This is a genomic window from Chryseobacterium sp. JUb7, from assembly GCF_024806495.1.
Lineage (GTDB): Bacteria > Bacteroidota > Bacteroidia > Flavobacteriales > Weeksellaceae > Chryseobacterium.
On the sequence record NZ_JANUFF010000001.1, the window covers coordinates 403,701 to 519,043 of the forward strand.

Consider the following 115,343-nt stretch of genomic DNA (forward strand, 5'->3'; position numbering starts at 1 on the left):
ATTGTTTTGTTTAATGTCTTTCATATCAATTTATATTTTGTGGTGTTTAAGGGCTATTTTTAAACATTCAACTAAAAGTTATATATACACTTATAAGGTATCCTTTTCTAAAGAACTGAGTAGCTTTGTAAGATATTCTTCCTCTTTGAGTACTTTATAGTAAGCTGTTTTAGCATATAGCGTAAAAGATGGATTTTCTACCGCAATTTCAGTATTTATGTCTGAAGTGGTTGCTGCACTTTCATTATGATATGTGCTTATATGCAGGATATATTCCTGAATATAGGTATTAATGACATTCTTCATGATTTCGCATTTCGAATTGCTTTTAATTTTTTCTAAAGACTTAATCAGAAATGCCGTAACTCCGTATGAATTAATAACACTTGGAAACAGAGATTCATTCTCAATCACATTGTTCTTATCATACATGCCGGAAAGCTTAAATGTATCGTTTTCAAAAATCATAGTTTTAAAGTTTTATTAGTTATCCGAAATTTTCATATACTTTTCAAAATAATGCAGATCTTCTTTATCCTTTATTGAAAGGTAAAACATCACCTGCTCCGGTTCTTTCATTCCTATACTGCTGAAGCTGTCAAAATGGGCAATAAGAGCCTGAATGTTTTCGATTTCTATATTTTTTAAAATAACAAATAATAAAAAAACATTCTGCCTGATCTCTTTTGCATAGATGGTGGAACCATCTTCAAACCATTTTCCGTTGTTCTCCACTCTAGTGAATTGATCTTGTTTTAATGACTTAACTATTCTCTTACAATCCATATTTGATAATTTGTAATTATGAAATAAACCTCATCCAAAAGCATTATGTGGCTTATTACTTATAATGATCCCTTCTTGTGTAACATCTAAATTGATGGATGGTTCCGGTTAATTCTTCTCTTTGTTGAATGCATTAGGTAACGAACAACAAATTAAGTTTTAAATTGAAGAATTAAAAATTATAATTCCCAAAAGCAACATGGATTGAATTATAATTTCATTATCGTTATATCAAATATAAATATATAAAAATCAAATAATTATGATTTGAATCACATATTAAAAGAAAATGACTCTTTTTTCAAACTTCAGTGAGTTTTCTTTTTCCATTTTCTTCAGCGTCCGGATAACAGTCTCTACTCTAAGTCCGGTAAGATCTGCAATCTGCTGTCGGGTTAACCTTACAGGAAAGGAAAATGCCGAGCAGTCATCCTGAAAGCTTTTAAGGTAATTCATCAGTCCTTTTATTCTGATGGCAGGATTGGCAGAGGCTATACTCTGAATCATAATCATTTTATAGTACACCCTGTGAGAGAGGCAGCTGTTCAGCTCTAAGGAAATATCAGGGTATTCTTCCAAAATGGAAAAAAGCTTATTTTTTGGCAGCTTTATAACGGTACAAGGGCTAAGAGTAAAAGCATTCATAGGATATGTTTTGTCAACAAACAGACAAGAATCTCCAAAACTCTGATTTTCACCCAGAATATTATGAATAAACTCTTTGCCATCTTCATTATAATGATTGAGCTTCACATTGCCTTCAATAATCTGCCAGTAATATAAAGGCTTGTCTCCGCTACGAAAAATAAAATCTTTTGAATTGTAATTTCTAATCTCACCGCCATTTGATCTCAGAAGATCTTCATCAATCTTCATGCAGCTTATCGTTTTCATAGTTTTAAAGTTTTTAAAATTAAAAGCTTGTTGACAAATCACTTTTTATGAATTAAAATGATAACTATCACCTGTTTCTATCATCTTAAACCTTAACAGTTGTTATGTAAAAAATTCATAAAAAGACAATTATTTGATAATATTTTCCTTTAAAAACTACCAATACAAGAAGTGAACCGTATTTCTTTATTGAAATGTTAAAAAAATGTTAAAAATAATTTATGTCTCAGAATATCACTCTAAAAATAAAATCGTATTCAAAAAACTCTGAATACGATTTATTAACAAGAATAAAAATGGTTTTAAAATAAATGAATTTGTCTTTATATTTTATTAAGAATTTATTTAGCAAACTTTTTGGTTCCGGCTACACAAAGAATTACTCCTACCGTTACTCCTACCATTCCCATACTTACCTGCTCATGCAGAAGATAAGCCGCGAGAGCCAATCCGAAAAAAGGCTGTAAAAGCTGAAGCTGACCAACCGTTGCAATGCCTCCCTGAGCAAGACCTTTATACCAAAATATAAATCCTATAAACATACTGAACAGAGAGATGTAAGCCAATCCGAACCATCCCGATACACTCACATTTTCCACATGATCCGGGAAATAAATAAAAAATAAAGGCAGCATTAATGGCAATGCAATGACAAGTGCCCAAGAGATTACCTGCCATCCGCCCAGTGCTTTAGATAATTTTGCGCCTTCTGCATATCCAAGACCACATAAAATAACAGCTGCCAGCATTAAAATATCGCCAACCGGAGAGGCTGAAATTCCTTGTGAAACAGCATAACCAATCACCAAAAGACTTCCAATGACAGAAAAGAACCAGAAAACAGGATGCGGCCTCTCTCCTCCTCTCAAAACTCCGAAAATAGCCGTTGCCAGAGGAAGCATTCCTAAAAATACAATAGAATGAGCCGAGGTAAGATACTGTAAAGCCATGGCAGAAAGTAAAGGAAATCCTACTACACAACCTATTGAGACCAAGATTAATGAAAAAATCTGATCTTTTGCCGGGCGCTTTTCTTTATAAATTAGTAATACAGAAAGAGCCAAAATACCTGCAATTCCCGCTCTTGCAATCGTTACAAAAAAAGGGCTCATCTCCATTACGGCCAGTTTTGTGGCAGGCATTCCTGCGCTAAAAAGCACAACCCCTATAAAACCATTTACCCATCCGCTGATTTTTTGATCTTTTGATATATTAGCTGTCATCATTTCATTATATTTTTTGTTGGATCAAAATTAGAAAGAATAAAAAGACAAACACAGTATCAGTTTTGTATATTTGCATGGACACAGTTACAATATGAACAAAGAATTTTTATATACGGAAATAGCAAGTGGTATCGCCACACAGATTAGAAAAGGAGTTCTGAAGCCTGGGGATAAGCTTCCTTCCGTAAGAATGCTGTGCCAGGATCATCATATCAGTATGAATACGGCAAAACGGGTTTTTCTGGAACTCGAATCTCAATCTTTAGTAGATTCCAAACCTCAGTCCGGTTATTTTGTGAGTCCGCTGACGGTGATAGATCTTCCGCTTGCTGAGATAAGCAGCCCCTCATTAATTGCGAATAATAAGGAGCCTGATGAACTGATCAGTAAAGTTTATGAAAATATAGGCAATAAAAACATGACGATTTTCTCCATTGGAATACCATCCGGAGATCTTCTGCCACAGGCAAAATTAAAAAAAGAAATTATCAATGCCACCCGTGAATTGAAAGAAGGCGGAACAGAATATGAGGAACTTCAGGGCAATTTAAAATTAAGAAGAATGATCGCGTTAAGATCGATGTCATGGGGAGGTAATTTTAATGAAAATGATCTGGTGACAACCAACGGAGGGATGAATGCTCTCTCCTTTTGCTTAATGGCTTTAGGAAAACCTGGTGATACGATTGCCATTGAAAGCCCATGCTACCCGGGAATTCTGCAGCTGGCAAACGGCTTAGGCTTAAAGGTTCTTGAACTTCCTACGCATCCCACCACAGGAATTGAAATTGAAGCTTTAAAAAAAGTAATTCCAAAAATTGATATCTGTCTGCTGATTCCCAATTTTAATTCCCCGTTGGGCAGCTGTATGCCGGATGATAATAAAAAAGAGATTGTTAAGCTGCTTTCTGAAAACGGAATTCCTTTGATTGAGGACGATGTATACGGAGATCTTTATTTCGGTTCAAACCGTCCTAAATGCTGCAAATCTTTTGATATGGAAGGAAATGTACTCTATTGCAGCTCTATTTCAAAAACACTGGCACCGGGTTATCGTGTGGGCTGGATAGCTCCCGGAAAATATAAAGATAAAATTTTAAAACTTAAACTGCTTCATTCCACCTCATCGATAACAGTGGTCAATGAAGCCGTAGCCAATTTTCTTAAAACCGGAAGATATGAAAAACACCTTCAGCAACTAAGAAAAACCCTTCAGAACAACTGCCAAAGCTACATTCAGACCATTGCAGAATATTTTCCTGAAGGAACTAAGATCAGCCGTCCACAAGGCGGGCTTTCTCTATGGGTGGAGTTTGATAAGCATCTGAAAACAACATCACTTTACGATCTTGCCATTAAGCAAAACATCAGCATTGCACCGGGAAGAATGTTTACCCTGCAGGATCAGTTTGAAAACTGTATGCGACTTTGTATCGGTCTGCCATGGACAGAAAGTACCGAATTAAGCCTTAGAAAAATTGGTGAATTGGCGAAAAGTATTATATAAAAAAGATAAGTGAAGGCGGAAGAAGAATATTTTAAAAAAAATCCTGACGTCCGGCTTCACTTATTTTTACTTATTTATTATCCGGAACGAAATTCTTTCTGGCCAGTTCTTTTCTTACCCTGCTTAAGCTCTCCGGAGTAATTCCAAGGTAGGAAGCGATCATCCATTGCGGAACCCTTAACAGTAAATCCGGGTACATTTTAATAAATTTCATGTATCGCTCTTCTGCTGTCTCGCCTAATAAAGAATTGATTCTGTCCTGAAGACTTTTAATATGTTTTTGAACCAGAATATCACTTTTTTCGAGGCTGTTTGGAAACTCTCCGATCAGCTTACTGATAAAATCCGGATGTAATAAAAGAATCTCAGAATCTTCTACTGCTTCAATATAATAAATGGATTTTTCATTAAAATAAAGACTGCTCCGGTCTGAAATCAGCCAACTTTCAGGGGCAAACTGTATGATATGTTCCTTACCGTTTTTATCAATAGAATACATTTTCAAAAGTCCCTTTTCTACAAAATAAATATGTCTGCAGATCTCACCATACTGTAAAATAAATTGATTTTTAGGAATTTTCTTTACTTCATAATGTAAACTGCACATGTTTACCTTTTCCAGAGGAACATCTAAGACTTTTGCTAAGTAATTATTAATATTTTTCATTTTGTTTTATACAAGCTGGCTTAAGGAAATATCTTGGTGAGAAGCATCATTAATGGCTTTTCCGTTTTCAATGACAATAAATTGCGGACTTTCATGACGGATTCCAAAATCTTCTGCAATTTTATTTGAAAGAGGCCTGTGAGCCAAAAGATCTAAATAATAAACCTCCACTGCTTCGTTCTGATTTTCTATTTCTTTTTCAAAATTTTTCAATACTGTTTTACTGATAAAACAACTTGTTGAATGTTTGAAAATACCTATTTTATGCTGAGAGGAGCTTTCAATCGCTTTTTTTAAATCATCTTCATTTTCTATCTTTTTCCAGAAAGACTTCTGTTCGGAACCCTCCTGTTTTCCTCCAAATATTTTATCAAAAAAACTCATACTTTAAATTGTTTAAGGTGATGATCAAGATGTTTATATTCTAAAAATCCCCAATCCTTTTCTTTCATACTTCCAAAAAGAGCATGGCTCCCGGGCAAATTATTGTTTTCATAAGCAAACCAATACTCTTCCAGCGTTTTTAGCAAGCCTTCTTTGGATTCATTAAAATCACATTCAAAATTAACGATTAGTTTTTGAAAAGTAGGCATATTTCGGGGAATTCCGTTATTGAAAATCTGCATTTCTTTTTTCGTTAAAGCTCCTATTGCTTCAAGAAAAGGATTAATCTTCGGAATATCAATCTTTTTCAGAGCAATCTGAAGAACAAGATCACAATGTCTGAGCATCTGCGCAGCATTCATCTTCCCCCATTTTCCGGGAGAATTTTCTGAAAGTTTAGCAATCCGCATCATAATTTCTTCAAAAAACAACCGATGATGAAGACTTTTTTTCACCAGCCTTTTTCGTTTTTCAGGTTTTCGATGTGGGCATAATGATGGTTGCAGTGCCATGCATACATGGCAAGATAAAATCTCAGATCATTGCTTTTATTCTGCTCAGGATGATTGAATGTTCTTGCAAACTGTTTATTCGTAAGACTTTTAAGCAAGGCAACCCATCTTTGGTGAGTGCCTTTGATCATTCTCATAGCTGGTTTTACAGGCATATTGATGCTATCCTGAAGTTCGGCCCACTTGGCTTCGTCATAAGGCTTTATAGTAGGGTTCTCTTCTGTTAAAGCCAGTTTAAAGCGCATAAAACTGTTGATATGGCTGTCTGCAAGATGATTGACAAGCTGGCGTACCGTCCATCCTCCCTCACGATATGGCGTATCCAATTGATCATCTGAAAAATTTTCAATAAGATTTTTCAATTTCCCCGGAAAGTCCTTGATTACTTTAATATGTTCATCAAGTTTGATATCGCAGATATTTTCAGGAGCCTCAAACGGACCTATCGGAAATTTCTTTTTCTCTAAATCACTCATTATATTAGTTTTAATTTTAAATAATAGCTGTTGTATTTTTTGAATATCATCTTCAGTAAATTTATCAAAAAATCGAGAATCTGGATATGATCCTACTTTAAATTCATCGTAAAAAAAAGCCTCAATTCGATTAAAATTGAAGCTTTTCTTATTTATATTAGCGGATTAATACCCATGTAGATCAATACCTTCTGTTCTTTGTAAGGTTACTTTCTTCCCCATTTTCTTTTGAATCACCCTGAAATGCTGTAATTCATCATCCGTAAGAATACTGATGGCTGTTCCTTTTTCATGGGCACGACCTGTTCTTCCGATACGGTGAATATAATCCAAAGGAGAACGCGGCAATTCATAGTTGATAACACATGGCAGAGATTCAATGTGAATCCCACGACCAATTAAATCTGTAGCAACCAGAATCTGGGCTCCGTTCACCTTAAATTCTTCAAGATTATTTCTACGGGCTCCCTGCGATTTCTGGCTGTGGATCGCCACCGCCTTTATTTTATTTTTTTTCAGTTTTTCAACTAAATTATCTGCAGATCTTGTCGATGAAACAAAAACAAGGGCCTTTTCAACCTTCTTTTCTTTTATCAGATAGCGTAAAAAAGGGCCTTTATTTTCCGGAGAAACGTGATAAGCCAATTGCTCAATATTATCAATTTCCACTTCCTCTTTTTTGATTTCAATCATCACAGGGTTGATCGATAATCGTTCTTTCATCTCAGAAACTTTATCATTTAAAGTCGCAGAAAATAAAGTGGTTTGCTTCGCAACAGGCATCATTGCGAATAATTTATTCATTTCTTCTCCGAAACCTAACTGAAACATTTTATCTGCTTCATCAATCACCAAATGCCGGATTCCTGAAATACTCAATGCTTTATGATCAATTAAATCCAATAGTCGCCCGGGGGTTGCAATAAGAACTTCAACACCAAACAGACCTTTCATCTGCGGATTGATAGAAACACCGCCATAAACAGCCATAGTACGGATTTCACGCTTCAAATTTTCTGTAAATGCTCTGAAGACTTCATCTATCTGAATAGCCAATTCACGCGTGGGCACCAATATTAAAACCTGAATATTACGATCTTTTTTAACTTCGGAATTTTGCAATTTTTCTAAAATCGGCATTACAAAACAAGCTGTTTTTCCTGAACCTGTCTGTGCAATTCCCATCAGGTCTTTTCCCTGTAAAATAACGGGAACAGCCTGCTCCTGGATTGGAAATGGCTTCAGGTAACCTAATTTGTTAACCGAACGAATAATATTGTGTGATAACCCTAAAGACTCAAATGACATAAAAAAAATAATTTCCTGCAAAGATAAGCTATTGAAATTTGGTTTATATGCTTATTTGTTGGTAATCGCAAAGGCGCAAAAATTATGCTTAAAATGACATTTTTAGATACAAGGATTTTATCTGCGATACAATTGAGTCATACAAAAAAATTTGCTGAAAATCTCTTGTCGAAGTGTTCTTGCGCCTTTACAATTACCCACATTTCTAAATCTATCAAGAAAATTACCAATCTAAATGCCGTTTTGTCCGATATTTCTAATTTGGACAAATTTTTGAAGAATAGTTTTTATAATTTTATCAAAAATTCGAGAAATCAAAATATGAAAAAAGCGTTAATAATCGTAGATGTACAGAATGATTTTTGCGAAGGTGGTGCATTGGCAGTTCCGGGAGCGAATGAAGTGATTCCTTACATCAATCTTCTGATGGAAGAGAATGAATATGATCAAATAATTTTAACACAGGATTGGCATCCTTCCAACCATAAAAGTTTTGCCAGCAACAATGGCAGAAAAGTCGGGGAAAGCATTATTTTAAATGGCGTTCCTCAGTTCATGTGGCCGGATCACTGTGTTCAGGGAACTTTAGGAGCAGAATTCCACAAAGATCTGAACAGAGACAAGGTAACTCACGTTATTCAGAAAGGAAAAAATACTGAAATTGATGCTTATAGCGGTTTTCAGGATAACAATCATTTTATGAAAACCGGACTGGATGACTTCTTAAAATATCATGAAATTCAGTTAGTCGAAATCGTTGGTTTAGCGATGGATTATTGTGTGAAATTTACATGTACAGACGCTGTGGCAAACGGATATGTTACCTGTCTGCATTTCAACGGAACCCGTGCTGTAAATGTAAAACCTGATAATGGCAGAGATGCTATTTATGAAATGATTCAGAAAGGGGTAACTGTTCTTGGATAGTGTTTGTATAAAAAGGGCTTCGACAGGCTCAGCCTGACAGTGGATAGGATAAAATTACTGTTTACTATAGAGTTTTGTCAGGCTGAGCTCGTCGAAGCCTCTTTCAAGCATAAAAAAGACGTTGAAAATAAATTCAACGTCTTTTTATTTTTAATTCAAAAGCTTAGAATACAGATCTTGAAATCCGTATTAAAGCATTTTAAGATTATTTACTTCCAGTTCTGTCAGAATTCTCCAGTGTCCTCTTTTGATATTCTTCTTTGTTAACCCCGCAAACATTACTCTGTCTAAAGCCTCCACTTCGTACCCTAATCTTTGGAATATTCTTCTGATCACACGGTTCCAGCCGATATGGATTTCAATCCCAATTTCGTTTTTAGGTTTCCCTTCAATAAAAGAAATCTGATCCACTTCCGCTACTCCTTCATCCAGACGAATACCTTCAGCAATTAATTTCATGTCCTCATGGGTCAATTTTTTATCCAACGTTACATGATAGATTTTTTTCGCATCAAAAGAAGGATGCGTCAATTTCTTAGTCATGTGTCCGTCATTGGTCAAAAGAATAACACCTGTCGTGGAACGGTCCAGTCTTCCAACCGGGAAAACACGGTATGGAGAAGCATTGGCCACCAAATCCATTACAGTTTTTCTTGCCTTGTCATCTTTAGTCGTAGAAATATATCCTTTTGGTTTATTTAAAAGAACATATACCGGCTTCTCAGGAGTAATATTCTGGCCGTCGAAAACTACTTTATCAACTTTCTGAACCTGATATCCCATTTCTGTAACCACTTTTCCGTTAACTTCTACAAGTCCCTGAGTGATTAATTCATCCGCTTCTCTTCTGCTGCAAATTCCTGAATTCGCGATGTATTTATTAAGACGGATCGTATCTTTATGAATATCTTTCTCTATTTTATTCAGTCTTCTTTTTTGTACAAAAGATTTTGCACCATCTTGATTTCTATCGTCTCCGCTTCCCGGTCTTCTTCCGTATTTTAAACTGCCTCTTTCATACTTATCTCTGGTATCAAAGCTATTCGGTCTGCTTCCGCCTCTTTTTGGAGCAGATTTGGCGAATGGCTTCTTTTCTTCACCTGGATTCGTAATAAATGGCTCTTGTTCCGTTTTTCCAAATTTCTTATCCATTCGGTCCTGGTAACTCGTGCTACCGCTCTTTCTTGAATCAGAATTTTTCTCTCCAGCCTTTGGAAATGATTTTTTGAAGGGTTTAGATCCTGAAGAATTTCCAGGTCTAGAAGCACGAGAACTATCAGAATTATTTCTTGTTGAACTTCTTGGTTTTTTTGGTCTTCCTGAATTATTGTCTCTGCTCATGCTAAAATATTTTTGCAAAGATAGTAATTTAGTTACGAGTTAAAAATTAAGAATCATAACTTTGCAATATAGTTTTAATTCTAACGTAATAGAAAAACCGAAAATGATAACAATAGTAGATGATAATTTTTCTCAATTAAACGACTTTTTACACGAAAAATCTTTCAGCAAAATCTTTATTTTAGTTGATGAAAATACACATGAATATTGTCTTCCTACTCTTTTAGGAAATCTGGAGACTGATTTGGGCTTTGAAATTCTGGAGATTGAAGCGGGTGAAGAAATGAAAAATATTCAGACAGCCAATCAGCTTTGGGAAATATTGACGGAAATGCAGGCGGACAGAAAAGCTCTTGTCATTAATCTTGGTGGCGGGGTCATTACAGATATGGGAGGTTTTGTAGCTTCCACATATAAAAGAGGAATTCAGTTTATTAATATCCCGACTACCCTTTTATCTATGTGTGATGCTTCGATTGGCGGAAAAACAGGAATCGACCTTATGCATTATAAAAATATGGTCGGTACTTTCACTTTTCCGGAACAGATTTTTGTATATCCTAAATTTTTGGAAACCCTTCCTTTCAAAGAATTAAGAAGTGGCTTTGCAGAAATGCTGAAACATGGTCTTATTGCAGATAAATTACATTGGGAAAACCTTACCGGTATTCATAAATTGGATGTTGAAGGTATTATTCCTCATATTCAGACCTCAATGGATATTAAACAGGAGGTTGTAGAAAAAGATTTTCATGAAAAAAATATCCGTAAAAATTTAAATTTCGGACATACAATCGGACACGCCATTGAAAGCTTATGTCTAAGCCAGGGAAATCCTATTCTCCACGGTGAAGCAGTCGCCATGGGAATGATTTCGGAAGCTCATCTTGCTTTTTTAGAAGGCTTGCTGTCTGAAGAAGATGCCGGAATTATCATTGAAAATATTCAGAGATACTATCCTTATTTAGATATCAGTGATTTTAAAGATGAAGATATTTTCGGATTATTATTAAATGATAAGAAAAATACGGACAGTAAAATCAATTTTTCATTAGTATCGGGAATCGGTTCCTGCGTTTTTGATCATCAGTGCCATCAGAAAAATATTGTCGGTTCACTGGAATTTTACAGGAATCTTATTAATTCTTAAATCAATAATTCTTGAAATAAGAAAAAATTAAAATTTTAAATAAACATTTGTTTAGATATATAATTAATTGAAAATCAAATACATAAACACGTAAACCATCTTTAACAAGATGGTTTTTTTACTGTTTTTTATCATGAAAATAATTTTTGGCAAGCAATTTGAAAGATACTCTGCGTCTACCGGTAAAACGGATGACAAGTAGTAAAATTTAGAATTAGAAATAGTAAATTTAAAAAAATAAGTTATGAAAAAGTTAATTTTAGGATTAGCAGTAACAGCAGGTTCATTGGCTTTTGCTCAACAAACACCAACTACATCTTCTAACCCGGTAACTTTCGGTGTAAAAGGAGGTATGAACGTTTCATCTTTATCTAAAACTGAAGGATTGGATGACACAAAATCAAAAATCGGTTTCAACGCAGGGGTATTCGCAAATATTCCGGTAGCAAGTAATTTCAGTGTTCAGCCAGAGGTTATTTATAATGACCTTGGTGCAAAATCAACAAGAAAATACAGTGCTTTAGGAAATGAATACAGAGCAGATTATTCTACAAATTTAGGATATATCGCTGTACCGGTAATGTTCCAGTATAATGCTCTTCCAAACCTTTATTTAGAAGCAGGTCCGGAATTTGGTTTTATGGTAAGTGCTAAAGATAAATTTAAGACTTCTACCAACGGAAACACAGACAGTTCTACAACATCTACTTTAAATAAAGATGATTTCCAGACATTTAACTTTGGAATTGGTATCGGAGCAGGTTATTATTTCACAGATAACTTAGGAATTACGGCTAGATATACTGCTGGTTTAACAGATATTTTGAAAAATAACAACGGAGATGCGGTTAAAAACAACGTATTCCAGGTAGGTTTAGCTTATAAATTCAAATAATAAGCGAGTCTTATCAACATTCATGTAACAAATTTTAATTCAATAAAAAGGTCAGGTTTATTTTTAAGCCTGATCTTTTTTATTTGATAAATTCTTCTAAAATGCCATTTTATAAAATTTATTTAACCTATTGCCTGCATTCTACAACAACAAACAATCCATTGAAAATTAAAATATTACATTTAAAATAGTTATTTATTATCATTTTTTAAATCAATTAATATTTTTTGGCAGGAAATTTGCTTATTTGTGTTTTAAAAACGAATTAATCGTTAATAAACATTAATATAATAACTATGAAAAAATTATTTTTGGGATTTGCTATTGCAGCAAGTTCATTAACTTTCGCTCAGGAAAAAGCTAAAACAAGCACTTCACCGGTAAGATTTGGAATTAAAGCAGGTCTTAACGTATCTTCAATCAATGCTGATGATTCAAAAGCAAAAGCAGGAATTTATGGTGGATTTTTCGCAAATATTCCGGTAGCCACTTCTTTCAGTGTTCAGCCCGAACTTTTATACAACGGAATGGGTGCAAAACATAAAGATTTTTCTGATGTAAGGTTAAATCTTGATTATATTTCAGTACCTGTTATGTTACAATACAATGTTCTTCCAGAACTATATCTTGAAGCTGGACCTCAATTCAGTTTTGCTATTAACAGAAAAATTAAAGGTGACGGAGGATCTGTAGACGTAAAAGATTTCTACAAAGGATTTGATTTAGGGATCGGTCTGGGAGCTGGATATTACTTTGCTCAAGGATTTGGAGTAACGGCAAGATTCGTTGCGGGAGCTACAGATATTATTGAAAATAATAATGATGATGCGATCAGAAACAGCGTATTTCAAGTAGGAATTGCTTATAAATTTTAAAACAATTTTTGATTTCAATAGAAAGGGTCAGGTTTTAGTAATGAAGCCTGACCTTTTCATTTTTAATCATTTTATAAAATTTTGGCATATAAAAAACTGTTTTAAACCTTAAAGTTCAACATTAATATTGAGCTTTTTTTGATGCTCAAATGTTAAAAAACAGCTTTAAAATTCTTTTTTATATTTCATATCTGAAATTAAAAATAAAATAAATCAACATTTTTTTTAATTCATTTTTATCATCATTTAGAGAAAAATATTTTTCAAATTTCATGAAAATAAAGACGAATTTATTCTGATTTTTAATTTTTAGTTAATTTTCAAAGCTTCAAAAACTAACACAAAGCCCTATTAATCAGTAATTAACGATTTTGGCAAGCATTTTGCAAAGTAAACGAAGTCTGATTAAACGATTAGGCGAAATTAAAATAGTAAAAAATTAAAAAAACAAAATTATGAATAAGTTATTTTTAGGATTGGCAATCGTCGCTGGCTCATTAGTATCAGCTCAAGAAACAGAAACAAAACCAGCTGCTAAAACTCCAACTCCGATAAATCATGAAAAGGAACCTGTAAGATTCGGTATTAAAGGTGGAGCGAATGCTGCTGCTTTCAGTGAGCAGAAGCTGAGCACCAATAACCAGAAAATAGGTTTTAATGCAGGTGCTTTTGTTAATATTCCTTTATCGAATAAAATAAGTGTTCAGCCTGAAGTATTGTACAACCAAATGGGAGCAAAAAGTGTAATTTCATCTAATGAAGTAACCAGCGGAAGTACTACTGTAAAAACAGTTGCTGACAGTAAAGTAGAATTAAATTACATCTCTGTACCGTTAATGTTCCAGTTCAGACCCGCTAAAAGCTTTTACTTTGAAGCAGGACCTGAATTCAGCTACTTCTTAAATGGTAAAAACAAAGGAGAAACTACGATTACAACAACTACTGGAAGTACATCAACAACTCAAAATATGTCAACATCTGAAACTATTGACAAAGACAATATCAAAAAATTCAATGTAGGATTAGGACTGGGAGTTGGATTGGATATTACGCATAACCTAGGTGTTAATGCAAGATATGTGAACAGTTTAACACATGTTGCAAATAATGCAGGTGTAGCAGATGCCAACAAAAATATCAATACAAACAGAGTATTCCAATTAGGATTAAGCTACAAATTTTAATATAACATAACCAATTAATTTCAATATGAAAAGGTCGGATTTAGTAATTAAATCCGACCTTTCATTTTTTATTTTAAAATAGAATTAACTGAATAATTCCACTTCCTCTCCTTTTCCTACCGGATATTCTTCTGTGAAGCATCCGAAACAGTGATTGGAAGAACCTAAAATTACTTTTAAATTTTCTGTACTTAAGAATTCCAAAGAATCTACTCCTAAATAATCTCTAAGCTCCTCTGTCGTCATATTTGCAGAAATCAGATCATCTTTTGAAGGAGTATCGATTCCCAAATAGCAAGGTGCAATGATGGGTGGAGAAACACTTCTAAAATGAATTTCTTTAACACCCGCATCTTTCAGTATCTTCACCAGTCTCTTGGAAGTCGTTCCACGAACGATTGAATCGTCGATGATTACCACTCTTTTTCCTTTGATTTCAGAAATAATAGGATTCAGTTTAAGATTCACTACCCTTTCTCTCATTTCCTGAGTCGGTACAATAAAACTTCTTCCGATATATCTGTTTTTAATCAGAACCGGACGGAAAGGGATTCCCGAAGCCTTAGAAAAACCAATGGCAGCAGGAACTCCTGAATCAGGAACTCCAATGACAACATCAGCTTCTACCGGAGCCTGCTCCCAGATTTTCTCTCCAGATTTTTCTCTGATTTCGTAAACATTGATGTTTTCTAAAGATGAATCAGGTCTTGCAAAATAAATATACTCGAAAGAACAGATTCTCTGCTTAGCCTTTGCTTCATCTACCATAATCGAGTGAAGTTTTCCCGGTTCGTTTTCATTCGTATAAATGATCTCTCCCGGTAAAATATCACGCACATACTGAGCTCCTACAGCATCTAAAGCAACAGATTCAGAAGCTACAACGTAAGAATTTTCGTTGATTGCTCCCAAAACCAAAGGTCTGATTCCGTTGAAATCTCTGAATGCAAAGAATTTATTTCTTGTCATTCCCACAACAGAATAAGCTCCCTCTATTTTCTCCATCGTAGCCTTAATTGCTCCACGAAGTCCTAAGTCAAGATTTTTCTGGATTAATCTTAAAATAACCTCAGAATCTGAAGTTGCTCTGAAAACAACGCCTTCAGCTTCCAATTCTGTTTTTAATTCTCTCGCATTGGTTAAGTTACCATTGTGAGCAATAGAAAGGATAATTTGATCATATTCGTTTTTCGCGAAAAATGGCTGGAAATTATACTTCTTTTTATCTCCTGCAGTCGTATAACGTGTGTGTCCGATTGCAGAATTTCCCATAAAAGTTTCAGGATCCTGGATCTCTTTATAAACATCCAAAACCAAGCCTTCATCTTTCATATTGGTGATTTTTCCATCTTTTAAAACGGAAATTCCACAAGCCTCCTGACCTCTGTGCTGTAAAGCAAAAAGCCCGAACTGCGAAAGAGAGAACGTATCCAAATCATTATCAGAATACATTCCGAAGATACCGCACTCCTCATTCGGAGCATCCAGTCTTTCTTCTTCCTGCGTTCTGAAAAGATTTCTTCCGTAGGTTTGAGTTTCAAACTGTTTTAAATATTCACTTTTATGAATGTCTAAACTTTTCATTTCTATTTTTTCTAAATTAGAAGTTAGATATTAGATGTTAGAAATTAGTCTAAGTTAACTTCAATTATAATTTTAAATTTGTCTTTAATGAGTAAATCATTTTCTGTATCTCAGCTAAAAGTACTTTTAGGGGAACTATTTTAGTTTCAGAAATAAAATTTAAATCTATTAATAATTGTAACTGAGTTTGTAATTCATAAGTTGAACCAAACGCAATTCCAAGAAATTGATAAAATTCATTTTTATTATTTCTTCCTGCTCCTTCTGCAATATTTGAAGGTATTGAAACAGCACATCTTCTAATTTGAGACAGTAAACCAAACTTTTCTTCACTTGGTAATTCTGCTGTAACCAAATAAACTTCTTTTACTAAAGCCATTGATTTACTCCAAACTTTAAGATCTTCTATCCGGTGCGATTTCATTCTAACTTCTAATATCTAACTTCTAACTTCTAAAATTTACTTACCAAGTAAATTTTTCAATCTGTTATAGATCTCAACATATGCTTCAGTTACTTCTCCAAGATCTCTTCTGAATCTGTCTTTATCTAATTTCTTCATCGTATCTTTATCCCAAAGTCTGCAAGTATCAGGAGAAATTTCGTCTGCAAGGATAATCTCACCATCTGAAGTCTTTCCTAATTCGATTTTGAAATCAACCAAGATAATATTCATTTTGTCGAAAAGATCGATTAAGATTTCGTTGATGTCAGAAGTTAATTCATACATCTCATCAAGCTCTTCATAGGTAGCTGCACCTAAGAAAACAGCGTGGTGATCGTTAATAAGCGGATCTCCCAACTCGTCTTTTTTGTAGCAGATATCGAAGATGGTAACCGGAGATTTAATTCCTTCTTCAACTCCTAATCTTTGAGCCATGCTTCCCGCAGAATAGTTTCTTACCACCATTTCCAAAGGAATGATAGATACTTTCTTTACCAATTGCTCTCTTTCGTCCAATTGTTTAATGAAATGAGTCTTAATCCCTTTTTCATTTAAATATTCAAAAATCAAAGTTGTGATGGCGTTGTTCATTTCACCTTTCAAATCAACAGACCCTCTTTTTTGAGCATTAAATGCTGTAGCGTCATCTTTAAAACGTACTACTACTTGATCAGGATTATCGGTAGCAAATACTTGTTTTGCTTTACCTTCGTACAACATTTCTTTCTTTTCCATTTCTTACTAGATTTATTTTTATTATTTAATTAAAATTCCTGTTAAAACTGCCATTCCAAAGCTCAGAAGAGTACCGATAAGTACATACTCCGTCAGTTTTCTTTGTTTGGCCTGTGCTAAGTCACTGAATCTGAAAACAGATTTTGCAGCCACCATAAAACCAACGCCTTCCCAGTGGTTCACCAAAATAAAAGTGAATACCAGTAAACGTTCTAAAATTCCAATATATTTTCCGGCACTTGATAAAGATTCGGTTTGTATATTACTTGCTGTCTCGGGAACCGGTGTCCATGAAGACAGTAATATTTTGATAAAAATTGAAGCTGGAGTTGTTAAAAACAAAGCTCCCATCAATATTTTTAAAATTTCCTGATTTTTTAAAAACTCAAAACTGAATTCATTAAAATAAAAGGAAATTCCTGCAATGACTACAATATGTAAAGCCTGATCGATAAAAAACCAGTTTTTTTTATTTTTAACTGTTTGAAAACTCAATTTTGCAGCATCAATAATAAAGTGCGAAATCCCCACCAGAACAGCGACCCACCAAAGCTGAAGATCCCAAAGAAAAATGAGACTTAAAACAGCGTGAATCAAAACATGAAGATACAAATATTTGCTCTTCAGTTTTTTGCTTTCTTTCTCTGCAACCCAAGAATTTGGCTGGAGAATAAAGTCTCCAAGTAAATGCGCCAATATGAGTCTAGTAAAAATCATGCTTACAGTTCTGAGATTTTTTTTCTGAAATATTGATTGGTTTCCACGATAAGCTCGTAGTTTGCACGTTTCAGTCTCTGGCTTATAGAGGACTGTGAAATCGCAAATCTTTTCGCAAGATCTTCCTGTGTGATATCCTTATTCATGATCATTTCGTGAATAATTTCTGAAGTTGCCATCGTCCAGTTATCAAAATCTTTAGATGACCATTTCAATAATATATTAAGATCTCTGTCTACAGAATCGTTCGAAGTTTTAATGGAAACAGTATGTCCGTCATTTTTAAGGTCATTCAGCAGTCTTCCGGAATGCACATAGGCCGTTCCGTTGGATTCCGTTATTTTATCAGATGAAAAATTTTCTTCGCCAATACCTATAGCCATTCTTACATCCAGGTTTTCCTGACTTTTTATTAGTGATTTTATGGCTAAGAAACGCCAGAAGACTTCATCAATATTACATTTGAACTGAAATTCATCGCCTCTGTAGATTTCCCATATCTGAGGTGCGCTTCCCCAATTTTCGAGAAGATTTTTAAGCTTGTTGATCCAAACTTCTGTATCCGCGTGTTGTGAATTTATAATATCTCCGGTAATGACCGCTATCATTTTGCAAATATAAGCATAATTACTTATAAATAAAAGATATAAGCAGAAACACTTATAGATATTGATTATTAGGGAATATGCTTATATCGATTATACTGTAAACATAAGATTTTGTGAGGATTATAATTAATTATCTGAAACGAATTCAAAATAAAAAGCATGAAAAATTTCTTAAAACAGAATATCTGCATCTTTTTTGCACGCTTATTTTTATCATAAATAATTACATAAGCACCATGATGAAAACATTTGTTATTTCGATATTTCTTCTGACCGGAATTAATACTTCTTTTAATGCACAGCCAAATATTAAAAATACCCTACAGGAAGAGATAGAGCTCTGGCCATCTTCAATGCCTGACCTGGGAGGTATCAGAAGCCCGGAAATAATCACCGATAAAGGTTCAGTAACTCAGGTTTCAAAACCAAGATTAATTGTACACCGACCTCAAAATCCCAATGGAACCGCTATTCTGGTTATCAGCGGTGGCGGGTATGCTCATATAGAAATGGGTAAAGAAAGTGCTCCGACCGCAAATTGGCTCCAATCTGAAGGAATTACAGCATTTGAGCTTATTTACAGACTTCCCCAAGAAGGCTGGAAAAGCAACAATGTTCCATTTGAAGATGCTCAGCGTGCCATGCGGATAATCCGGAATAATGCTAAAAAATTCCAAATAAATCAACATAAAGTAGGAATTCTTGGATTTTCGGCAGGGGGACATCTTGCAGGCGTTACTTCTACCCTTTTCAACAGGCAATTTTATAAACCCGTAGATGTCATAGATTCATTATCTTCAAGACCGGATTTTGCAGGTCTTATTTATCCTGTAATATCAATGCTGCCTCCGAATAATAAAACCCATTCACGAAAAAGTATTTTAGGGAATTCACCGACAACCGAAGCTGAGACTTCCTTTTCTGTAGAAAAACAGGTAAGTAACAATACACCTCCTACATTTCTGGCACAGGCTATGGACGATCCTATTTCTCCTGTTGAGAATAGTTTCTTAATGGATAAAGCTTTAAAAAATGCAAAAGTTTCGGATGAAATGCAAATCTATAAGACAGGAGGACATGGCTGGGGGCTAGGCAAGAAAAACAGTCCTGTTTCTTCCTGGCCTGATTTGTTTAAAATATGGGCTCAAAACAATGGATTTTGGAAAAAATAATGTCACTAAAGATCAAAAACAATAAAAAGCCGGGACTATCGTGATAATCCCGGCTTTTTAAACTTTTATTTTTAAACTCAAACTATTTTTTTATAAACTGATAAATTTTATCATCAAGTTTTAATAAATAGGAACCGGCTGCCAGACTTTGAACTGAAATATTTTTCTTGTTTTTAAAAGGTAAATTTTCAGTAGAAATTACTCTTCCTGAAAAATCTAAAATCTGAGCATTTTTCATGTTTTCAACGTTTCCGCTTACAAAAATGTTTTCACTAGCCGGATTAGGATAAATTTTCACCTCATCATTTTTTGTATAAACAAGATCTGAAGCTGATAAAACCCCTAAATTCTGACAATAATTACTTGCATAAGAATCCCATTCAGAAATATTGAAAGTTGTAGCCGGCTGATTAACCGTATTCTTACGATACAAAGAAACATTAGCCAGTGTTGAAGAATTTGACTGACCTGTAACACCCATCGCATCTACCGTTGAAGATTTATACCTTAATTCAACATAATTACTTCCGGAGAAGGTCATCTGCGGTGCAGCGGTCACAAATTTTGCCTGATTAATGGTATAACATGAAAAATTAGCGTCCGGATTTAAAATAACAAAACTTTCATTGTTCTGAACCGTTCCTTCCAGTTCATAAGGTGCAGGAAAGTAATAATTGCTTCCGCTTGGAAGCTGAATAGACAGTCTGTAATCGCTTAAATTCACAGCATGCCCTGTCTTATTGGTAATTTCTAATGCCTTGTTGTTGGATGTCCCTTCAAGGTATTTTGAGACAAAAAGATCTTTAGCATACATATCTGTGGCTAAAGTTGTTATTGCAACAGTATTGCTGTCCGAAGACAAGAGATACCCTTCATCATACGCTTTTACAGTGAAGCTGTAGGCGGTAGAAGGCGTTAAATGATCAATACTTATTGAATTTCCTTTCGTTGAACCTACCAAAGTCCCATTTTGATATATTTTATAACCCAGAACATCTGTACTCGAGCTTGGAGCCCAGCTGAGTGTGGTAAAATAGGCACTATTTTGGGTTACCGCTAAATTCGTGGGTGATTGTGGTGGTGCAGCATCAGGTGTTTGTCCCCAGATTGCATTTACCCACGCAGGATTATCAATAAAAGGATTTCTGTTTTTCTGTAAATTATAAACCGAATTATTCCTGTCGATTTCCCTTGGAGAAACAGGATCCTGCTGATGCCACTGAATAAGCATGGCAATATAAGCCGGATCAAATGCCCTTTCTTCCGTTCCATCCAGTGGATTGGTATCAGAAGAAGGATTTGCATTGTTATTAAAATTAAAAGTTCCTAATTTTCCTTCATATCTTACTGCAAAATACAGTAAACTTCTCGCCACATCACCCTTAAATTCATTAATCGGCTCGTAAACTCTCCCTGTATACACTGAACCGGGAATAGCAGAATTTCCAATTTTCGAAGAATTGGTAAATGTGTAATAAATTGTAGAACCCACCATCCCGTAAGGATAATTACTTCTCAACTGATTGATTCTTGCATCTGTAGGAACCACATAAAACAAATCGGAATACATCGGATAGTTACTGTAAAATGTGCTTTGCGGCATCATGTGTTCTCTGTTCCAGCCCAACCCTTCAGCTCCTGCACTTCCAATGATATTGGCTGTGGTGTATTCATAGGCATCGGGTCCGGTTGGAATTTCAGAATAAATATCCAGCAGTATACTCGTGTTTGAAGCATCATGGTCATAATATTTATCCAGATCTGTCTGATTATAATAATTGGTAAGATCACCATAATGCCAGTTGATATTCTTTGCAGAAATAATATCGTGTAGTTTAGATTTCAGCGCATAGCCCGTTAATCCGGTAGTTCCATCGTAATATCCGGCAGGAATCTGAGCAGAAATAAAAGATGAAATTAAAATTATAGGAAGTAGAAGTTTTTTCATGCTTTAAAAATTGGGTGGCTAAAATAGTAAATTAATCTACTCAAAGTTCTGTAAAATTTATTAAAAAATCATTAAATATCAGAATATAAAAAATTGAATATTAAAGTTTTGTAAGGTTAGTACTATGTTGGAAATAATTTTTTTGGACGTTCGGTCAATTTATTTATCTTTGGGAACTAACTATTTATCTATATGAATACAGAGACTATTGACAACATTAAAATGATAGCGGAAACAGCAAAAGAATTTGCTGAGAAAAATATTAGACCTAATATTATGGAGTGGGACGAAAGCCAGACTTTCCCTAAAGACCTTTTTCATGAGTTAGGAGAAATGGGGTTCATGGGAATCGTTATCCCTGAACAATATGGTGGTTCTGGTCTTGGTTATCATGAATATGTTACGATTTTAGATGAGATCTCTCAGGTAGATCCTTCAATCGGACTTTCTGTAGCAGCGCACAACTCACTTTGCACAAATCATATTTACGAATTCGGAAACGAAGAGCAGAGACACAAATGGCTTCCTCAGCTGGCATCCGGTAAAGTAATCGGAGCTTGGGGACTTACGGAACATAATACAGGTTCTGATTCAGGAGGAATGTCTACCACTGCCGTAAAGGATGGCGATGAGTGGATCATCAATGGTGCCAAAAACTTCATTACACACGCTATTTCGGGGGATATTGCCGTTGTTATGACAAGAACAGGCGAAATCGGAGCTAAAAATAATTCAACTGCTTTTGTTTTAGAAAAAGGAATGCCTGGTTTTACTTCCGGTAAAAAAGAAAATAAATTAGGAATGAGAGCTTCTGAAACAGCTGAATTAATTTTTGATAACGTTCGTGTTTCTGATGCAAATCGTTTAGGGGAAGTCGGAGAAGGTTTTAAACAGGCTATGAAAATTCTGGATGGAGGTAGAATTTCTATCGCTGCTTTAAGTTTAGGAACAGCAAGAGGAGCTTACAAAGCTGCTTTGAAATATGCTAAAGAAAGAAAACAGTTCGGAAAATCAATTTCAGAATTCCAGGCAATCAATTTTATGCTGGCAGATATGGCAACAGAGATTGATGCTGCAGAATTATTGATTCAAAGAGCTGCTACACTGAAAAATGCTAAGCAAAAAATGACAAAAGAAGGTGCTATGGCAAAACTGTACGCTTCTGAAGCTTGTGTGAGAATTGCAAACAATGCTGTTCAGATCTTCGGAGGATACGGATATACAAAAGATTTCCCTGCTGAAAAATACTACAGAGATTCGAAACTGTGTACGATCGGTGAAGGAACTTCTGAGATCCAGAGATTGGTTATCGGCAGAGATATTACAAAATAATTCAATAAAAAAACAAAACAAATGATTAAAAAAGCCCTTTTAGGTGAATTTTTGCATGAAGCAGAAAACACCAGAAAAATTTTGAAAGCAATTCCTGACAGTGCTTTGGACTGGAAACCATCTGAGAAGAACTGGACGACTGCTCAATTGGCTTCTCATATTGCAGAAGTATATAATTGGTACGAATCTACTTTCAATCAGGACATATTTGATATGGGAGCCTATCAGTATGACAAAGGAGATATTTCCAAAGCAGAAAATATTGTAGCCAAGTTTGAAGAAAATGTTTCTAAAGCTCAGCAGATTTTAGAAAATTCAGACGAAAATACTTATTTCAATGAATGGAAAATGGAGATGGACGGAAACGTACTTTTCCCTCCCACTCAGAAAATTCAGGTCATCAGAGGGTTTTTGTTTAATCATTTATACCATCATAGAGGTGAGTTAGTGGTTTATTTAAGATCCACAGGAAATAAAGTTCCGGGATTGTACGGACCAACCGCCGACGATAAGTTTTAAAAATTAGAATTATATCATTAATAAGTGAATAGCACTCGTATTTTGCGGGTGCTATTTTCTTTTTCTGAGAAAATGATTTTTTTGACATCTACAATGTATTGCATATAAATTTAAATGAATAGTCTAAAATTTTCTTAAAAAATTTTGTTTTTCATAATTAAATTTTTATTAGCTTTGATATCCCACAATCAAAATAATATTTATATGAAAAAACAATTATCGATGATTGGAATGCTGCTTTTATCGGGCATTTCTTTCGCGCAGACGGATCGTCTTTGGACTGAAAGTTCCAGAAAATCTTCAGAAATCATTGAAAACAAAGTCAACATCAGCAATCCTAAGATCTACAGCCTAGATATCAACGGATTGAAAAGCGTTTTGGCAAAAGCTCCTAAAAGAATAGCAGCAGGAGAAAAATCAGAAATTATCATTTCGTTTCCGAATTCAGAAGGAAGAATGGAAAATTTCAAAGTAAAGGAAAACTCAAACTTTGACCCAATACTTGCTGCGAAATATCCGGATATCAAATCCTATGTAGGAGAAGGTCTTGATGACCCAAATTCTACGGTTTATTTCAGCATTTCACCTCTAGGACTTTCTTCGATGGAGATTTACGGCGACAAATCTGCGGTTTTCATCGAACCCTACACTAAAGATTTATCAACATACGTCGTTTATAAAAAATCAGACAAAAAAGATGATCTCAATAAATTCGAATGTACCGTTATTGATGTTGCCCAAAAAGGTGTTATCAATACCAATATCGCCGCAAGACCCAATGCAGATGATGCCAAATTAAGAACATTCAGATTAGCACTTTCCTGCACAGGAGAATACACTGCTTATTTCGGAGGAACAAAAGCTAACGCTTTAGCAGCAATGAACAATACCATGACCCGTGTAAACGGAGTTTTTGAAAAAGATTTTGCTGCCAGAATGGTTTTGATTTCAAATAACGATGCTGTAATTTACACCAATGCCTCCACAGACCCTTATTCTGCAGCTTCAGGAATGAGCAGCTGGAATTCCCAGCTACAGTCAACTTTAACATCTGTAATCGGTGAAGCAAACTACGATATCGGGCATTTATTCGGTGCTTCAGGCGGCGGAGGAAATGCGGGCTGCATAGGCTGCGTTTGTACCAACGGGTCAAAAGGAAGCGGATACACCTCTCCGGCAGATGCCATCCCTTCAGGAGATAATTTCGATATTGACTATGTAGCTCACGAAATGGGACATCAATTTGGAGGAAACCACACCTTTTCCCATGGAAATGAGGGCACAGGCGTAAATATGGAACCTGGCTCCGGATCAACAATCATGGGGTATGCCGGAATCACAGCACAGGATATTCAGCCACACTCAGACTCATTCTTCCATGCAGTAAGCATACAGCAGATCACCAATAATATTAAAGCTAAAACCTGCCCTGTAAGCACGAGCACAGGAAATTCAATTCCAACAACCAATGCAGGTTCAGACTATACTATTCCAAAAGGAACACCCTTTATGCTGACAGGCTCAGGAACTGATGCCAACGGAGATTCTTTAACCTACATCTGGGAACAAATGGACAACGCTTCTTCTTCCCAGACAGGAGCAAGCTCAGCAGCAAGCGCTACAAAAGCAACAGGCCCTACTTTCAGATCCTGGACACCGCAGACAACCCCTGTGAGATACTTCCCAAGAATGGCTTCAGTTTTAACAGGAGCAACCACAACGGCGGGTTCAGAAATCACTGTTGAAGCATTGTCAAATGTAGCAAGAACTTATAATTTCAGATTTACTGTTCGCGATAACAGAGCCGGAGGCTCAGGAAACAACTCTGATGACGCTGTCATTACTGTAAACGGAACCGCAGGTCCATTCAGTGTAAGTTCTCAGAATTCAGCGACCACTTACGCAGGCGGCAGCTCTCAAACAGTAACATGGAATGTCGCAGGCACCACAGCAAACGGGGTAAATGCTGCTAATGTAGACATTTTATGGTCTACCAACTCAGGAACAACATGGACTACCCTTCTTGCAGGAACACCAAATGACGGAACCCAAGCTGTAATCATTCCAAATGTTTCCACCACAACAGGAAGAATTATGGTGAAAGGATCAAATCATATTTTCTTTGACGTCAACAACGCAAATATCACTGTCAATGCAGGCTCAGGAACTTCAGACACTATTGCTCCGACGGCGCCTACATTAGCAGCTTCAGGCACTACTTCTACAAGCACAAATCTTTCCTGGTCAGGAGCAACGGATAATGTTGGGGTTACAGGATACGAAATTTATTTAAACGGAACTTTATTAGGTTCTACAGCTTCCACCACTTATACCGCAACAAGCTTAACGCCATCTACTACCTACAGCTTCACGGTTAAGGCTAAAGACGCAGCAGGAAACACTTCTCCATCAAGCAATACAGTAAGCGTAACCACACTTGCAGGAAGTACTGTTTCTTATTGTTCGGCTTCTGCAAACAATACAGCAGATGAAAGAATAGGAAACGTAAAATTCGGAACAATTAACAATACCTCGACAGGTACTGCCGGCTATGAAAACTTCACTTCCGTTTCTACCAATGTAACCAGAGGAACAGCATATGCTATTTCGGTAACGCCAACCTGGACTTCAACAGTATACAGTGAAGCCTATGCCGTTTATATTGACTATAACGGGGATGGCGATTTTACTGACAGCGGAGAACTAGCCTGGTCTAAAACAGGATCTACCACTACTCCGGCTACAGGATCTATTACGATTCCTTCAACAGCAACAGCAGGCACAACAAGAATGAGAGTTATGATGCAGTACAGCTCAGTTCCTTCATCATCTTGCGGAACGTATACTTACGGACAGGTGGAAGATTATACATTAAATATTGTATCCTCAGGAAGAGGAGATCTTTCTGGTACAAAAGACTTGATCACTGATATTAAATTATATCCAAACCCGACAAAAGATGTTTTAAATATTTCAAATACAACATCTGAAGAGTACAGAATCTTCGATATGGGAGGAAAATTAATTAATTCAGGAAACCTTCAAAGAGGGTCTGTCAACGTAAGCAACCTAATCAAAGGGGCTTATATGATTCAGATTGGAGAAATCAGCAAAAGATTTATCAAGAACTAATACCCTTCTCGAATTTAAACACGGGATTAAAGGCTGTCTGGAAACGGGCAGTCTTTTTTTATGAGTAATGAGTAAAATTAGTAATAAACAATGGATACCTTTACTTCTGTTCACTTTGTCATATTGAGCGCGAAGCAGTCGAAATATCTTTTTCTGTATATTAATGACATTAAAATTATTTTTAATTTTTGCCATTCTGTCAAGGATCTAAGTATAGCATTAGAAAAGAATGGAAAGATTTGAGTCTAAATTCTTTCTATATAACAAACTTTGTGGATGTTTTTCTAATGTTTTAAATGAAAAACTTCCACCCTAGCCCCGACTGAAACGACGTCCTTTTTGGTTGCGGCTTCCACTTCGTTCCAGCCGCAACCAAAAAGATACAGTGGAAAGCGGGATTAAGCTCCAAATAAAAATTTAACCACAAATGTTTTCATTAATATTCACAATCATCTGAGAAATCCGTGGGAGAAAGAACTAGTAATGCATATCTTGACTTTTGAAGCTCTTCCTTCATCAGAATAAAAACCTAAGACAGACTTAACAAAAATAATTCAGCAAAACCTAAGTTCTAATTCCCCATATCTAAAACCTAATTTTTATATTTGCCTTAAATAAAAAATATTCATGGATAAAATTGATAGTCTGAACCAAGTAGCAGAATTCCACACCACTTTTAAAGCCCCTATTTTAGATACTCCACAAATCCCTTCACCGGAAAGATGCAACCTTAGAGTTGAACTTTTACAGGAAGAATTAAATGAATTAAAGCAAGCAATTGCTGATAATAATATTGTAGAAATAGCAGATGCTCTTTGTGATTTACAGTACGTTTTGAGCGGTGCTGTACTGGAATTCGGTCTTGGCAACAAATTTGTAGAGTTATTCAACGAAGTTCAGCGTTCCAATATGTCTAAAGCTTGCGATAATGAAGAACAGGCACAGGAAACCGTTGAGTTTTACAAGGCAAAAGAAGTAGAATCTTTTTATGAAAAGTCTGGAGAAAAATACAATGTTTACAGACAGGCAGATCATAAAGTACTGAAAAACAAATACTACTCTCCTGCCGACTTAAAGGAAATTATCGAAAAGTAATATGAAAAAATTGATCACAAATATTGTTATCGTTTCAGGATTGGTTTTAACAGCCCAGCAATTTCATGCTCAGAAAGTAGTGGTAAATCGCGAAGTTGAAACAACAAATGACGGTAAAATGCTTTTAGGAAATCAACTCAAAGAGCAGTTCTTAAAAGCGCCTTATGCAGACTGGTACGTAAAAGAGCACGATGAATATGCACTGGACCAAAAAGCAATCGGCGAACTCAAAAAGGACAAAATAAATTCTTATTCGATCACCGTTTTCATGGGAACATGGTGCGAAGACAGCCACAGGGATTTCCCTAGGCTGATGAAAATTCTGGAAGAGGTAAAATATCCTGATAATAAATTAACGATCATTGCTGTGAATCGTAAGAAGGAAGCTCCGGGCGGCGAGGAAGGCCTTTACAATATCCAGAAAGTCCCTACCATTATTGTTCAAAAGTATGGCAAGGAAATTGGAAGAATAATAGAAATGCCTACTTCAGGCTATATTGAAAGAGATTTGGCGGACATCTTAAAGAAAGATGACAAATCTGTGATCAAAGAAATATTTAATAAATAGATTTGAAAAATTATAGAGTAATCATACCATTCATAACAGGAGCAATCATCATGTTGCTTCTGTTTTTTGGATTAAAGTCCTGCCTGAATCCAAACAGGAAAACTGAAAAATCAGACTACTATATTCTGACCAATCAAATTTCCAAGATGAATAAAATGGTCGTCCTGGAACAGAATACATCTGCTATGCAGAAGACCAAAATGGGCTATGAATTTTTCGGAAAGGAAGTGACCAGCAACAGCATCATTACCTACACCAAAACCAATGCTCAGGTTTCTTATGATTTAAATAAAATGAAAATCAAGGTAGATTCTATTAATAAAAAATTAATTATTACCGAGTTGCCTAATGCAGATATAAGAATTACTCCCAGTGTTGAAATTCAGTCTATGGATGATTCTTTCATCAACAGGATTTCGGAAAAAGACATTAAAAGCGTAACTCAGAAAGCAAAAGAAACCGCGATTAAATCTATTGATGAAAACAAATTAAGGGATGAAGGTCATAAACAATTAATGGAAAATCTCAATAATATTTTCGTTTTGGCAAAGGCTTTGAATTATAGTATAGAAGACCAGACAGGTAAGCTGGGTATTTTAGGACTATAAAAATCAAAGCTATGGACTCTAAAGGAAAAGACAAAAACAAAGAATCTGCAAATTCTGCAGAAACAAAAAAACAAAATCAGGATTTCCAGAATATTCCTGCATCATCAAAGAAAACAAATCCGCCTGATATTGATAAAGAAGATGTACAAAAGTCATCGCAAAACAATAAATCAGGAAAAACCGATAATACGTAGGAATAAATAAAAAGGTTCTGTCTCAATAGAGATGGAACCTTTTTATTAAAAAAAATATACAAATAAAATCAAATCATATATAAGGTATGGTCAATCCGCTTCGCTTGTTAATCTCAAAACTCTAATTATTAATTTTTACCCGCGAAGCAAAATTGACAATTCATTATTTTAAACGATCGTAGATTTCCCGATTTTTACATTTTCAAAATTATAATATGACTTTTCGGAAAATTTAATGTAATCAGCAATAAAACTACCTACTTCACTTGTCGAATAAGGCTGCTGAGCATTTAGATCAACTGTAACGTATTTATTTTCAATGGCGTACTCTACGGAACTTCTCAATTTAGAAGCCGCCTGTTCCAGCCCTAAATAATCAAGCATCATCGCTGTGCTCAGAATCGAAGCAACAGGATTGGCAATTCCTTTGCCTTTTGCTTGAGGATATGAACCATGAATAGGTTCAAACAAAGCATTTTCAATCCCAATTGAAGCAGAAGGTAGCAACCCGATAGACCCACCGATAACACTAGCTTCATCCGAAATAATATCACCAAACATATTTTCGGTTACGATAACGTCAAACTGCTTAGGATTTAAAATCAACTGCATCGCAGCATTATCTACAAACATGAAGTCAAGCTCAACATCAGGATATTCCGCAGCAATTTCTTTACATACTTTTCTCCATAATCTTGAGGTGTCCAAAACGTTCGCTTTATCAATTAAAGTTAGTTTTTTTCTGCGTTTTTGTGCTTCCTGAAAAGCCATATGCACAATCGGACCAATTTCTTCTCTGCTGTACTTACACACATCATAAGCATACTGCCCTTCATCATCAGTATACTTTTCACCAAAATAAATTCCGCTTACCAGTTCTCTGAAAATCTGAATATCAGTCCCTTCAATAATTTCATACTTCAACGGACTTTTATCAATCAATGAAGAATACGTTTTTAAAGGTCTGATATTGGCAAAAAGCCCCAATTCTTTTCTAAGCTTTAAAAGTCCCTGCTCCGGTCTTACTTTGGCATCAGGATTATTATCAAAAGAAGGATCTCCGATTGCTCCAAAAAGAACAGCATCAGATTCTTTACAGATTTCCAGGGTTTCATCGGGTAATGGATTTCCTGTTTTATAAATCGCCTCTGCTCCCATTAAACCGAATTTAAATTCAAAAGTATAATGAAAAGCCTCACTGATAGCATCCAGAATCTTAATACTCTCCCCGATCACTTCCGGACCGATTCCGTCACCGGGAAGTACTGCTATTTTAAAATTTTTGTTGTTCATACTGTTTTTGTGTTTTTAGTTCAAATTCTTTTATCGCCTGTTTTTTACTGATTAAAAAGTCAATGTCATCGTAACCATTCATCAGACATATTTTTTTATAAGAATCAATTTCAAAATTTTCAGTTTTACCCTTGAAAGTGATAGCCTGCTGTTTAACATCGATGATTATCTCACTTTCCGGATCTGCTGTGATGCCCTGTAAAATTTCTTTTAAGAAAACTTCGGAAACCTTTACTGGTAACAATCCGTTATTCAAGGCATTCCCTTTAAAGATATCTGCAAAAAAACTGGATATCACCACTTTAAAACCATAATCTGTCAAAGACCATGCCGCATGCTCCCGACTGCTTCCACAACCGAAATTATTTCCCGCTACCAGAATTTCCCCACTGTATTGAAGGTTATTCAGAACAAAATCAGCATTTGGCTCATTGGTGTGAACATTGTACCTCCAGTCTCTGAACAGATTATCTCCAAAACCATTTTTATCAATACTTTTTAAAAATCTTGCAGGGATAATCTGATCCGTATCTATATTTTCTACCGGCAAAGGAATTGCACGGGATTTTATTATAACTAATTTTTGCATTTTGTTGAAATCAAAATAATTTTAATTTGTTTAGTTTAAATTTTCAAAGATTGAAATTCGGCCTTCGATCGCTACTTTTGCAGCAGTAAGAGGACTTGCAAGGATCGTTCTGGCTCCCTGCCCCTGTCTTCCTTCAAAATTTCTGTTGGAGGTTGAAACACAATATTCACCTTCAGGGATTTTATCATCATTCATTGCCAGACACGCAGAACATCCCGGCTGCCTGATCTGGAAACCAGCTTCATTAAAAACCTTATCCAATCCCTCTGCTAAGATCTGCTTTACAACCTGCTGAGATCCCGGAACGATAAGAGCCTGAACATGTTCCGACTTACTTTTCCCTCTGATATAGTCAGCTGCAGAGCGGAAATCTTCAATTCTCGCATTGGTACAGCTTCCAATAAACACATAATTAACTTTGATATCCGAAAGTGCCTGACCGGCTTTTAAGCCCATATATTTTAAAGCTTTCTCTTCCGATTCATTTTGCGGAACCGGAATATTCTGATGAATTGAAATTCCCATTCCTGGATTGGTTCCATAAGTGATCATTGGATAAATCTCGGAAGCATCAAAACTATATTCAGCATCAAAAACGGCATCTTCATCCGTTTTTAAAGTCTTCCAGTATTCCAATTTCTCTTCCCACTCTTCACCTTTCGGAGCAAAAGTTCTTCCTTTTACATATTCAAAAGTCGTTTCATCGGGCGCGATCATTCCTCCTCTGGCCCCCATTTCGATACTCATATTGCAAACGGTCATTCTGCCTTCCATAGACATTTCTTCGAAAACATTTCCGGCATATTCACAGAAATAGCCCGTTCCGCTATCGGTTCCTATTTTTGAAATAATATAAAGGATAACATCTTTGGGCTGAACGTTCTTATTAAGTTTTCCGTTGACATTTACCCTCATAGACTTAGGCTTATTCAACAACAAACACTGGCTTGCAAAAACCTGCGCAACCTGACTCGTCCCGATTCCAAATGCAATAGAACCAAAAGCTCCATGTGTTGAAGTATGACTGTCACCACAAACAATGCTCATCCCGGGTTGCGTAAAACCTAATTCGGGAGCAATAATATGTACAATCCCCTGGTACTGATGCCCGAGTCCGTATAATTCAATATTATTTTTTTTACAGTTTTCTGTTAACTGTTCGACTTGATTTCTTGAAGAATCGTCACGAATAGGTTTGTCCTGATCCAGAGTCGGAACGTTATGATCTGCTGTAGCCACAATCTGCTGAGGCCTGAAAACTTCAAGATTTCGGGTCTCCAATTCAGCAAATGCCTGTGGACTTGTCACTTCGTGAATCAGATGTTTGTCAATATATATAATTTGAGGACCATCCGGGATTGTTTCTACAACATGAGCATCCCAGACTTTATCAAAAAGTGTCTTTTTAGTATTATTCATTTTAACCTTTCTAAATTTAAATCAAACTACCCTATTTTGCGGGTTACTTTTTCAATGATTAAGCTTAAATCATCATTATTAACCTCCTTTTTGCGATCTGCAATTTTTAAAAACTCCTGATATAAAAAATCAAGCTCATTTTTGGTAACCTCAAAACCAATGTGTTTGAATCTATACGCTAAAGCCGACCTTCCACTTCTTGCTGTTAAAACAATCGATGACGCATTCACGCCTACTTCCGCAGGATCGATAATCTCATAAGTCTCTCTGTTTTTAATCACACCGTCTTGGTGAATTCCTGAACTGTGGGCAAAAGCATTAGCTCCTACAATTGCTTTATTAGGCTGCACCGGCATTCCCATTAAATCTGAAACCAAAATGCTCATGCTATTGAGCATTTTGGAGTTAACATCAGTATGTAATTTTAAGTGCGCATGTTGTTTAAGAACCATCACTACTTCTTCCAATGCCGTATTTCCGGCTCTTTCTCCCAATCCGTTGATGGTACATTCAATCTGTCTAGCTCCGTTTATAACTCCGGAAATAGAATTGGCTGTCGCCATTCCTAAATCATTATGACAGTGGCAGGATAAAATCGCGTTATCGATTCCTTTTACGTTTTCTCTCAGGTATTTTATTTTTTCACCATATTCCTCAGGGAGGCAATATCCGGTGGTATCAGGAATATTTAAGACCGTAGCTCCGGCTTTAATAACTTCCTCACAAACTTTTGCCAGATAGTCATTGTCTGTTCTTCCGGCATCTTCAGCGTAAAATTCTACATCCTCAACAAAAGTTTTAGCATATTTCACTGCCTGAACTGCACGTTCAATAATATCTTCTCGATTCGAATTGAATTTGTGTTTAATGTGAGAGTCGGAAGTTCCGATTCCCGTGTGAATTCTTGGTCTTTTTGCAAATCTTAAGGCCTCTGCAGCCGTATCAATATCTTTCTGATTCGCCCTTGTCAATCCACATACTTTTGCATTTCTCACCAGTTTTGAAATTTCTGAAACAGAATGAAAATCTCCCGGACTTGAAATAGGGAAACCTGCCTCAATAACATCTACTCCGAGCTCATCCAGTTTTTCAGCAATGATTAACTTTTGTTCTGTATTTAGTTTACAGCCCGGGACTTGCTCTCCATCACGCAACGTGGTATCAAAAATTTCAACTTTTTCGGAATTCATAATGAAGTTTTTTACTTAATTTTGATTCAAAACTAAAGAGTCCCGATATCATTTAATTTTTATTTTTTTTGAAATTACAATATTCAAAACATAAAAAAATGATTTTACAACACTGTTAGTCAATACCTTAAACAGCAAAAATTTACAATGGCAGAATTGCACAAAGATTTTTTATTTGTATTAATCAAGTCACTCACGACTTCTGAAAAACGACAATTCAAGCTGTACGTAAACCGTCTTGGAATTAATGTGGATGCAAAGTTTCTTCTTCTTTTTTCAGAAATGGATAAGATGAAAGAATATGATGAACATATTATCATCAACAAAAAAATTTCGACCAAACAGCAGTTGTCAAATTTGAAAGCCCATCTTTACAAACAAATTCTGGTAAGCTTAAGGATGAATCCGAGCCACCAGAATTACAGAATACAACTTCGCGAGCAGCTAGATTTCGCCAATATTTTATATCAGAAAGGACTCTACAAACAGGCTTTAAAAATTTTGGACAAAACCAAGCAGTCTGCTTTAGAATTAGACGAAAAAAGCATTGCTTCGGAAATCATTGATCTGGAAAAAGTAATTGAATCACAATTCATTACACGAAGTATTGAAGGACGGGCCGAAGAACTGATTAAGCAATCGACCGAAATCAGCAAACAAAACCATTATGCTACAGAACTGTCTAATCTCTCACTGAAGTTATACAGCGAAATGCTGACTCACGGCTATGTAAAAAATGATGAAGACCGGGCCGAAATAATGGATATTTTTGAAGAACAAATCAATAAGATCAGATTCGAAAAACTAAACTTTACAGAGAAATTATGGTATTTTAAAGCTCATGTCTGGAAAAATCAATTATTACAGGAATATAAGTACACCTTAAAATATGCATTTCAGTGGGTTGATTTATTTCACAAAAATCCGGATATGATCCTGAGCCACCCCGTATGGTATATTAAAGGAAATACATACCTGCTGAAAATCCTTTTTCTATATGGAAATATCGATATTCTTGAAGATAGTTTTGACGAATTCAACAAGGTGATTTCGTCTTCAAGCTTTACTCAAAATGAAAATATACAATCACTTGTTTTTCTGACCTATTATAACACTTTAATGAATATTCACTTCGTGAAGGGTGAATTTTTTTCCGGAACAAAACTGATTCCTGAAATCGAATTAAAAATGGAAAGGTTCCGTGATAAAATTGATGAACACCATTTTATGATTCTTTATCTGAAAATGGCGGCCATGTTTTTTGGAAGTAAAAAATTTCATGAGTCAATAAAGTATTCTTTGAAAGTCATTGAAGCCAAAGGAAATGTACAGGAAGACCTCTTGTTCCATACAAGGATTCTGATTTTGATGGCAAAATTTGAGTCCGGAAACGATGAAGATTATGATGAATTTATTAAAGCAACGCTTAAATTCGCTAAAAAGATGAAAAAACCGGATGATTTTCATTTTGAAAGTATAAAATTCTTCAAAAACCTAAATGATCTTACGCAGGATAAACAGCTCAGATCATTCAAAGATTTTAATAAAAAGCTTGATCTATTTTCTGAAAATGAATATTACAGACGGTCTCTGTTGTACATAGATATCCACGGCTGGGTAAAATCTAAAGTAAAAAATGTAGATGTAATTGAGATTATCAAAGAAAAAGTGAGGTATAAAAGAAAATAAGAGAATTAAAACCCTCGGCTATCTAAAGGTTTTCGAGGAAATCCAGAAATATTTTGCTCTGTTTCAGTCCTTCCCAACTGCTTTTTTAGCTGCTGTAACATATCTTACATGAAGAATTATTTTTTGTTTTAATTAAGTTGATTGTTAATAGATTCTATCGTGCTTTCTTCAAAAACTTTTAAAAGCTGCGGAATAAAATCGCCAAAAGTTTTATATTTTACCCTGTTCGAATTGTACTCTTTCAATTTTTCCTCCAACTGTGGTAAAAAAATAAAATTATTCTTCAGGTGATAGACCTCCAGTTTCTTTGCTCTTTCAAAATCTTTCTGAATCTTAGCCGTCTGAATTTCACCCAGTCGCACCAGATGTTCAGCAACGCATGCCTGATAATCCCCGTATCCTCCGGTTTTAATCATTGTTTCCTTTAAATTCGAATTTTCAAACAAAACTTTAAATTTCTGTAGACTTTCTTTGTGTTTGTACACCTCTTTATTCACAAAAGAATGTCCAAATTCATGAACGCTTAAAAACCTCGCCTGAAACTGATTGTCATAACCAAACTGCCCCTGTTTCTCAACTTTTATAAACGGACTGGCAATCTCATATATATTTTTTGCTCCTGATTTTAATATAACGTCAACACCAATTCCCCTCCCTTCACCATCTTCGATAGGCCACATCATCATTGGAGAAACAAGAATCGTATACTGATTGAATTTCTCGCCATAAAATGCTTCCATAGCATTGGTAAAACCCACCGGAATCTGTTTATTATACTCATCAATGGCTCCCTGATAAAATTCTCTATTCTCTTTAAAAAACTGATCCAGGTTTTCATGAATATAAAATTTCGAAAGCTTTAATAAATAGTTTTTAATCAATAAAGTAACTGCTTCATTCTGCTCTTTAGTCAGATTATTATAGTCAAATACATAGTGAGCCACCCATTCTTCTGATGGAAATTCTTTGTAATACAACAGCGATTTCATCAATGCATCATTGCCCAAACCGTATTTTTCCATGATGACATCATTAAGTTCAGCTGTAGAAACAGCAATATCCGAATTCTTAAGATGACTGTACTTTTGTAAGGCTCTTTTAACGACAGGCTGATACGCTGAACATACTTTAATTTTATATAGTTCAAAGTCTTTATTATTTCTTCTATGCTCTGCTGCAAGGATTTCTGCAAGAAAATAAGTTTCAATATTTTTATTATAGGTCACGGAAAATTTTGACGTATTTTTCTGAGAAAAGCTTAAGGTAAAAATGATTACCGCGAAAACTGAGGCTATTTTTTTCATGGTCTGGTATTAATTCTTGGTCTAAATATGTGCGAATATAGTATATTAACTAAAAAATGCGTATTTTTGCCTCTTAAAATTTCTTAGTAAACAATGATAAAAATTACACTTCCAGACAATAGCGTCAAAGAATTCGAGGCGGGAGTTACTCCGCTAGATGTGGCAAAATCTATAAGCGAGGGATTGGCTAGAAACACCATTTCCGCAGTTGTAAATGACAAGCAAGTTGAAACGACCACGCCTATAACCACGGATTCTACGGTACAGTTGTTGACATGGAACGATGATCTTGGAAAGAAAGCTTTCTGGCATTCTTCAGCCCACCTTTTGGCGCAGGCTATCCTTGAATTTTATCCTAATGCTAAGCTGACCATCGGTCCTGCCATCGAAAGTGGATTCTATTATGATGTAGATTTCGGTGACGAAAGTTTATCTGAAAAAGATTTTGAGAAAATTGAGAAAAAAGTATTGGAAAATGCTAAAAAAGGCTCTACTTTCTCATTATATCCGGTTTCAAAAGAAGAGGCATTAAAAACGTATGCAGATAACCCATATAAAGTAGAATTGATTTCTAATCTTAATGATGGAGAGATCACTTTTGTGACCCATGATAATTTCACAGATCTTTGTCGTGGAGGGCATATTCCAAATACGGGCATTGTAAAGGCTGTAAAGATTTTAAATGCTGCAGGAGCTTATTGGAGAGGAAACGAAAAAAATCCTCAGCTAACAAGAGTTTATGGTGTTTCTTTCCCTAAACAGAAGGATTTAACTGAATATCTTGAAAGACTAGAAGAGGCAAAAAGAAGAGATCACAGAAAATTAGGTAAAGAGCTTGGAATTTTCGCTTTCTCAGAAAAAGTAGGTGCCGGATTACCGCTTTGGTTACCAAAAGGGACTGCTTTGAGAAGAAAACTGGAAAATTTCCTTTCTGATGCTCAGAAAAAAGGAGGTTATGAATTCGTAATGTCTCCACATATCGGAGCTAAAGAATTGTATGTAACTTCCGGACACTGGGACAAATATGGAGCAGACAGCTTCCAGCCTATTAAAACTCCAAATGAAGGAGAGGAATTTTTGTTGAAACCAATGAACTGCCCTCACCACTGTGAAATTTATAAAACTTCACAATGGAGCTACAGGGATCTCCCTAAAAGATATGCAGAATTCGGAACTGTTTACAGATATGAGCAAAGTGGAGAGCTTCACGGATTAACAAGAGTGCGTGGATTTACTCAGGATGATGCTCACCTTTTCTGTACTCCGGATCAGCTTTCCGAAGAATTTGAAAAAGTAATTGATTTAACACTTTATGTTTTCAAATCTTTAGGTTTTGAAGATTTTGTTACTCAGGTTTCTTTAAGAGATCCTGAAAACAGAGAAAAATATATCGGTTCTGACGAAAATTGGGAAAAAGCCGAAAGTGCAATTATCAATGCTGCTCAGAAAAAAGGACTGAAGACGGTTGTTGAGTATGGTGAAGCTGCATTCTATGGTCCTAAGCTGGATTTCATGGTGAAAGATGCTTTAGGAAGAAAATGGCAGTTGGGAACGATTCAGGTTGATTACAACTTACCGGAAAGATTTGATCTTCATTATATCGGAAACGACAATGAAAAACACAGACCGGTGATGATCCACAGAGCACCATTCGGATCTATGGAGCGTTTTATTGCGATTTTACTTGAAAATACAGCAGGAGATTTCCCATTATGGCTAAGCCCTGATCAGTTCATAATTCTACCGATAAGTGAAAAATATGTAGATTATGCAAAAAAAGTTTCACAATTTTTAGAAAATCACGATATTAGCGGTCAGATTGATGACAGAAACGAGAAAACCGGTAAAAAGATCCGTGATGCAGAATTGAAAAAGATCCCATTCATGCTGGTAGTAGGAGAAAATGAAGAGAATGATGGCACAATTTCTGTAAGAAGACGTGGCGAAGGAGATCTTGGAGTGATGAATCTGGAGGACTTTGTTTCTTATTTTAAGAAAGAAGCAGCCATATAAAATTTAATAAATAAACAATTAAGGTATTAAGATCTCTTAGTACCTTAATTTGAGAAATAATAGAAAGTTAACCAATAAAATTATAATACAATAGCACAACGATTTAACAACAGGGGCCCACAAAGACGTCCTGTACAGGAGGACTTACACTTGATCAACGATAAAATTCGTGTGAGAGAGCTTCGTTTGGTGGGCGATAACGTAGAGCCGGGAATTTATCCAATTGACAAAGCAAGACAAATTGCTGCGGAACAGGAATTGGATCTTGTAGTAATTTCCGACAAGGCTGAACCGTTTATTGCAAGAATATTAGAATATAAAAAATTCTTATATGAGCAAAAGAAAAAGCAAAAGGAATTAAAAGCTAAGCAAGTAAAAGTTGTCGTAAAAGAGATCCGTTTCGGGCCTCAGACTGATGATCACGATTACGAGTTTAAGAAGAAGCATGCTGAAAAATTCCTTGAAGAAGGTTCAAAATTAAAAACCTACGTATTTTTTAAAGGACGTTCGATTATCTTTAAAGATCAGGGTGAAATCTTGCTTTTAAAACTGGCTCAGGAACTAGAGCACGTTGGAAAAGTAGACCAGCTTCCTAAACTTGAAGGAAAGAGAATGATTATGATGATGAGTCCTAAAAAACCAGCTAAATAGTCACATTAATCAGATTTTACGGTCTGATTTAAAATATAAACCTCAAAGCAATTTGAGGTTTTTTTGTGTGAAAACGGTTACATTATTAAACTAGTTAAATATTTATGTATTTTTATTGTGCTATTTTATAAAATTTATAATAATCATTAAATAATTGTTAAAATTTATCATAGATCAATATTACGTGAAAAGTTTTGTCCTACTTTTGCTTTAGAAATAAGGAACAATACTTATTCAGTCAATAATAAATTATCATAACAAATTAAACAGCAAAACAATGAGCACACTAAAATTAAAAGACGGAACTGAAATTTTTTATAAAGATCAAGGAGAAGGACCAGTATTGATGTTTCACCACGGATGGCCTCTGTCATCTGATGACTGGGATTCACAGGTTATCTTTTTCTTACAGAAAGGTTACAGAGTCATTACTCACGACAGAAGAGGTCACGGCCGTTCAAGTCAGAACATATATAATCACACGATTGAACAGTATGCTTCTGATGCATCTGAATTGGTAGAATTCCTTGATTTGAAAGATGTCATCCATATCGGACATTCAACAGGTGGTGGTGAAGTAATTCGTTATGTTAACAAATATGCAAATGGCAGAGCCAAAAAAGCAGTATTAATAAGCGCAGTTCCACCAATTATGGTAAAAAGTGAAACTAATCCGGACGGTGTTCCAATTGATGTTTTTGATGGCATCAGAGAGCAGACACTGAACAACAGACAGCAGTTCTATATCGATATCACTTTCCCTTTCTACGGATACAACAGAGAAGGCGCAGAGGTAAAAGAAGGCGTACAAAGAAACTGGTGGAGACAGGGAATGATGGGAGGAATTGTAGCTCATTACGATGGAATTAAAGCTTTTTCTGAGACAGATTTTACAGAAGATCTTAAAGCGGTTGATATTCCTGTTTTAGTATTGCACGGAGAAGATGACCAAATTGTTCCTATCGAAAATTCGGCTATAAAATCATCCAAATTATTACAGAACGGTAAGCTGATCACTTATCCAGGTTTTCCTCACGGAATGCCTACAACTCATGCAGATGTTATTAATAAAGACCTTTTGGAATTTATTGAGTCATAATATTTATCTATTATAAAAGTAAAAGCTACAATCAAATTTTGGTTGTAGTTTTTTTATGGTATAGCCTGAAGTTACTGATAGAGTCTTTGTCAATATCAAATGGTCTTATTATTCTGATTTGGTTTTCAAAACCTTCCAGCTTCAAACTTTCTCATCTCTATTAAAAACCAGAAGTCATATTCTAAACTCAGATGATATTAATGGCTTCCACCCTAGCCTGATTAAAACGACATCCTTTTGGATTACGGGCTCGCTTTGCTTCGCCCGTAACCCAAAAGATATAGTACTTCGGCAAGCTCAGCATCAATTCTAAGCGGGAAATAGCTTTAAATAATAATATCATTCAAAACCTTCATCATTCAGTTCCCTCCTCTTCCAGCTAAAAATCTCTTTCAAGTCTCAGTTTTTTTTCTTAATTTTGCAGCCTATTATTCCTGAACTGTCTTCGGGATAACCAAACAGATATTGATAACAAAACAATAAAAAGCAAAACAATGCCAAAATTAAAAACGAAATCAGGTGCTAAAAAGCGTTTTGCTCTTACCGGTTCTGGTAAGATCAAAAGAAAAAATGCTTACAAAAGCCACATCTTAACTAAGAAAGAAACTAAGCAGAAGAGAAATCTTACTACTACTTCTTACGTAGCTAAAGTGGACGAAAAAAGCGTTCAACGTCAATTAGCAATTAAGTAGTTTTTATAAATCTATATTCGGTTTATAAGAATTCAAAACAAATTCAACAATTTAACCCTGAAATGGAGCCACTAAGAGTAATGAAACAATTACCGCACATTTCAAAAAAACAATTTAAATTATGCCAAGATCAGTAAATGCAGTAGCTTCAAGAGCTCGCAGAAAGAAAATTTTTAAGCAAGCTAAAGGTTTTTTCGGTAGAAGAAAGAACGTTTGGACTGTAGCTAAAAACGCGGTAGAAAAAGCAATGCAATATGCTTACCGTGGTAGAAAAGAGAAGAAAAGAAACTTCAGAGCACTTTGGATCACTCGTATCAACGCGGGAGCCAGAGAGCACGGAATGTCTTACTCTCAGTTTATGGGAGCTCTTAAACAAAACAACATTGAGCTTAACAGAAAAGTTTTAGCAGATTTAGCAATGAATCACCCTGAAGCTTTCAAAGCAGTTGTAGATCAAGTAAAATAATGTAGAATTTTTTGTTATCAATATAGTCCCGAGTTTTTTTGCTCGGGATTTTTTTATTAGTACATTTGCGATAATATTGATAATTATATAAAGAATTGCTAAATTTTATAAAAAAGTGAAAAAACTAACTACTCTTTTATTTCTTTCCTTTGCTGCTATGGGAGCACAAGCTCAATCATTTATTCAGGCTTATCAGACCAGAGCAAATCAGGTTACCCAGACCAATATCACCTCCTATCTTCAAGATTTCCAGAATCTAGGTGTAAAAACGACGGGATCTGCCAATAATACGGCCACTTTAAACTGGATTAAGAATAAATATCTTTCCTATGGTTATTCTGCAAGCCAAATTGTAGAAGATCCTTTTACTTTTGGAAATACGAGTTCAAAAAATTTAGTGATTACAAAAACAGGAACTCTTTATCCGAATAAATATGTTATTATCTGCGGGCATTTTGACAGTATTGTAGGTCCGGGAGTAAGTGATAACGGAAGCGGAACCTCTATCATTCTAGAAGCAGCAAGAGTTTTAAAAGATGTCCCTACAGAATATTCAATCAAATTTATCCACTTTTCGGGCGAAGAGCAAGGTTTATACGGAAGCAGTCATTATGTAAACAGTGTGGCTTACCAGAATGGTGTTCGCCAGCTGGATATAAAATTAGTCTTTAATATTGATCAGGTTGGCGGGCAGCTTGGAAATAATAATACCGTGATTTTCTGTGATGAAGATCAGGGAACTCCTACAAGCAATAATGCAGCATCGCAGGCAGTTACACAGCAGTTGGCCACGTGTACGACTTTATATTCTCCACTTCAGACCGATATCGATCCCGCTTATGCATCTGACTATATGCCATTTGAAGCTAAAGGTGAAGTGATCACCGGTTTTTATGAATATGACAGAAGTTATAATGAGCATACGACAAGTGATACATTTGCCAATGTAGATCCTGTGTATGTGTATAACGTAGGGAAGGCTGCTGTAGGCGCATTACAACACTTTGCGGTTGCCACAACTACGATTTTAAGTGTCGATGATGTAGCTTCACAAAAAACATTAGAAGCTTTGAAAATTTATCCTAATCCAGTAAAAGACATTCTTAATATTGAACTTCCTCATAAAGTTAAGAATTTCAGCTTTGAAATTACCGACCTTCTTGGGCATACTTTAATTAAGCAGGAAAATCAAACTCAGATCAATACTTCTTCTTTAACTAACGGTGCTTATATAGGTGTTCTGAAAGCAGAAGATCAGACAGTTGTAAGAAAAATTTTAATTGAAAGATAAGATTATTATTAGAATAGACAGAGAGTCTGATAAGCAAGATACTCAAAAGATTACTGAAAATTTTATTTTTTAATATAAGAAATAAACCCTAGCAATTTAACTAGGGTTCTTTTTTATATAACGACTTACGGATTATAAATCCTCGAGATCGGAGGTAAAAAGCAATCTACGATCTGATAGACACCTATATCGGGGTCGCAAAACTTGAAAAGCATATTTGTAAAAATATTACTACATTATAAAAATACAAAACCCACCATAATTGCAGTGGGTTTGTTGTTATTTACAATTACTCTCCATAAAAGAGTGAATTTTAGTATCATCAGTAATTAGCTTGCCATTTTTAAAATATAAAGCTGTTGCATTAATCAAAGATTGATTTCCTTTTGGTAAAATATATATATCGTACTTGATTCTTTTTAAATAAGAATCAAAAAAATCAATAACATCTTTATCCTTTTCATACTCATCTATATCATAAATTATTAAAGTATTATTATATGTATAAATCTTATATCTTTTAGAAATATTATCATTATAAGACATTTCTGATAAAGAAAATAAAAATTGATTATCACTACATTTTTTAATGAAATTTATTTCTAAAAAGGAAAATTTTCTATCATTAATCTTATTTTCTAAATAGTCATTAAAAACTTCATCTTTTTTTTGGGCAGTCACATTTAAACAATTATGGTTTAATAATGACACTATCAATAACACTATTATTTTAATCTTTTTTAAATTTTCCTTCATAAGCTTTAATTATTTGAGAACTATTGTATATCACAGTTGTGTTATAGTTAGGAGAATAAATGAAATGTACAGCATTAGGCATTGTTTCTGCAGATATTCTATCTACTCTATTTGTATTTTTTATTGTAGAAAAGCTATAACCGTTTTCCTTCGTTGGAAATTTAGACATAAGAAAACCACTTGGATTTACAGGACCTGAAAAATTAGTTCCTCCAGAGTCCATAAATCCGGGATGTAAATGTCCACTTAATTTAACATCACTACCTCCGTAAACCGGACTTGCAGTCTCTCCCTTATGAGATGTATAAACAACTGTATTATCTTTACTATTTACTTCAGCTGTTTGGATTCCAAATTCAACATTTACTTCTCCAGCTTTCATCCAATCACCTACTTGATTAAAATACTCAATACCTTTTGCTTCATTTCCTTTGAAGTCCATATATTTATCTCCTGTTGCTAAATATTGATGATTATTATCTTTAATAAAGCCTTTTTTACCAATATCATACCCTCCATCATTATTATCTTTTAATTTCCGATCTTTACCCTCTCCTTCAAAATTTTTGGAAGTATAAATAACATCTCGATCTGAATCTCCTCTATTTGTCAAATTACCATTTTCAGCCATTTCGTAGATATCTTCATTTCGACCATCCGGATCGATAAATATCACAGGATTATTATAAGCATAGCGATAAGGTGTCCATCTTCTATCTTTTTCCGCCAGTGGATCCACCACCCCATCTACCTAAATCAGCCATATACATCCTCGCCCCATAATCATACATGCCCGTCTCCTGCAATTCCTTACCATTATACTTATAATTATAATCAGGATTTCCACTTAAGACATTATATCCCTGATGTTTTAATCCAAAAGGATAGTAATTACTCTCCTCAAGAACTTCTATTCCGTAGCCATTGTTACAATAACCTACCCATACATTTCCTAAATGATCTGTATAATTGTAAATATACTTATTTTCCTAAAAATCAAAATAACCTTCCAAAGTTGGGGCAAACTTCAAGGTTGGTTCTTTCTACTTCAGGAATCTTCTATATAATCATTTGCACCTGGATATTATTTATAAGTAGTAGTGTTATGAAAAAGTACGTTTTAATATTGATTTCTTTTCTTTTTTTAGGCTGTAATTTTGATAAAACATATCATAACAGAGAAGGAGATAAACAAGATGCTCAAAAGATTACTAAAAAGTTTTATAGTCTTCTTAAAAAAAACAATAGAGAAGAGGCTTTTAAATTAATTGATAATAATTTTTTTGAGACAACTAATAAAAAGCAGCTAAATCAGATGATTGATGATATTAATGCAGAGTGTGGTGATAAGATTTCTGATACTCAATTAACAATTTGGGAAACTTTTGTTTCTGTCGGCACTCAACCAAAATCTCAATATGTTTTATCGTATAAAGTAAAAAGAAATATACAAAATACACAAGAAAAATTTACTCTGGAAAAAAATGACGATTCTATTAAAATTGTAGGCTACGATGTAAGTTTGACAAAATAAAAAACAGCTACTAAAAGTGGCTGTTTTTTTATTTTAAAAGACCATTTTTTCTTGCTTCTTCTAAATAATTATTTATTATTATACTATCATTCCTGAAAATATATTCTATAGAATCTCCTCTTTTCTTTGATATAGAATCATTTACTTTATATGGATATTCCAAAAATTCATTAATTCCATTAGAAAATCTAACATAACCAAGATTGTGTTGATCTTTATTAGGATAAACTTCAACAACTTTAGTATACCTTTCTACATTTAATAATTTTTGTTCTCTTTCAGAATTTGAATTAATTATTAGATATATGATAGTAAATAAAAAAATACACACAAAAAAAGCTATAAATATTATAATAGTTTTTTTGCCGGATTTGTCAATTTGTATATTAAAATCATTCTCCACGTACCCAAGTTTATGTTTTTGCTCAAAAAAAGAATTACCTCTTCAAGAAATTCTATTCCGGAGCCATTATTAAAATAACCTACCCATACATTTCCTAAATGATCTTTATAATTGTAAATATACTTATTTTCCTAAAAATCAAAATAACCTTCGGAAGTTGGGGCAAACTTCAAGGTTGGTTCTTTCTACTTCAGGAATCTTCTATATAATCATTTGCACCTGGATATTATTTATAAGTAAGTAGTAGTGTTATGAAAAACAGCCGCAATTAAGCAGCGTCTTCATTTATTTCATTTATTTCTTTTCTAGCATGTTAAAGCAAATTATTTTTTAAATAGTATCTTTTCTAAATATGTACTCTATCGAATCTCCTGCTTTATATGGATAATCAAATAACTCCACTGAACCATTAGAATATTTTAAAAACAAAAAATTATGCTCATTTCTATCTCTATAAACTTTTGTAATTTTTGTAAACATTTAATAATCAACCAGTTTTCCTTCATGCTTTTTCCACAAAACAAGTTATATTTTATGATGAATCTAAATCAGAAATGTGTAATGAATATTTTTACTCTATAATTTCAATTTTCAAAATAAAACTTTAAATCAGCAGAATCTATTTTTACAGGAGCTTTTATTTCACCAGATAATTCATGATTATATAATTTTTAGGGTATATAGAATCATATAACAAAATATACCTGGTTCCTTTTTTAAACTACTAGCACAAGTTCTGTCAATTCTTTTTCCATTTACATAATACGAAAAATAAGTTCCAACACCATTATTGTTCTTTTGATGCCAATCACTGATTATATATGCAACAGTATATTTGGCATTTCTTTTAGCATTTTTCAGCTCACTTCGGAATAAAAATAATGTGACAATTATAAATACAAATGTAGCAAATACAAGTTTTATTTTTATTATACTCATTGCTACACTATTTCTTTATTTTAAACACTTAAATTTATTTCTATCTCTCAGACATTCTTTCAAATATAACAGGAAACCAGATAAGTAATATCTGATACAATAAGATTAGAATAGGTAATATTTTCCTAAAAATTATATTCTTTATGCTTCCGTAGTTATTTTTAACCATTATATTTTGTCTTGAAAATTTATTATTTTCCAGACTGACAAATTCTTTCATTATATTCAATATAAGTATTGATCCTGAAAATGACAGTAAAATGATTAGCAGCTTATTAGAGATAACATCATAGTAAGTATTTATAAAAAATAGTCCTGATAAGTAAATCGCTAAACATATCATAAGACCTCTTCGTAATTTTATTTGTTTGTTATACTTCATGAAGATTATATAACTTATTGCTACAAAGAATAAAGTATGTAATATTTTAATAAACATGTTTCTATTTTTTTATTTTAAAAGACCGTTATTTCTGGCTTTCTTTAATAAATTATTTCTTATGATACTATGTATTCAATAGAATCACCTTTCTTTTTTGAGACAGAATCTCCTATTTGATATGGATATTCCAAAAATTCCTCAATACTATCAGAAAATCTGACATAGCCTAACCTTATTAGCCTCTATTTTTTACTCAATAAAAATTCTATTACTATTATTTTTACGGTTTGATTATCATCAGTATACTCATAAATATCCGTAAAGCTTACTCCGGTTACAGGATTTGAAGTACAGTTAAAAATAAATATTAATGATGAAAGAATGATTATTTTTCTCATTTAAAACGATATTCTAATATCTTGGTTTTAATTTTACTTTTTATCTCTCTCCTTCAAAACCTCTTCAATTTCCTCCAAAATAAAACTTTTTGTCTTTAATAAAATCAAGAAATGATACAAAAGATCAGCCGCTTCATTTTTAAAAAGATCATCATTGTTGTCTTTGGCCTCAATAACCAGTTCTATAGCTTCCTCTCCTACTTTTTGAGCAACTTTATTGATCCCTTTTTTATAAAGAGAATAGGTATATGATTCCTCAGTTTTTTCATCAATTCTCTGCGAAACTTTACTTTCCAGTTCATATAAAAATCCCTTATTATTCTTATCTCCAAAACAGCTGAAGCTCCCGGTATGGCATACTACATTTTTAGGAACAGCTTTGATTAAAATCGTATCCTGATCACAATCTATATCAATACTTTTCACCGTTAAAAAATTCCCGGATTCTTCACCTTTTGTCCAGAGCCGTTTTTTTGAACGACTGAAGAAAGTGACGAGTTTTTCTTTTTGTGTTTTTTCAAAGGCTTCTGCATTCATATAGCCCAACATCAGTACTTGCAGGGTTCTGTCATCCTGTATAACAACAGGAACTAACCCATCCTTTTTATCAAAATTAATTTTCATCGTATTGCAATTTTTTTAGATTTTAGTTCATTTTTTAAATCTGTAATTTTTATTTCTCCAAAATGAAAAACACTGGCAGCCAACGCTCCTGTTGAAAGAGTTTTATTAAATACGTCTTCAAAGTCATTTATGTTTCCTGCTCCTCCGGAAGCAATAACCGGAATATTTAGGTTTTCCGAAATTATTTTTGTAATTCTAAGGTCAAAGCCGTTTTTTGTTCCGTCTCCATCCATCGAAGTCAAAAGAATCTCTCCGGCTCCCAAGTCCTCTGCTTTCCTGGTCCAGTTTAATGTTTTTAAGTCAGTTATTTCCCTGCCTCCTTTAACAAATACACGGTCAAAACCATTAACAAACCGGGTATCGATCGCAACAACAATACACTGGTTTCCAAATTCTTTAGCCAGTTCAGCAATAAGATCAGGATTTTTAACCGCTGAGGAATTGATACTGATTTTATCTGCACCTGCTTCCAAAAGCCTTCTGACGTCTTCCACTGATGATATTCCGCCCCCCACTGTAAAAGGAATGCTTAATTCTTTTGCGATGTCTTTAACCAGACCGACGAACGTTTTTCGCTCTTCAAGCGTTGCTGTAATATCCAGAAAAACCAATTCATCAGCCCCTTCTTCTTCATATCTTTTAGCCAGTTCAATCGGGTTTCCGGCATTTACAAGACCTTCAAAGTTAACCCCTTTTACGGTGGTTCCGTTTTTAATATCCAAACACGGAATAATTCTTTTTTTAAGCATTAATTATAAAATTTTGAAGTTCTTGTACACTTATTTTTCCTTCATAGATAGCTTTCCCGATAATAGTTCCCGAGCATCCGATTTCTTTCATTCTGTAGACATCCTCAATACACGAAATACCGCCACTGGCAACCAATTCTACACCTGTCTTCTCTATAATTTCTTTGTAGAGATCAGTTGACGGACCTTCAAGCATTCCATCTTTTGAAATATCTGTACAGATCACATTTTTAATCCCTTTTTTCTGATAGGCCATCATAAAATCGATCACCTCTTTATCACTGTTTTCCAGCCAGCCGGATGTCTTTATTTTTCTATTCTGGCAGTCAGCACCCAGAATAATTTTTTCAGGTCCGAATTTTTCAATCAGTCCAAAACAAAACTCGGGATCCTGAACGGCAATACTTCCGATAGTGATTTGAGCTGCCCCTGAATCAAACGCAATTTCAATATCCTCCAGAGTTTTTAAACCGCCACCAAAATCAATATGCAGCGATGTTTCTTTGGCAATACTTTTCAACACTTTCTGATTAACAATATGCCTGGATTTAGCACCATCCAGATCCACAAGATGCAGAAACTGTATTCCGGAGTTTTCAAATTCCTTCGCCATTTCCACAGGATTTTCACTGTAAATTTTCTTGGTATCATAATCTCCTTTGGAAAGACGTACACATTTTCCGTCAATAATATCGATAGCAGGAATAATCTTCATACTTATAATTTTAAAAAATTGTTTAATAACAGGCTTCCTATTGTTCCTGATTTTTCGGGATGAAACTGCATCGCATAAAAATTATCTTTCTGCAGAGATGCACTGAATGGCAAGATATAATCACAGATAGAAGTTGTATTCTGAGATACTTCACAATAAAAACTATGAACAAAATAAACATCACTTTCTTCCTTTATTCCTGAAAAAACAGATGATTTAAAGTTGGAAATAGTGTTCCAGCCCATATGCGGAACCAAATCTTTTGCCGGAAATTTTTTGACATTAATATCAAAAATCCCCATGCCTGCAGTATTTCCTTCTTCATTATTTTTGCACATCAACTGCATCCCCAGACAAATTCCTAAAACAGGCTGTTTCAAACCCGGAATCAACTGGTCCAGCCCTTTTTCCTTTAAACTCTTCATCGTCGAAGATGCTTCCCCCACTCCCGGAAAAATCACTTTATCTGCTTTTTTGATGATCTCAAAATCATCTGTTATTATAGATTCCGTATTCAATCTGTTTAAAGCATTCTGCACGGAATTGACGTTTCCGCCGTTATATTTTATAATTGCAACCATTTATAAGCTTCCTTTTGTTGAGGGTAAATTAAAATTCTGATCGGTCTGACTGACTGCCATTTTTATAGATTTTGCAAAGGCTTTAAAAATCGATTCGATCTTGTGGTGTTCATTTTCTCCTTCAGAAGAAATATTTATATTACATCTGGCAGAATCTGTGAAAGATTTAAAGAAATGTTCAAACATTTCAGTAGGTACATCTCCTATTTTTTCTCGTTTAAAGACTGCACTCCAGACCAGCCATGGACGACCACCAAAATCTATTGCTACCTGAGCCAGGCAGTCATCCATAGGAAGCAGAAAACCATATCTTTCAATTCCTTTTTTCTTGCCTAGTGCTTTTGAAATAGCTTCTCCCAAAACAATTCCTGTATCTTCGACTGTATGGTGTTCATCAACCTGTAAATCTCCTTTCACTTTAATTTTTAAATCTAAATTTCCATGTTTAGAAATTTGCTCAAGCATATGGTCAAAAAAGTGTAATCCTGTTGAAATCTCTGCATTTCCGCTACCATCGAGGTTAACCTCAATTTCAATATCTGTTTCATTTGTTTTTCTTGAAACGGACGCTTTTCTTGGAATTTGTTTTAAATATTGATAAATTTCAGTCCACTTTTCCGTCGTTAATTCAGCATCGTTATGTGAAAATTTATTAATAAAAATCGCTTTTGAACCCAAATTTTTTGCAAGCTGAATATCCGTTTCCCGATCTCCAATGACAAAAGAATTTTTAAGATCATAGTCCCCATAAATGTATTTCCCCATCATTGCCGTCCCAGGTTTTCTGGTAGATAAATTTTCATGTTCAAAACTTTTATCGATCAAAACATCATTAAAAACAATGCCTTCATTTTCAAATGCCTGCATCATTTTTTCATGAGGTCTAATAAAATCGTCATACGGGAAACTTTCTGTTCCTAAACCATCCTGATTGGTTACCATAACCAATTCATAATCCAGCTCTTTAACAATTTTTGAGAGATTCTGAAATACTCCGGGATAAAACTCCAGCTTTTCCAGAGAATCTACCTGAAAATCTGTGGGTGGCTCTATAATTAGGGTTCCGTCCCGATCTATAAATAATACTTTCTTCATAATTTCAATCATTATTTTTCTGTTATTGAAAACTTATTAGGTTACAAAATTCTCAATAGTTGAATCAATTTTATATTTTCTTCTCTGTTTCCAATATTTATACGAATACAATTCGGGATTTGCGGGCTTCTTTTACTGGTCAGGATTTCTTTTTCCAACAATACCTGATACACTTTTTCAATGTCTGTACATTCAATTAAAAAGAAATTAGCATCACTTGGAAATATTTTCTTGATACACTGAATATTTGACATTTCTTTCCTTAACCAATCTTTTTCCGTTAGAATATTTCCTACATTCTGTTCAAAATCAGAAACTTTATCAAGACATTCTACAATAAGGTCCAGGCTTAAAGAATTTACATTATAAGGGGCTTTCACCGTATTGATAAAACCTATAATTTCTTTAGATGAATAAGCGACTCCCACCCTTGCCCCGGCTTTTCCCCAAGCTTTTGAAAAGGTTTGCAGGACAATCAGATTAGGATATTTGTTTAATAATTCAAGGCTTGATTTATTTTCAGAAAATTCAATATAAGCTTCATCAACCACTACAATTCCTTTAAAGTTCTGAATAAAAAACTCAATATCTTCAATACTGTTTCCTGTAGGGTTATTGGGTGAGCACAAAAAGAATATTTTCAATTCGTTTTCGTTGATTACTTTTAAAAAATCCTCTTTTACAATCTCAAAATTTTCATTTAAATTTAATTTTACTACTTGGTTTTCATTAATTGATGCATAAAAACCATACATCGCAAATGATGGATTCATCATTAAAACTGAATCTTCCTTTGGTTCACAGAATACTTTAATGATGAGATCAATTAATTCATCGCTTCCGTTTCCAACAGCAATCTGATCAGGAGATACATTTTTAAATTTCCCCAATTTTGTTTTTAATTTTTTCTGTGTAGAATCTGGATAACGATTATACTCGCCAAACGGACTTTCATTAGCATCCAGCAAAACAGGAGCATTAAATTCATTGTGGTCTCTGAAGCTGATATAAGGCTGTAGTTCCAATATATTTTTTCGGACGAGATCTGTTATAGTAATTGTTGTCATTTTTTATTGATTTAATCGGATGGTTACGGCATTTTTATGAGCAAATAATCCTTCTGCTTCTGCCATTAATTCTATTGTTTTTCCTAAATTCTGAAGTCCTGTTTCTGATAAATGCTGAAAGGTTATTTTCTTTACAAAACTGTCGAGTGAAACCCCACTGTAATTTTTTGCAAAACCGTTGGTCGGAAGAGTGTGATTTGTTCCGCTTGCATAATCCCCTGCACTCTCACAAGAATAATTTCCAAGGAAAACAGATCCTGCATTTTGAATTCCGGAGGTATATTTTTCAAAATCTCCCAATGCTAAGATCAAATGTTCAGGAGCATATAAATTGCTGAATTCTACAGCTTCTTCAACTGAACCCAAAAGGATAAAATGACTGTTTTTCAAAGATTCTTCTGCCAATTCATTTCTGGGAAGCTCTTTAATTTGTTTTTCTATTTCTTCAATCGTTTCAGTAAAAATTCTCTCGTCTGTTGAAATAAAAATCACCTGGCTGTCACTTCCATGCTCCGCCTGTGACAGCAAATCTGCAGCACAAAATGCAGGAACGGCCTGTTCATCTGCAATAATTAATACCTCGCTCGGTCCCGCAGGCATATCAACAGCCACTCCGTAACGCTGGGCATATTCTTTACCAGCCATTACAAACTGATTTCCCGGTCCGAAAATTTTATACACATTCGGAATACTTTCTGTACCTAATGCCATAGCGGCAATGGCCTGAGCACCTCCTGTTTTAAATATTTTTGTAACTCCGCAAAGCTGTGCCGCATAAAGAATTGCAGGATTAATCTCTCCTTTTTTATCCGGAGGAGTACATAATATTATTTCTTTACAACCGGCTAACTGTGCGGGAATAGCCAACATTAAAACAGTGGAAAATAAAGGAGCAGTACCTCCCGGAACATAAATTCCGACCTTCTCAATCGCCCTGTTTTCTCTCCAGCAGATTACACCGGAAGTTGTCTCTATTTTTTTATCTTCAGCTTTTTGAGAAGCATGAAATTTTATAATATTCTCCTGAGCTTCTTGAATAGCTTTCTTAAGTTCTTCACTAATTAAATTGGCTGCCTGATTAACTTCTTTTTCAGAAACCTGAATATTTTCAGTATCAGCATCATCAAATTTTTTATTAAATTCAATGATAGCCTTATCACCGTTTTTCTCAACTTCGTTAAAAATGTCAACGATAACCGATGTCAATTCCTCTCTTTTGAGTTCGGGTCTTTTTATTAATTCAGTCCAGATATCTCTTCCGGGATATTTATTAATTTTCATATTATATTACCATTTTATCAATTGGAATAATCAGGATATCCTGAGCACCTTTCTCCTTAAGTTCATCAATAACTTCCCAGAATCTTTCTTCATCAATTACAGAATGAATACTGCTCCATCCTTCCTGAGCCAGCGGAATGACGGTCGGACTTTTAAGAACAGGCAGTGTTTTTGAAATGATCTCAATTTTATCATTGGGAACATTCATCAGGATATATTTTGAATTTTTCGCTTTTAAAACAGCTTGTATCCTGAAAAGAAATTTTGAAAGGATTTCAGATTTTTCCTGATTCAGACTCGAAGTTTTTGCAAGAACGGCTTCAGATTTTAGTAAAGTAACCGTCTCTCTCAAGCCATTTTTGAACAAGGTACTTCCTGAGCTTACAATATCACAGATTCCGTCTGCCAGCCCTATATTGGGAGCGATTTCCACAGAACCTGAAATAATATGAATATCTGCTGAGACCTTATTTTGCTGAAGGAAATTTTTAAGAGTATTCGGATAAGATGTTGCAATTTTTTTACCTTCAAAATACTGAATATCATCTGTTTCAATTTCTTTCGGAATTGCCAGGGAAACCCGACATTTTGAGAATCCCAGATTCTGAATAATTTCAATATTTTTTTGTTTTTCGACTAAAAGATTCTCACCTACGATCGCGATATCTACCACGCCGTCTTCCAGATATTGAGGGATATCAGAGTTCCGTAAATACATGATTTCCATAGGGAAATTATCGACAGAAACTTTAAGCTGGTCTTTTCCGTTGTTGATGAAAATTCCGCAGTCTTTAAGAAGCTGGAGAGATTCTTCATAGAGCCTTCCGCTTTTTTGTATTGCTATTTTTAATTTACTCATTATACTTCTGTTGAGTCTGAGCAAATAAAAAATGGTTGAATTGAAAAAATTTCCCGGGATAAATTTAGAAACAAAAAAACCGTCTATTTACTCAGACGGTTTTTAATTATTTTGATTTTTAACATAGTCATATATCAACAATTCCGTCTAGCAGAGATGATGATAATAATGATGTACTGTTAAAAAATCCGGTTTCATTGTTGAAATTTTGAATGACAAAGGTATGGTTTTATTTTTTAACCCTGCAAATTTAATTTCGCCAAAATTGATTATTGATGATTTTAAAGAAAAATATTAATAATAAATAAATTATAAACTAATATATTTTTAAATTTAATATATATTGATGTAAAATTTTAATTTAATGATTTTGATTTAATATATTTGCGCCCGTAAATATTTTTTGAATATAATCAAAAAGCTTTTCAATAAAGCGATTTCTGACACATGGCTGATTGTAATTAAATTCCAAATTATATTTAAAAAACAACACCTATCACTCATTTCCGATTTTCAATAAATTAATTGTATCATAATAAACTAAAATTAATGAAAAAACATTTAGTAACATTAATGGGTCTGTTGAGTTCATTTGCGTTCAGCCAGGTGGGAATTAATACTTCAAACCCACAAACGACTTTTCATATAGACGGAATGAAAGATAACCCTGCAACAGGAAATCCAAGTCAGGTACAACAGCTAAATGATGTCGCTGTTGATCTGAATGGAAATGTAGGAATAGGAACCACTACTCCAACTGCCAAACTGGAAATTAACTCTACCACAGGAAATGCTTTAAAAATTACAGATACTACTCAAGGTTTAGGAAAAGTTTTAACCTCAGACTCTAATGGAAATGCCAGATGGTCGGCTCCGGGAACGAGTCTTGCTAAATTAGCCATAATTCCCACTGCAGAGCAAACAGTAACCACAATTGATGACCCTCAAATCACCGGAGACCAAAGGATTGCCTATTCAGGAGCTTATATTACTTTAACTCCCGGAAAATATCAGGTCAATTTCACAATGTGGTGTGCGCCTACCGGCACCAATGCATCCAGCAGTAATGTAAATGATGGTTTTGCATCGGTCTTTTTATCAACTTCCGCTACCAGTAATATAGCTCCTACCTATCTTTCTCCTATAAAATCGATTATTATTCCCCGTTTATACAATAGTGCTGCGGCAAGCCCGGATTATTACGGGTCCGGAAATATTGCGGTAAATATTACAGCTCCAACGACTTTGTATCTGTGGGTTTATATGTCAAACGGTAACTGGACAAGTACCGCCACAAGAAATATGAGATTCAGATTTGATGCAGGAAGTTACGGACCATACGTTCAAATGTATGCTGTTCCTTTTGAAGTTGAATAGCTATCCGATAATAAGAAAGTCTTCCATTACAGAAGACTTTTTTGTTTAGTTATTTTTTTAAATAGACAGATAAAGATCTATCAGCTCATTGGCAATAGGCTCATCATTAAATTTCTGAACAAACTCAAAACCCTTATCTGCGCGTCGTTTACGCTCGGCTTCATTGTCCCATAAAAATTTTATTTTAGACTGAATATCTAAATAATTATTGGGATCCACATATAAAGAATCCGGTCCGCCCGCTTCGGGAAGGCAGCTTGTATTGCTTGTAACAGCAACTGTTTTAGAAAACAGCGCTTCGATTACCGGAATTCCGAAACCTTCGAAAAAACTCGGATAAATAAAAATATCAGCAAGCTTATAAATTACAGCCAATTCATCCATTGAAACGCTCTCAAGAAAATAAATCTGATTTTCAAGTTTATTTTTTTTGATAAATGTTTCAATTTTTTGAAAATATTTTGTTTTTCTTCCAACCACTACAAGCGGGATATTACTCCCGTTAATTCCCTTGACAACATTCAGAAGATTTTTTCGGTCTTCAATAGTTCCTACATTTAAAATAAACCTTTCAGGCAGCCTGAACTTTTCTTTGGTTTCTTTAATTATCTGTTCTGACTGCTGTTCTTTAAAAGCCTGATGGCAGCCCTGATAAATAACCTCAATCTTATTTTCAGGAACTTTCAGAAACTGTATAATATCTCTTTTTGTCTGTTCCGAAATCGCAACAATTTTATCTGCGGTATGAGCCGCTTTTTTGAATTTCCAAAGGTGAATTTTCCGGTCAAAAAATGAATAATATTGAGGATATCTTACGAATATAAGATCATGAATGGTTACAATTTTTTTGATCGGAGCTTTGTCCCATTTTAAAGGTAACTCACCTGATAATCCATGGAAAATATCTGCCTTTTGTTTTTGGGCATCCTTGCCCATTTTGAACTGTCTGGACATGTTTCCTTTGGAAGTTCCGATAAAATGAACATTCGGATTTTCTAAAATCTCTTTTCCTCTTTCCGATTTATTTTTATTCAGTAAAATATAGTCGTTCTCAGGAAAATATTTTGTTAAAATACGTACAAGATCACGGGAATAGTTCCCTAATCCTGAAGTGTTATGAAAGAAACGCTTGGCATCAAAGGCAATCTTCATGATTCTATTTGTTTTTGAAATTCCTGAAACGTTCCAAAGCTATGGTTTTTATTTTTAAGCCAGCCTACAAATTCGTCAAATCTTTCCACCATCTCTTTTCCTGAGTTTTTAACAGTAAAACCAGGCAGTTTAAAGGCTTCATCTTTAATTTCGGAAAATTCCCAGGGATGGAAATAAATATTCAGGTAACGATCCTTTTTTAATACATCTGATGCCAGCTTTTTGTAGAATGATAATGGAAAATTATGAAAGCTTAACCAAAATAAAGGAATTCGGAAATTCGGAGAAACCGAAGCCGGAATTTGCGTCACATTACCTTCTTTAAAATAGGTTCTCGATACCTTTAAGTTATTATATCTTCCCGGAAGAAAAGTAGGATTTATCGATGAATTATAAGCGTATCCTGCATTTTCCACAGCATTCCTGCTCACAGGCATCATTCTGGGCATCCGAAGCCCAGTCACTTTTGTGGAGAACAACTCTTCCAGCCTGTCTTTAGACTCTTTCAGATGTTTTTCTTCAAAATCTGAATGAAACCAAGTGTGAGAAGCCAGTTCATGGCCTTCATTTAAAAGTCTTTCAATAAGATTTTTGCTGTTTTCCGCAAAAACGACAGTTGAAAAAAAGGTGGCTTTTGCGTTATGTTTTTTCAGGATATCTAAAATTCTTTCCAGTCCTGTCTGTGAAATTGAAATCTGCTTTTCAAAAGGAATTGTTCCTTTATATTCTAATGGCATATCAAATTCTTCGATATCAAAACTTAATAAAACCATTCTAAAAATTTTTGTTTTTGATAATATAATTAGGTCTTTCTTTCGCCTGTTTAAAGATTTTTCCTAAATAAATTCCTATAATTCCCATAATAATTAACTGTAGCCCTCCGAAGAAAACAATCGTCATAATTAATGATGCCCAACCTGATATTTCAGTATGTGCAATAAAAGAATGAATGACATAAGTCCCATACCCCAACACTGAAATGGCAGAGAATAAAAAACCCAAATAAGCAGCAATATACAAAGGCTTCACACTAAAAGCGGTAATTCCTGTGAATGCAAATGTGAGCATTTTTTTAAGGTTGTAGCTGCTTTCTCCTGATAATCTTTCACAGGCTGTGAAGTCGATTCCCACTTGTTTGAAGCCCATCCAGCTCGTTAATCCTCTTAAAAATAAATCATCTTCGTTAAAGCTTCGCATCACCTCCACGGCTTTGGCATCCATCAATCTGAAATCTGAGCCACCTCCTTTGGTAAGATTTACGTCCGAAAGGCTCGATAATATTTTATAGAAAAAGTCAGATGTTTTTCTTTTAAACCATGAAATTTCTTTAGGATACGTTCTTATTGTAAAAACGATATCATTACCTTCTTCCCATTTTTTTATCATTTCAGGAATCAGTTCCGGAGGATGTTGAAGGTCGCCATCCATTGAAATTACAGCATTTCCCCGGGCATTATCTATTCCCGCTTTTACAGCAGGCTGATGTCCGAAGTTTCTTGAAAACTCAATGAATTTCACTTCATCGTACTGTTGGGAAAGCGCTTCTAATTTTTGTTGCGTATTATCTCTGCTCCCGTCATTTACAAATATGATTTCGAAACCATAATGATCCAATCCATCAAAAATATCTTTTATTTTCTGATGAATCATGGCAACATTTCCTTCTTCGTTATAGGCGGGAATTACAATTGAAATTTTTTTCATATTTATTAATTCAGGCTATAATTTTTTTCAAAATCTTTGGTTAAAAGTTCATAGGTTACCCTTATCCAAACGATAATACAAGGTACAGCTTTTAAAGAATATTTAATGATGTAGTTTTCTTTTACAAATTTCGGAAATAAGTCGGAAGTCGAAAAACATGTGAAAATAATGACGAAAACCAACAGTCCGATGATCAATGGTTTTCTTTCTTTCTGAAGGAAAAACCAGATTAAAACTCCTACTACAGCAATAATGTATGTCGGAGATTCTGAACTTGAGCTGAACAATACCAGAAATAGTAAAGTCGAAGCAAGAATCATGAGCTGAAATGCGTAATTTTTATATTGTTTAATTCTGATGTATGGTGCTGCAAATAAAGGTAAGCCCACCGCCAAAAATACTAGGTTTGAAATCGAAGCATCGCCTAAAATTCTTCTGAAAAACCCCATCAGTGAAATGTCCTGCATATTTCCCAGAACCTGATTTTCGCTATTTTTTTCAACAATCGACTGGAACCAGTCAGAATAACACTGAATCACAAATTTAGGACTTGAATAAGCCATCGGAAGGGCAAAGAATATAACAGCAATAACCAATCCCGAAATAATAAATCTAGCCTTATTTTTGATGAAAAAGAACTGAGTAAGACCTACAATCCCATAGATTTTCACAAAAATCCCTATCAAAATTGCCGTAACAGACTGTACTTCTTTTCTTTCATAAATATAAGTTGCCGACAGTAGCAAAAGCCCTGTCAAAGCGACATTAAACTGTAAACTTAAAGCTGCTGTAATATATTCCTGCAGACAAAGCAGTCCAAAAATGGCTTTTTTAGCATCTGAAAACGGGAGTTTATAAATTCCGTAAATAAAGATAAAAGTATTGGCTACATTCCAGAGGGAAATACCCAGCCAGTCGGGCATTACCGCAAAAGGAGCAATCAGTGCACTGAAGAAGACACCATAGTGGTTGAGATCAAAATAAAGATCCGGATAATGGATAAATAAATTTTTCTGATTGACCGTATTAAAAAATACATTTTTAAAAATCAGATAATTATTAATTGCATAATCCCCTCTTAAATATTTGGAAATGGCAGTAACAACCGATATAATAAGATAAACCCCAAATATATATTTAGGGTTTAAAAGTATTTTAAGAAATTTTTCTTTCAAGATTGTGGGTTTTAGTTTAAAATATAATCTTAAACAGCAACATTATTCTCTCTCAATGCATCATTTAAAGACGTCTTTTTATCAGTAGACTCCTTTCTCTGACCGATGATCAAAGCACAAGGAACCTGATATTCTCCAGCCGGATATTTTTTTGTGTAACTTCCTGGGATCACGACAGAACGGGCAGGAACTCTTCCTTTGATTTCTACCGGAGTATCTCCTGTTACATCAATAATTTTAGTGGAAGCAGTTAACACAACATTCGCACCCAAAACGGCCTCTTTTTCCACGTGTACTCCTTCTACCACGATACATCTTGATCCGATAAAACAATCGTCTTCAATAATTACCGGAGCAGCCTGAAGCGGTTCCAATACACCACCGATTCCAACACCTCCACTTAAGTGAACGTTTTTACCGATCTGTGCACAGCTACCTACTGTTGCCCACGTATCAACCATTGTTCCTGAATCTACGTAAGCTCCAATGTTTACATAAGAAGGCATCATAATAACTCCCGGAGCAATGTACGCTCCTTCTCTTGCTACTGCATGTGGTACAACTCTTACGCCTTTTTCAGCATAATTTCTCTTTAAAGGCATTTTATCATGAAATTCAAATGGCCCTACTTCGATAGTTTCCATTTTCTGGATCGGAAAATACATTACCACAGCCTTTTTTACCCATTCATTTACCTGCCATCCGTTTTCTGTAGGCTCTGCTGTACGAAGTTCACCTTTGTCAACCAAAGAGATTACTTCTCTGATTGCTTTTTGGCTTTCTTCGTTCTGCAATAATTCTCTGTTGTCCCAGATATTTTCAATTGTTTGTTGTAACGACATCTTTCTAGTTTAAAATTATTCGCGCCAAAGATACAAAAAAGTTCAGCAAAACATTTTGAAATCGGATAAGTTGGAATGATTTAAATCAACCGTCGCACTTTGATTTTATAATTGAGATAAGCGGTTCCATGCTGCTGTAATAAAAATTCCTCTTCGTGTCTTATCTGAATCTGAATTAGTATAACACTTATTATTAAAAAAATCAGGGAAATTAAAGTGGGTAACAAAAGACATAATCCTGCTAAGCTTACAATCATGCCAAGAAAAATAGGATTTCTGGAGTACCTGAAAAGCCCTTCGGTAATTAAATCTGTTTTCAGGTCTTTATCAATCCCGATTCGCCACGAATTTTTCATATTGTATTGAGCGACAATCACCCAGATAAAACTTAAAACCATGAGAAAAGCTCCTGTCAGTTTCAAAATCTCAGCATCTAAAAAATTGATTTTAAAGCTTAATAAAATCTCGTAAGGAAAAAGAAACAGAAAAATGGTGTAAAGAAACAGAGTGATTAAAGTCAGTTTGAAATATCTTCCGATCAAACCATACGCAGAATCGTCTTTTGGAAGATGATCGGGATTTTTTCCTATTCTCTTTGCAACAATACAACTCATTCCAACGAATGCTGTCATAAAGAACAGGATAAAAAATAACGGAATAAAAATTCTGATGAAATCTGTCATAATTAATAATTTTTTAACAAATTTCATTTTTTCAGAGATGCAATTCTATTGCAAACTATCGTGTTTATAAAACTCTTTGTGCATGGAGATAGGCTTTATTCCAATATTTTTCGTTTAACGAAGAAATAATCACACCTTTTGAAGTAGATGCGTGAATAAATTTTACCTCACCGTCATTTCCTATATCATGAACGATTCCCACATGAGAAACTCTGCTTCCTCCTGAAGTTGCGAAGAATAAAAGATCACCTGGTTTTGCATCTTTTATATCAATTTTATTTCCTGCTTCAGCCTGGTCGGAAGATCTTCTTGGAAGCTGGAAGTCATTTTCCTCAAACACCTTTACTGTAAATCCGGAGCAGTCGAATCCCGAAGATGTATTTCCTCCAAACTTATAAGGTGTTCCGATATATTTTTCGGCATCTTTTAAAATATCATTGATTGATCTTGAAACTTTACCGTCAAATTTTGAATCCAGTTTACGAAGGTTTTCGGTTTTCGCTATTGTTTTTGTGCCGGTATTTTTCTTTGTGGCAACATTTTTTGAACTTCCGCAGGAAACAATAAGTGAAGAGGCAATCAGTAAAACAGACAGCTGCTTTATTCTTAAATGATTTTCAAATACTCCCGTTTTCATATCCTTCTGATTTTTAATAAAGTAACTAATTCAAGACAAATATATAAATTTATATTTTAATTATATTAAAACTATACTAGAACTATATGATAAATATATGTTAAAAATTAATATTCAATTAATTATCATTATATTTGATCTTTATTTAAACACAAACAGCACGAAATTTTTTGCTAATCCAGTAATGCTTTTTGTAATAAATATTTTCAAAACTTATACATGGCAACCTACGAAAGTCTGATTAAGATAAAGGGCGCAGTCGGCGATCTTGTTTTTTATGAACTGAATGGCAAAAATGTCGTGCGGAAGAAAAGCGGTTTCAATAAAACGGCTTTTAAAAAAAGTCCGTCTTATGAAAAAGTCCGACAAAACAGTTCTGAATTTGGGCACTGCTCCAAAGTTGGAAAAATCATCAGGCAAGCTCTTGACAACTTTATAAAAGAAGCCGTAGACCCTCTACTCTATCAGAAATTTGCAAAAGTAATGACTGAGATTAAAGATCTTGACAGCCTTTCTGAGCGAGGAAAAAGAACTGTCAGAAATGGCCTCTTCCATAAAAACGGGCCCAAAATCCTGAGAGAATTTCAGTTTGGAATTCAGCCTAATCTGAATCATATTTTATCAGTTTCAAAAGAGAAAAATTACCCGATACTGTCTCTCAATCATGAAGTTTCAGCTGATGAAATAGAACTTATCAGTCTGAAAATTGATTATGAAAACTATCTCACTGAATATTTTTCGGAACAAAGTATCATCAGAGATCAAAAGAAAATCTCTTTTCAAAACTCTTTTCCTGAGGAAGATCTTATTTTGTATTTTGCAGCATTGAAAAAAGATCATAAGATTTTGAATATGGGATTTCTATAAATCCGGACCTAAAAAAAGACTACCTAAATCATTAGATAGTCTTTTTTATATATTCTGAATTGTTATTTACTTCTTCTCTCCCTTCCAAGATCCTGATCTTTCAGGAGTAGGAACTGAGTTTACCCAACTTCCTTCAGCTTTTTTCTCGGTAGTTAATGTCCCACGGAAAGTTCCGTCTGAAGGTAATCCAATAGAACCCGTAAGTTCTCCCGATGTAGAAACACTTCCTGAAATGTTATAATTTTCATCATTAATATCAGAATGCATCGTTCCTGTTACTTTTCCATCACTGGCAACCACAAAATTCCATATTCCTTTATCACTTCCTTCGTAAGTTCCGGACCACGTACCAATGTAATCGTAAATTGTATCATCATCAGAACTACATCCGATAAATAAAAAAGCGGTTAATAAGAGTAAAAAAAATTTCTTCATAGTTTTAAAAATCAGTTCACGTTAGATTTTGAATTTCGCAAATATATAATATTAATTTAATCTGTTCATCTTTTTGCAAGGTTTATTTTTTATTACTTTATAAAATTCTGTTTTTCTACTATATTTATGATGAAATCAATAATTTGATGTTTTTTTCATTCCTTCTTTTCATATGAATATCTTATTTTTGAAAATCTAATCTTCAGAATGAAAAACAGACCTACAATATTGCTGACTATAGCCTCCGGCTTTTTGTTTTTATCCAATGTAAATGCGCAAGAGAAAGAGCTTAAAGATTTTACAAAAATTTTTACTGATTTTAACAAGTGCAGATATGAAAACAAGTGTGTTGAAGATATTAAACAATGGCATAAAAATATCGCAAATTCTTTCCGCAAACTGATTGTAACGAATAATGATAAAATATTCACCGAACCTTATAATGACGTTTATAAAAAGTACAGTATTGACACTGAAAAGTTCATATACAAGGCTACTTTCAGCAATAATGGTAAAAGTTTCTCAGCCTACAGCTACAAGAGTGACCATGCAAACAGGTATTTTATCGTTGACAATTCTACGCACAGCATTGTCTACAGCAGCTTGAATAGTGTGATTTTTTTGGATGGCATATTTGCTGTTGATCAGCAGTATTATTTAGTTATTGAAGATATGTCAAGCGATAAAACAGCGTCAGTCTATATGCTTTCCAAGGATAAGAAATGGGAAAATGCGGAAGCTTTTCGAGGCGAAGGCTTTGGTATGACCCTTAGTGAGCCTTATTACAATAAATCATTCAGAGAAAAAAGGAAAAGATTCAACCTAGATTACAGAACAGCAACGACTTACCCTATAGAAAGCAAGAAAATATTTTTTAATCCTGAAACAAAGGTTCTCTCTTACCGACAATATTCCGATAAAACTCATTACAAAGAAATTTCATCGGAATGGAAAAATAAAAGGTTTGATATTGACGACTTTACCTATGAAGACCCTACTAAAACTCATATTAATCTTAAAATATATAAGTAATTTCAAATAAGATTTCTATATTTGCTGCGGATTAGGGGGATTAGCTCATCTGGCTAGAGCGTTAGACTGGCAGTCTAAAGGTGACGGGTTCGATCCCCGTATCCTCCACCACTTAAAACCCTTTCTTACAAAGGGTTTTCTTTATTTTCAGCTTTTTGGAAGCGTATTGATCAGTAACAAAAATTAATACGCTACGAATTTTATTACAAAAATTTCAGATGTTCTCATTTTATTTGTATTTTATGTTGATTTAAATATAACCGATTATTTTTGAGTAATTTAACTAATAGAATAAATAAAAAAAAATTCATGTACATTACTAAAAATTTTAGTATGTACTAATTTTTTAATACATTTGTATAAGAAATTCTAGTAGTTGCAGCTACTAGAATTTCAGAAAATTACTTTTCTTTCTTTTTAAAAGATTTTAAAATTTCGAAAAGAAAGTAGCAAAAAGTCAAATGTTGTTCATAGTTAACAACCTCCTCATTATTGAGGAATTCTAATAAAAAAGTCATTTTTTTAATTCGGTAACATAAATAAACATTAAAAGCCGTTACCTTTTACTTGAAATGTTTTTTTTAAGTCAATAAAAGCCACCATCAGACTCCAATCTCAAAGGTGGTTTTTATATTTATATTGTTTTCGTATTCTTTTATTAAAATAATAGCGAAAATATTTGAGATTACAAAATTCTTTACTTTATTATTTGCTATAATTAACCTAATTACAAAGGTAGAAAATATATCAATTGGTCTATTTTGAGCAATGCAAATAGTATCATTGGCGATCAAATAATTTGCACTAACAAAATCCTCAGCCTAAGAAGATATATTATAAAGTGTTTTTTACTAAGAAAACCGGTATATACTCCGACCCTCGATAATTCCTTGAAACTGATCCATTAGAGCTCCCGCAACTACATACAATACGCGACAACTCCTTTTTCTCTTTCTCGGATATTCTCATTAAACAATTTCTGCAGATCCTGCAGCCAATATTTATAAGCCTTAAACTTTTCCTTCTGTATCTTATTCTCTTATTACCAAGCTTTTTGGTATAAATTCCTGACTACATATAGCGCACTTCTTAGGCTTTACCCTCTCCATTCCCAACTCTCTTTACAGTAAATTTACGGTGGGGGATTTTTAAAAACAATACTACAATGAAATATTTTTTATTTTTTTTTTGAGCAAACCATTACAACAATACAATGTAAAAGATGGTGATTATGAATTTTAAATAAGGACTTATTTAGATTGATTTTAAAATATAGTAAAATTTTAAAATAGTAAAAACAGTAAATTTATAGTAGGTGTAAATGACTACAAATAAAAACATAAACAACTGGCAATCAATACGCATTTAAATTCGTTTAAATCCCCGTATCCTCAACACACTTATTTAACATTCTTATTATTAATATTTTACAATAATAAATTTTATAAAATAGTAAGGATTTTCTTTATTTCATCTTTTGGAAGCGTGTTAATAGGTAACAGAAATTAATACGTATGAAAAATTTTAATTTCGGATGCAGGCGCTCCGACTTCACAGTAACCAGTTCGAATAATAACTGGTTTATGCAATGTAGTTTTTACGAAGAAAAAATAGAGAAAAGCTTTTTACTTTTAATGTGCGGAAAGCCTTAATATTCGATATATTTCCTGAATAGAAATAAAAAAAGGCTGTTAAAAGACAGCCTCTATATCAAATGGAAAAGATTAAATTATACCGGTTCACCAGGATTCCCTGGTCCATTACTCCTACAAACCTCTCCAACAGGAGCACAATAATAAGGCAGTCCCCGCGTACAGCATTTTTTGTATCCTACTATACAGTTTTGAACACAAGCCTCTATTCCTCCATTAATAGAAATCAGGCTTTCTCTTGAAAGTTTTTTTAAATTTTTCATGGTTTTAATTTTTTAATGATTAAGTCATAACAAGTTAGCAATTAAATTAACAAAAAACTCATATTTAACTAAATATAAAAAAAATATTACCTATAAAATGCATTTTAATAGAAAATAATCAACACGAACACGCTCTAATTGTAAACGAAAAGAACTTATAGAAAGACTAAATCAGACGATTTTCTTGCGCTTTCTTTATGTTTAAATACAAAAAATAGGTTGTCTCAAAATTGAGACAACCTATTAAATTATAGTTCATGAAAAAATTTAAAGTTGATAAGCTTAAAAATTATTTCATTTCAATTGTTTCTGAAGTCGTTAAAATCTGTAATTCGGTATTTTCCGGTTTGATCAGTTGTAAAGGGTACAATTGAGGATTATACTCACCATTTAAAACTTCGTTCAGGGCGTGTTTTTTTTGTTCACCAAAAGTAACTACCAAAATATTTTCAGCTTTATTAATGATAGGTGCAGTCAAAGTAATTCTGTACATATCTTGTGGTGCCAGAAAATAAGCATCTACCCATTTTTTATTTTCGTTCAGGATTTTTTCTCCCGGAAATAACGAAGCCGTGTGCCCATCATCCCCCATTCCTAAAAGAATAAAATCGAAGCTGTCATTCTCACCAAGAACGTTTCTGATCTGCGTCTCGTATTCTGCTGCATATTCTTCAGCAGAAATCCCTTCTCTAAACATTGGGAAAATCTGATCTGCATTCACAGGAACTTTGTTCAAGAGTGTTTGAAAAGTCATTTTCGCATTGCTTTTTTCATCATTCAAAGGAACCCAACGCTCATCTACCCAAAAAAAGTAAACCTTGTTCCATTCTATTTTTTCTGCATAGCTCTTCGAAGCCAACAGCTCAAAGATGGCTTTTGGAGAACTCCCGCCACTTAAAGCCACAACAAATTTACCTTTTTTATTGATTGCTTTTTCGGCAAGAACAGTAAACAGGTCTGCGGCGTTTTTATAAAGTTGATCTAAATTATCTGCAACTGTAACATTCATTTTCTTAAAAATATTTAAATATTATGAATTTCTTTCCAACTGTGGGCTTCTCTCTGAAGCAGGAGCTCGCATTCCTGCGGCCCACTGCTTCCGGCCGTATAATTTGGAAAAGAAGTATCTGGAGTCTTTTCCCAGTGCTCCTGTATAGTTTTCACCACATCCCAAGCCTCCTCTACCTGATCGGAACGCATAAACAAGGTAAGGTCACCTTCCAAAGCATCCAACAGCAGAGTCTCATAAGCTTCCGGACTGTCTTCCTTGCATGAAAAATAGTCAAACACCATTTCTACAGGTCTAAGCTGAACGGTAAGTCCCGGTTTTTTTGTCATAAACTGAAGCCTGATATCCATTAATGGCTGAATATTGATAATTAGTTTATTTTGTGACAGCTCATGTTTTCCACCTGAAAAAGTAGACTGAGGAAGCGGCTTAAACTGTATGGTAATATAGGATTGTTTTTCACGCATTCTTTTTCCTGTACGCACATAGAAAGGAACACCTTCCCAACGCTCGTTATCAAGATAGAATTTTATTGCTACAAAAGTTTCTGTATTCGAATTATCGGCAACACCGTCTTCCTGACGGTAACCTTTCACATTTTTCCCTTTAATAAACCCTTCTCCATACTGTCCGCGAACGGCATAATGATCAACCTGATCAAGCGGTATTCTTCGGATCGCCTTAAGTACATCCACTTTACGATCCCTAATCTCACCTGAATCCAAAGAAGCCGGCTGCTCCATGGCTACCATACATAAGATTTGCAACAGATGATTCTGGATCATATCTTTAAGCGCACCTGTACCTTCATAAAAACCACCTCTCGATTCTACTCCAACTTCCTCTGCAACAGTGATCTGTACAGACTCTATATATTTGCAGTTCCATAAAGGTTCGAAGATAGAATTTCCAAAACGGAATGCAAGAATATTCTGAACCGTTTCTTTACCCAGATAATGATCGATACGGTAAATCTGTTCTTCTTCAAAGCTACTGGAAAGCAATTTATTAAGCTCAATTGCAGAATCTTTATCGTGACCGAAAGGCTTTTCAATAATAATACGATCCTGTGTAGGATTAGCTGCCAAAGCCGTATTTTTGAGATGTTCTGAAATCGTTGTAACAAAATCAGGCCCTATAGAAAGATAAAATAATCTGTTTCCTCTTACTCCGTATTCGCTATCGAGAGTTTTTAATTTAGTATTAAGCTCTATATAAGAGTTTTCTTCTGCTATCTGATGTCTGAAATAGATAATATGCGACTGAAATTTTTCCCAATGTGTATCAATAGCAGCCTGATTACGTGAAAAAAGAATCAGATTTTCTTTGATATATTTTCTAAAATCGTCATTATTTTTATCTGCTCTTCCTAATGCCAGAATATTGAACTGATCGGGCATTCTTCCTTCTATAAAAAGATTAAAAAAAGCCGGGAACAGTTTTCTTTTTGCCAGATCTCCGGTTGCACCAAATATAATTATACTGGATGGCTGCAATTCATGATTTTCCTCCATAAAATATGAATTTTAATTATTTGTATTCCAAGACGTGTGGAAAAAACCATCCTGATCTTTTCTCTGATAGGTATGTGCACCGAAATAGTCACGTTGTGCCTGAATCAGATTTATAGGTAAGCTTTCTGTCGTGTAAGCATCGAAATAAGCTAAAGCTGTCTGAAAAGCAAGCGTTGAAATACCATTGGAAGTTGAGAATACAATTGTTTTCCTTAAAGAGCTGATTTTAGAATTAACGATTTCAGCAATATCCTGACTAAGTAATATATTTGATAGATTAGAATCCTCTGAGTACACTTCATAGAATTTTTCCAATAATGACGAACGGATGATACAGCCACCACGCCAGATTTTAACCACATCTTTTAAAGGAATATGGAACTGGTATTCTTCTGAAGCTTTTACTAAAAGTGATAAACCTTGAGTGTAACTGATTAAAGTAGCAAGAAAAAGTGCATCCCTCACTTCCTGAATAAATAGCTCTGTATTCTCAGCGCGAGCAATGGCAGATTTTGAATATAATTGAGAGGCCTGTACACGCTCAGACTTATATGAAGATAAAGTTCTTGATGCCACCGCAGCATCAATAGTAGGAATCGCAACACCGTTTTCCAATGCTTCTTCCGAAGTCCATTTTCCGGTCCCTTTCGAGCCTGCCTTATCTAAGATCTGATCTACAAGAAATCCTCCCGTAACCGGATCTTTCTGTTGAAAAATGTCTCTTGTAATCTCTATCAAAAAAGAGTTCAGCTCTCCATTATTCCAGTCTTTGAAAATTTCATGTAACTGATCATTATTTAAATCAGCCCCTTTACGAAGCAAATCATACGCCTCGCTTATCAGCTGCATTACGGCATATTCGATACCGTTGTGAACCATTTTTACATAATGTCCTGCTGCATCCTGTCCCATATATGCTGTACAGGCTTCACCATTTACTTTTGCTGAAATAGCCTCCAACATAGGGCGCACTGAATGGAAAGCTTCCAAATCACCTCCAGGCATAATGCTTGGACCAAATCTGGCTCCTTTTTCTCCTCCTGACACTCCCATTCCCATAAAATGCAGTCCTAAAACAGCAAGATCGGCAACACGTCTGTTGGTATCTTTAAAATATGAGTTTCCGGCATCAATCACAATATCACCTTTACTCAAAAGGGGTTTGATATTTTCTAAAACAGCATCTACAGGTTTTCCTGCAGGTACCATCAGAATTATTTTTCTTGGTGTTTCCAGCTTTGCTACAAATTCCTCCAGTGAATCTGTTCCGGCCACTGTCATTTCAGCTGTAGCTCCACCCTGCAAATCATTGATTTTCTGTATATCAAGATCAAAACCTACAATGGAGAATCCATTTTCAGCAATGTTGTAAAGAAGATTTCGTCCCATTACACCAAGGCCAACCATTCCATAACTATATGTATCCATATATTTTATTTATAATTTTTTGAAATAAAAATTCAATCTATAACCATCAAATTTACGAATAATAGAGAAATATATTGATTTACCTTTATTAATAATATCATAAATAATTAACTATTCGCATCCTTTTGTACCTTATCATATATTCTCACAACCACTTCTGATAAAGCTCTGACGGCGCTTAGAAAAATGTTTTTATAAGGATATTTTAAAAGATAGCTTCAGCAACTATTTGTCAGACAGAAAATAATCAAAAAAAACGGCAGAATCTGAGAAAGTAAAAAAAACGGAATCAGATGATTAAATATTCAGGTGGTAGCTAATATTTTTCAAAATACAGTAATTTTTCGTTAACGTTGAGCTGCACATCCCACAAACACTGTATTTCAGTTCACCAAATAGCTGTTATTAAATTATTATTAGATGAAAAGATAAAAATGCCGATATCCACTATATGTTTTGATGTTTTGACCTATCAACCTGCCGATATAATCCGGTCAAAAAAAAATATCTATTTTACGAAATCTGATATCGCTTCACTGAAAGATGTATGATCAATATAAATGAAAAAAAAACTACCATTACTAAGGATCTTCGCAAAATAAACATAGAAAAACCTCATATCACCTATCGCAAAAAAAGATATTAAAAAACTATGGTATAAGTTTCAATACTCCCAAAATCGCGGAAAAGCTTTTATCTCTTGTAGCACATTCGAAAAACTGTAAAAGCAATCGTAAAAAAACAAATGCTAAAAACCCTGGTTCAACCTATTTTTTATAAGATGAATCATAGCCTGCATATATTTAAAAACACATAATATTATTTAAAAAAAACAAATCGTATTGAGAAATTTATACTATTTCACCGCTATTGTTACTGATAATGAAAATCAACATCAAGTAGGTTTACTTAAAAACACTCGTTAATTTTATTAATTTTATTAAAATAATTTATACTTATTTTGAAATTATATAAAAAAACATCAGAAACATGTTAAAGTCACAAATTAATGAGCAAAAAAAACAATTCACCATATATTTATTGTATTTTTATCCTAAAATCATGTATTATATTAATTTAGATACACGGTCCTTTAAATACACAATACTAAAAGAAACACTATGAGAAAAAATTTAACGGTAATTATTTTACCAATGTCAATCTGTTTGTCTGCTCAGGTAGGAGTCAATACTGCTACTCCAACTGCTACAGTAGATATCGTTTCAAAAACAGCACTTCCAGCGAATAAAGTTCTGAATATTCAAAATAGCAATGCAACGAATGCCAACAATCTTAGCATGTATGAAGACAGCAGGAGCTATATCGGAAAACCGGATAATGTAGCGCCAAATGCAACCAATGATGCATTAATCAATATTTATGGTACTGCTACCCGCTCTAATTTAAAACTTGACAATGCACCTTCTACAGAAAATCAACTTAATGCAGCCTCAAGGCCTGGAGTAGATTATAATCATTTAACTCCTGCTTATATTGATGTCAACGGGCATGTTGTAAAAGCCTATGACCCCTATTCCGCGATTGCTACGTCTGCCAATTTTGATGGCGGCTATACTGTACCCAATACAGCGGCAGGAATAAAAATTGTGGATGCTACAAGTGTGGGTCTGATAACGTTTAAAGTAGCTACAGGATTAGTTTTAGGCCCTCCAGGAACAGGTACAAATATTATAAGCACTGTCAATTTCGGAATTAACACAGGGTTTTCATATTCGGATTTTGTTTCAGGATCAGGTTCTACGAGTAGCCGATATCCTGTTACAGTTAGCATGACTGATAACGGAAATACTTCGATTGCATCTTATACAGCCAGTATTACATTTGATTTTGCAACAGGGGTCGATCTTGTTTTCTTTTATCAGAATGGAGCAATTTATGCTCGTAATACAGGTACTGGTAATATTGGTATTGCAGTTATGCAGTCAAAACGTTACCGATAATTTATTCTTAAACATCCATATTAAGAGACGTATGCTTTTTAGCGTACGTTTTTTATTTAAATTTATAGTGAAAGATATATTCTAATTGAACCTTCAAGTCATTTTTTTTCATCATTTATATAATTCCAAATTACGTGATATAATAATATTTACGAAAATATTTATTAAATTTTAGATTAATTTGTATATTTATGAATTAAGTTTCAAAAAATATAAAATATTTCTATACTTACCGAATTTGATTAAAATATAAAAGAATTTATTTACCCTTTTTGTAATGACTTCGACTTTTGCATTTGCCCAAGTAGGAGTTAATACTGCAACACCAACTGCAACTGTTGATATTGTATCTAAAACAGCAGTTCCTGCGAATAAAATTCTGAATATTCAGAACAGCAGCACCACCAATGCTAATAATCTCAGTATCTATGAAGACAGCAGAAGCTATATTGGAAAACCTGATAATATCACTCCGAATGCAACCAACGATGCTCTCATTAATATTTATGGAACCACCACCCGGTCAACGTTAAAGCTTGACAATGCACCATCTACAGAAAATCAGCTCAATGCGGTTTCAAGACCAGGTGTTGATTATAATCACCTAACACCAGCATATATTGATGTTAACGGACATGTCGTAAAAGCCTATGATCCTTATTCTGCTATTGCTACATCTGCCAACTTCGATGGTGGTTATGCAGTTCCTAATACTGCTGCAGGGGTAAAAATAGTAGATGTTGCTGCTTTTGGTCTTGTGACTTTTAAAGTGGCTACCGGATTAGTACTAGGTCCCGCGGGCACAGGAACTAATATCATAAGCACTATCAATTTTGGTGTTAACACAGGCTTCTCATACTCTGATTTTGTATCAGGTTCAGGATCAGGAACAACACGGTATCCTGTTACGGTGAGCATAGCGGATAACGGAAATACAGCCATTGCATCATATACAGCCAATCTCACATTTGATTTTGCAACAGGCGTAGATCTGGTCTTTTTTTATCAAAACGGTTCTATCTATGCTCGTAATACGGGGACAGGCACCGTCAATATAGGAATTATGCAATCCAAACGATATAGATAATACTTTAATATAATATATAAGACGCGTGTAAAAATGCGTCTTTTTTTATATATTTGGTTATAATTCTTCACTATTAATAAGAATTATTTTAACGAATGCTTTAGCTCAGTTTAAATTCTAAGTTTGGCATAAAATTATATACGGCCAATAACAAACAAAACACAAAGCAATGTTGTTTGAATAACGATGTTAAAAACGGATTATAATGAAAAAAAAATTATTGGTATTTATTTTACCCTTGTCAATTTGTGTATCTGCACAAGTAGGTGTCAATACAACTACACCCACTGCTCAGCTTGATGCTGTTTCTAAAACTGCAGTTCCAGCCAATAAAGTTTTAAATATTCAAAATAGTAATACTATTAATGCTAACAACCTGAGTATTTATGAAGACAGCAGAAGTTATATGGGAAAACCCGACAATATAACTCCAAATGCAACTACTGATGCATTAGTCAATATCTACGGAGCTACCAACCGATCTGCAATAAGATTAAATAATGCTCCTTCTACTGAAAACCAATCAGATGGGACGGCAAGACCAGGAATAGATTACAATCATTTAACACCTCTCTATGCAGACGTTAACGGAAACATTGTTAAAGCAGCAGATCCTTATTCAGCAATTTCAACCTCTGCTAATTTTGACGGGGTTTATAATGTTCCCAATACAGCGGCCGGAATTAAAATTGTAGATGCTTCACCAGTTTCATTGATCACTTTTAAATTCGCTACTTCATTAACATTTGGAGTGGTTGCAAATGGTGCTAACATTCTTGGGACAGTCAATTTTGGCGTAAATACGGGATTTTCATATTCTGATTTTATTTCCGGTTCCGGATCAGGAATAACGAGATACCCTGTAAGTATTGTGATCGACAATCAAAATACTGTAACCTCTATAGCTGCATACAATCCAAGCCTTACCGTAAATTTTGCCGGATCATCACCAATTAATCTTGTTTTTTTCTATCAGAATGGTGCAATTTATGCGCGTAATACCGGGAGTAACGGGACACCTATTCCAATAGCTATTATGCAGTCAAAACGTTATCGATAAGCTTAATTATCAAAAATAACATTCTATAAACACTGTTTTTTACAGTGTTTTTTTGTCAGTAAATCTTTATTAGGAAAATTTAAACAGATTTGATTATAAAATTTTATTTATAATACGTTTTTATCATTATAAAGTGAAATGGAAAAATCTTATATGAAAAAACGATAATTAATTTTTTAATTTTTTCTTTATAAGCATAAAACTATTTTACTTATTTACAATCATTTGAAACATAAATTTATTAATCATAACCCAACTATTTTTTGTTAATATTCTAATTTTAAGTAAAAATAATACATCAACTTATCTATATATTTATTTTTTATAAATTAATTTTAATAACTTTATTCCCTGATCATTGAAAAATATTTTTATATAAAAAGTTAATTTATGAAAAAAACAACTTTACTTTTGATTGCAATATCAATAAGTTGTACTATGTACGCTCAGGTAGGTATTAATACCACTACTCCTGGAACTACTTTGGATGTAAACGGAGCGATAACCAATCGCGAAACAGCACAGGCTATTACTGCGAATGCCGTTACAATACAGAATAATGTAAGCCAGGTCAGACTTACCGGCGCAGCAACTGCAACAATAGCTATCACAGGATCTACTCCTCCCAATCCGGGGCAACGTCTTATCATTTATAACAATACTACCGGAGGTTTTGATGCTGTTTTAAACGGAGCTATAATTCCCAATGGTCAGGCACTAGAATTTGCTTACAGTAACGCAAGCTGGGTGACTACCCATGGTGGAAATGCATGGAGTATTACAGGAAATACTGGTACAAACCCCACAACCAACTTTTTAGGAACCACAGACAATCAGGCTCTGGCTATAAGAGCTAATAATTCTGAGAAAATGAGAGTTACCCCGACAGGCCGAGTGGGAATTGGTACTACGAATCCTACCGGAAGATTCGAGATTGTTTCCGATAATGTGGGCGGTGGTGCTGAAAATAATTTTTATTTCAGGGGCTTTGGTGATTCCAAAGAACCTGCACTTATTTTTACTTCTGCCAATGGTACAGAAGCAGTCCCGACAAATCTTGCGGCAGGTGAAGATATAGGATCAGTATATTTCGGTCCAAGATCGAATAATACCTATAATGTTGCGACTGGATCAGCCATCAGATCCAGATATCGTGGAGATGGAACAACTTTACTTACGGACCTTTTGTTCAGGACATCCAACGTTGACAGAATGACAATTGACGAAACAGGTAATGTAGGAATAGCAACGACAGCTCCTGCATCCAAACTTGACATAGTAGGTGATACTTTCGGAATGAAAAGAGCCCAAGGAGGTGGAAGTTGGGATAATATATGGTTTGATTTAAGTAATACATCAGCTCCAACGATCAATGCATCCGGAGCAGAAACAGGCTTGCAATTTAACGTAGGAGCAAATGCTGTGGGCACTTACGGAGATGGACAAACATTAACAACAGTGGCTACTATGCGACCAAACGGAAATGTGGGAATAGGAACCGCAGCTCCTGTTAACAGATTACATGTTATTGCGACTACCGCAGCTCAAGGTGGATTTAATCTAATGGATGCTCCTGCAGGAACAGGCGTAAGTTCCAGCGGAATATTAAGACTGAGGAATACTTCTGCTGTAGCTACAGGAAATATCTCAGCAATAGGATTTTCTAATAATGGAGCTACATCAGGAGGTCCCAACTGGCAAATCGGAAGTATCCGTGCAAGAGCAGATCTTAACACAGGTGATGACTTCTTTTTCGCATCAACTAATGGAGCTACTCTTGTTGAGCGTATGAGAATAAATACTGCTACTGGAAATTTAGGAATTGGAACTACTGCTCCCGTTTCAAAACTTCATGTTGCAGCTGGTGATATCTATATTGAAAATATAGGATCAGGAGTGATCATGAAATCTGATAACGGTACCTGCTGGAGAGTTCGTGTTAATAATTCCGGAGCCTTTACTTCAGCGAGTATTACATGTCCATAAAATATATTTAAAACGGATACTTAGAATTATACTTTACATAAAAAAACGGATGCCGATTGGCATCCGTTTTTACTATATCATCGTTGAAAATTTATTATTTCCAGCCTCCTCCTAATGCCTGATAAAGCTCTACAGCGGCTTTCATTTTGCTGTATTCTGCATTGGCAATATTCAGTTCTGCATTTAATGAATTGACACTTGCATTCAATACTTCAAGATAATTGGCCATTCCATAGTTGACCAATTCCTGTGAGTAATCTACAGATTTTTTATAAGCATCCAGTTCTTTTTCTTTTAAATCAATATAAGAATCCTGAACTGAAAATACTCTGATCGCATCCGATACTTCTTTTCCGGCTGTAAGAATTGTTTTTCTAAAGTTTAAGTAAGCCGTTTCCTGATTCGCTAAGCTAACTTCATAATTAGTCCTGATTGTTCTTTTATTTAAAATCGGCTGAGCCAATCCTCCTACAACATTGGCAAATAAAGAATTTACACTGAACAAATGATCAATATCCATCGACTGAAGCCCACCACTTCCGGTGATTTTCAAAGTAGGATAAAACTGAGCTTTTGCTGAATTGGTTAATTCAAAAGCATTCATTAAGCTGTATTCAGCCTGCATTACATCCGGCCTGTTGGATAATAACTGAGCAGGATATCCCAATTTCAGATCGATAGGAACTTTCTGAGTCTCCAAAGTGGATCTTTCAATAGAATGAGAAGGCTCACCCATCAACAGGCTCATGGTATTTTCCAGAAGCTGAATCTGAGTATCTACGTCGATCAACATCGATTTCGCATTCAGTACAAGCGCTTCACTCTGCTGAACAGCAACTTCAGTCACTGTTCCTGCAATTTTCAATGCCTGGGTAGTTTCTAAATTTTTCTCACGGACTTCAATTGTTTCCTGAATGATTCTCTTCTGAGCATCGTAAGTCAGCAATTGATAATAAGAAGAAGCAATAGAAGCAATCAAATCGCTTTTTACCGCTTTATGAGCTGCTACTGTTCCCAAATATGTTGCCAGCTGAGCTTTTTGCTGAGCTTTTAATTTACCCCAGATATCAGCTTCAAAACCAATGCTCGCCGTGATGTCAAGCTGGTTGATATAACGTCTCTGTCCGAAAAGCTGTCCGGTTTGTGTATTTAAAGACTGGGTCTGGAACGTATATCCCGGACCCACCGTTAAAGTAGGTTCATATGCCGCCTTACTCTGCTTCAGATAAGCTTCAGCTGAAGTAATGCTCTGCAGGGCAATTCTTATGTCTAAATTGTTTTCTAAAGCTTTATTGATATGCCCCTGAAGGATAGGATCTGTGAAGATCTCTTTCCAGGAAACATTCGCAATATTCGTACTGTCAGAAGGAAGCATATCTGTACGGAAAAGCTTTTCGTCAACTACTTTATCCGGTCTTTGATATTCTTTTCTTGCCATACAAGATGATACGGCTGCAAGAATTGCGACAGAAAAAGTTATTCCTTTTATGATGTTTAATAAACTCTTCATTATTTAAAATTAGAAGTTAGAAACTAGAGGCTAGAAGTTAGATTTAAAAACTAATTTCTAATATCTAACCTCTAACTTTTCTAATTAAATTATTCTGCTAAATTGATTTCTTCTTTTTTAATAGGTTTGATTTTTTCCTGAAGGTATTCGAAAATCACATACAGTACAGGAATTACAAATAATCCTAAAATGGTACCTATCAATAGTCCGATAGCTGCACCCGTTGCAATAGATCTGTTTCCTACTGCGCCGATTCCGCTTGCTAAAACCAATGGTAATAAACCGAAGATGAATGCAAATGATGTCATCAAAATCGGTCTTAACCTCGCTTTTGCAGCATTGATGGCAGACATGACGATCGTTTCGCCGTGATGCCTTCTCTGGACCGCAAATTCGATGATCAAAATGGCATTTTTCGCTAATAATCCCACCAACATGATCAGGGCAATCTGGAAATAAATGTTGTTTTCCAAGCCCATGATTTTCTGGCCGAAATAAGCACCCATTACCCCAAGAGGAAGTGAAATGACAACAACCAGCGGAAGAATATAACTTTCATACTGAGCAGAAAGGATAAAGTAAACGAAAATTAAACTTAAACCGAAGATCAGAAGGGTCTGCGATCCTGAATTTAATTCTTCTCTTGTTAATCCTGTAAACTCAACATCATAATTCTGATTCAATGTTTCCTGAGCAACCTGCTGTACCGCAGTAATGGCATCTCCGGAACTATAACCTGCAGAGTTGGCTCCTGTAATTTTTACCGAAGTAAACAGGTTGTAACGGCTTACCGCCTGTGGTCCGTATGCTTTTTTCATTGATACAAACTGAGAAATCGGTGACATTACACCTGAACCTGTTTTCACATATAATTCATTCAGGTTTTCAATATTCTGTCTGTTTTCAGGAAGAGCCTGAACCATTACCCTGAACTGTTTTCCGTATTTTGTAAAGTCAGCCGTATAGATACCTCCGATATACCCCTGCATTGTTGATAAGATATCACTCACGGAAACCCCCATTTGCTTAGCCAACGGAACGTTCACCTGCATTTCGTACTGAGGATATTTGGTATTAAATGAACTTTGAGCAAACTCAATTTCAGGTCGCTGCATCAGCTTTCCGATAAATTCATTGGTTTTATCATCTAAATCTGAATATTCACCTCCTGCTTTATCAAGCAATACCATCTCAAAACCGGCACTGTTACCAAAACCAGGTACACTTGGCGGCTGGAAGAATACAATTTTCGCGTCAGGAACTTTTCCTGAGATACCGAATAATTTTTTGGTGATATCTTCGGAAGTCTGACCGTCTTTTTTCCTTTCGTCAAAAGGTTTCAGCTTAATGAAAGCAAGTCCATTGTTACTACCGTTTCCAGATAAGAATCCTCTACCCGTTGAAATCGTAACGTTTTGTACTCCCGGAACTTTCAATGCGTTCGCCTGAAGGGTTTTCAAAGCATTGTATGTTCTCTCCATAGAAGCTCCCGGAGGAAGCTGAACATCTGTAAAGATAATCCCTCTGTCTTCCGTAGGTACGAAACCTTTTTTCATCGTAGTACTTGCCCAGTACAAGATTCCTCCTGTAATAGCAAAGATCACCAAGGTTACCCATTTATGTCTTAGTAAAAACACGAATCCTCTTCCGTAACGTTCTGTAGCTGTTTTAAAAGCAATATTAAACTTATAGAAGAATTTCTGAAGAAAATTCAGGTTTTTATAGTCTGCATGATGTGCATCGTGAGGTTTTAAGAACAATGAACATAAAACCGGACTCAACGTCAGGGCGTTGATCGCAGAAATGATAATCGCAATGATAAGCGTAATTCCAAACTGCTGATAGAATACCCCTGTAGGCCCTGTAATAAAAGTTACCGGAACGAATACGGCAGCCATTACCAGCGTAATTGAGATAATCGCACCTGTAATCTCGTCCATCGCTTCTACCGTTGCTTTTTTAGCATCAGAAATACCATGTTCCATCTTGGCATGGACTGCCTCGACGACTACAATCGCGTCATCCACAACAATACCAATGGCCAGTACCAATGCAAATAGCGTTAATAAGTTTAATGAATATCCGAATAAATTCAGGAAGAAGAAGGTACCCACAATCGATACCGGAACCGCAATTGCCGGAATCAAAGTAGATCTGAAATCCTGCAAGAAAATAAATACAACAATAAATACCAGGATAAATGCTTCAATTAAGGTATGAACTACCTTTTCAATCGATGCATCAAGGAATTCGTTGGTATCAAAGTTAAATGTATATTTAATTCCCTGAGGAAAACTTCCTTCTGCTGATTTCAGATAGGTTTTGATATTTTTAATAATCTCCTGAGCATTAGAACCCGGTGTCTGGAAAATACCCATACTGATGGACGGGCTGTTTCCGTTTTCACCGACTCCAGTGTAAGACTGGCCTGCCAATTCAACTTTAGCCACATCTTTCAGCATCAGATTTTGACCGTCTGCAAGGGATTTAATGATAATATTATCGTATTGTTCTTTATCGTTGAATTTACCAACATATTTAATGATATACTCAAAAGAACTTCCACTGTTTTGCCCGATAGAACCTGCTGCGGCTTCTCTACTCTGCTCATTGATCGCATTGGTAACATCTGTTGGAGTCACACTGTACGCTGCCATTTTTGCAGGATCCAGCCATATTCTCATGGAATAGTTTTTACCTCCGAAAACGTTGGCATCCCCTACACCATTAATCCTTTTCAAATTTGGAATAACGTTGATATTCAGGAAGTTTTGAAGATACACATCATCTAAATCTTTATTTTCAGAATAGAAAGACATATACATCAAAGCACTCGTCTGCTGTTTCTGCGTTACGACTCCGGAACGTGTTACTTCACTTGGCAATAACGGAGTTGCTCTTGCTACACGGTTTTGAACGTTTACCGCAGCAATATCCGGATCGATACCCTGTTTAAAGAATACCTGGATCTGTGCAGAACCGTCATTTCCTGCTGTAGAAGTAATGTAATCCATACCTTCCACCCCGTTTATCTGCTCTTCCAAAGGCACAACAACACTCTTCATCACAGTTTCCGCATTGGCACCTGTGTAGCTCGTGGAAACACTTACTGTAGGGGGCGCAATATCAGGATACTGTGTAACCGGTAGCGAGATCAATCCCAAAACCCCGAGAATCACAATCAAGATTGAGATTACCGTGGATAAAACCGGTCGGTTTATAAAATTTTTAATCATTTTAGAATTTCGGTTTTATTGATTGAACTAGACTATCCATTTTGATTGGTTTTGGCTTCACGGCAGTTCCTGGTTTTAAGCCTCCGATACCTGCTGCAATAATAGTTTCACCTTTATTTACTCCGGATTTTACTAAAGCCATATTGTCGATTCTGTCAATCACGTTGATCACAACGTTTTTAGCAGTATCTTTTTCTACTTTATATACGTAAACAATTCCCTGTTGTTCATAAGTTGCACTTTCAGGAACCACCAATACGTTATCGTAAGATTTTGGAAGTCTGATCGATCCGCTGTTTCCGTTGCTCAATAATTTCTGAGGATTTGAGAACCCTACTCTGAACTGAATAGTCCCTGTTGTAGCATCAATTTGTCCTGTAATCGCTTCAATTTTTCCTTTTTCAGCATAAATACTTCCATTGGCCAGCTGTAATTCAACCATTGGAAGATTTTTAATTTTTTCAGGTAATGAAGCACCCGGAGATTTTTCAAGGAAATCAAAATATTCTTTTTCATTCATTGAAAAATAGGCATATAACTGAGAGGTATCCGAAATTGTCGTTAAAGCCGTCTGATCAGTTGGTCCTACCAAACTCCCCACTTTTAATGGAAGTTTTCCGATCACCCCTGAAATAGGAGCACGAATAACCGAATAATCAATATTTGCCTCTACTCCTTTATAATTGGCAACTGCCTGTCTTTTAGCGGCAACTGCCTGTTGTAGCTGAGCCTGAGCCTGGGCTAAATTTGCCTGAGCCGTCTGTAGCTGAACATTACTGATAATATTTTTCTGAACCAGTGGTTTTAGTTTGTTAACTTCCACATTGGCAGCATTTACTGCGGCCTGAGCAGCAGCAACGGTAGATTCAGCAGCGCCAATTCCTGCTTTGGAAGCGGCAGCATTTTCAGTTAAAATATTGGTTTCAAGACGGAATAAAGGCTGTCCTTTTGTGACGTACTGACCTTCATCCACCAAAACCTGCGTAATATATCCCTGTATTTTTGCGCGTACATCATTATTTACCCTACCCTGAATGGTAGCCGGAAACACCTGATAACCCACTATATTTTTTGACTCCACATTGACAACAGGATATGGTTTTGCGCCATCCTGTTTAGGAGCTTCTTTTTTGCAGGCTGTCAGTGAAAGCGCTGCAATAGAAAGTATAACTAGCTTATTATTCATTTTATAGTTTATTAAGAGATTCTTGAATATTTATTATGTTTTTGTTTAACAGAGCTTTATACGCTTCAATCCTTTCGTTGTACCCATCATCCTGAACTTTTTTAAAATTGTTTAAATCATCTAGTAGTTTTAACTCGTCTTGCATTTTTTGAACTATTTTTTCAAATCTTATCTTCTTATATTCATCATTGATGAAAAAATAACGTTTTCGCTCATCCATTTTGTTGTGGTCTACAATCAGTTCGGCATTTAAGAGCAGTGAAATACTCGTAGAAACGGAACTTTTGCTGGCAGAAAGAACTTCAACAAATTCATCAAAAGTAATCCCCATTTTTTCGTAGTCGAAAAGCAAATAGGCGTAAATCTTTGAAGCTAAAGGAGGTATGTTGAAAATGGTGCCGTAGAACTTTACGGCATCCTGAAATATTTTTTCATCAATTTCTATACTCTTATGCATTGTATACAAAATTTGAACAAATGTAATTATTAGTTCAGAACTAAACGAACAAACCTGATAGAGTTTATAAATATCAGGTCTTTTAAAAATTCAATGGAAATGGATTTAACTTTTTGATCAAATTATAATCTTCTCATAGGCCTTCCTCATGCCGCCTGCCAGAAAAACTTCTCCGCAATAAGAATATCCTTTGCTCTCAAGAATCTTCAACATGGCGATATTATCAAAATTAGTATCCACTTTTACACTCTGAATTCCCTGCTCTCTGGTAAAATCTTCGATATGATCGAATAATTTTTTCACCATCCCCTGTCCTGCAAACTTTCCGTCTACAGCCACTCTGTGCACTACAACGAATTCTCCATCACTTAACCAAGCTCCTTCAATAGTACTGTAAGCCGGTTCGTCATTAAGGATCAAAGCAGTATACACCGCAATCTCTCCATCCACTGTCATTACATATCCGAAACCTTTTGCAATATCGCTTTCTACGGTGCCAAGATTCGGGTAGCCCTGCTGCCATTGGGTGCTTCCATCCTGTCTTCTTCTTTCAATGGCCTGCTGAATAATACCCCAGATAATATCTCTGTCTTCAATTTCTGCCTTTCTTAGTTTAATTTCTGAATTCATTGCTGTGAAAAATTTTAATTAAGAGATTTAAAAATTAAAAAATATGTTGAGTTTTAAAATTTGCATGAAGTCAACTTTGACAATCTGTAAACCGACCTCTATAAATGAATATATTTTGTTTTAATGCTTCAACGGGCTCAGCATGACATCTGTAATACTAATCATTTCTAGCATTGCAATGTTAAAGCTCTCAAAATATTTATTCTAATTATTAATTTCTTAATCGTTTAATATTGAATAGTTTATTGTTTTAAATATTTTAACCAAAAAACCGAAAACTAATTAAAATTAATTTTCGGTTCGAAGTAGTAAAATTTAAAATTATGAAATTGTTTTTTTATTGATTTTCACTTTGTTGAAGATAGCCGTCAATAATTTCGAATGCTTTCTTCTCATCTTCCAAATCTACCATCAATTTCAACGAGGTCGCTGTAGGCGTTGTTGTAAAAGTGAGGTAACTGTTTTCCACAGCATTTACAATCTGCGCATCGTCCAGTTTAGATTTGATTAATTGTATTTCTGAAGGTTTATCACTTTCAAAAACAGATACTCTTGTACTTCTTTCCATATTCTTTCACGTTTGAGTATCTAAATATATGAAGTTTTTTTGAAAATTACAAATATTGAGTTTTAAATTTTATTAATATTATGCTCAATTTTCTCTAAAGCAAGCTGGATTTCTTCCTTAGATACATTAAGATGTGGTCTGAAACGAAGAGATTGATCTCCGCATGCCAGAATAATCATTCCGTCATTCCAAAGCTCATCTCGCAATTGATTTCTTTGTTCCTGAGTTGGTAAATCTATCGCACACATCAATCCTCTTCCTCTTGCATTTGAAAGTTTTTCAGGATATTTTTGCTCTAATATTTTCAGACCTTCCAATAAGTAATCACCTACAACTCTTGCATTTTCGACAAGATTATCTTTTTCAATGATCTCCATGACCAATTGGAAACGAAGCATATCGATAAAGTTACCTCCGAAAGTAGAATTGATTCTTGAGCTTTCTCTGAATACGTTATCCGAAATCTCATCAAACTTTTCTTTATTAGCCAAAACCCCGCAAACCTGCGCTTTTTTACCAAAAGAAATGATATCCGGTTTTGCTGTAAAATGTTCAAAAGCCCACATTTTACCAGTGATTCCGATACCTGTCTGCACTTCATCAAAAATTAAAAGAATTTCGTGCTGATCACAAATTTTTCTCAATCCTGTTAAAAACTCATCTCTGAAATGATTGTCTCCTCCTTCAGCCTGAATAGGCTCTATGATGATACAGGCTACTTTATCAGGATTCATCAGGATCGCTTCCTCAATATTTAATAAAGCCAATCTTTCGTTCTTGATTGTTTCTTCCAGGTTTTCTTCTGTAATAGGGAAGGTTAATTTTGGATTCAAAATCCTTGGCCAGTCAAACATAGGAAAATACTGATATTTTCTAGGATCTGAAGTATTGGTCAAGCTTAAAGCATATCCGCTTCTTCCATGAAATGCCTGTCTGAAGTGGATACAAATTCCGGCTTCCATATCAAGGCCTTTCTCGAAATTCTTGCGTGTTTTCCAGTCAAAACATGCTTTCATAGCATTTTCAACACCTAAAGTTCCGCCTTCAATAAAGAAAGCATACTGCAATTCTTCAGGAATTACCACTCTTTCAAAAACTTCTAAAAAGTGTGCATATTCTTCAGAATAAACATCCGCCAGAGTCGGCTTATTAACAGCCATTTTCCCCAGCCATGCTGATTTTTCTACAATATAAGGGTGATTATAACCTACAGATGCCGAAGCAAACATCGAAAACATATCTAAATATTCTCTGTTGGTCAGTTTGTCATAAAGCCATGATCCGTGAGATTTTTCAATATCCATTACGAAATCGAAACCGTCTGCCAAAACGTGTCTGCCGATTGTTTCTTTAACTTTATTTGCTTGTATATCAATTGTTGTGTGTTCCATATTTTTTAAAATTTAGTGAAAGGAATTGAAAGATTCAGATGATAATGATTGGTGATTTCGGATATCTGAATCTTTCAACTTTTAGTTTTTTGAACTTAAATCAAAACTTTTATAAGTCAAATTTAATCCCCTGTGCTAAAGGAAGTTGAGCAGTGTAATTTATAGTGTTAGTTTGACGTCTCATATAGTACTTCCAAACGTCCGATCCTGATTCTCTTCCACCTCCGGTTTCTTTTTCGCCACCGAAAGCTCCACCAATTTCTGCACCGGAAGTCCCGATGTTCACGTTGGCAATTCCACAGTCTGAACCTGCTTGAGAAAGGAATAATTCTGCTTCTCTTAAGTTCTGTGTCATGATCGCTGATGACAATCCCTGAGGAACATCATTCTGGATGGCAATCGCTTCTTCTAACGTTTTATATTTGATTAAATATAAAATTGGAGCAAAAGTTTCATGCTGAACAATTTCATAAGAGTTTTTAACTTCTGCAATGGCAGGTTTTACATAGCAACCGGATTCATATCCTTTTCCTTTTAATACTTCACCTTCAACGATAAATTTACCGCCTTCTTTTTTACATTTTTTGATTGCTTCTTCATATTGATTCACAGCCAGAGTATCAATAAGTGGTCCTACATGATTGGTTTCATCTAATGGATTTCCGATTTTCAGCTGGCCATATGCCTTTACCAATCTGTTTTTAACTTCATTGTAAACACTTTCATGAATAATCAGTCTTCTTGTTGATGTACATCTCTGTCCTGCCGTTCCTACTGCTCCAAAAACAGCTCCGATGATCGACATATCGATATCTGCATCTTTAGAAATAATAATTGCGTTGTTTCCGCCTAATTCAAGGATCGATTTTCCGAATCTTTCGGCTACTTTAGAAGAAACCATTCTTCCAACTCTTGTAGAACCGGTGAAAGAAACCAGAGAAACTCTCTTGTCATCCACTAATTTCTGTCCGATTTCATGATCCGCTACCAACACACTTGAAATACCTTCAGGAAGGTTATTTTCCTTTAATACTTCATTCATGATATTCTGGCAGGCAAGAGCGCAAAGTGGTGTTTTTTCTGAAGGCTTCCAGATCGTAACGTTTCCGCAAATCCATGCTAGAGCCGTATTCCAAGACCAAACCGCCACCGGAAAATTGAATGCAGTGATAATTCCCACTACTCCAAGAGGATGGTACTGCTCATACATTCTGTGACCCGGTCTTTCCGAATGCATCGTGTATCCGTGAAGCTGTCTTGAAACTCCCACTGCAAAGTCGCAGATATCGATCATTTCCTGAACCTCTCCAAGACCTTCCTGCAAAGATTTACCCATCTCATAAGAAACCAATTTTCCAAGATCATCCTTATATTGTCTTAATTTCTGACCTAGCTGCCTTACGATTTCTCCTCTTTTAGGAGCCGGAATCATTCTGAATTCCTGAAATGCTTTCTGAGCCGTTTCGATAACTTTGTTGTAGTCACTTTCTCCAGAAGCCTTTATTTTAGCAATCAAATTACCGTCAACCGGTGAAAAACTTTCTATTGTTTTTCCTGATGCAAAATATTTTCCGCCTACTGAAGTTCCTTTATTTTCATCTTTAATTCCTAGATTTTTGAGCGTTTTTTCGATTCCAAAATCTTTTACTTTTTTAGACATAAAAATTTTACTTTTCGTTTCCTCTAAAGATAAAAATATTATACGAACCGCAAAATTTTAATTTTTTTAACAGGTTTTTATTTGGACTAATTATAAACATGCTTATCTTTGCAGGGTAATCATTTGAATTTCAGGAATGGAAAATAATAAGGCGATCAATGAACCTGCAGAAGAAAAGAAAAATTCTAAATGGAAAAGCTTAGTTAAGAAATTTGGGATAGGCGGAATCATATTCTTTACCGTAAAAGGTATTATTACTTCAACACTTATTTATTTCTTAGGGAAAAATTTCTGGACGGTTATCAGCAATTACTTTACAACGATATTTGAATAAATAATTGATCTATTGAATATAAAAAGCAGTGAAAATTTTCACTGCTTTTCTTTTATTTATATGTATAGTTGTAATTTTTTATGCGGACTATTTTTTCGACAGAGTAAAGGTTCTGAAACTATAGATTTTTCAACTTCGCTCAGACTGTTTTTTATTGCTATTTGTAATATTTTCAGTTAGTTTTATCAGAAAATGGAGACTTAAAAAAAATAGTTTGATCTAAAGTTACTCTTTTTTCTTTCTTCCTGACTCGATTAATTTCTGATGAAGTAAATACTCAATCTGTCCATTGACACTCCGGAATTCATCATTGGCCCATTTTTCCAGTAGCTTATATGTAGACTCGTCAATCCTTATGACGAAGGATTTTTTACCTTTGCTTTCAGGAGTGTTTTGAGTTTTTTCTGATTTCATTTTTATTGCTTTTCTGATTTCTTGCTTGATCTTTTTTACTTTTAACGCAAAATGCCTCCACACTTTGCAAAAATTTTCAATTATTAATTATACAAAGTTCCGGCATTTAGAATTGGCTGCGCTGCTTTTTCACCACAAAGAACTACCATCAGATTGCTTACCATTGCTGCTTTTCTTTCATCATCCAGCTCTACAATATTTTCTTCTGAAAGCTTTTTTAACGCTAAATCCACCATTCCTACTGCTCCTTCAACAATTTTTGTTCTTGCCGCTACAATTGCTGTTGCCTGCTGCCTTTGAAGCATAGCGCCTGCGATTTCCGAGGCATACGCTAAATGCGAGATTCTTGCTTCCTGAATCACAATTCCTGCTTTTGAAAGTCGGTCAGTCAGTTCCTGTTCAAGAATAGCATTGATTTTATCACCACCTTCCCTTAATGTAATGGGTGCATGATCGTCTTCCAGATTGTCATAGGGAAAGCTCATCGCCAGATGACGTACAGCAGCTTCACTTTGCATTTTCACAAAATCTGAATATCTTTCTACATCGAAGGCTGCTTTATAGGTATCTCCTACTTTCCAGACAATCACAACTGCAATCTCGATTGGATTTCCCATTTTATCGTTTACTTTCAAAGTTTGTCCCTGTAAATTTTCAGAACGCAAACTGATTCTCTGAGATGAGTAAAGGGGATTAATAAAGAACAAGCCGTTGTCTTTCACTGTTCCCACATACTTTCCAAAGAAATTCAGTACTCTTGAATGGTTAGGCTGAATAATCATTAATCCTTTTAGAAAAAAGCAGGACAGAATAAAGCATAGTATTGCCAATACAACATAAACAATACTATTATCAACTCCTGTTACAAAAAGATAAACAGAGGTTACAAAAAGTATTAAACAGAAGACTAATGTTAAGTATCCTGAAATAGGTTTTAAGATTTTTTCCATAATGTGATATTTTAAAATGATATTATTTTGATATCATAAAGATATACATAAGTTTTGAATTATGACTTATTGGTTTACTTTTTTTTGAGATGTTTCGACTTCGCTCAGCATCTATATTGGCAACGCCTCAATTTCATAAGTCTTTGAAAATTGTACAAAAAAATCCCTGAAAAATTAATTTCAGGGATTTGAATTATTAAGATTTTAAAATTTATTTCTTATTTAAAGTTTTAAATTTAAAATAAGAAACTAATGATAAAAGAGTCATTGTTGCTAAGCCTATGTAAACCCAAGCCGGCACCGGAACAGGATCACCCGCTGCATATGAGTGAAGTCCGCTTAAGTAATAATTTACTCCAAAGTACGTCATTACCATTGAGCAGAATGCAAACATCGTCGCCACGTGGAATGCCCATTTGCTTCTTAAACCAGGTACCAATCTCATATGCAGTACAAAAGCATATACCATGATCGAAATGAAAGCCCAGGTTTCTTTAGGATCCCAGCTCCAGTATCTACCCCAAGATTCATTGGCCCAGATTCCTCCTAAGAAGTTTCCGACTGTTAATGCAAACAAACCAATGGTAAGAGACATTTCAGAAACGATAACCAATTCTTTCAACGTTGTATCGTGGTGAATTTTGTAAGTGTCTTTATTTGAAATAATATAGAATACCAAACTAATTACCGCAATGATCATTGACAGGGCAAAGAAACCGTAACTTGAGGTAATAATCGCTACGTGAACGATCAGCCAGTAAGATTTCAGTACAGGAACCAATGGTGTGATCTGCGGATCAAGAGCTGAACCTCCGTGAGCAAATCCCATCATAATAACTGCCACCATAAATCCTGCTGCAGGAATCAGCGCGTTTGAGTTTCTATATAAAATCAGACCCGCTGTAATACCAACCCACGAAATAAAGATAATCGCTTCATACCCGTTACTCCAAGGCGCGTGACCCGAAATATACCATCTTGCAACCAGCCCAAGGAAATGGAAAGCATATCCAACAATTCCAAGAGCGATAATTATTTTAATGGTTTTATTTAAAATTTTATTAGGCTTGAATAATTCCACAAATCCTAAAATCAGTAGCAATCCTCCAACCAGAGTATAGAAAATTAATAATTTGAAGTTGATATTCACTTTATTCATGAAAACCTCAAGATCAACTTTAGATTTTGCAGGAACTACCGCTTTCCCCCACTTCTGCTGATATTCTGAAAGCTTCACCAATTCTGCATCAGCCTTGCTCCAGTCACCGGATTTTTGCGCTGCCAAAGCTTCCGCAAAATAAGGACCCATTACCTGCTGAGACTCCATATCCGGTTCGAATTTCTGATCCAGCCAAGAATGCCATGTGTGATTTGCATCATTTTTCACTGGAACGATTCTCATAAACTGACCGCTGAAAAACTCATTGAAGATCTGAACTCTTTCGTTTACAGAAATTACCTCTTTATCATAGTTTGTCTGTTCAGATGGTTTCTTACGGAAAGCCGTATTGTAATCATGCTCTAAAATATAGGTAAGATTTCCATTAGCATCAGCCGGGAAAAGATTCATTAATGAAGTATAGCCTTCATCATCAGCCTTAGTTTTCTTCTTAAGCTCGTCACCACCTTTTGTTCCGACTTTAATCATTGGAACCATGGTCCAGCTTGGCGTATCTGTATTAATTGAAAGAAACCACTGGTTGGCCGTCAGAGACTTTCCATCCGTTCCTTTGAATTCGTCTTTTTTGTATAATTTTCTTAAAACATCTAATGCTTCGGTATTGATAGGAACAATTCTTCCCTCAAAATTCTGAACCAAAAGATATCCGAATTTATCTGCATGCTCCTTGCTGATTTTATTTCTTGCAATAATTTCATCCGGAGAAATGCTTCTCATTTTGGTTAACGGAGCTGCCAGCGAGTTCTGTTGAGGACCTTGTTGAGCCTGCGCAGATTCAGGTGCCGGAGCATGATTATGAGTTTCACCTTCTACATGAATGTGTTCTCTGCTTCCGTCAGTTGTCCCGTGAGTTTCAATTTTCTGAGCATTTAATCCTAAACTTAAGAATAGTAAAAGTACCGCAGCACCTCTTTTTTTATTAACATCTGTCAGCATTTTGTTTAATTTCCAGAAATGCGTTCCCTTCCAGAAGAAGATCACAAACATTCCGAAGAACAAAAATGCATATCCGATATAAGAGATTAAAGTTCCCCAGAAATCATGATTTACAGACAAAACAGTTCCCATTCTGTCCGGATCAAAACTAGACTGGAAAAAACGGTACCCACCATGATTCAATACATTGTTCATATAAATTTTATAAGGAGTCTGTTTCCCCTGATCAATAATTTTAACATGACTTTCATAAGCACTCGGAGATGAACTTCCGGGATACGTCTCCATTACGAAGTCGTCTAATTTTAGAGCGAAAGGTGTTGTATAAATTTTAGGACCAAAGCCCACCATAATATTTAAACCATCCATCGTCACTTGCTTGTATGCATTAGGATTTCCTTTTTCAACGGAAAGATCAACAAGCTGCTTTGATTTGGGACCCTGAAGCTCTACAGTCAGTACATCCGGGACCATCTGATCTTTTTTTCTGTCGCCTTCAAAAGCCATCAGTCTTCCTTTTTTCAATCCTTCAGGAATAACAAGCTTCAGTTCGTTGATTGTATATAAACTTCTCAGTGCCAAAGGCTGGAATTCATCTTTCAGTGTATTTCCTGTAGCCTGAGTTGCCATGGTCATATAAGTAGCATCAACAGGAGTTTTGATGAATAACTTTCCGCCTTCGTTTTTAAATTCAACAGCACCGTCAATGGCTCTGTTGAAAGTAACCAAAGTTCCGTTGATAGATTTTGTTTCACCCGGTTTAATATAAATATTCTGTCTTCCTGTATTTCCTGTTGAAACCAAATGAAGATATTCAGCACCACTAGGATCAGCAATTAAGCTGTCTTTTTTTCTCTGAACATAGTCTTTAGCCGTTACTTTCACTTCTTTACCGCGGAAGTCGTAAGTAGCCTCAAGATCTTTATGCAAAGGAGACATCAGATAAGGAATATCCTGATAATTTAAGACATCGCCTTTTTCTTCAATCTGAATTTTAAGAAAATTTTTGTCGGTTACAATTTCATTTGAGGTTTCTCCCTCTCTGATATGCATTGTTCCTTCAAAACTGATGTATCTTGTGATAGCACCACCTATGAAAATAAGCACAAATGCAAGGTGAAAAATTAAAACCGGCCATTTTTCTCTTTTCCAGAGTCTGTATCTTCCGATATTTCCAATGAAGTTGAGAATGAGCAAAAACATGATTAATTCAAACCATTTTGCTTCATAAATTAATGCCTTCGCTGTGGGAGTTCCGTAGTCGTTTTCTAAGAACGTTGCATAGGCCATGGCAAATGCATACACCAGTAACAGCACAGCCATTGTTCTGGTTGAGATAAGAATATCTTGGAGCTTCTTCATGATTTATTTACTTGACATGCAAAAATAAGCATGATTAACTATAAAGAGGATAAAAAAAGCTGTTTTTTATCACTTTACAGCCCGCAAACGTTATTTTGAAGCGTTCTTAATAACTAAAATATAACTGAAGAAAATTTAAATTTTAACATTCGTAAAATATGGATTCAAAAAAGCTATATCACTGATTGAATGTATCTATCTGCCAAGACTTGTTTTCTTTCTGATCTTGCTCAGAAATTCGTGAGAGATACCGAGATATGAGGCGATCTGCTGTTGGGTAAGCTTTTGTTCTAAAGTCGGATATTTTTCCAAAAATTCCAGATACCTTTTGTCAGCCGTTTTGTTCATTAAGGATAGAATTCTTCTCTGCAAAGCAACCGTAGACTGCTGATTCATTATCCTGAAAAGCTTTTCAATCTGTGGCATCTTTTCGTAAAGAAATTCCTTATCTTTTTTTGAGATCACCAACACTTCGCTGTCTTCGAGTGCTTCAATATTCAAAGTGCTCGGAACATTGTTGATCAGGCTGTCGAGATCGGTAATCCACCAGCTTTCAACGGCAAAATACAACGTCTGCTCCACCCCTTCTTCATTTAAAAAATAAACTTTGAAACATCCGTTCAAAACAAAAGCTTCAAAATGACAATAACTGCCTTCACTCAGAACCGTTTCTTTTTTCTTAAACTTTTGAAGCCGGAAAAGTCTGGAAAAGTTTTTAAATTCCGGATCCGAAAGTTGAATATATCGACTGATATTTTTATACAGTAAATCGTACATCATGGATGTTTAAAGCAAAATAAAGATACCAATAATTATTGATACCTTTATTTTTATTCATCTGAATAATATTATTTAACTTTTAAAAAATCTGCTGCTGTTACAACCTGTGTGTACAGACTTCCCAATGCTGAAATTCCTGCCAGAAACGATCGCTGAACTTCCTCAGCTTTTACTACTTTCCCATATAATTCACGGTCTCTGGTTGCGGTTGCATCACCTATAATAGTATTATTAAAACCTAAATCAAAAGCCGCTCTGGTTGTCGACTCTACACAGACATCGGTCATCATTCCTGTAATCACAAGATTTTCAACCCCATTTGCTTTTAAATATTCTAAAAGTTCTGTCTCTCTGAAACTGTTCGGATAATGCTTTACAATTATCTTTTCACCTTTTTCCGGAGCAACTAAAGAGTTAATTTCCGCCCCTTTTGTATCCGGCAAAAAGAAAGTCGCGTCTTCATTGGTTGCAATGTGCATGATATGAATCACCGGAAGATTATTTTTTCTAAAAAAACCTAAAACCTGCTGAGTCTTTTTACCGGCCTCTTCTGCTCCCACTAGGGTCATGCTGCCTCCTTTAAAATAATCATTCTGTACATCAATGATTAATAATGCTGTTTTTTCCATGTTCTTTTTCTTTTGTGCGTTAACTGTTACTATTGAAATTAAGATCAGGCATAATGTCAGAATACCTTTAAATAAATTTTTCATACGTTAAATTTTCTTGGAACAAAATTAGGAATGCCAAAACTCCTGACATTTGAACTAGTTCAAAAAATGAATATTTTAATCTTCATGAATGAATTTCACTTAGAGCCTGTTTAAAATTCTTTCTAATATTTTTATTATATTGATTTTCAATACATATTAATTCTAGTCTTCGACGGGCTCAGACTGACAAACCTAATACTAAATGTATGATTTAACAGTGTCAGATTGAGCTTAGCCTGTAGTAAGCTTGTCGAACTATCGAAATCTTAGATATTTTTTGAACCAAATTTAAACATGCTCTTAGATTCAACCTGTATCAGAACAACAAGCGGAACATTCTTTGCTGAATACAATTTCGATAAGAACGAAAATATTAATTTAACCTTTATACTAAAATGAATCGCAAAGTCTACAGCCGCTGTATTCAGAGTCACTGTCAAAATTTTAATTACATACATTTAGGTTTAAAACAAAAAAATACATCATATTTTTAATTGAAAATTGTTTTATTTTAAATATTTTTAATCATTCAAAATCCAAACGAAGAAAAATCATTACCCCTGATCAGTAAGGAAAAAATAAAGTTCTTTTAAGCAAAAAAAGCATTCATTTAATGTTTAAAAAACATTAAATTTGCCACATTGACATTATGAATAAAAACACACAAAACAAACAACCGGAATCGCCTGATAAAGGCAAATTTTTATCTAAGCCGCGTGTATTTTTCGGGCTTACTTTTATACTTTTTTCTATCGTTCTTACTTTCTCATTTGTCTCTTATCTGATGAATTGGAAAGCCGATCAGAGTCAGGCAGGAACGATGATGGATAAAAGCATAAAATCTTCAAATCTTTTTGGAAAATTGGGTGACTGGCTGGGAAATATTTTCATTTTCGAAAGTATCGGAGTCGCATCATTTATTATAGCATTTTTATTTCTTGTTTTCGGAACTGTGATTCTGAAAAAAAGAACATTTAAACCATGGATGACTGTGGGACACTCCCTGTTTTTTATCTGCTGGCTTCCTATTTTCTTTGGGGCAGCATTTACAAAAGGACAAGGTGGTGTTTTGAGCGGAGTATACGGGTATCAGATTATGGATTCTCTTAATTCTATTATCGGAACAGTGGGTCTTTGGCTTGTGCTGGCATCAAGTATTATTTTATATTTTATTCTTGAATTTAATTTAAGACCAAGCTCCGTAAAAGCAAAACTGGATCAGATTAACGAAAATACGATCGGAAAGGTAAAATCAATGATGCCGAATTCCGATGAAAATTTCGAAGCTGATGAAGAACTGGAAGTAGAGGCTGAAGCAGCACAGGAAAACACGCCAAAAGTTACGGTAACAGAAATTGAAACTCCTAAAAAAGTTCAGGAGCCGGAGCCGGTAAGTGTTCCGAAAGGATTTCCTGAAGTTCCTGTTTCTACCAATTTAGACACAATCGTCACCCCCAACCACACTTCATTTGAGGAAGATCCCAAAAATGATTTTTCAAATTCAGTCAATTTAAATCTAAATACAAAACCAAGTATTCCGACTTCCACTCCGGAGCAGGCTTTTGACATTAAGCCAACCCCTGCACCCGTTGCTTCAGTTTCTACTGCTGCGAAGGAAGAAATAAAATTTAATGTAGAAGTAGCTCCCGTTATTGATGTTCTGGATGAACCTGACAGAAAATCTCAGGACCTGATCAATCAACATGGTCTTTACGACCACAAACTGGATCTTGCTAAGTTCCAGATGCCGCCTGTTGAGCTTTTAAAAGATTATGGAAACGAAGAAATTTCTATCAATAAAGAAGAATTAGAGGAAAATAAAAATAAAATCGTCGGGTTACTGAAAAACTTTAATGTAGGTATTTCTGAAATTAAAGCAACGATCGGACCGACAGTTACCTTATACGAAATTGTTCCTGAAGCAGGAATCAGAGTTTCAGCGATCAAAAAACTACAGGACGATATTGCACTTAACCTTTCCGCATTAGGAATCAGAATTATTGCTCCGATGCCTGGAAAAGGAACCATCGGAATTGAGGTTCCGAGAAAAAACCCTACCATGGTTTCAATGCGTTCGGTGATTGCTTCTCAGAAATTTCAGAATACAGATATGGATCTTCCGGTTGTTTTTGGAAAGACCATTTCAAACGAAATTTTCATGGCCGACTTATCAAAAATGCCTCACTTACTGATGGCCGGTGCTACAGGTCAGGGTAAATCAGTGGGTATTAATGCCATTCTTACCTCATTGCTTTACAAAAAACATCCAAGTGAACTGAAATTTGTAATGGTAGACCCTAAAAAAGTGGAGCTTTCTTTATATTCTAAAATCGAAAGACATTATTTAGCAAAGCTTCCTGATACCGATGATGCCATTATAACAGATACAAATAAAGTAATCAATACCTTAAATTCTCTTTGTGTAGAGATGGATACAAGATATGATTTGCTGAAAAATGCTTTCTGTAAAAATTTAAAAGAATACAATAAAAAATTCTCAGAAAGAAAACTGAATCCTGAAAATGGACACCGTTATTTGCCATACATTGTTTTGGTGGTTGATGAGTTTGCAGATTTGATTATGACAGCCGGAAAAGAAGTTGAATTACCGATTGCGAGATTAGCACAGCTTGCCAGAGCAGTAGGTATTCACTTAATTGTAGCCACACAAAGACCATCTGTTAACGTAATTACAGGTATGATTAAAGCCAACTTCCCGGCAAGAGCAGCCTTCAGAGTAATTTCAAGTGTGGATTCAAGAACGATCCTGGATTCTCCGGGAGCGGATCAGCTGATTGGTAAAGGAGACATGCTTTATTTCAACGGAAATGAAATATTAAGACTTCAGTGTGCTTTTGTAGATACACCGGAAGTAGAAAGACTGGCAGAATTTATCGGAGAACAAAAAGGATACCCTTCAGCATTTATTCTTCCCGAATATGTTTCTGAAGAAGCGACAAGTTCAGTCGGAAGTTTTGACCCCAATGAAAAAGATGCATTATTTGAGGAGGCAGCAAGAATTATCGTTTCCACTCAGCAAGGCTCTACATCTATGCTTCAGAGACAGTTGAAGTTAGGATACAACAGAGCCGGAAGAATTATGGATCAGCTTGAGGCAAGTGGTATCGTAGGAGGATTTAACGGAGCTAAAGCAAGAGAGGTTATCATCAGTGACCTTCATTCTTTGGAACAGTTTTTGGAAGATTTGCGCAGATAAATTAAAATCTCAGGTTTTAACTTTTAAAACTGAAGTAAGTCTAAAATTATTAAATAAGAAAAATGAAAAATATTATATCAAAAGTTATATTAAGCGGATTTGTTGTAGGAGCTGCAGGATTTGCCAACGCACAGAAGATTGATGCAAAAGCTAAAAAGATTCTGGATGATATCACAGCAAATTATAAGTCCAAAAAGAATTCTTATTTCAAATTTTCATTTGGAAGCGGAGTAAACGGTCAGGTTACCAAAACAGAACCCGGAATTTATTATACAGCCGGAGATAAATACAAGCTGAAGATTATGGATACCGAACAGATCTTTGACGGCAACAAAATCTATAATATCAGCGTAGATGATATGGAAGTGACGACCGCAAAACCCAACGGCAACTCTACCATGTTCTCCCCTATCAATTACCTTACCACCTACAGAAATGATTATAATGTAACGTATGGCGGAAAAAAATCCGTGAATGGTGTAAATGCAGACTTTATCAAACTTACGCCTGTTAAATCCAACGGAATTAAATATGTTTATCTTTTTGTAGATTCTGCAAAAAAACAAATGGTAAAAATTGAGCAGCACGGAAACAACAAAGATGTAGCTGTAATTGCAATCAAAGACTATAAGGAAAATCAGGATCTTGACCCTAATATGTTTGTTTTTGATAAAAATAAATATAAAAATTACGTCATTACAGACCTTTAAATCTGAAGAAAGTCATAAGCTTACTGATCAATTATTCTTTTTGCTTATGCTTAATTATAAAAATTTCATAAAATATAAGAGCTGCAAAGAAAACTTTGTGGCTTTTTGATTAATTTTGGCGAATGTTAAAAATACTAGACCGATATATCATAAAGACCTTCTTTGGACCGTTTTTCTTTATATTCAGTGTATTGTTTTTCATCTTTATTGTAAACATTATCTGGGTTCAGTTGGGACAATTTATGGGAAAGGGATTAAGCTACTGGCAAATCCTAAAACTGCTTTTTTATCTTGGAGTAAGCGTTATCAGTATGGTACTGCCGCTTACCATCCTTCTGGCCAGCATTATGTCTTTCGGTGAATTTGGAGAACGGTATGAGCTCGCTGCCATGAAAGCAGCCGGAATTTCTCTAACGCGTGTCATGCTTCCTCTTTTGGGCGTAACCACCGTGCTTTCCATTATGCTCTATTTTTTCTCCAACAATATCATTCCGGATTTTCAGCGAAAGGCCAAAAACATGCTTTTTAATATTGCACAAACCAAGCCTGCACTGAACTTCACTCCCGGGCAGTTTATTGATCAGATACCCGGTTATATGGTGAAATTTGATAAAATTTATGGAAATGACGGAGAAAATATTGAAGGGGTTTTTGTTCACAGAAAGGCCAGTACTTTTGAAAATCAACAATCAATCGTAGCAGAAAAAGGAAAATTTGTCCCTGCTGCCAATAAAAACTTCCTAAAGCTTGTTTTATATAACGGATATGTTTTTGAAGATAATATTGCAGGTAAGCCCGACAATGTAAGAATAAAGCAACCTGACCAGGCCATTAAATTTGATACGCTGGTTTCTCACTTTGACGTCAGCGAAATTATCAATAAAGCAATTGAAGAGGAGCAGATCACGGATGATTATCGTTTTCAGACTTTTAATAAATTGGAAGAGACGATTAATAAAAATAAAAAAGATAATGCCCGTTTCTTTGAAACCGTAGGAAGTGATGTTCTGAACCAGGCCAATCCTGTCATCAGCTATATGGATAAAAACAAAGCGAAAGCCGCTCCAAAACCTCAAATCAAACTGGACACATTAAAAAAGGATAAAAAACTTGAGATGATTTACAATGCCTACAACAGGCTGGAGAATCTGAAAACAACCGTAGAATCTAAAAATGGAGAGATCACTCCGAATGTAAAATATTTCAGTAAAGTGGTGATCTACCAGCAAAGGATCCTTACCTATTCTTTCACCTGTATTATTTTCTTCCTTATCGGGGCAAGTTTAGGGTCTATCATCAGAAAAGGAGGAATGGGACTTCCGGTAATCATTGCGATTGTGATTTTCATCATTTTCTATGTCATAAACGTTGGAGTCGAAAACGTCGCATGGTCGGGGAAAATGAACCCTTATCTGGCGGCATGGATTCCTAATATGGTGCTCTTCCCTTTTGGAGTTTGGATGACTTATAAAGCGCTTACCGATTCACAGTTATTTGATGCTGAGAAATACAAGACTTTCTTTAAGCCAATTACTAAACTATTTGTTAAAAATAAAGAACATAAGAGATATCAATAACATCTCTTCTAATGATAAAAAAGATCCGCATTTTGCCGGATCTTTTTTGTTTAACATCATTGAATGTCTTTTTTTTGATTTAAGAGTCTGTTTAAATTCCGTTAAAACATCTTCATTATTTTGATTTTCAACAACTATTAGTTATAACCTTCGAAAAGCTTAGGCTGACAAATTTAATACTAACTTTATGATTCGACGGTGTCAGATTGAGCTTGCCTGTAGAGATTTTATCGAACTATCAAAATCTTATACAATTTTTTGAACTACATTTAAACAGGCTCTAAATATTTTTTATAATATTGCGACAACCAAATCGCTTATAAATATGAAAATTTCACCTTTTATTTTATGCTTAACATTACTTATTTGCTGCAAAAAAGAATCAGAGAAAAGTATTGAGAGAAAAGACAGCTTAATTACCAGAAAAGATTCAGTACCTACAGAAACCCTTCCGGAAAACATTGATGAAATAAAAAAGGAGTTTGCTGTTTTAAATGATAAATTATTATCCCAAAAGCTTGATTCAACAAGCTTCAGTTACAACTGCGAAGAAACTGAAGGAGAAGTTCATTTATATTACGAAAATCAAAAACTAAAAATGGTAAAACACTTTTTTGCTGACAGTCATTTTTCATCGCTCACAAAATATTACGTAAAAAATGATCATGTATTTTTCATTTTCAAAGATGATACTTTATGGCAGTTTGATGGAGGAACTCCGGAAAAACCAATAACAAAAGACAGCATTACCCAACAGCGCATATACCTTCAACATGAGAATCCTATACAATGTCTTGAGAAAAGCTACACCATTCGGTCAGTCGGCAAAAATACAGACCCTGGGAAAGTGCCTAACAAAGAAGTAAAATGTGATGTAAAAGAATTGATGACTATTTATCAGTCGATTCTGAAAAATAAAGATAAAAAAGACATTCCCTGTCTTTAAAAGTAAAAGCGGTCTCAAAAAATTGAAACCGCTTTTTTATTTTCAAAACTGAAAATTATACTTTCATAATTTCAGCCTCTTTTACTTTAAGATGATCATCACAAGCTTTTACATATTTATCTGTTAAAACCTGGATATCTGCTTCTATTCCTTTAATAAGGTCTTCAGAAACTCCGTCAAGCTTTTTAAGTTCTTTCAAACCGCTTTGTCTTGCGTTTCTTACAACGATTTTCGTATCTTCAGTTTCTCCTTTAGCCTGCTTTGCCAGGTCTCTTCTTCTTTCCTCTGTTAAAGGCGGAACATTAAGAATAATGTTAATTCCGTTATTAGAAGGTGCAAAACCTAAATTTGAATTAACGATCGCTTTTTCGATATCATTAATTGCTTTTGAGTCCCAAGGTTGAATAGAAATCGTCATTGCATCCGGTACAGAAACATTCGCAACCTGGTTGATCGGAGTTAATGCTCCGTAATATTCCACCATAACATCCTGAACCATGTTTGTGGACGCACGCCCAGCTCTGATTCTCTGAAATGCATGCTCCAAGTGCTTAATAGCTCCTTCCATATCGTGTTGTACTGACTCTACTATAAGATCTAATTCTTCCATTATATAATTAAAATTTGAATAGTTACACATTTTAAATAATTAGTAATAAAGTAATGGGTAATAAGTAATTGATGAATCTCCGAATCTTATTACCTAATCCCTGAAATATTACAAATCAACTAAAGTACCAACATTTTCTCCGTCTACAATTTTCACTAAATTTCCGTCTTTGTTCATATCAAAAACAATGATAGGTAATTTATTTTCGTGACTTAAAGTAAATGCCGTCATATCCATTACTTTAAGGTTCTTTTCGAAAACTTCGTCGAAAGATAATGAATTGTATTTTACTGCATTTTCGTTTTTCTCAGGATCGCTGTCGTAGATTCCGTCTACTCTTGTTCCTTTTAAAATAACATCAGCTCCAATTTCGATAGCTCTTAATGTAGCTGCCGTATCTGTTGTAAAATAAGGGTTTCCCGTTCCTGCCCCGAAGATTACGACTCTTCCCTTCTCAAGGTGTCTTACGGCTCTTCTTTTGATGAAAGGTTCCGCAACTTTGTCCATTTCAATAGCAGACTGAAGTCTTGTTTTGATTCCTGCATCTTCCAAAGCACCCTGCAAAGCCATTCCGTTGATCACTGTTGCAAGCATTCCCATGTAGTCACCCTGCACTCTGTCCATTCCTTTTGCAGCACCAGCTACTCCACGGAAAATATTTCCTCCTCCAATTACAATGGCAACTTCGCAACCTTTTTCCACCACTTTTTTGATCTCTACAGCATACTCTTGCAGTCTGTCGTTATCAATACCGTATTGTCTGTTCCCCATTAAGGCCTCACCACTAAGTTTTAGAAGGATTCTTTTATATTTCATCTTTAATTTTTAATAACTTTTTTAGTTGTGCAAATATAATCATTAATAATATTGATTTTAAATTATAGATTATAATTTTTGAATCTTATGTAATATCCCACCTACAGGGACTTTTCCGATCAAATACAATAAGTTATTTACTCCCTCTATTCCAATCAGGGAAGAATATTCTGCCTGATTTTATTTTAAAGCTTTGTCGGTTTTCACAAAGCACAAACGTTCTGCTGATTTTTTAAATTGAATTACAAGACCATTTATAATTCTATTTTTAAAAGATTTCAATGGTTTTTAAATCTAATTGATGTAAAATACTTAATCCTGAAATCTATCAAAAACGGAATTCCTCCGTTTTACGAAAAACCAATACAAATCCTGTTGAAATCAAATTAAAACCACTATTTTCACAAAACTTAAATATTTACGTATAAATAATGTGATAAATATTTTGAAAAGTACGAAAAAGGATTATTTTTGCATTAATAATAAACTGAATTGAAGAAAATTGTCATTTTTTCATTATTTCTGTCAGGAATTGTTTCTTATGCACAAACAGGAACAAATGTTTACCCATTTTTAAATATTCCTGTATCTGCAAGACAGGCTGCTTTAGGCGGCGATGCAATTTCCATAAGAGATTATGATGTTTCCTTTGCTATTGCAAACCCGGCTTTGTTGAATAAAGATTCTGATAAACAGCTTTCTGTAAATGCCACGGCTTATCTTGCCGACTCAAAATACGGAACGATTGCTTATGCCAAAGATTTTGATAATGGCCATATGGCTACTATTAATGCCCGGTACATGAGCTATGGAGATATCCCGAGAACCGATGAAAGCGGTTTTGAAAACGGAACTTTTAAAGCTTCCGACGTTTCTATCGGTGCCGGATATGCTTATCAGTTTGAAGAAGACTGGACCATTGGAGGAGGGTTAAATTTTATCACTTCAAAAATTGACAACTATACTTCATCTGCCGTTTCCGGAACAGCCGGTATTACGTATCACAACAAAAAAAGAAAAGAAGTTCTTTCTTTGGTGGCAAGAAATTTCGGATATCAGTTTAAATCTTTTAACGGAACGAGAGAAAATCTTCCGTTCAGAGTAGACGTAGGATATACTAAAATTTTAAAAGTAATCCCGCTGGCGATTACCATTACTGCACACGATCTTCAGCAGTTTGATATCTCTTCCGAATATAATGTAAACGGTCAGGAAGTGAATGCAGGAAGAAAAATCGCAGATCACTTTTCCATCGGGGCAGAACTTTTCCCGGAAAAAGGCTTTAACATAAGGCTGGGTTATAATGCGAAACGGGGAAATGAGCTTGCTGTCGTTGACCAAAGAAACTTTTCGGGTCTGTCAGCCGGATTTGGGATTAAACTTTCAAGATTCCGTGTAGATTATGCACATATCAGATATCACAATGCTTCAAATGTTAATCAGATAGGTATTTCTGTAGATCTTAGCAGCCATGCCGGATATTAATTATATTAAAAATTTGTTTTAAAATTTCATCATTTAAACTATCTTAATGAATTAATTTTAAACAGATTCCATCATAACATACAAAGAAACCTTAAGAAAATCTCTTAAGGTTTCTTGATTTTTAAGAAAATTTCTTGAAATTTGCGGTATGAAAAAACCTGTAATTGCTATCGATGGGTACTCGTCTACCGGAAAAAGTTCAATCTCTAAAGTTATTGCTGAAAAACTGGGGCTTATTCATTTAGATACTGGTGCTCTTTATAGAGGTGTTACTTGGTTTGCCCTTCAAAATTGCCTTAATGATGAGGGTTCTATTAATCTAAAAGAATTATTTTCATCTTTTGACCAAATTGAGCTTGAATTCAGAAATAACAACGGAGAGCTTGTTCTTTTTCTTAACCACATTGATATTTCAAAAGCAATACGTTCCAATGAAGTTTCAGACAATGTAAGCCTGGTGGCCAAGCAGAAGGAAGTTCGTGACTTCTTGCTCCAGTCTCAACGCAGCCTGGCAGAAAAAGGCGGCATTATTATGGACGGACGTGACATAGGGACAGTTGTTCTGCCAAATGCGGACTTTAAATTCTTTCTTACTGCCAGCATTGATGAAAGAACAAAAAGAAGGTATATGGAACTTCTGGGACTGGGTATTGAGGCCAATGAACAGCAGGTAAAGGAAAATCTTATTGAACGTGATAAGATCGATAGCGAAAGGGAAATTGCCCCGTTGAAGCAAGCTGAAGACGCAATCGTTATTGATAATACAAACCTTACCAAAAAGGAAACTATTGAAAGTATTCTATCTCACATTCAAAAGATTTAACAATTTTTAATAGGCATACTGCCTCCTTTGGTATGTTAATTGTTGTTATGACAGCAAGGAAAAACTAATATTATTAACTATTAAAAAAAACGAAAAATGTCTAGAAAAGGAAACAATACAGCGGGTATATTAGCGGGACTTCTTGCAGGTGCTGCAGCAGGTGTGATCTTGGGAATGCTTTATGCTCCTGAAGAAGGTAAAGAAACAAGAAAGAAAATTAAAACTAAAGCAAACGACCTTAAAGATCAGGCAAAGAATAAATATGACGAAGTATCTGAAAAAGTTAAGGATCAGTACGGTAATATTTCTTCTACTTTCAAAGAAACAGCTAATAATGTAGCTCACACAATGAAAGACGGATACGATAAATATAAAGATCAAATCGTTTCTAAAACTACAGACGTAGTAAAGGATGTAGAAGCAGGATTGAATGATCTTAAAAAATAAATAATTTATTTTTTAAGTAAATTATGGGAAGGAACTTTGTGCACGAAAGTTCCTTTTTTTGTAACTTTAAATAAAAACAATGATTGAAACTATAAAAGAATATGCTTCTAAGAGAATAGATCTGTTGAAAATTGAAGCCACGGAAAAGTCTTCTATTTCAGCAGGAATGATTGCTTATTTTGTCATATTACTGGTTACCTTCACTTTTTTTCTTATCCTGTTCAACTTTGGAATCGCGTTCCTGATAGGAAGAGCGCTTGGCGATCACTCCTATGGATTCTTGGTTGTAGCTGCATTTTATTTTCTGATAATGATTTTTATTGTTATTTTTAAAAAGAAAATCGTAAATTATGTAGCTGATCAGGTTATTAAATTTTTAAATCATTAAGCTATGAGTAGAAAGTATGAAAGCTTAGAAGAGCTAAGAATAAAGAAAAAATTATTAAAAAGTGAAATTAATGATTTAGAAAATCTCCTTACCTTTAAAAACACAAAAGAAAGTTTAAGCGCTTTTACCAATGGTCTTACCGACCAGTATTTACAGGAAAAAGTAGACGAAAACGGGGAAGAAAAAGTTGTTCTCAGAAAAGATGTAATTGTAAAACAGCTTACTTCAGAAATGAAGGATGTATTTATCAATAAAAATGCAGCAAAAGAACTGGCCGGTTCAGCTTTAAAAAACTCAGGTGCCGTTGATGCTCTTATCAAATTAGGAGTTACAGCATTTGTAGGTAATTTTGCGAAGAAAAATATAAAAAGCTCCAACTGGAAGAAAAAACTTCTGGGTGCCGTCTTGATTTATCTTGCTCCTGTTGCCTTAAAATTTGTACGAAAAAAATTAGAAACTTATCAGAAAAATAAAAGCGTTTCGAGTTTGGAACAGCTTATATAAATTATAAGAAGTTAAAAACTAGAGGTTAGAAGTTAGTCTAAAACAATTGTTAAGTTTTACTAATTTCTAACCTCTAATTTCTTTTTTATTTTGAGTACAATTGTCCTAAAATAATCCCTGCAGCCATAGAAACATTCAGGCTTTCTGTAGACTGTGATTTTCCAAATCTTGGGATACTGATGCTTTTCTGAAGTAATTTTTCAGTTTCCGGACGCATTCCGTTGCCCTCATTTCCCAGAATTAAATTTAATTTTTCAGGTTTTTCAAAAGAATAAATATTTTCACCTTCCATATCGGTTCCAATATTTACATTTTCAGTATTTGAAAGATACTCTACAAGATCAGTATAAACAATATTGACTCTTGCAAAAGATCCCATCGTAGCCTGAATAACTTTAGGATTATAAAAATCTACCGTATCTTCACTACAAATAATCTGCTCAATACCAAACCAGTCCGCAAGCCTTATAATAGTCCCTAAATTACCGGGATCCTGGATTCCGTCCAAAACCAGCTGCACTTTCTTGTCTTCCAGTTTTTCTTCCTCATTAAGATAGCAAATCGCTATAGAATCTTTAGGCGTTTTAAGAAAACTGATTTTTTTAAGCTCATTTTCAGAGATATGAGTAATGGGCACATCTGTACGGTCCAATTTTTGCGGATCGGTAGATAATATTTCTTTAATTTTAAAGTTAGATTTGAAAAGTTCACAAATGATTTTATTACCTTCAACCAAAAACAAATTGTATTTTTGTCTGAACTTCTTTTTATCTAAAGACTGTAAAATTTTTATTGTATGAGCTGTAAGCATTATAAGAATTCTCCTCAAAAATATTATAAAATTATTTCATTTGCAACATTTGTTAGCCTCCTTTATGCTTGTAGTACAACTAAAAAAGTTCCGGATGGTGAATATCTGCTATCTTCCAACACATTTGAATTTGAGGATAAAAAGCAGCCATTTGACAGTGAATTAAAAGGTTACGCACAGCAAAAGCCTAATAAAAAGCAGTTAATTTTCATGCCTTTAAGTTTGTGGTTATATAATGCCGCCAATCCGAAATACGATACTATTCTCAATGAATATATGACGTATCCCGGAGAGATGAGAAATCAAAAACTAAGGGATTCTCTTTTTCTGAAATACAATATGAAAAGCAGTGTCGGAAAAAGTTTATTCTTAGACAGACTTTATCACAGCTGGGGATCTCCTCCTGTAATTTTGGACCAGACAAAAACTGAAAAAGGAGCTGAATCTATTGAAAAGAGATTAACTTACCGAGGATACTGGGATGCAGAAGTAAAATTTAAGCATAAGCTTGATTCTGCGGCTAAAAAAGCGGCTGTCAACTATTTTATTACGCATAATGACCCTACGATCATCAAGGAATATTATTACAATATTTCAGATCCTATTATTAAAAATATTTATCAGCAAAAAATCCATGAGAGCCTTATAAGATCTGGTAAAATTCTTGATCAGACCGTTCTGGAAAAAGAAGTGACAAGAATTAATGATCAGATGAGAGATTATGGTTATTATAAATTCAATAGTCTTGGGGACGAAATATATTTTGTAGCGGATTCTTTAAAAAGCAGAAAACAAGTCCCTCTTACGCTGGAAATACACAGGGATTCTATAGACTCACCATATAAAAGAGCAACGATAGGTAATATTGATGTGGCCATTGTTGATGAAATGAGTGATTTTCCCAAAAAAACAAAAAAAGACAGTTTAAGAGGAATTAATTTTCATAAAACAACCGACAAGTACAAAACGCGCTCATTATGGAGGGCTATTATTGTTGGAAATAAGCAGATCTATGACCAGAAGAAACTGGATCTTACCAAAAGAAATCTTTTATCGATGAACAATTTCAGTGTTCTGAAAGCTAAAGATTCCTTGAGAAGAGGCGGTGGAACTTCTCCGAATGACAGTATCGTTGACGTTATGTATGTCCTGAAGCCACTTCCAAAATATGAATTAAAAGTGGGTACAGATGTGAACTACTCCCAATTGCTGAATCTTGGAGTATCGCCTTCTATTGACCTGACAACTAGAAATGTTTTCAACGGTGCCGAAAACCTTTCAACCAGTCTTTCGGGAACATTTGGTTCTATCCGAAGTACAAAAGATATCAGTAAAAGAGTTTTAGCCTATGAAATATCTGCACAGGCATCTTTAAATTTCCCAAGACTGCTGTTACCGTTTGATTATTATAAATGGCTTCCAAAAAGATACAGCCCGACTTCATCTATTGTATTAGGAGCTTCTGTTCAGAACAATATTGGATTAGGAAGAGTTAACTTTAATACTGGTTTAAATTATATGGCAACGGTAAATGATAAAGTGTCTCACAGGCTAACACTTTTCAATACCCAGCTGAGTTTAACAAAAAATAAAGCTGCCTACTATGATTATTTTCCTAATGACAATAGTATCCGCGAAGAAATATTCAATGATTATTTCATATCTCACCCTATATTAAAGCAGGATTTTCTTGCCGGTCTGGTATCTATCGATAAGGTTTCCGAGGATATTATTAATGATGAGAATTATATTGGAAATTTGGATCAGCAAGGTCTGGATCTTTATAATGCTTTTACAGGAACATTGATCAACAAGGACAGACAGACACAGGATGTCCTGATTTCATCTATGATTTATAATTTCGTTTATAACGAGATTGGAAAAAAAGACTATCCGAATGCCTTCTATTTTAATGGGAAAATAGAGCTTGCCGGAAATATATTAAGTGCTTTTAACCAAAAAAGAGATGATGGAGGTGGTATTGTCACAAGTCCTCAAAGAACAATTTTTGGTATTCCTTACGCTCAGTTTGTGAAGTTTGATATCGATGTAAGAAAATATTTTAAAATTAACCGAAATACTTTGGTTTTACGTCAGTTTGTCGGTGTGGGAGTTCCTTACGGAAACTCTTCTACCATGCCTGTTATCAGATCTTATTTTAATGGAGGATCCAATGATATCAGGGCATGGGTAGCTTTTGGAGGACTGGGTCCTGCAGATTCTCAGGTTGATGAAAGAGTCCGAACATACATGACAGACAACGTAAAACTAACCACCAATATTGAATACAGAATGCCTATCACCGATATGTATGAAGCTGCAATCTTCACCGATATCGGTAATACATGGAGTCTGAGAAACTTCAATGACGGCTATGGTGATGAATTTAAATTTAATAAATTTTTAGGTCAGGTAGGTGTCGGAAGTGGATTTGGTTTAAGGGTAAATGTAGCCTACATCACCTTAAGACTGGATCTGGCATATAAAATATACGATCCTAACAAGCCAGATGGCGAAAAATGGAGACTGAATAACTTCCAGCCTTTCAAACCGACATTAAATATCGCATTTGGATATCCTTTTTAATCAGGGGAAATACCTAATGTAAAATACACTACAGCAGCCACTCTGGCGAGAACTTCCCTGGATTGGTTTCTGTAGTAACTTTCGGGTTTTGAAACATCTTGAGCATCAAAGCCCAACGCATTCATATTATTGTTTCGGGCAAAAAACAAGGCCCGTAAATTATGAAATCCCTGTGAAACAATAATCACATTATCTTTCTTATAAACATCCTTACAGCGAAGAATACTTTTGTAGGTATTAAAACCTTTAGGGTCTTCTACAATAATATCGGCCGGAACACCTTCCTGATAAACAAGGTATTTTTTCATGGCTGCAGGCTCATTGTAACCTTTGCTTTTTTCTCCGCTTACAATAATCTGTTTGATTTTCCCATGATGATAAAGTAAAGCCGTTGCATCCATCCTTTTGGTAAAATAAGGATTAGAAAGCCCAGATTTCATTTTGGGTGAAGTACCCAAGACCAAAGCAATCTCACGAGGCGGTATTTTAGAAATTTTTGTATACGTTCTTCCTCCGGTAAGAGCAAAAACCCAGGCATTGGCAAGACATATTAATAGTATACCAATTTCTATCGATATAAAACCAAGATTAAATATGTTCTTTACAATTCTCAACTCAGATCAAAGTTAAGCTTTATTTTTTTGCTTTTAGCAATCGACATACAAGCTAAAATATGTCCTTTTTGTTCTTCTTTTTCTGTTAAATATTCATTTTCAAGCAATTCCACCTCTCCTTCTTCCAAAATACACTCACAGCTCCCGCAGATTCCCGATTTGCATGAATATGGAACAGGAAATTTTTGGATTAACAGCTGCTGCAGAACTTTTTCAGTATTATCCGGAAGTTCTGTATGGTATTGTTTTCCCAGCATCTGAAAATCAACGGCTACATTTTCAATTAACGGAAACTCTTTTTCAATAGGATAAATATCGTCATTAAATTCTTCAAAAAGTTCAAAATGAATATTTTTTTTCGGAATTCCGTGATGATAACATGCATTGGCAAGGGTTTTAATCATCTCTCCTTTTCCACAGATCAGGACTTCATCTACAGCATCCCAAATGGTAGATTCTTCATCCGTATCATCTAAATGTAGAATTTGATTAATAATTAAATTTAATTTCTTCTCATCTAGCCTTCCGTAAAAGAAATGATTAGAAGGTTTTTCACGTGAAAAGAAATAAAAAATCTGCAATCTGTCGCCGCAGGTTCGGGTCAGATTATCCAAAGCATCTCTGTACACCAGATCTTCAGAGCTTTTATTTCCAAAGAATAAAAATAATCTTGTCCGGGGTTCATTATGAAGAATATTCTTAAAATGACTTAAAATCGGAGTAATTCCTATTCCGGCTGCAAATCCCACAATCGTTCTGAATTCACTTGGTTTTGAGACTAAAGTAAACCTGCCGGCAGGTTCACTCACCAAAAGCTCATCTCCGGGATTATAATTTTTGAACAATTGTGAAGCTGCACCATCAGAAGAGTTCATTTTTATTCCTAAAGCAATTTTTTTCTCATAAGGCGCTGAAGTCATCGAATAATCATTGACGACATCTTCATCATGCGACTGAAATTTTACACTTACAAACTGCCCTGCTTCAAATTGAAATTGATCTTGTAAGCTCTCCGGAATCTCCAGTTCCAAAGAGAAAGTATTTTTGGTCAGTTCTTCCTTTTTCGCTATTTTTAACCAATGAAACTGCGTCAGTTTCCCTTTATAGATTTGTTGTTCCATAACTTCAATTCAAAAATAGATAAAAAATAATTATGAAGAAGATAATTTTATCCACGTTTGTTGTACTTGCACTCTCAAGCTGCAAAAAGGAAAATCAGAAAATTGAAGATCAAACAGCTACAACAGATTCAGTTTCAACCCCTGAGCCAACTTCGGCTCCTGTAGCTTTAAAAATGGTGACTCCACAACAGGCTTCCGAATTTTTGGGTAAAAAGAACGATACTTTATATGTGACTAATTTCTTTGCCACTTGGTGTGGTCCTTGTGTAAGAGAAATTCCGCATTTTAAAAATAAAATTCAGGAATTAAACGGCAAGCCTGTAAAAATTACATTCATAAGCCTTGATAACAAAAACGTCTGGAATACAGATGTTCCCCGTTTCGTAGATGAACAGGGGATTCGTAACAACACCGTTCTGCTGGATGGTGAACTTTTGGATGGAAAATTCTTTAGCACCAATTTCAAAGAATGGACAGGTAGCGCTATTCCTTTTACTTTCATGAGAAAAGGAGACAAAACTGACGAAACTTTGGGAATGATTACAGAGGAGCAGCTTAATGATAAGATTAGCTCTCTTTTAAAATAAAACTTACAGGCTTTTTATGTCAAATAAGTTTAAAATCCTGTGTTTATTGTTATTAGTCGCTATTATTTTAACCGCGATAATCAACGTGAATACAGGATTTTTACATTTAAATTTTCAGGATTTTTTTTATGACTCGTCCAACAGTCAGATTGCAGAAATCCGTATAAACCGTGTTTTGGTGATGCTGTTGGCAGGAATTTCAATTCCTACTTCAGGTTTTCTGATGCAGGAATATTTTCAAAATCCATTGGCAGGACCTGATATTTTAGGAATCACCTCCGTTGCCAGTTTATCCGTGGCATTTTACATTTTTTTTTCACATGACATTCTGCTTCCGGAATTCCTTCAGAACAGTTTTTTAAGTTTGTCTGCGATTATCGGAAGTTTATTATTGATGCTGGTTTTATTATCGATGTCAAATAAATTTCAGGATAAATCTTATTTAATAATTTTCGGCTTTCTGGTTTCGGCTTTTGCCGGGGCCATTGTTTCACTGCTTCAGTTTTATGCAGAAAATCAGAGCTTAAAAAACTATATCTTATGGTCTTTCGGAGCCAATAATATGGTGTCACGAAACCAAATTTATGTATTATCGATATTGGTTTTATTAGGATTATTTATCTGTTTTAAAAGCATAAAACCGTTGATTGGAAATTCATTGGGAAGCTCCTATGCACAAAGTCTAGGAGTCAATTTAAGTCAATTAAAACTTTTGATCATTATTGCTTCTTCCCTGCTTTCGGCATCGATTACGGCATTTTTGGGACCTATTTTATTCATAGGAATTATTGTCCCCCATTTTTGCCGATTGATTTATAATCCTGCAAAACTCTGGCAGCAATGGATTTTAAATATGTTCCTGGGTATGTTAATGATGTTATTTTTCTCAATAATCGCTGAAAAATCTCAGATTCCTTTGAATGTGATAAGTTCTGTTTTTGGAATTCCTGTGATTTTAATGATGCTTTTGAAACAGAATAAAGTTTAGGTATTGGTTTTTCGAAGGTGCAAAGTTATTTTCTTTAAGTTTGTGCTTTTAGACTCAAGGATTTTATCTTCGATAAAATTTAAAACTGCATATTGTATTATTCAAATCAGAAACAATACAAATGATAGAAAATGAATTAATTTTAGAAATAAAAACAGTTGATTATATTAACCCAACGCATAAATCACAACTTCTAGCTTTTTAAAAATGACAAATTGCAAATTAGGATTATTATTAAATTTTCAAAGCGATCTTTTCAAGAATGGAGTAACAAGAATTATAAACTTCATATAAATAATCTGCATTAAAATTTGACAAAGTCAAATTCCTTGCGTCTTAAAACAGTAATTTTGTAAAAAGAACTTTGTGTCTTTGCGAAAAACCAACAAAATGCACCTACAAATTAACCAAGCAAACATAGGCTACAACAAAACCCTAATTTCAAATGCAACTGCCAATTTAAATTTAGGAGAAGTATGCCTATTGATTGGTAATAATGGTGTCGGAAAAACTACTTTAATTAAATCTATTTTACATCAAATCCCACTTTTAGGTGGAGAAATTTCTATTAATCAAAAAAACATTAAGAATCTTTCCGTTAAAGAAATCGCAGAAAATATTGCTGTTGTTTTTTCAAAATCAATAATTCCGCAGAATTATACGGTTGAAGATTTGATTTCACTAGGAAAATATATTTATTATCCTTTTTATTTTGAGCTTAAAAAAGAAGACAGAGACGAAGTTTCGCATATCATTGAAGAACTTGATTTGGTTCAATATAAAAATACTTTACTTAAAAACCTTTCAGACGGAAATCTTCAAAAAGCCTTTATTGGAAGAGCTTTAACACAGAATTCGCCTATCATTATTCTTGATGAGCCTACAACACATTTAGATGAAAAAAATAAAATCATCATTCTTAAAACACTTAGAAAATTAGCCCAGGAACAAAATAAACTGATTCTTTTTTCCTCTCACGACTGGCGCTTGGCAAAAGAATTCGCCGATAAAATATGGTATGTAAAAGACAGTCATTTATACTCCGGAATTGTTGAGGATATTTTGCTTCAGCATGAAGAGCTCACCAATGCTTCTTTATTTCAGATTAATGATAATTTTGTTGCTCCAAAAATCATCGCACCCGATTTTTATAAAGAAATGTTGTATTCTTTGCTTCAAAAAAACTTTCAAAAAGACCTCTCTGCTCTTAATTTTGAATTCCACAACAAGTTTTGGGTTATTTCCAATGATTCCTCAAAACAACAGTGCGAATCCTTCGAAGAAATAGTTAATTTCGTGAAAACCATTTACTAATACCGCTTTTTATTTAAACTATTCATATACTATGCATGCATAGTATTATGCTAATCATACAATTTAACCTATTTACTATCAGATTATTAACAAATTTTAACGTTAATAAATACTATGCATGCATAATATTTACTACATTTGGAATAAACCATTTCAACAAAAATGATGGATAATAATAAAGATAAAATAGAAAACGTAGATTTAATTTTAAAACAGACCTGGCTAGCTGTTTCTAAAATGTACACCGATCTTGCCCAAGAGCATGATTCTACGGCTGTTCAAGCGCTCACATTACTGAAAATTGACCCTAAAGAAGGAACACGAAGTACTAACCTTGGTCCTAAAATGGCCATCGAGCCGACTTCTCTTACAAGAATTATTAAACTCTTGGAGGACAACGGATATATCTATAAGGAAAAAACGACTACGGACAAACGTGAAGTTATCATTAAACTTACCGATAAAGGACTGAACTCCAGAAACATGTCTAAAGAAGTTGTTGTCAACTTCAACAAAAGGGTTATGGAGAAAATTGCTCCCGAAAAGTTGGAAACTTTCAAGGAAGTGATGTGCGAAATTATGAAAATCGCGACCGATTTAAACAACAAAAAATAATATAACAAATCAATAAATCAAATGAAAAGAAGAATCAAACACGTAACGGTTCTTGGTTCAGGAATTATGGGAAGCGGTATTGCAGCGCACTTTGCCAATATTGGCGTTGAAGTTTCGCTTTTGGATATCGTTCCTTTTGAACTCTCTGAAGCAGAACAGAAAAAAGGTTTGACCAAAGACGACAAAGCGGTAAGAAACAGAATCGCTTCTGAGAACTTTGAAAAACTGAAAAAGGCAAGTCCGGCTCTACTCTATTCTCCAAAATTCGCGGATAGAATAAAAGTTGGAAATTTTGATGATGATTTACCAAAAATAAAAAATACAGACTGGATTATTGAGGTTGTGGTTGAAAGACTGGATATCAAGAAATCAGTTTACGAAAAAATCGAACAGTTCAGAAAACCCGGAACTTTAGTTTCTTCAAATACTTCCGGTATTCCGATTAACATGCTGGTAGAAGGAAGAAGTGATGATTTCAAACATTATTTTGCAGGAACCCACTTTTTTAACCCTGTGAGATATCTTCCTCTTTTAGAAATTATTCCTACCAACGACACTGCTCCTGAAGTAATTGACTTCTATATGAATTACGGGGCAAAATTCTTAGGAAAAACAACCGTTTTAGCAAAAGATACCCCAGCCTTTATCGCCAACAGAATCGGAGTTTTCTCGATGATGGATTTGCTTCATAATGTTCAGAAATTAGGTTTAACTGTTTCTGAAGTTGATAAACTGACCGGTCCGGTAATCGGTCGTCCAAAATCGGCAACGTTCAGAACGGCTGATGTTGTTGGATTGGATACATTGGTCATGGTTGCAAATGGCGTTCGTCAGAGCGGTGCTGAAACCAATAATTTCAATGATGTTTTTGCTCTTCCTTATTACATCCAGAAAATGGTTGACAACAAATGGTTAGGTTCAAAAACGGAGCAAGGTTTCTATAAAAAAGTGAAAAATGCAGAAGGAAAATCTGAAATTCACGGATTAAATCTTGATACTTTAGAATATGAACTTCAAGGAAAATCTTCATTTCCAACTTTAGAATTAACTAAAAATATTGATAAGCCGATTGATAGATTTAAAGTCTTAATTGGCGGAAAAGATAAAGCTGGAGAGCTTTACAGAAAATCTCTAGGTGCATTATTCGCTTATGTTTCGCATAAAGTTCCCGAAATTTCTGATGAAGTTTATAAAATCGATGATGCCATGAGAGCAGGTTTCGGTTGGGAAAACGGTCCGTTTGAAATCTGGGATTCCGTTGGCGTTCAAAAAGGTATTGAATTGGCTAAAGATGCAGGTTACGAAGTTTCAGACTGGGTGAAAAATGTAGAGTCTTTCTATAAAGTTAATAATGAAGGGCAAAGTATTTTCGTTGATAAAAACTCAGGAGAATACAACAAAATTCCGGGTCAGGATGCTTTCATTATTTTAGATAATATCAGAAAAAATAAAACACTTTGGAGTAATTCAGGAGCTTCGATTGAAGATTTGGGCGACGGAATTATCAACTTTGAAATCCGTTCTAAAATGAACTCTCTTGGAGGCGAAGTTCTGGATGGATTGAACAGAGCCATTGATTTAGCTGAAAAAGAATATGACGGATTAGTGATCGGAAATCAAGGTACCAATTTCTCTGTTGGAGCCAATTTAGCGATGATTTTAATGATGGCTATCGAACAGGATTGGGATGATTTGAACATGGCGATCGCTTATTTCCAAAAATCGATGATGAGAGTTCGCTACTCCTCTATTCCAGTGGTGGTTGCACCTCACGGAATGACGCTTGGTGGCGGTTGCGAAATGACAATGCACGCCGACAGAGTTGTTGCTGCAGCAGAAACTTACATCGGATTGGTTGAAACCGGAGTTGGTGTAATTCCTGGAGGTGGTGGAACGAAAGAATTGACGTTAAGAACTTCAAGAGAATTCCACAGCGATGATGTTAAAAACAACAGACTTCGTGAAGCTTTCATGAATATTGCCATGGGTAAAGTAGCAACTTCCGCTTATGAAGCTTACGATATGGGAATTCTTGAAAAAGGAAAAGATATCGTTTCCGTAAGCAAGAACAGACAGATTGCAGAAGCTAAAAAAGTTGCAAAATTATTGGCGGAACAAGGGTATACTCAACCAATCGAACAGAAA

The 115,343-nt window shown here is 34.8% G+C and carries 111 protein-coding genes and 1 tRNA gene (2 of these 112 cut by a window edge); 47 read left to right on the plus strand and 65 right to left on the minus strand.

From position 1 onward, the window contains the following. The 5 genes from M2373_RS01860 to M2373_RS01880 all read right to left on the minus strand — a co-directional run. On the minus strand, positions 1-24 hold the start of the coding sequence (locus M2373_RS01860) for a catalase (protein ID WP_259106841.1). Its footprint begins 2,112 nt before the window's first position; the window shows 24 of its 2,136 coding nt (coding positions 1-24); its start codon is at positions 22-24; its stop codon lies off the left edge, out of view. A 66-nt stretch (positions 25-90) separates the two neighbouring features. Further along, positions 91-468: a hypothetical protein gene (locus tag M2373_RS01865; RefSeq protein ID WP_259106843.1), complete on the minus strand. Its 378-nt coding sequence runs from the start codon at positions 466-468 to the stop codon at positions 91-93. A gap of 15 nt (positions 469-483) precedes the next feature. Next, complete coding sequence (locus M2373_RS01870; RefSeq protein WP_259106844.1) at positions 484-786, minus strand: hypothetical protein; 303 nt, start codon at positions 784-786, stop codon at positions 484-486. A gap of 279 nt (positions 787-1,065) precedes the next feature. Beyond that, on the minus strand, positions 1,066-1,680 hold the full coding sequence (locus M2373_RS01875) for a Crp/Fnr family transcriptional regulator (protein ID WP_259106846.1): 615 nt from the start codon (positions 1,678-1,680) through the stop codon (positions 1,066-1,068). A gap of 341 nt (positions 1,681-2,021) precedes the next feature. Continuing rightward, the gene (locus M2373_RS01880) at positions 2,022-2,906 is read right to left on the minus strand and encodes a DMT family transporter (protein WP_259106847.1); all 885 of its coding nucleotides are present in this window, start codon (positions 2,904-2,906) and stop codon (positions 2,022-2,024) included. A 91-nt stretch (positions 2,907-2,997) separates the two neighbouring features. On the opposite strand from M2373_RS01880, the gene M2373_RS01885 reads away from it, so the two are divergent. Next, on the plus strand, positions 2,998-4,413 hold the full coding sequence (locus M2373_RS01885) for a PLP-dependent aminotransferase family protein (RefSeq protein ID WP_259106848.1): 1,416 nt from the start codon (positions 2,998-3,000) through the stop codon (positions 4,411-4,413). A gap of 70 nt (positions 4,414-4,483) precedes the next feature. Here the strand turns inward: M2373_RS01885 and M2373_RS01890 are convergent, their stop codons facing one another. The 5 genes from M2373_RS01890 to M2373_RS01910 form a co-directional block, all read right to left on the minus strand. Then, positions 4,484-5,080 carry a Crp/Fnr family transcriptional regulator gene (locus tag M2373_RS01890; RefSeq protein WP_259106850.1) on the minus strand — a complete coding sequence of 199 codons (597 nt, stop codon included), beginning with the start codon at positions 5,078-5,080 and terminating at the stop codon, positions 4,484-4,486. A gap of 6 nt (positions 5,081-5,086) precedes the next feature. Next, a complete protein-coding gene (gene ytxJ / locus M2373_RS01895) occupies positions 5,087-5,464 on the minus strand; it encodes a bacillithiol system redox-active protein YtxJ (RefSeq protein WP_259106851.1) in 378 nt (125 codons plus the stop codon). Then, complete coding sequence (locus M2373_RS01900; protein ID WP_259106852.1) at positions 5,461-5,919, minus strand: DUF1569 domain-containing protein; 459 nt, start codon at positions 5,917-5,919, stop codon at positions 5,461-5,463. The genes ytxJ and M2373_RS01900 overlap by 4 nt, the downstream gene beginning before the upstream one ends. Continuing rightward, positions 5,916-6,452 (minus strand): YfiT family bacillithiol transferase, encoded by a 537-nt coding sequence (locus tag M2373_RS01905; protein WP_259106853.1) that lies wholly within the window; start codon positions 6,450-6,452, stop codon positions 5,916-5,918. The genes M2373_RS01900 and M2373_RS01905 overlap by 4 nt, the downstream gene beginning before the upstream one ends. Before the next feature lie 165 nt (positions 6,453-6,617). Next, complete coding sequence (locus M2373_RS01910) at positions 6,618-7,760, minus strand: DEAD/DEAH box helicase (protein WP_259106856.1); 1,143 nt, start codon at positions 7,758-7,760, stop codon at positions 6,618-6,620. A gap of 321 nt (positions 7,761-8,081) precedes the next feature. Here M2373_RS01910 and pncA point away from each other — a divergent pair, with 321 nt between their 5' ends. Continuing rightward, a complete protein-coding gene (gene pncA, locus M2373_RS01915) occupies positions 8,082-8,687 on the plus strand; it encodes a bifunctional nicotinamidase/pyrazinamidase (protein WP_259106858.1) in 606 nt (201 codons plus the stop codon). 189 nt (positions 8,688-8,876) lie between these two features. On the opposite strand, the gene M2373_RS01920 is transcribed toward pncA, so the two are convergent. Beyond that, a complete protein-coding gene (locus tag M2373_RS01920) occupies positions 8,877-10,028 on the minus strand; it encodes a pseudouridine synthase (protein ID WP_259106859.1) in 1,152 nt (383 codons plus the stop codon). Between the two features lie 103 nt (positions 10,029-10,131). Between M2373_RS01920 and aroB the strand changes: the two genes are divergently transcribed. The 4 genes from aroB to M2373_RS01940 all read left to right on the plus strand — a co-directional run bounded on the left by aroB (position 10,132) and on the right by M2373_RS01940 (position 14,132). Continuing rightward, positions 10,132-11,178: a 3-dehydroquinate synthase gene (gene aroB / locus M2373_RS01925; RefSeq protein WP_259106860.1), complete on the plus strand. Its 1,047-nt coding sequence runs from the start codon at positions 10,132-10,134 to the stop codon at positions 11,176-11,178. A 244-nt stretch (positions 11,179-11,422) separates the two neighbouring features. Further along, entirely contained in the window at positions 11,423-12,073 is a 651-nt protein-coding gene (locus M2373_RS01930; RefSeq protein ID WP_259106861.1) for a porin family protein, read from the plus strand. A gap of 296 nt (positions 12,074-12,369) precedes the next feature. After that, entirely contained in the window at positions 12,370-12,948 is a 579-nt protein-coding gene (locus tag M2373_RS01935) for a porin family protein (protein ID WP_259106862.1), read from the plus strand. 455 nt (positions 12,949-13,403) lie between these two features. Beyond that, positions 13,404-14,132, plus strand: a complete 729-nt coding sequence (locus M2373_RS01940; protein WP_259106864.1) for a porin family protein — start codon at positions 13,404-13,406, stop codon at positions 14,130-14,132. An 84-nt stretch (positions 14,133-14,216) separates the two neighbouring features. On the opposite strand, the gene purF is transcribed toward M2373_RS01940, so the two are convergent. From purF to M2373_RS01965, 5 genes are all read right to left on the minus strand, one after another. Beyond that, complete coding sequence (gene purF / locus M2373_RS01945) at positions 14,217-15,716, minus strand: amidophosphoribosyltransferase (RefSeq protein WP_259106865.1); 1,500 nt, start codon at positions 15,714-15,716, stop codon at positions 14,217-14,219. Positions 15,717-15,780: 64 nt separating this feature from the next. Then, the gene (locus M2373_RS01950) at positions 15,781-16,140 is read right to left on the minus strand and encodes a four helix bundle protein (protein WP_259106867.1); all 360 of its coding nucleotides are present in this window, start codon (positions 16,138-16,140) and stop codon (positions 15,781-15,783) included. A gap of 36 nt (positions 16,141-16,176) precedes the next feature. Next, on the minus strand, positions 16,177-16,896 hold the full coding sequence (purC, locus tag M2373_RS01955; protein ID WP_259106868.1) for a phosphoribosylaminoimidazolesuccinocarboxamide synthase: 720 nt from the start codon (positions 16,894-16,896) through the stop codon (positions 16,177-16,179). A gap of 21 nt (positions 16,897-16,917) precedes the next feature. Next, entirely contained in the window at positions 16,918-17,613 is a 696-nt protein-coding gene (locus tag M2373_RS01960; RefSeq protein ID WP_259106870.1) for a DUF3307 domain-containing protein, read from the minus strand. A 2-nt stretch (positions 17,614-17,615) separates the two neighbouring features. After that, positions 17,616-18,221, minus strand: coding sequence for a SatD family protein (locus M2373_RS01965; RefSeq protein WP_259106873.1), 606 nt, complete (start codon positions 18,219-18,221; stop codon positions 17,616-17,618). Positions 18,222-18,457: 236 nt separating this feature from the next. On the opposite strand from M2373_RS01965, the gene M2373_RS01970 reads away from it, so the two are divergent. Continuing rightward, positions 18,458-19,393: an alpha/beta hydrolase gene (locus tag M2373_RS01970; protein ID WP_259106875.1), complete on the plus strand. Its 936-nt coding sequence runs from the start codon at positions 18,458-18,460 to the stop codon at positions 19,391-19,393. Between the two features lie 82 nt (positions 19,394-19,475). Here M2373_RS01970 and M2373_RS01975 read toward each other — a convergent pair whose 3' ends face one another. Continuing rightward, positions 19,476-21,341 carry an endonuclease gene (locus M2373_RS01975; RefSeq protein WP_259106877.1) on the minus strand — a complete coding sequence of 622 codons (1,866 nt, stop codon included), beginning with the start codon at positions 21,339-21,341 and terminating at the stop codon, positions 19,476-19,478. A gap of 192 nt (positions 21,342-21,533) precedes the next feature. On the opposite strand from M2373_RS01975, the gene M2373_RS01980 reads away from it, so the two are divergent. The 7 genes from M2373_RS01980 to M2373_RS02010 all read left to right on the plus strand — a co-directional run bounded on the left by M2373_RS01980 (position 21,534) and on the right by M2373_RS02010 (position 28,789). Then, entirely contained in the window at positions 21,534-22,673 is a 1,140-nt protein-coding gene (locus M2373_RS01980) for an acyl-CoA dehydrogenase family protein (RefSeq protein WP_259106880.1), read from the plus strand. A gap of 21 nt (positions 22,674-22,694) precedes the next feature. Further along, positions 22,695-23,192 (plus strand): DinB family protein, encoded by a 498-nt coding sequence (locus tag M2373_RS01985; RefSeq protein ID WP_259106882.1) that lies wholly within the window; start codon positions 22,695-22,697, stop codon positions 23,190-23,192. A 204-nt stretch (positions 23,193-23,396) separates the two neighbouring features. Beyond that, complete coding sequence (locus tag M2373_RS01990; protein WP_259106886.1) at positions 23,397-26,324, plus strand: reprolysin-like metallopeptidase; 2,928 nt, start codon at positions 23,397-23,399, stop codon at positions 26,322-26,324. Between the two features lie 627 nt (positions 26,325-26,951). Then, positions 26,952-27,419 carry a nucleoside triphosphate pyrophosphohydrolase family protein gene (locus M2373_RS01995; protein ID WP_259106888.1) on the plus strand — a complete coding sequence of 156 codons (468 nt, stop codon included), beginning with the start codon at positions 26,952-26,954 and terminating at the stop codon, positions 27,417-27,419. A gap of 1 nt (position 27,420) precedes the next feature. Continuing rightward, positions 27,421-27,987 carry a thioredoxin family protein gene (locus M2373_RS02000; protein WP_259106889.1) on the plus strand — a complete coding sequence of 189 codons (567 nt, stop codon included), beginning with the start codon at positions 27,421-27,423 and terminating at the stop codon, positions 27,985-27,987. Between the two features lie 2 nt (positions 27,988-27,989). Continuing rightward, positions 27,990-28,595 (plus strand): DUF4230 domain-containing protein, encoded by a 606-nt coding sequence (locus tag M2373_RS02005; protein ID WP_259106890.1) that lies wholly within the window; start codon positions 27,990-27,992, stop codon positions 28,593-28,595. 11 nt (positions 28,596-28,606) lie between these two features. Next, entirely contained in the window at positions 28,607-28,789 is a 183-nt protein-coding gene (locus M2373_RS02010; RefSeq protein ID WP_259106891.1) for a hypothetical protein, read from the plus strand. Between the two features lie 168 nt (positions 28,790-28,957). Here M2373_RS02010 and leuB read toward each other — a convergent pair whose 3' ends face one another. From leuB to M2373_RS02030, 4 genes are read right to left on the minus strand one after another with little or no spacing between them, the layout of a single operon-like run. Then, complete coding sequence (gene leuB, locus M2373_RS02015) at positions 28,958-30,082, minus strand: 3-isopropylmalate dehydrogenase (RefSeq protein WP_259106892.1); 1,125 nt, start codon at positions 30,080-30,082, stop codon at positions 28,958-28,960. Further along, positions 30,063-30,671, minus strand: a complete 609-nt coding sequence (leuD, locus tag M2373_RS02020; protein ID WP_259106893.1) for a 3-isopropylmalate dehydratase small subunit — start codon at positions 30,669-30,671, stop codon at positions 30,063-30,065. The genes leuB and leuD overlap by 20 nt, the downstream gene beginning before the upstream one ends. A 30-nt stretch (positions 30,672-30,701) precedes the next feature. Continuing rightward, positions 30,702-32,090, minus strand: a complete 1,389-nt coding sequence (gene leuC, locus M2373_RS02025; protein WP_259106894.1) for a 3-isopropylmalate dehydratase large subunit — start codon at positions 32,088-32,090, stop codon at positions 30,702-30,704. Positions 32,091-32,116: 26 nt separating this feature from the next. Continuing rightward, positions 32,117-33,280: a 2-isopropylmalate synthase gene (locus M2373_RS02030; RefSeq protein WP_259106896.1), complete on the minus strand. Its 1,164-nt coding sequence runs from the start codon at positions 33,278-33,280 to the stop codon at positions 32,117-32,119. 147 nt (positions 33,281-33,427) lie between these two features. Between M2373_RS02030 and M2373_RS02035 the strand changes: the two genes are divergently transcribed. Beyond that, positions 33,428-34,969, plus strand: coding sequence for a hypothetical protein (locus M2373_RS02035; RefSeq protein WP_259106899.1), 1,542 nt, complete (start codon positions 33,428-33,430; stop codon positions 34,967-34,969). A 128-nt stretch (positions 34,970-35,097) separates the two neighbouring features. On the opposite strand, the gene M2373_RS02040 is transcribed toward M2373_RS02035, so the two are convergent. Next, a complete protein-coding gene (locus tag M2373_RS02040) occupies positions 35,098-36,273 on the minus strand; it encodes a DUF4932 domain-containing protein (RefSeq protein ID WP_259106902.1) in 1,176 nt (391 codons plus the stop codon). 93 nt (positions 36,274-36,366) lie between these two features. Here M2373_RS02040 and thrS point away from each other — a divergent pair, with 93 nt between their 5' ends. The 6 genes from thrS to M2373_RS02070 all read left to right on the plus strand — a co-directional run bounded on the left by thrS (position 36,367) and on the right by M2373_RS02070 (position 42,485). Beyond that, positions 36,367-38,286 carry a threonine--tRNA ligase gene (gene thrS, locus M2373_RS02045; protein ID WP_259106905.1) on the plus strand — a complete coding sequence of 640 codons (1,920 nt, stop codon included), beginning with the start codon at positions 36,367-36,369 and terminating at the stop codon, positions 38,284-38,286. 150 nt (positions 38,287-38,436) lie between these two features. Beyond that, positions 38,437-38,937, plus strand: coding sequence for a translation initiation factor IF-3 (gene infC, locus M2373_RS02050; RefSeq protein WP_172625635.1), 501 nt, complete (start codon positions 38,437-38,439; stop codon positions 38,935-38,937). A gap of 277 nt (positions 38,938-39,214) precedes the next feature. After that, a complete protein-coding gene (locus M2373_RS02055; RefSeq protein ID WP_259106908.1) occupies positions 39,215-40,036 on the plus strand; it encodes an alpha/beta fold hydrolase in 822 nt (273 codons plus the stop codon). Between the two features lie 494 nt (positions 40,037-40,530). Next, positions 40,531-40,728 (plus strand): 50S ribosomal protein L35, encoded by a 198-nt coding sequence (gene rpmI, locus M2373_RS02060; protein WP_002979658.1) that lies wholly within the window; start codon positions 40,531-40,533, stop codon positions 40,726-40,728. A 121-nt stretch (positions 40,729-40,849) separates the two neighbouring features. After that, the gene (gene rplT / locus M2373_RS02065) at positions 40,850-41,194 is read left to right on the plus strand and encodes a 50S ribosomal protein L20 (protein WP_259106922.1); all 345 of its coding nucleotides are present in this window, start codon (positions 40,850-40,852) and stop codon (positions 41,192-41,194) included. Between the two features lie 115 nt (positions 41,195-41,309). Continuing rightward, complete coding sequence (locus M2373_RS02070) at positions 41,310-42,485, plus strand: M28 family peptidase (protein ID WP_259106925.1); 1,176 nt, start codon at positions 41,310-41,312, stop codon at positions 42,483-42,485. Positions 42,486-42,764: 279 nt separating this feature from the next. Here the strand turns inward: M2373_RS02070 and M2373_RS02075 are convergent, their stop codons facing one another. Together M2373_RS02075 and M2373_RS22560 are read right to left on the minus strand one after the other, a co-directional pair. Next, positions 42,765-43,241: a hypothetical protein gene (locus tag M2373_RS02075; RefSeq protein WP_259106928.1), complete on the minus strand. Its 477-nt coding sequence runs from the start codon at positions 43,239-43,241 to the stop codon at positions 42,765-42,767. After that, positions 43,216-43,980: a hypothetical protein gene (locus M2373_RS22560; RefSeq protein WP_409013173.1), complete on the minus strand. Its 765-nt coding sequence runs from the start codon at positions 43,978-43,980 to the stop codon at positions 43,216-43,218. The genes M2373_RS02075 and M2373_RS22560 overlap by 26 nt, the downstream gene beginning before the upstream one ends. 366 nt (positions 43,981-44,346) lie before the next feature. Here M2373_RS22560 and M2373_RS02085 point away from each other — a divergent pair, with 366 nt between their 5' ends. Next, entirely contained in the window at positions 44,347-44,775 is a 429-nt protein-coding gene (locus tag M2373_RS02085; protein WP_259106930.1) for a hypothetical protein, read from the plus strand. A gap of 28 nt (positions 44,776-44,803) precedes the next feature. Here M2373_RS02085 and M2373_RS02090 read toward each other — a convergent pair whose 3' ends face one another. From M2373_RS02090 to hisG, 10 genes are all read right to left on the minus strand, one after another. Beyond that, positions 44,804-45,178, minus strand: coding sequence for a hypothetical protein (locus M2373_RS02090; protein ID WP_259106933.1), 375 nt, complete (start codon positions 45,176-45,178; stop codon positions 44,804-44,806). A 1,563-nt stretch (positions 45,179-46,741) separates the two neighbouring features. Next, positions 46,742-46,897: a hypothetical protein gene (locus M2373_RS02095; protein WP_259106935.1), complete on the minus strand. Its 156-nt coding sequence runs from the start codon at positions 46,895-46,897 to the stop codon at positions 46,742-46,744. 33 nt (positions 46,898-46,930) lie between these two features. Continuing rightward, positions 46,931-47,521, minus strand: coding sequence for a bifunctional phosphoribosyl-AMP cyclohydrolase/phosphoribosyl-ATP diphosphatase HisIE (hisIE, locus tag M2373_RS02100; RefSeq protein ID WP_259106937.1), 591 nt, complete (start codon positions 47,519-47,521; stop codon positions 46,931-46,933). Beyond that, a complete protein-coding gene (gene hisF / locus M2373_RS02105) occupies positions 47,518-48,270 on the minus strand; it encodes an imidazole glycerol phosphate synthase subunit HisF (RefSeq protein WP_259106939.1) in 753 nt (250 codons plus the stop codon). Before hisF ends, hisIE begins: the two co-directional genes overlap by 4 nt. Next, positions 48,263-48,985 (minus strand): 1-(5-phosphoribosyl)-5-[(5-phosphoribosylamino)methylideneamino]imidazole-4-carboxamide isomerase, encoded by a 723-nt coding sequence (hisA, locus tag M2373_RS02110; RefSeq protein ID WP_259106942.1) that lies wholly within the window; start codon positions 48,983-48,985, stop codon positions 48,263-48,265. Before hisA ends, hisF begins: the two co-directional genes overlap by 8 nt. A gap of 2 nt (positions 48,986-48,987) precedes the next feature. After that, complete coding sequence (hisH, locus tag M2373_RS02115) at positions 48,988-49,566, minus strand: imidazole glycerol phosphate synthase subunit HisH (protein WP_259106944.1); 579 nt, start codon at positions 49,564-49,566, stop codon at positions 48,988-48,990. Next, positions 49,567-50,661, minus strand: a complete 1,095-nt coding sequence (hisB, locus tag M2373_RS02120; protein ID WP_259106948.1) for a bifunctional histidinol-phosphatase/imidazoleglycerol-phosphate dehydratase HisB — start codon at positions 50,659-50,661, stop codon at positions 49,567-49,569. 41 nt (positions 50,662-50,702) lie between these two features. Further along, on the minus strand, positions 50,703-51,728 hold the full coding sequence (gene hisC, locus M2373_RS02125) for a histidinol-phosphate transaminase (protein ID WP_259106950.1): 1,026 nt from the start codon (positions 51,726-51,728) through the stop codon (positions 50,703-50,705). 3 nt (positions 51,729-51,731) lie between these two features. After that, on the minus strand, positions 51,732-53,009 hold the full coding sequence (gene hisD, locus M2373_RS02130; protein ID WP_259106953.1) for a histidinol dehydrogenase: 1,278 nt from the start codon (positions 53,007-53,009) through the stop codon (positions 51,732-51,734). Between the two features lies 1 nt (position 53,010). Beyond that, the gene (gene hisG / locus M2373_RS02135) at positions 53,011-53,868 is read right to left on the minus strand and encodes an ATP phosphoribosyltransferase (RefSeq protein ID WP_259106955.1); all 858 of its coding nucleotides are present in this window, start codon (positions 53,866-53,868) and stop codon (positions 53,011-53,013) included. 549 nt (positions 53,869-54,417) lie between these two features. Between hisG and M2373_RS02140 the strand changes: the two genes are divergently transcribed. Continuing rightward, complete coding sequence (locus tag M2373_RS02140; RefSeq protein WP_259106957.1) at positions 54,418-55,245, plus strand: hypothetical protein; 828 nt, start codon at positions 54,418-54,420, stop codon at positions 55,243-55,245. Between the two features lie 57 nt (positions 55,246-55,302). Here the strand turns inward: M2373_RS02140 and M2373_RS02145 are convergent, their stop codons facing one another. The 7 genes from M2373_RS02145 to M2373_RS02175 form a co-directional block, all read right to left on the minus strand. Further along, positions 55,303-56,397 (minus strand): glycosyltransferase family 1 protein, encoded by a 1,095-nt coding sequence (locus M2373_RS02145; protein WP_259106959.1) that lies wholly within the window; start codon positions 56,395-56,397, stop codon positions 55,303-55,305. Further along, positions 56,394-57,170 carry a polysaccharide deacetylase family protein gene (locus M2373_RS02150; RefSeq protein WP_259106962.1) on the minus strand — a complete coding sequence of 259 codons (777 nt, stop codon included), beginning with the start codon at positions 57,168-57,170 and terminating at the stop codon, positions 56,394-56,396. The genes M2373_RS02145 and M2373_RS02150 overlap by 4 nt, the downstream gene beginning before the upstream one ends. 1 nt (position 57,171) lies before the next feature. After that, entirely contained in the window at positions 57,172-58,101 is a 930-nt protein-coding gene (locus M2373_RS02155; RefSeq protein ID WP_259106964.1) for a glycosyltransferase family 2 protein, read from the minus strand. Positions 58,102-58,106: 5 nt separating this feature from the next. Beyond that, complete coding sequence (locus M2373_RS02160; protein WP_259106967.1) at positions 58,107-59,276, minus strand: glycosyltransferase family 87 protein; 1,170 nt, start codon at positions 59,274-59,276, stop codon at positions 58,107-58,109. A 29-nt stretch (positions 59,277-59,305) separates the two neighbouring features. Beyond that, positions 59,306-60,118, minus strand: a complete 813-nt coding sequence (locus M2373_RS02165) for a 2,3,4,5-tetrahydropyridine-2,6-dicarboxylate N-succinyltransferase (protein ID WP_259106969.1) — start codon at positions 60,116-60,118, stop codon at positions 59,306-59,308. 80 nt (positions 60,119-60,198) lie between these two features. Then, positions 60,199-60,801, minus strand: a complete 603-nt coding sequence (locus M2373_RS02170; protein ID WP_259106972.1) for an isoprenylcysteine carboxylmethyltransferase family protein — start codon at positions 60,799-60,801, stop codon at positions 60,199-60,201. Positions 60,802-60,865: 64 nt separating this feature from the next. Then, a complete protein-coding gene (locus M2373_RS02175) occupies positions 60,866-61,438 on the minus strand; it encodes a C40 family peptidase (RefSeq protein WP_259106974.1) in 573 nt (190 codons plus the stop codon). Between the two features lie 219 nt (positions 61,439-61,657). Here M2373_RS02175 and M2373_RS02180 point away from each other — a divergent pair, with 219 nt between their 5' ends. Next, on the plus strand, positions 61,658-62,305 hold the full coding sequence (locus M2373_RS02180) for a hypothetical protein (RefSeq protein WP_259106977.1): 648 nt from the start codon (positions 61,658-61,660) through the stop codon (positions 62,303-62,305). A gap of 66 nt (positions 62,306-62,371) precedes the next feature. Here M2373_RS02180 and M2373_RS02185 read toward each other — a convergent pair whose 3' ends face one another. After that, on the minus strand, positions 62,372-62,740 hold the full coding sequence (locus tag M2373_RS02185; RefSeq protein WP_259106978.1) for a hypothetical protein: 369 nt from the start codon (positions 62,738-62,740) through the stop codon (positions 62,372-62,374). A gap of 207 nt (positions 62,741-62,947) precedes the next feature. On the opposite strand from M2373_RS02185, the gene M2373_RS02190 reads away from it, so the two are divergent. Continuing rightward, complete coding sequence (locus tag M2373_RS02190) at positions 62,948-63,772, plus strand: hypothetical protein (protein WP_259106981.1); 825 nt, start codon at positions 62,948-62,950, stop codon at positions 63,770-63,772. A 34-nt stretch (positions 63,773-63,806) separates the two neighbouring features. Next, positions 63,807-63,883 (plus strand) — tRNA-Ala (locus tag M2373_RS02195). Positions 63,884-64,691: 808 nt separating this feature from the next. On the opposite strand, the gene M2373_RS22565 is transcribed toward M2373_RS02195, so the two are convergent. After that, positions 64,692-64,802, minus strand: coding sequence for a hypothetical protein (locus tag M2373_RS22565; protein WP_409013178.1), 111 nt, complete (start codon positions 64,800-64,802; stop codon positions 64,692-64,694). A 484-nt stretch (positions 64,803-65,286) separates the two neighbouring features. Between M2373_RS22565 and M2373_RS02200 the strand changes: the two genes are divergently transcribed. Continuing rightward, on the plus strand, positions 65,287-65,424 hold the full coding sequence (locus tag M2373_RS02200; protein WP_259106983.1) for a hypothetical protein: 138 nt from the start codon (positions 65,287-65,289) through the stop codon (positions 65,422-65,424). 77 nt (positions 65,425-65,501) lie between these two features. Here the strand turns inward: M2373_RS02200 and M2373_RS02205 are convergent, their stop codons facing one another. The 4 genes from M2373_RS02205 to gndA form a co-directional block, all read right to left on the minus strand. After that, positions 65,502-65,687, minus strand: a complete 186-nt coding sequence (locus tag M2373_RS02205) for a bacteriocin-like protein (RefSeq protein ID WP_259106985.1) — start codon at positions 65,685-65,687, stop codon at positions 65,502-65,504. Positions 65,688-65,976: 289 nt separating this feature from the next. After that, the gene (gene pgl / locus M2373_RS02210) at positions 65,977-66,696 is read right to left on the minus strand and encodes a 6-phosphogluconolactonase (RefSeq protein WP_259106987.1); all 720 of its coding nucleotides are present in this window, start codon (positions 66,694-66,696) and stop codon (positions 65,977-65,979) included. A gap of 14 nt (positions 66,697-66,710) precedes the next feature. Continuing rightward, the gene (zwf, locus tag M2373_RS02215; RefSeq protein ID WP_259106989.1) at positions 66,711-68,210 is read right to left on the minus strand and encodes a glucose-6-phosphate dehydrogenase; all 1,500 of its coding nucleotides are present in this window, start codon (positions 68,208-68,210) and stop codon (positions 66,711-66,713) included. A 12-nt stretch (positions 68,211-68,222) separates the two neighbouring features. Beyond that, positions 68,223-69,638, minus strand: coding sequence for an NADP-dependent phosphogluconate dehydrogenase (gene gndA, locus M2373_RS02220; RefSeq protein WP_259106991.1), 1,416 nt, complete (start codon positions 69,636-69,638; stop codon positions 68,223-68,225). 1,121 nt (positions 69,639-70,759) lie between these two features. On the opposite strand from gndA, the gene M2373_RS02225 reads away from it, so the two are divergent. From M2373_RS02225 to M2373_RS02240, 4 genes are all read left to right on the plus strand, one after another. Continuing rightward, complete coding sequence (locus M2373_RS02225; RefSeq protein ID WP_259106992.1) at positions 70,760-71,599, plus strand: hypothetical protein; 840 nt, start codon at positions 70,760-70,762, stop codon at positions 71,597-71,599. A gap of 277 nt (positions 71,600-71,876) precedes the next feature. Then, positions 71,877-72,686, plus strand: a complete 810-nt coding sequence (locus tag M2373_RS02230; RefSeq protein WP_259106994.1) for a hypothetical protein — start codon at positions 71,877-71,879, stop codon at positions 72,684-72,686. 205 nt (positions 72,687-72,891) lie between these two features. Continuing rightward, positions 72,892-73,746, plus strand: coding sequence for a hypothetical protein (locus tag M2373_RS02235; protein ID WP_259106996.1), 855 nt, complete (start codon positions 72,892-72,894; stop codon positions 73,744-73,746). 390 nt (positions 73,747-74,136) lie between these two features. Continuing rightward, on the plus strand, positions 74,137-75,732 hold the full coding sequence (locus M2373_RS02240; protein WP_259106998.1) for a hypothetical protein: 1,596 nt from the start codon (positions 74,137-74,139) through the stop codon (positions 75,730-75,732). A gap of 94 nt (positions 75,733-75,826) precedes the next feature. On the opposite strand, the gene M2373_RS02245 is transcribed toward M2373_RS02240, so the two are convergent. The 8 genes from M2373_RS02245 to M2373_RS02280 form a co-directional block, all read right to left on the minus strand. Then, on the minus strand, positions 75,827-77,242 hold the full coding sequence (locus tag M2373_RS02245) for an efflux transporter outer membrane subunit (RefSeq protein WP_259107001.1): 1,416 nt from the start codon (positions 77,240-77,242) through the stop codon (positions 75,827-75,829). 89 nt (positions 77,243-77,331) lie between these two features. Then, complete coding sequence (locus M2373_RS02250) at positions 77,332-80,478, minus strand: efflux RND transporter permease subunit (RefSeq protein WP_259107003.1); 3,147 nt, start codon at positions 80,476-80,478, stop codon at positions 77,332-77,334. A 1-nt stretch (position 80,479) separates the two neighbouring features. Further along, positions 80,480-81,664 carry an efflux RND transporter periplasmic adaptor subunit gene (locus M2373_RS02255; protein WP_259107004.1) on the minus strand — a complete coding sequence of 395 codons (1,185 nt, stop codon included), beginning with the start codon at positions 81,662-81,664 and terminating at the stop codon, positions 80,480-80,482. Position 81,665: 1 nt separating this feature from the next. Beyond that, positions 81,666-82,121: a transcriptional regulator gene (locus M2373_RS02260; protein ID WP_259107005.1), complete on the minus strand. Its 456-nt coding sequence runs from the start codon at positions 82,119-82,121 to the stop codon at positions 81,666-81,668. 117 nt (positions 82,122-82,238) lie between these two features. Continuing rightward, positions 82,239-82,751: a GNAT family N-acetyltransferase gene (locus M2373_RS02265; RefSeq protein ID WP_259107006.1), complete on the minus strand. Its 513-nt coding sequence runs from the start codon at positions 82,749-82,751 to the stop codon at positions 82,239-82,241. Positions 82,752-83,088: 337 nt separating this feature from the next. Further along, positions 83,089-83,319 (minus strand): DUF2007 domain-containing protein, encoded by a 231-nt coding sequence (locus M2373_RS02270; RefSeq protein ID WP_259107007.1) that lies wholly within the window; start codon positions 83,317-83,319, stop codon positions 83,089-83,091. A 62-nt stretch (positions 83,320-83,381) separates the two neighbouring features. Continuing rightward, positions 83,382-84,710 carry an L-lysine 6-transaminase gene (lat, locus tag M2373_RS02275; RefSeq protein WP_259107009.1) on the minus strand — a complete coding sequence of 443 codons (1,329 nt, stop codon included), beginning with the start codon at positions 84,708-84,710 and terminating at the stop codon, positions 83,382-83,384. 109 nt (positions 84,711-84,819) lie between these two features. Further along, positions 84,820-86,370: an aldehyde dehydrogenase family protein gene (locus M2373_RS02280; RefSeq protein WP_259107014.1), complete on the minus strand. Its 1,551-nt coding sequence runs from the start codon at positions 86,368-86,370 to the stop codon at positions 84,820-84,822. A gap of 136 nt (positions 86,371-86,506) precedes the next feature. On the opposite strand from M2373_RS02280, the gene M2373_RS02285 reads away from it, so the two are divergent. Then, a complete protein-coding gene (locus M2373_RS02285) occupies positions 86,507-86,704 on the plus strand; it encodes a hypothetical protein (protein WP_259107016.1) in 198 nt (65 codons plus the stop codon). Between the two features lie 225 nt (positions 86,705-86,929). On the opposite strand, the gene M2373_RS02290 is transcribed toward M2373_RS02285, so the two are convergent. The 5 genes from M2373_RS02290 to M2373_RS02310 form a co-directional block, all read right to left on the minus strand. Then, positions 86,930-87,118: an Arc family DNA binding domain-containing protein gene (locus M2373_RS02290; protein WP_259107019.1), complete on the minus strand. Its 189-nt coding sequence runs from the start codon at positions 87,116-87,118 to the stop codon at positions 86,930-86,932. Positions 87,119-87,201: 83 nt separating this feature from the next. Next, positions 87,202-88,068 (minus strand): SPFH domain-containing protein, encoded by an 867-nt coding sequence (locus tag M2373_RS02295; protein WP_259107021.1) that lies wholly within the window; start codon positions 88,066-88,068, stop codon positions 87,202-87,204. 211 nt (positions 88,069-88,279) lie between these two features. Further along, the gene (gene ccsA, locus M2373_RS02300; protein WP_259107023.1) at positions 88,280-91,546 is read right to left on the minus strand and encodes a cytochrome c biogenesis protein CcsA; all 3,267 of its coding nucleotides are present in this window, start codon (positions 91,544-91,546) and stop codon (positions 88,280-88,282) included. A 195-nt stretch (positions 91,547-91,741) separates the two neighbouring features. Beyond that, positions 91,742-92,326 (minus strand): Crp/Fnr family transcriptional regulator, encoded by a 585-nt coding sequence (locus M2373_RS02305; protein ID WP_310467822.1) that lies wholly within the window; start codon positions 92,324-92,326, stop codon positions 91,742-91,744. A 68-nt stretch (positions 92,327-92,394) separates the two neighbouring features. Continuing rightward, positions 92,395-93,039, minus strand: a complete 645-nt coding sequence (locus M2373_RS02310; RefSeq protein WP_259107025.1) for a cysteine hydrolase family protein — start codon at positions 93,037-93,039, stop codon at positions 92,395-92,397. A gap of 649 nt (positions 93,040-93,688) precedes the next feature. Here M2373_RS02310 and M2373_RS02315 point away from each other — a divergent pair. The 4 genes from M2373_RS02315 (at position 93,689) to M2373_RS02330 (ending at position 99,489) form a co-directional block, all read left to right on the plus strand. Then, the gene (locus M2373_RS02315) at positions 93,689-96,256 is read left to right on the plus strand and encodes a DNA translocase FtsK (protein WP_259107026.1); all 2,568 of its coding nucleotides are present in this window, start codon (positions 93,689-93,691) and stop codon (positions 96,254-96,256) included. Between the two features lie 62 nt (positions 96,257-96,318). Further along, positions 96,319-96,966 (plus strand): outer membrane lipoprotein carrier protein LolA, encoded by a 648-nt coding sequence (locus tag M2373_RS02320; protein WP_259107027.1) that lies wholly within the window; start codon positions 96,319-96,321, stop codon positions 96,964-96,966. 122 nt (positions 96,967-97,088) lie between these two features. Then, entirely contained in the window at positions 97,089-98,543 is a 1,455-nt protein-coding gene (locus M2373_RS02325; protein ID WP_259107029.1) for an LptF/LptG family permease, read from the plus strand. Between the two features lie 325 nt (positions 98,544-98,868). Next, the gene (locus M2373_RS02330) at positions 98,869-99,489 is read left to right on the plus strand and encodes a hypothetical protein (protein WP_259107030.1); all 621 of its coding nucleotides are present in this window, start codon (positions 98,869-98,871) and stop codon (positions 99,487-99,489) included. A 55-nt stretch (positions 99,490-99,544) separates the two neighbouring features. Here the strand turns inward: M2373_RS02330 and frr are convergent, their stop codons facing one another. Together frr and pyrH are read right to left on the minus strand one after the other, a co-directional pair. Then, entirely contained in the window at positions 99,545-100,099 is a 555-nt protein-coding gene (frr, locus tag M2373_RS02335; protein ID WP_259107031.1) for a ribosome recycling factor, read from the minus strand. Between the two features lie 108 nt (positions 100,100-100,207). Then, positions 100,208-100,915: a UMP kinase gene (gene pyrH, locus M2373_RS02340; RefSeq protein ID WP_259107032.1), complete on the minus strand. Its 708-nt coding sequence runs from the start codon at positions 100,913-100,915 to the stop codon at positions 100,208-100,210. A 492-nt stretch (positions 100,916-101,407) separates the two neighbouring features. Between pyrH and porQ the strand changes: the two genes are divergently transcribed. The 5 genes from porQ (at position 101,408) to M2373_RS02365 (ending at position 104,562) form a co-directional block, all read left to right on the plus strand. Further along, on the plus strand, positions 101,408-102,400 hold the full coding sequence (gene porQ / locus M2373_RS02345) for a type IX secretion system protein PorQ (protein ID WP_259107033.1): 993 nt from the start codon (positions 101,408-101,410) through the stop codon (positions 102,398-102,400). Between the two features lie 148 nt (positions 102,401-102,548). Continuing rightward, positions 102,549-103,223: a (d)CMP kinase gene (gene cmk, locus M2373_RS02350; protein ID WP_259107034.1), complete on the plus strand. Its 675-nt coding sequence runs from the start codon at positions 102,549-102,551 to the stop codon at positions 103,221-103,223. A gap of 96 nt (positions 103,224-103,319) precedes the next feature. Further along, on the plus strand, positions 103,320-103,670 hold the full coding sequence (locus tag M2373_RS02355; protein ID WP_259107035.1) for a YtxH domain-containing protein: 351 nt from the start codon (positions 103,320-103,322) through the stop codon (positions 103,668-103,670). A gap of 79 nt (positions 103,671-103,749) precedes the next feature. Beyond that, positions 103,750-104,058 (plus strand): phage holin family protein, encoded by a 309-nt coding sequence (locus M2373_RS02360; RefSeq protein WP_259107037.1) that lies wholly within the window; start codon positions 103,750-103,752, stop codon positions 104,056-104,058. A 3-nt stretch (positions 104,059-104,061) separates the two neighbouring features. Next, the gene (locus M2373_RS02365; RefSeq protein WP_259107039.1) at positions 104,062-104,562 is read left to right on the plus strand and encodes a phosphoribosyl-ATP pyrophosphatase; all 501 of its coding nucleotides are present in this window, start codon (positions 104,062-104,064) and stop codon (positions 104,560-104,562) included. 85 nt (positions 104,563-104,647) lie between these two features. On the opposite strand, the gene M2373_RS02370 is transcribed toward M2373_RS02365, so the two are convergent. Continuing rightward, complete coding sequence (locus tag M2373_RS02370) at positions 104,648-105,373, minus strand: RNA methyltransferase (protein ID WP_259107041.1); 726 nt, start codon at positions 105,371-105,373, stop codon at positions 104,648-104,650. On the opposite strand from M2373_RS02370, the gene M2373_RS02375 reads away from it, so the two are divergent. Further along, on the plus strand, positions 105,359-107,959 hold the full coding sequence (locus M2373_RS02375) for an outer membrane protein assembly factor (RefSeq protein WP_259107044.1): 2,601 nt from the start codon (positions 105,359-105,361) through the stop codon (positions 107,957-107,959). The genes M2373_RS02370 and M2373_RS02375 overlap by 15 nt on opposite strands. On the opposite strand, the gene M2373_RS02380 is transcribed toward M2373_RS02375, so the two are convergent. After that, positions 107,956-108,573, minus strand: a complete 618-nt coding sequence (locus tag M2373_RS02380; protein ID WP_259107046.1) for a vancomycin high temperature exclusion protein — start codon at positions 108,571-108,573, stop codon at positions 107,956-107,958. The two genes, M2373_RS02375 and M2373_RS02380, sit on opposite strands and share 4 nt — an antisense overlap. Beyond that, complete coding sequence (locus tag M2373_RS02385) at positions 108,570-109,694, minus strand: ferredoxin--NADP reductase (protein WP_259107048.1); 1,125 nt, start codon at positions 109,692-109,694, stop codon at positions 108,570-108,572. The genes M2373_RS02380 and M2373_RS02385 overlap by 4 nt, the downstream gene beginning before the upstream one ends. A gap of 32 nt (positions 109,695-109,726) precedes the next feature. Here M2373_RS02385 and M2373_RS02390 point away from each other — a divergent pair, with 32 nt between their 5' ends. From M2373_RS02390 to M2373_RS02410, 5 genes are all read left to right on the plus strand, one after another. Then, positions 109,727-110,281 carry a TlpA disulfide reductase family protein gene (locus tag M2373_RS02390; protein WP_259107051.1) on the plus strand — a complete coding sequence of 185 codons (555 nt, stop codon included), beginning with the start codon at positions 109,727-109,729 and terminating at the stop codon, positions 110,279-110,281. A gap of 16 nt (positions 110,282-110,297) precedes the next feature. Continuing rightward, positions 110,298-111,269 (plus strand): iron ABC transporter permease, encoded by a 972-nt coding sequence (locus M2373_RS02395; protein ID WP_259107053.1) that lies wholly within the window; start codon positions 110,298-110,300, stop codon positions 111,267-111,269. A 390-nt stretch (positions 111,270-111,659) separates the two neighbouring features. After that, positions 111,660-112,583, plus strand: a complete 924-nt coding sequence (locus M2373_RS02400; RefSeq protein ID WP_259107055.1) for an ABC transporter ATP-binding protein — start codon at positions 111,660-111,662, stop codon at positions 112,581-112,583. 165 nt (positions 112,584-112,748) lie between these two features. Continuing rightward, the gene (locus tag M2373_RS02405; RefSeq protein WP_259107590.1) at positions 112,749-113,198 is read left to right on the plus strand and encodes a MarR family winged helix-turn-helix transcriptional regulator; all 450 of its coding nucleotides are present in this window, start codon (positions 112,749-112,751) and stop codon (positions 113,196-113,198) included. 21 nt (positions 113,199-113,219) lie between these two features. Continuing rightward, on the plus strand, positions 113,220-115,343 hold the 5' portion of the coding sequence (locus M2373_RS02410; RefSeq protein WP_259107058.1) for a 3-hydroxyacyl-CoA dehydrogenase/enoyl-CoA hydratase family protein. 270 nt of this gene lie beyond the right edge of the window; only the first 2,124 of its 2,394 coding nucleotides appear in the window; the start codon lies at positions 113,220-113,222; the stop codon falls past the right edge of the window.

What these genes read in the sequence shown, in the direction of transcription:
- M2373_RS02355 (WP_259107035.1), top strand. Translation starts at nt 103,320, where the DNA reads ATGTCTAGAAAAGGAAACAATACAGCGGGTATATTAGCGGGACTTCTT.
- M2373_RS02400 (WP_259107055.1), top strand. Translation starts at nt 111,660, where the DNA reads ATGCACCTACAAATTAACCAAGCAAACATAGGCTACAACAAAACCCTA.
- frr (WP_259107031.1), bottom strand. Translation starts at nt 100,099, where the DNA reads ATGGAAGAATTAGATCTTATAGTAGAGTCAGTACAACACGATATGGAA.
- pgl (WP_259106987.1), bottom strand. Translation starts at nt 66,696, where the DNA reads ATGAATGTTACAGTTGCAGATAATTTAGATCAACTTTATAAAAACGCC.
- M2373_RS02035 (WP_259106899.1), top strand. Translation starts at nt 33,428, where the DNA reads ATGGCAGAATTGCACAAAGATTTTTTATTTGTATTAATCAAGTCACTC.
- M2373_RS02375 (WP_259107044.1), top strand. Translation starts at nt 105,359, where the DNA reads ATGAGCTGTAAGCATTATAAGAATTCTCCTCAAAAATATTATAAAATT.
- M2373_RS01985 (WP_259106882.1), top strand. Translation starts at nt 22,695, where the DNA reads ATGATTAAAAAAGCCCTTTTAGGTGAATTTTTGCATGAAGCAGAAAAC.
- M2373_RS02140 (WP_259106957.1), top strand. Translation starts at nt 54,418, where the DNA reads ATGAAAAAACATTTAGTAACATTAATGGGTCTGTTGAGTTCATTTGCG.
- M2373_RS01995 (WP_259106888.1), top strand. Translation starts at nt 26,952, where the DNA reads ATGGATAAAATTGATAGTCTGAACCAAGTAGCAGAATTCCACACCACT.
- M2373_RS02280 (WP_259107014.1), bottom strand. Translation starts at nt 86,370, where the DNA reads ATGTCTAAAAAAGTAAAAGATTTTGGAATCGAAAAAACGCTCAAAAAT.
- M2373_RS01890 (WP_259106850.1), bottom strand. Translation starts at nt 5,080, where the DNA reads ATGAAAAATATTAATAATTACTTAGCAAAAGTCTTAGATGTTCCTCTG.
- M2373_RS02225 (WP_259106992.1), top strand. Translation starts at nt 70,760, where the DNA reads ATGAGAAAAAATTTAACGGTAATTATTTTACCAATGTCAATCTGTTTG.
- M2373_RS01940 (WP_259106864.1), top strand. Translation starts at nt 13,404, where the DNA reads ATGAATAAGTTATTTTTAGGATTGGCAATCGTCGCTGGCTCATTAGTA.
- M2373_RS01870 (WP_259106844.1), bottom strand. Translation starts at nt 786, where the DNA reads ATGGATTGTAAGAGAATAGTTAAGTCATTAAAACAAGATCAATTCACT.
- M2373_RS02270 (WP_259107007.1), bottom strand. Translation starts at nt 83,319, where the DNA reads ATGGAAAGAAGTACAAGAGTATCTGTTTTTGAAAGTGATAAACCTTCA.
- M2373_RS01865 (WP_259106843.1), bottom strand. Translation starts at nt 468, where the DNA reads ATGATTTTTGAAAACGATACATTTAAGCTTTCCGGCATGTATGATAAG.
- M2373_RS02310 (WP_259107025.1), bottom strand. Translation starts at nt 93,039, where the DNA reads ATGAAAAATTTATTTAAAGGTATTCTGACATTATGCCTGATCTTAATT.
- M2373_RS01975 (WP_259106877.1), bottom strand. Translation starts at nt 21,341, where the DNA reads ATGAAAAAACTTCTACTTCCTATAATTTTAATTTCATCTTTTATTTCT.
- M2373_RS02290 (WP_259107019.1), bottom strand. Translation starts at nt 87,118, where the DNA reads ATGAAATCAGAAAAAACTCAAAACACTCCTGAAAGCAAAGGTAAAAAA.
- M2373_RS02180 (WP_259106977.1), top strand. Translation starts at nt 61,658, where the DNA reads ATGGCAACCTACGAAAGTCTGATTAAGATAAAGGGCGCAGTCGGCGAT.
- M2373_RS02055 (WP_259106908.1), top strand. Translation starts at nt 39,215, where the DNA reads ATGAGCACACTAAAATTAAAAGACGGAACTGAAATTTTTTATAAAGAT.
- lat (WP_259107009.1), bottom strand. Translation starts at nt 84,710, where the DNA reads ATGGAACACACAACAATTGATATACAAGCAAATAAAGTTAAAGAAACA.
- M2373_RS01935 (WP_259106862.1), top strand. Translation starts at nt 12,370, where the DNA reads ATGAAAAAATTATTTTTGGGATTTGCTATTGCAGCAAGTTCATTAACT.
- M2373_RS01965 (WP_259106873.1), bottom strand. Translation starts at nt 18,221, where the DNA reads ATGATAGCGGTCATTACCGGAGATATTATAAATTCACAACACGCGGAT.
- M2373_RS02315 (WP_259107026.1), top strand. Translation starts at nt 93,689, where the DNA reads ATGAATAAAAACACACAAAACAAACAACCGGAATCGCCTGATAAAGGC.
- aroB (WP_259106860.1), top strand. Translation starts at nt 10,132, where the DNA reads ATGATAACAATAGTAGATGATAATTTTTCTCAATTAAACGACTTTTTA.
- M2373_RS02165 (WP_259106969.1), bottom strand. Translation starts at nt 60,118, where the DNA reads ATGTCGTTACAACAAACAATTGAAAATATCTGGGACAACAGAGAATTA.
- M2373_RS02030 (WP_259106896.1), bottom strand. Translation starts at nt 33,280, where the DNA reads ATGAATTCCGAAAAAGTTGAAATTTTTGATACCACGTTGCGTGATGGA.
- leuC (WP_259106894.1), bottom strand. Translation starts at nt 32,090, where the DNA reads ATGAATAATACTAAAAAGACACTTTTTGATAAAGTCTGGGATGCTCAT.
- M2373_RS02245 (WP_259107001.1), bottom strand. Translation starts at nt 77,242, where the DNA reads ATGAAGAGTTTATTAAACATCATAAAAGGAATAACTTTTTCTGTCGCA.
- M2373_RS02265 (WP_259107006.1), bottom strand. Translation starts at nt 82,751, where the DNA reads ATGAATTCAGAAATTAAACTAAGAAAGGCAGAAATTGAAGACAGAGAT.
- M2373_RS02255 (WP_259107004.1), bottom strand. Translation starts at nt 81,664, where the DNA reads ATGAATAATAAGCTAGTTATACTTTCTATTGCAGCGCTTTCACTGACA.
- purF (WP_259106865.1), bottom strand. Translation starts at nt 15,716, where the DNA reads ATGAAAAGTTTAGACATTCATAAAAGTGAATATTTAAAACAGTTTGAA.
- M2373_RS02205 (WP_259106985.1), bottom strand. Translation starts at nt 65,687, where the DNA reads ATGAAAAATTTAAAAAAACTTTCAAGAGAAAGCCTGATTTCTATTAAT.
- hisIE (WP_259106937.1), bottom strand. Translation starts at nt 47,521, where the DNA reads ATGAAAATTAATTTTGATAAAAAGGATGGGTTAGTTCCTGTTGTTATA.
- M2373_RS02305 (WP_310467822.1), bottom strand. Translation starts at nt 92,326, where the DNA reads ATGATGTACGATTTACTGTATAAAAATATCAGTCGATATATTCAACTT.
- pncA (WP_259106858.1), top strand. Translation starts at nt 8,082, where the DNA reads ATGAAAAAAGCGTTAATAATCGTAGATGTACAGAATGATTTTTGCGAA.
- M2373_RS02235 (WP_259106996.1), top strand. Translation starts at nt 72,892, where the DNA reads ATGAAAAAAAAATTATTGGTATTTATTTTACCCTTGTCAATTTGTGTA.
- M2373_RS02145 (WP_259106959.1), bottom strand. Translation starts at nt 56,397, where the DNA reads ATGAAGATTGCCTTTGATGCCAAGCGTTTCTTTCATAACACTTCAGGA.
- M2373_RS02185 (WP_259106978.1), bottom strand. Translation starts at nt 62,740, where the DNA reads ATGAAGAAATTTTTTTTACTCTTATTAACCGCTTTTTTATTTATCGGA.
- M2373_RS02240 (WP_259106998.1), top strand. Translation starts at nt 74,137, where the DNA reads ATGAAAAAAACAACTTTACTTTTGATTGCAATATCAATAAGTTGTACT.
- M2373_RS02365 (WP_259107039.1), top strand. Translation starts at nt 104,062, where the DNA reads ATGAGTAGAAAGTATGAAAGCTTAGAAGAGCTAAGAATAAAGAAAAAA.
- M2373_RS01980 (WP_259106880.1), top strand. Translation starts at nt 21,534, where the DNA reads ATGAATACAGAGACTATTGACAACATTAAAATGATAGCGGAAACAGCA.
- zwf (WP_259106989.1), bottom strand. Translation starts at nt 68,210, where the DNA reads ATGGAGGAAAATCATGAATTGCAGCCATCCAGTATAATTATATTTGGT.
- hisB (WP_259106948.1), bottom strand. Translation starts at nt 50,661, where the DNA reads ATGAAGAAAGTATTATTTATAGATCGGGACGGAACCCTAATTATAGAG.
- M2373_RS02320 (WP_259107027.1), top strand. Translation starts at nt 96,319, where the DNA reads ATGAAAAATATTATATCAAAAGTTATATTAAGCGGATTTGTTGTAGGA.
- hisF (WP_259106939.1), bottom strand. Translation starts at nt 48,270, where the DNA reads ATGCTTAAAAAAAGAATTATTCCGTGTTTGGATATTAAAAACGGAACC.
- M2373_RS02405 (WP_259107590.1), top strand. Translation starts at nt 112,749, where the DNA reads ATGGATAATAATAAAGATAAAATAGAAAACGTAGATTTAATTTTAAAA.
- leuB (WP_259106892.1), bottom strand. Translation starts at nt 30,082, where the DNA reads ATGAACAACAAAAATTTTAAAATAGCAGTACTTCCCGGTGACGGAATC.
- M2373_RS02170 (WP_259106972.1), bottom strand. Translation starts at nt 60,801, where the DNA reads ATGACAGATTTCATCAGAATTTTTATTCCGTTATTTTTTATCCTGTTC.
- M2373_RS02360 (WP_259107037.1), top strand. Translation starts at nt 103,750, where the DNA reads ATGATTGAAACTATAAAAGAATATGCTTCTAAGAGAATAGATCTGTTG.
- purC (WP_259106868.1), bottom strand. Translation starts at nt 16,896, where the DNA reads ATGGAAAAGAAAGAAATGTTGTACGAAGGTAAAGCAAAACAAGTATTT.
- thrS (WP_259106905.1), top strand. Translation starts at nt 36,367, where the DNA reads ATGATAAAAATTACACTTCCAGACAATAGCGTCAAAGAATTCGAGGCG.
- M2373_RS02230 (WP_259106994.1), top strand. Translation starts at nt 71,877, where the DNA reads ATGACTTCGACTTTTGCATTTGCCCAAGTAGGAGTTAATACTGCAACA.
- hisD (WP_259106953.1), bottom strand. Translation starts at nt 53,009, where the DNA reads ATGAAAATTAATAAATATCCCGGAAGAGATATCTGGACTGAATTAATA.
- M2373_RS02000 (WP_259106889.1), top strand. Translation starts at nt 27,421, where the DNA reads ATGAAAAAATTGATCACAAATATTGTTATCGTTTCAGGATTGGTTTTA.
- M2373_RS02190 (WP_259106981.1), top strand. Translation starts at nt 62,948, where the DNA reads ATGAAAAACAGACCTACAATATTGCTGACTATAGCCTCCGGCTTTTTG.
- M2373_RS02330 (WP_259107030.1), top strand. Translation starts at nt 98,869, where the DNA reads ATGAAAATTTCACCTTTTATTTTATGCTTAACATTACTTATTTGCTGC.
- M2373_RS02325 (WP_259107029.1), top strand. Translation starts at nt 97,089, where the DNA reads ATGTTAAAAATACTAGACCGATATATCATAAAGACCTTCTTTGGACCG.
- pyrH (WP_259107032.1), bottom strand. Translation starts at nt 100,915, where the DNA reads ATGAAATATAAAAGAATCCTTCTAAAACTTAGTGGTGAGGCCTTAATG.
- M2373_RS02385 (WP_259107048.1), bottom strand. Translation starts at nt 109,694, where the DNA reads ATGGAACAACAAATCTATAAAGGGAAACTGACGCAGTTTCATTGGTTA.
- M2373_RS01930 (WP_259106861.1), top strand. Translation starts at nt 11,423, where the DNA reads ATGAAAAAGTTAATTTTAGGATTAGCAGTAACAGCAGGTTCATTGGCT.
- M2373_RS01880 (WP_259106847.1), bottom strand. Translation starts at nt 2,906, where the DNA reads ATGATGACAGCTAATATATCAAAAGATCAAAAAATCAGCGGATGGGTA.
- hisA (WP_259106942.1), bottom strand. Translation starts at nt 48,985, where the DNA reads ATGAAGATTATTCCTGCTATCGATATTATTGACGGAAAATGTGTACGT.
- M2373_RS01905 (WP_259106853.1), bottom strand. Translation starts at nt 6,452, where the DNA reads ATGAGTGATTTAGAGAAAAAGAAATTTCCGATAGGTCCGTTTGAGGCT.
- M2373_RS02260 (WP_259107005.1), bottom strand. Translation starts at nt 82,121, where the DNA reads ATGCATAAGAGTATAGAAATTGATGAAAAAATATTTCAGGATGCCGTA.
- gndA (WP_259106991.1), bottom strand. Translation starts at nt 69,638, where the DNA reads ATGGATACATATAGTTATGGAATGGTTGGCCTTGGTGTAATGGGACGA.
- M2373_RS01910 (WP_259106856.1), bottom strand. Translation starts at nt 7,760, where the DNA reads ATGTCATTTGAGTCTTTAGGGTTATCACACAATATTATTCGTTCGGTT.
- M2373_RS02040 (WP_259106902.1), bottom strand. Translation starts at nt 36,273, where the DNA reads ATGAAAAAAATAGCCTCAGTTTTCGCGGTAATCATTTTTACCTTAAGC.
- hisC (WP_259106950.1), bottom strand. Translation starts at nt 51,728, where the DNA reads ATGACAACAATTACTATAACAGATCTCGTCCGAAAAAATATATTGGAA.
- M2373_RS01970 (WP_259106875.1), top strand. Translation starts at nt 18,458, where the DNA reads ATGATGAAAACATTTGTTATTTCGATATTTCTTCTGACCGGAATTAAT.
- M2373_RS01960 (WP_259106870.1), bottom strand. Translation starts at nt 17,613, where the DNA reads ATGATTTTTACTAGACTCATATTGGCGCATTTACTTGGAGACTTTATT.
- M2373_RS02010 (WP_259106891.1), top strand. Translation starts at nt 28,607, where the DNA reads ATGGACTCTAAAGGAAAAGACAAAAACAAAGAATCTGCAAATTCTGCA.
- M2373_RS01950 (WP_259106867.1), bottom strand. Translation starts at nt 16,140, where the DNA reads ATGAAATCGCACCGGATAGAAGATCTTAAAGTTTGGAGTAAATCAATG.
- M2373_RS01885 (WP_259106848.1), top strand. Translation starts at nt 2,998, where the DNA reads ATGAACAAAGAATTTTTATATACGGAAATAGCAAGTGGTATCGCCACA.
- M2373_RS02390 (WP_259107051.1), top strand. Translation starts at nt 109,727, where the DNA reads ATGAAGAAGATAATTTTATCCACGTTTGTTGTACTTGCACTCTCAAGC.
- cmk (WP_259107034.1), top strand. Translation starts at nt 102,549, where the DNA reads ATGAAAAAACCTGTAATTGCTATCGATGGGTACTCGTCTACCGGAAAA.
- M2373_RS02150 (WP_259106962.1), bottom strand. Translation starts at nt 57,170, where the DNA reads ATGGTTTTATTAAGTTTTGATATCGAAGAATTTGATATGCCATTAGAA.
- ytxJ (WP_259106851.1), bottom strand. Translation starts at nt 5,464, where the DNA reads ATGAGTTTTTTTGATAAAATATTTGGAGGAAAACAGGAGGGTTCCGAA.
- rpmI (WP_002979658.1), top strand. Translation starts at nt 40,531, where the DNA reads ATGCCAAAATTAAAAACGAAATCAGGTGCTAAAAAGCGTTTTGCTCTT.
- M2373_RS02285 (WP_259107016.1), top strand. Translation starts at nt 86,507, where the DNA reads ATGGAAAATAATAAGGCGATCAATGAACCTGCAGAAGAAAAGAAAAAT.
- M2373_RS01990 (WP_259106886.1), top strand. Translation starts at nt 23,397, where the DNA reads ATGAAAAAACAATTATCGATGATTGGAATGCTGCTTTTATCGGGCATT.
- M2373_RS02075 (WP_259106928.1), bottom strand. Translation starts at nt 43,241, where the DNA reads ATGAAGGAAAATTTAAAAAAGATTAAAATAATAGTGTTATTGATAGTG.
- M2373_RS02395 (WP_259107053.1), top strand. Translation starts at nt 110,298, where the DNA reads ATGTCAAATAAGTTTAAAATCCTGTGTTTATTGTTATTAGTCGCTATT.
- M2373_RS02200 (WP_259106983.1), top strand. Translation starts at nt 65,287, where the DNA reads ATGAAAAATTTTAATTTCGGATGCAGGCGCTCCGACTTCACAGTAACC.
- M2373_RS01920 (WP_259106859.1), bottom strand. Translation starts at nt 10,028, where the DNA reads ATGAGCAGAGACAATAATTCAGGAAGACCAAAAAAACCAAGAAGTTCA.
- M2373_RS02095 (WP_259106935.1), bottom strand. Translation starts at nt 46,897, where the DNA reads ATGAGAAAAATAATCATTCTTTCATCATTAATATTTATTTTTAACTGT.
- hisG (WP_259106955.1), bottom strand. Translation starts at nt 53,868, where the DNA reads ATGAGTAAATTAAAAATAGCAATACAAAAAAGCGGAAGGCTCTATGAA.
- M2373_RS02370 (WP_259107041.1), bottom strand. Translation starts at nt 105,373, where the DNA reads ATGCTTACAGCTCATACAATAAAAATTTTACAGTCTTTAGATAAAAAG.
- leuD (WP_259106893.1), bottom strand. Translation starts at nt 30,671, where the DNA reads ATGCAAAAATTAGTTATAATAAAATCCCGTGCAATTCCTTTGCCGGTA.
- ccsA (WP_259107023.1), bottom strand. Translation starts at nt 91,546, where the DNA reads ATGAAGAAGCTCCAAGATATTCTTATCTCAACCAGAACAATGGCTGTG.
- rplT (WP_259106922.1), top strand. Translation starts at nt 40,850, where the DNA reads ATGCCAAGATCAGTAAATGCAGTAGCTTCAAGAGCTCGCAGAAAGAAA.
- M2373_RS02155 (WP_259106964.1), bottom strand. Translation starts at nt 58,101, where the DNA reads ATGAAAAAAATTTCAATTGTAATTCCCGCCTATAACGAAGAAGGAAAT.
- hisH (WP_259106944.1), bottom strand. Translation starts at nt 49,566, where the DNA reads ATGGTTGCAATTATAAAATATAACGGCGGAAACGTCAATTCCGTGCAG.
- M2373_RS01875 (WP_259106846.1), bottom strand. Translation starts at nt 1,680, where the DNA reads ATGAAAACGATAAGCTGCATGAAGATTGATGAAGATCTTCTGAGATCA.
- M2373_RS02085 (WP_259106930.1), top strand. Translation starts at nt 44,347, where the DNA reads ATGAAAAAGTACGTTTTAATATTGATTTCTTTTCTTTTTTTAGGCTGT.
- M2373_RS02250 (WP_259107003.1), bottom strand. Translation starts at nt 80,478, where the DNA reads ATGATTAAAAATTTTATAAACCGACCGGTTTTATCCACGGTAATCTCA.
- M2373_RS02175 (WP_259106974.1), bottom strand. Translation starts at nt 61,438, where the DNA reads ATGAAAACGGGAGTATTTGAAAATCATTTAAGAATAAAGCAGCTGTCT.
- M2373_RS02295 (WP_259107021.1), bottom strand. Translation starts at nt 88,068, where the DNA reads ATGGAAAAAATCTTAAAACCTATTTCAGGATACTTAACATTAGTCTTC.